This is a genomic window from Algibacter marinivivus (assembly GCF_003143755.1).
GTDB classification, from domain to species: Bacteria; Bacteroidota; Bacteroidia; order Flavobacteriales; family Flavobacteriaceae; genus Algibacter_B; species Algibacter_B marinivivus.
This window is the reverse complement of the sequence record NZ_QFRI01000003.1, coordinates 57,672-173,014: the sequence shown is the minus strand read 5'-3', so window position 1 is coordinate 173,014 and position 115,343 is coordinate 57,672. Positions and strand designations below refer to the sequence as shown.

Genomic DNA, 115,343 nt, shown 5'->3' with positions numbered 1-115,343 from the left:
TGCTATCAACTTTAAATTCTTTAGTTTCTATAATTTCTTTTTTAGGTTTTTCTTGAGCTTGTATATTGAATGTTATAACAGCAAGAAGTAGAAATGCTAATAGTTTTTTCATGATAAAGTTTTTAGAATTGTAAAATAGAGAATACTAATAAATTGAAGCGTTAATAAACCCTTAAATTATTTATAAGCTTTTTTGATTCTATCTAAATCGCGCTTATTGTCTCTATCTTTTATATTTTCACGCTTATCATATAGCTTTTTACCTTTCGCTAGAGCAATCTCTAACTTCGCGTAACCTTTATCATTAATGAATAAACGCAATGGAATAATAGTAAGTCCGGTATTTTGAACCTCTTTATTTAATTTTTTGAGTTCCTTTTTGTTTAAAAGTAACTTTCTGGTGGCTTTTGGTTTATGGTTGTAGTAATTACCAAAAGCATATTCTTGAATGGTCATATTCACTACAAATAATTCACCATTTTCACTAAACTCGCAAAAACTTTCAGCAATAGACGCTTTGCTGCTTCTAATCGATTTTATTTCAGTGCCAGTTAGTACAATACCAGCAGTGTACTTGTCTAAAATCTCATATTGAAACCGCGCCTTTTTGTTCTGTATGTTAATGTGTTTTTGCATGAAGCACAAAACTACATAAATTATTCAAAGGATTTTGTTTGATTGTATTCAAAAGTTAAAGAAACATTAATCTGTTTTTAGATATTATAAATACTCCTATTTTAGCTTATATGAATAAAGTTTTTTTATCATTTCTTTTATTGTTTTTATTAGCTTCTTGTAAAAGTGTTAAGAAGCATAATGAGCAAATTACCAAGTTGCATTCAGTTTTTGATTTGCAAGAAGATGTTGACAAGTTGTATAGTCAATTAAAGAAACATCATCCTAAATTATATCAATATACTGCAAAAGAAACTTTAGATTTCAAATTTGATAGCCTTAAGAAATCTATAAGCCAACCTTTAGATTCAAGATCATTTTATAAAAAGTTAGCACCTGTTGTTGCAGAAGTAAAACAAGGGCATGTTTCTGTAGGTTCAGTTAGTAAATGGTTTACAAAAAGAGAGCGGAAAGCACTTAAAAAGAAGAAGTTTGAATTTTACGATTTAGATTTTGAGTATTTAGAAGGAAAACTTTGGGTGAAAGATTATCGAGGAAAAGACTCCACTTTAGTTGGTAAAGAAGTTGTAAATATAAATGATGAACCAGCTTCAAAATTAGTTGAAACATATAAAACTCGCTTTGCTTCTGATGGCTATAACAAAACACTTCATGATAGATTTATATCCAAAGGGTTTTCTGTTTTTTATTATAGAGATAAAGGCTATCTAGATAGTTTAAAAATGACTTTTAAGTCTAAAGATTCGCTGTTTTCAAAAATATTTAGACGTATTGAGAAAGATGAAAAAAAAGAAAAAAATGATAAAGTAATAGATACTGTTTCTTTAGAAAAAGCAAAACCTAAAAAACTAACTAAGGAAGAAAAACAAGCTATTAAACTAGCAAAGAAAAAAAGAAAAAAGGATAACAGGAAATTTGGTTATTTAGGAAAGCGTAAGCAATATACACGCAATTTTAGTTTTAAAGGAAAAGATAGTACAGTAGCTTATATGAAAATCAGAAGTTTTAGTAACGGGCCATATAAAAAGTTTTATAAAGAAAGTTTCGAAAAAATTGAATCAGCTAAAACCGAACATTTTATTTTAGATTTAAGAGATAATGGAGGCGGACGCATTTCAGAAATAGATTACTTGTATTCTTACCTCACAGATAAAGATTACCAGTTTATTGCTGAAAGTGAAGTAAAAACCAGAACCCCATTTTTAAAATCTTTTATGAGTAATACAACACCCAATAGTATTAAAGTTGCCGGTGGCTTATTGTTTCCAATTGTAGCTACTCATAACCTTTTAAAAACAAGAAAGAGGGATGGAAAAATTTACTATAAGTTCAATAAACACAATAAGGTTAAGAAACCTAATAAGCTCAATTATAAAGGTAAAATGTATGTACTTATAAATGGTAATTCGTTTTCGGCCTCATCGTTGTTATCAACACATTTAAAAGCTAATAAACGTGCTACTTTTGTTGGAGAAGAAACTGGTGGCGCATATAACGGAACCGTTGCAGGTATCTATAAATCATATCAATTACCAACATCTAAAGTAAAAGTGCGTATGGGATTAATGCAAATTGAAGCGCCTTATAAACAAACACCTGATGGTTATGGTATTAAACCAGATGTTGAAGTTTTGCAGAATGTTAAAGACAGTCAGTCAGATTTTGACACAGAATTAGAATGGGTTTTAAATGATATTTATAAAAACAATTAACATAAAGCCTTGTTAAACCCAATACTTAAATGATTTTTTATTTTTAGTTTTAATGAAAATCATTTTATTATGAATCGTAAACAGTTTATCAAATCAGTAGGAGTTACTTCACTTATTATACCTGCAATACCATTATTCTCTTTTACAAAACCGCAAGAAGAGCCTCAATTAGATAAGGCTTTAGTCGAAAAATTTGTAGGTGCTTCACATGGTAAATTTGATATTGTTAAGCCCTTATTAGAAGAACATCCAACATTATTAAATGCTGCTCATGATTGGAGACGAGGTGATTTTGAAACAGGACTTGGAGCAGCTTGTCATGTTGGAAATAAAGAAATAGCAACGTATTTACTAAATCGAGGCGCACAAGCTAATATATTTACAATGGCGCTTTTTGGGAAAATTGACTCTATAAAATTAATGCTTGATTTTATGCCAAATTTATTAAATGCAAAAGGACCGCATGGCTATACATTATTGCATCATGCAGAACGAGGTGGTGATGATTCATTAGAAGTAAAAGATTATTTAATTTCTTTAGGTTTAAAAGAAACTAGAATTCCGTTGTATTAAGCTATATTTTTTTATTGCCTTCCCGCAAAACATTCGTATTTTTGGTTTTCGATTTTTAAATAGAAAAACTTCAAAATTATAATATGAATTCATACGATGTAGCCGTTATCGGTTCTGGTCCTGGAGGTTATGTTGCAGCTATTCGTTGCGCGCAATTAGGCATGAAAACTGCCATTATAGAAAAATATTCCACATTGGGAGGTACCTGTTTAAATGTAGGTTGTATTCCAAGTAAAGCACTTTTAGATTCTTCTCATCATTATGAAGATGCTGTAAAGCATTTTGAAGAGCATGGTATTGAAGTACCAGGAGAGGTTAAAGTGAATTTAGAGAAAATGATCGCGCGTAAGCAAGCCGTTGTTGATCAAACTACTGGAGGTATTGATTTTTTAATGAAGAAGAATAAGATTGATGTTTATCAAGGCTTAGGAAGTTTTAAAGATGCCACTCATATTACAATTTCTGGTGAGGAAACTACAGAGATTGAAGCAAAAAACACGATTATAGCCACTGGAAGTAAGCCATCTAATTTGCCATTTATTGAATTAGATAAAGAAAGAATTATTACATCTACAGAAGCTTTAAAGCTTAAAGAAATCCCAAAACACATGATTGTTATTGGTGGCGGTGTAATTGGTTTAGAATTAGGACAAGTATATAGAAGGTTAGGTGCTGAGGTTACCGTTGTTGAATATATGGACAGAATCATTCCTACTATGGATGCTGGTTTATCTAAAGAATTGAATAAGGTTTTTAAGAAAGCTAAATTCAAAATGCAAGTATCTCATAAAGTGAAGTCTGTTACTCGTAAAGGCGATGAGGTTATTGTGAAAGCAGACAATAAAAAAGGTGAAGAAGTAGAGTTTAAAGGGGATTACTGTTTAGTTTCTGTTGGCCGTCGTCCTTATACAGATGGTTTAAATGCCGAAGCTGCAGGTGTAAAATTGGATGACAGAGGTCGAGTGGAAGTAAACGGACATTTACAAACATCTGCTTCAAATATATATGCAATTGGAGATGTAGTTAAAGGAGCAATGTTGGCACATAAAGCTGAAGAAGAAGGTGTTTTTGTAGCTGAAACTTTAGCAGGACAAAAACCACATATTGATTATAATTTAATTCCTGGTGTGGTTTACACATGGCCAGAAGTTGCTGCAGTTGGTAAAACTGAAGAGGAATTAAAAGAAGCAGGAATAGATTACAAAGTGGGGTCCTTCCCAATGCGAGCTTTAGGTAGAAGTAGAGCAAGTATGGATTTAGATGGTTTTGTAAAAATCTTAGCAGATAAAGCAACTGATGAAATTCTAGGAGTGCACATGATTGGAGCACGTGCAGCAGATATGATTGCTGAGGCTGTTGTGGCTATGGAGTACCGTGCTTCTGCAGAAGATGTATCTCGTATGTCTCACGCGCATCCAACATTTACTGAGGCTATTAAAGAAGCGGCTTTAGCGGCTACTGAGGATAGAGCACTGCATATATAAATTCCTGAGAAAGCAGAAATCTGTTAAAACAAAAAGGCTAACTTTTAAATTAAGTTAGCCTTTTTATATTTTATAAGTTATTGCTTTTTAAAACAAATCATTCAAATATTGCGCTAAACGAATGCCAGCAATTTGTAATTGACTTCTAACGGTTTTAAAATTCTTATAAGAATAACGATATCTTAAATTTTCCTCAGGCTTAGCAGAAGCATATACTTTTTTTGTGAGTTCATGTGTTTCATTTACCCAATCAATAACAGATCCTTTTTGAATAGCTTTTACTTGATCTTTTGTTAAAATATCTGCGTTATCAGCTAATTCTGTGTAAGTCATGTCGTATTTCTCAATCATTTCACTATCCCAAACTCTGTGTAAGTTTGAGTCTTCATAATGCCATTGTACTTTAAAATCGTTCCCACCACGGTCTTCTTCTAAGCCAATGTGCATCGGTTGGTGTAAATCGCCAATAAGATGAATTAATAGCTTTAAGTAAAATGCTTTATCATCATCTGAAGATTTCTCATCTTTAATAATTTTTGTACAGTATGCTATCCCAGTTACTAAATCCCCTTTCGGGTTTTTCTTAGAATCTTCATAATTCGCATCAAGAGGCATATTTATATAATGCCAAGTGTAGAATTCATTATAACGTTTATCTGCTTTTATTTCATCAGCAAATGTTGATACAAAGGCAAGTGATTTTCTTTTTAACAAACGTCTTACCTCTCTTTTTGCTTTTCCTTTTAAATAGTTGTCAGCTATTTTTCCAACAACACGATGCCCAGTTTGTCCCCAAAAATCATCAAAAGCATGACTTTTTAGAGGTAATATAAAAATAGCAGAGATAAGAAAAATGTATAGTGATTTCATGTGTTTGTATTTATTGTTTTTTTGATTGTTACATGCAGTTCGCTATAACCATATCATAACGTATTAAAATCTTTAGCATGCTCGATTTATAAACAAAATTTTTGCTAATTTATGAATATCGATAATAATAAACCTATTTAATATACGCCTTAACAAAAGTTTAATGATTTACTGAATTTCATAATCTGCATGCGCCCAACTTTCTGCAATGCGGCCATTCATTATAGTTACTTGCTCAGAATCATTCAGTGCTTTATAAGCTTGTTTTAACCCATGATGTGCCCAACCATTTTTTGGAAATTTTTTTAAATCTTCTTCATATAATTCAATGGCTACTCTGTACTGTCTATTTTTCATTAATATAGGCCCTAAATGATGGCGGATAGAGAAAAACCAATCTGGTGGTTCGTTATAATTTAGAGCATCTTCAATCTCAATAGCTTCTCTTAATAACACAATACTGGCTTTGTAGTTTCCTTCATGCGCAAGAATTTCAGCATCTAAAACTTTTTTTGCAATTTGAACCAAAACATAAACATCATTAATATCCCAAATAGTCACTTCTTTTAAAGTTTCATCTTCTGATAATGCTTCAAGGGCAGTTAATTCTGCTTTAGCTTTAGTTATATTTTCTTTTCCAAGATGCGCCATTCCTTCAGCGTAATGTCGAATAGCTTTTGGGTATTTTAAATCGTATATATCTAACTTCATATCTAGAATTTCATCCCACATTTTAAATTTTACAGCTACATAATAGGGTATGGTATAATAATGTTGTAATGTCCCCCAACCAGGTTCTTTCATAATTTCTGGATATACATGTTTAGATACTTTATTTGCACCTATCATGGCCCAATGTTTATTGCCTTCTAAAGTTGCGGTTGCAGCCATAAAATGATAGTTATGTGGATAGTAACCTAATGGATATGCGCCTTGAGCATGACAATTACTAACATAAGTACTATCTGCTTTTACGGCAGCTATGTTAGATAAAGTGCCTTTATGGTATTCGCCAGTTCTAATATAAGTGTGAGAAGGCATATGTAATAAATGCCCAGATCCAGTAACTAAACCATCATCAAAAACTTTTGCAGATGCATCAGAACGTTCTGGACTACTTGATGCTTCAACTGCATGAATGTAAAAATGATGCGCCCCAGGATGCTTCGGATTTTTTTTAATCAAAGTTTCCAACAGAGAAACTATTTCTGGTGTCCAAGGTTTTGCATCCCCAGCTTTATCATATAAATCCCATGGATGTAAATTCATCATAGACTCTACATATAGCGATGATATTTCAGAATCATCAGGATATTCATTATAGAGCACCTTTAAAGCTTTAGAGTAATCTATATCTAACAGACTTCTATCTTCAGGCGGAACAGGAGCGTAACGCTTAGCCATAGCATCTATAAATTGCTGTTCTTTTTTAGTGGCGTTTTTTGATAATGATTTAGCTTTTTGAATCGCTTTATATGCACGTTCGTAATTATCTGGCTCCATACCAGCATTATAATTAGGGCCCAAAACATATGCAAAACCCCAATAGGCCATAGCACAAGTTGGGTCTAGTTTTGTTGCATAATGAAAAGAACGAGCAGCTTCTGCATGATTAAATGCATAAGCCAAAGCCATACCTTGATTAAAGTATTTTTGAACTAAATCGTTTTCCGTCGTTATGGGGTAATCAATTACGTCATAACCATCTAAAAGAGGTGCAATGTTGTCTTCTTTATACCATTTTGCATCCGTTACTGGTGGCACACAGGCATATTTAGAAGATGATGTTTTGGTAACAATAAGTTCTTCTGTTTGCTTATTCGTTTTTTTACAAGAAAAAAATAGACCTAGGGCGATTAGAGTTAGAATTATTTTTCTCATTATCGTAAATATTTGGTTGTCATTGGTTTGATGAATTACAAGTTACTAATTTTTTTATACCTCTAAAACTATTTTTACTTTAATTGTCTTATATTTAGTAGTTTACGTTTGTTTAGGTTAACTTTAACCATTATCATTAATTAATGTTTAAAAAGACTAATGCGTAAGAAATGCGTATATATAAATGAAAGTTTTTTATGTCAATTAAATAAAATTTTTATTTTTTTGTAATTCATGTGACCTACTAGAAAATCATGTGTCTTAATCTTTGTAACAACTAAATAGCGCAAGCTAAATTTGAAAACCCTAGACAATATTAATAAGCTATCTGACGAGGATCTGGTAGAAGCAATTGTGAAAACAAATAACACATTGCTTTTCGAGATCTTGTATGACAGGTATGCAGGATTAGTATATAATAAATGTTACGGGTTTGCTAAAGATGAACATGAAGCTAAAGATTTAACACAAGATGTATTTTTAAAACTCTTTGTTAAATTAGCTAGCTTTAAAGGGAAATCAAAATTTTCAACATGGTTATATTCATTTACATATAATCATTGTGTTAATTACGTAACAAGAAATACGGCTAAGAAGTTTGAAAAGCAATCCGTAGATTATAAAGACATAGAAAACCTTTCAGAAGATGAGGAAAATGATGATAGTTTCCTTAGTATGAAAGTTGATAAATTAAAAGTGGCATTAGAGCTCATTTCTCCAGAAGAGAAAATGATTTTGCTAATGAAATACCAAGACTTTTTAACTATTAAAGAGATAGAAGAAGCCTTAGGTATTGGACAAAGCGCAGTGAAAATGAGAATTAAACGTGCTAAAGATAAACTAGTAACCGTATATAACGAAAATCAAAATTAATGGATAATCCATTTAAACATATAAACCAGCCTCTTAAGGAAGTTCCGCCAGAGTTAAAGTCAAAGGTGATGAGTGATATCGCTATGGCTAAACTCTTAATGGACTTGGCTGCTTTGTTTTCTTATAATTTTAGTCATGTTATAGAAACGGTAGTAAGTAATAGAAATAAGAAAAACCAATAACCAATTATAACCCACGAATTATGGATTTTTTAGATCAAATAAAAGAATCATTAGAAAGTATTTGGATAGACATAGCCGCTTCAGCACCTAAAATCCTCGGAGTACTAGCTTTAATTATTATTTTTTTAATAATAACAAAGATAATTACAAGTGTGCTTAGAAAAGTATTAACAAAAGCCAATGTCAATAAGTTAGGAGATAAGCTTAATGAGATTGAATTATCTGAAGGTAAAACTTTAAATATTAATTTAGTAAATATTCTTGTTAAGACAACAAAATGGTTATTGTACATTGTTTTAATTACCATAGTTGCAGATATTCTAGAATTAACAATGGTGTCTGAAGGTTTAAAAAGCTTTTTTGCCTACTTACCAAAGTTATTTACTGCTTTAGTTATTGTAACATTAGGTTTATTGTTTGCAACTTTTGTCAAGAAATCACTTCAGAGTTTATTTGAATCTTTAGAGCTTTCAGGAGGTAAATTATTAAGCCAATTGGTATTTATATTATTAATGGTTTTAATAAGCATAACGGCATTAAATCAAGCAGAAATAAATACTGAGATTATTACTAGTAATATAAAAATGATACTTGCATCATTTTTACTAGCCTTTGCTTTAGCCTTTGGATTAGGAGCTAGAAATGTAATAGAAAAAGTGTTAAACACTTTTTATGCAAGAAAGTTATATGAGGTTGGTCAAGTAATTGAATTTAATGGTATACGTGGTGAAGTTGAAGCCATAAATAGTATATCTGTAACAATAAAAACAAAAGAAGGAAAATTAGTAGTGCCTATTAAAGATATTGTAGAGAGTCAAGTAAGTATTCAGGATTAACTTTAAGTTAGGGTTAAAATTTGGTTGGTTACTTTTCTGAGTAACGAAACACTCTCTACATCTTACAATCCCTTTTCATTAATTTGAAAGGGGATTTTTTATTATTAAAATTTAAAGTGATAATTTAGAGAACAATAAATACTCATTACATGAAAATTCCCTTTGCTCTTTTTGTATGTTTTACTTTAAGTATAAAACTATGTGCACAAGCCAATATTCCAGAGGATTATAAACAAGTTTATAGTCAAGATTTTGAATCTACAGAAGCGATACATGATTTTGAAATGACGGACAGCAAAGTCTGGCGCATTTCAAAAGGAAGCAAAGGCAATTGTTTGGAGCTTATTGGAAAAAGCAATTATAAACCAGAAGTAAGGTCGCCATTTAATATAGCTTTAATAAAAAATGTTCTTCTTGGTGATTTTATTTATGAAATAAGATTAAACCAAAATGGAAGAGAGTATGGGCACCGCGATTTATGTTTAATGTTTGGCATTACTAACGCATCTAATTTTTATTATACACATATCGCTTCAAAAGCAGATGCACATGCAAATTCTATTTTTTTAGTTAATGATGAACCTCGAAAAAGTATAGCTTCGGAAAGAACTAAGGGTACTAGTTGGGGAGCGGTGGACGATTGGCATACTGCCAGAGTGGTTAGAAAAGTTGAAGAAGGGCTTATTGAAATTTATTTTGATGACATGACGACACCTATCATGAAAGCAACAGATGCGCATTTTAAATCTGGTTACTTAGGTTTTGGTTCGTTTGATGATACAGGAAAGTTTGATGATATCAAGATTTGGGCGCCCAATAGCATTGAGAAAAAAAACGGTATTTTTAATTAGTAATGAAACGCAAAGAACTCTTTGAATTTGAAGATTTTAGTTGGTTTCCAACGAGTTTCAGAGTAGCCATGACTAATCTGATTCTGCTGCTTCATAAAATAATGGGAACAACAGAAGTGTTATCAAACCTCATTATCGATTTAAGAAAGACAATTCATTTTGATTCAATTGTAGATTTAGGTTCTGGTTCAGGTGGTCCTATGCCTAGTGTTGTTGAGCATATAAATGAAGTACAAAAAGAGGATAAATTACGTTTACTTTTAACCGACTTACATCCAAACCCAAAATTGGTTAAGAAAATAAATACCGATGATAATGAGTTTGTTACTTATCATGAAGATTCTATAAATGCTACCAATTTATCTGAAGTACCAAAAGGGTTAAAAACCATGATTGCCAGTTTTCATCATATGAATCCTGAAATTGCTAAAAATATTTTAAAATCAGCTTCAAAAAATAACGAGCCTATTTTAATTTACGAAATAGCGAAGAACAACGTTCCATTTGTAGCTTGGATATTATTACTCCCAATATCTTTGCTTATTCTTTTTGTTATGACATGGGTAATGACGCCTTTTACCAAAAGCATTACGCTTACACAACTACTGTTCACCTATATCATTCCAATTATTCCATTAGCGTATGCTTGGGATGGTCAAGCCTCTTTAATGCGTACATATACTTTTGAAGATATTGAATTGTTATTAAGTGATGTCAAAACATCCAATTATAATTGGGAGATTAATGATGCCTTTAAAGCAAACGGAAAGAAGCAAGGGTATTATATTAAAGGTTATCCGCTTGGTGGAAAATAAATTTTTTAGAATTTTTCTAGAATTTGAAGCACATCTTTTTTGTAGCTTCTACTTATGGTAAGAGACGTATTATTAATTGTTATTTCCTCGTTAGTAAAAGACGTAATATGTTTCAAAGCTATGATGTAAGACCGATGTATTCTTAAAAAGCGGTTACTTGGTAATTTAGCTTCAATGGCACTTATGGTTTCTCTAGTTACAATAGTTTCATTGGCTAAATGGATTTTTATATAATCGCTATAACTTTCAATATATATTATAGATTCAAAATCAATTTTAACCATGCGTCTGTCTGCGCGAACAAACATAAAACCATTAGTATCAGCTTTTGTTTCTTGAGGCTGTTGGTTTGATGTGTAGATATCATAATAGGTATTTACGGCCTTTAAAAGTCTATCAAAAGAGATAGGTTTCATTAAATAATCTACAGCTTGCAATTCAAAACCTTCAACAGCAAAATCCCTGTAGGCAGTTGTAAAAATGATTTTCATATCTTTATTAATTGACTTCGCAAAAGAAATACCAGACACTTCGGGCATATTAATATCCAGAAAAATCAAATCGATTTGATTATTTCTTAAGGCATTAAATGCTTCAATGGCGTTACTGCAACTTGCTACAATAGTAATGTTTGGTATTTTTGCTACATGCGTTGCTATAACTTCTCTGGCTATAGCTTCATCATCAACAATAAGGCACGATATGTTTTTAGGGTTCTCCATTTACGGCGTAATATCTAACTCTAAATGTACTTTAAATAATTCAGTTGTATCATCAATTTTTAATTGGTAAGCCGCTTTATATAACAAATCTAAGCGCTTTTTAATATTTTCTAAACCAATGCCTTTTTCAGAAGTCTCGTTGTTAGTATTGGTGTTTTCAATTTTAAAAACAATATGGTTGCCTTCACAACGTAATTGAATATTAACTTGTAAAACCCCTTTTTTTAAACTCCCATGTTTAAAACTGTTCTCAACAAAAGGCAGTAGGAGCATAGGCGCAATTTGCATATCCTCTAAAATGTTTTCGGTTTTAAAATGGATTTGAAGCGTATCATTAAAACGCATTTTTTCTAATTCTATGTAATCATTAATATGATTAATTTCATCTTGTAAAGCCACAAAGGGTTTATCTACTTGGTATAGCAAATAATCTAGCAAGTTTGAGAGCTTCAAAATCATTTCTGGGGTTTCGTCAGCTTTTTTTAAAGCAAAACCATACATGGTGTTTAGTGTGTTAAATAGAAAGTGCGGATGAATCTGCATTTTCAGATAATTCAACTCCTGTTCTTTAAGTTTTAGTTGCGTTTCTAAAATTTTAGTTTCCAATTTTTTGGTGTCTTCGGCATGTTTTAAGTTTAGTTTTAAAAGCTTAAACGCACTAACAATAATAACTACCAAATACACCGCAATACCCACAAAAAGTAAGCTTTTACTAATTGGCGCCATATTTGATTCTTCGAAATTTGAAAGGTAAACCAATCCGTAAAACACAGATATAACAATAAGATATGCTGAAATTATAAATGTATAAAGACTGTACAGACCAAATAAGAAATAACGTTTAGTAATTAAATAATCAGGGATAAGCTTATAAATAAAAACATAGGTTGTAGCAATGGTTATGGGCATTAAAAAGAATGAAAAGCTTTTAACGTAACTAAAATCACTACTATCTACACCAAAAAAATAGGTATAAAATAAAAGCACGCCATACCAGAATATAACGTGTAAAAGCATTTGCCCTATCTTTTTTAATATGAAGCGCTTTGTAAACATCAATACAATAATAGTATAAAATTTGATGAGGTTTTTGTTTTGTAGACGAATAACCAATTTAGTAACCGTTTTAACCTGATGTTGTTTTTATTGCTAAATTCGTCATCCGTCGCATTTTAAATTTTGCAAGGTATTTAGGCTATATGTTTGTAGCATGTTTAATTAAAACCATTATTATGAATGTATCATCAGTTATTTCTTTGAATGTTTTTGCAGACCGTTTTATGGAAGGCGGACCACTTTTTATGTCATTAATTTTAATATGCCTTTTACTGGCTTTAGCCTTTGTTGTTATAGGGTTTGTAAATCTTAAAAAAGATATAGTGAAATCTAAAAAAATGACCAGTTTAGCATCAGATGCTAGTATTTTAGGCTTGGTATTTGGTTTTTTAGGCTCTATAATAGGAATGATTACGGCGTTTGATGCCATTGAATCTATGGGCGATATTAGCCAAGGTATGATGGCTGCAGGACTTAAAGTCTCTTTTTTAACAACCGTTTTTGGGGCTGTTACGTTTATACTGCCAAGAATCGGGATTATTATTTTAAAAGCTTTAAATAAAAATTAATTAGTAGTTCTTCATCAATCAACTTAAAAAACCGCTTTTTCATGTATTTGAAAAGGCGATTTTTTTTTAAATAACTCAAATGGAAAATACTTGACTTGATGATAATAAAATTCTAACTTCGCTTACTTGTGCAGAACTTGTTTCAGTATCGAGAGATATAAGTCATTAAAACAACGTTACAACATTAAATTGGGTACAATGAGAAAACTGTTTAATATCTATCAATTTTTTCCTGATAAAATGAAATTAAAAACATTAATTCTTCTGGTAATTTTATCAAGCCCTGTAGTTTTGTATGCGCAATCTCAGATTAAGTATACTGTTCTTGAACACACTACCGAAAATAAAGCTAAGTTGTTTGATTTATTTCAAGTTACTAAAATTGATTCATTATATTCTTTAGGGATAGTTAATAACTACAAACCTGGGAAATTTTATAATCAAGAGGTACAATTAATAGATAACCGCAACAATGCTATTGTTAAAACAAAACTGTTATCAAGGTTTAAGATTAGTGATGCAAAAGTGATTAATAATGTGTTTTATGTATTTGGCAGAGATAAATTTGGACCTTTTTATAAATATGAGCTTGATATTAAAACCTTTATGTTTATAAGAGAGAAGAAATTATTAGAAGCTCCAAGTATAAAAAATGATTTAAAAAATTTATATCCAGACCCAAAAATAATTATCTCTGATGATGCAAGTAAAATTGGTGTTATTCAAAAGGCTTTCAACAAAGAGGAGAAAATCACTTATTTTGAAGTAAAGGTTTTCGATGATAATTTTAATCAATTGAGTGAAAAAAGAATTAAGGGAAAAAAACGAACCTTTTTTCTTAAAATAAGTTCCGCTTTGATTAGTAATGAAGGAGATGTTTTCGTCTCATTTAAACCTTCAAATGATTTAATTATTACCAAAGACGAAGTTTATGGTGAAAACAATCATGTAACTAATTATAAACAAAAGCCTGCATATTATCACGACCCATTTTTAAAAGGAGAAGCACTATCTTATTATTCATTTATTTCTTCAAAAAATGACAAAAGTCTAGAATTAAAGAAAAATGTTTTAAACAAAGACCTTAAATTGATTGATTCTGTATCAATTCTACTTGATTCAGATTATAACGGTAATAACGCTATAATTCGTGATATAAAAAAATTGAATAATGGTTCTGAACTTATTATTATGGAAGAAGTCTCTCCTTCAATTAATGGCATTTATGCATATAGGAATATTCATTTATACACAATAAATAGTAAAGGAAAAACCATTCAAAAAAGCATAATTGAAAAAGAACAAATTACCGAGCGTAGATACGGAAGTTTTGCACATATATTGATTGACAATGTACTCTACATTATATACAATAAAAGTGGCAAAAAGAGGAATACTTCTTATGTTGTAAACAGTATTAATATTGAAACAGGAGAAAAAACATTTCAAGAGTTATTTAAAGTTTCCGATTTAGATTGTCTACCAATTGGCCGTAACTTTTATAAATTGGATAAAAACTCGCTCGTACTTTATGCAAATGATCCTAATAAAAGAGTGCTAATTGACATAAATTAAACTTCATTAATCAATCAATTAACTTAAAAAATCGCTTTTTCACGTATTTGAAAAGGCAATTTTTTTGTTAATAACTGTTTATAATTACGTACATATGTGTATTGATTTTTTTACAATAAAATTCTAACTTAGCTTACTTATGATGAACTTGTTTCAGTATCGACTGATATAAGTCATTAAAACGACGTCATATCATTAAAGTTAGGCACAATATGAAAAAACAATCATACGAATGAAAAACAACATAGATAATTCATTAATAACCAATCGAAAAATAATTATTGAAATTCGGTTTCAACCTGCACCAAAATTTTTAGATTTAAAGGGTACGATTTTAGACAAAGTAAATACTTTGAACATTATAAAAGCAGCAGATTGGAGTATTGGAGATTCTGCATTAAAGATTGCTGACAATAATCAAGATGAACTAATCAGAAACCTAATCCAAGTTGAAATAAACCGATTATCAATAATTAGTACTAAAGTAGATTCTATTGAAAAATTTGTTGATGATTTTTCAAAATTGTATTCGGCAATAAAAGAAATATTAGGAGAATTAAACATTCAAAGAATAGGATGTAGAATTCAAGGTACTTATAAAACTAAATCAACTAAATTTTCTGATATCCTAAAAAATTTCAAAGAATCATTTCCTAATCAAATTTTCTTACAAGATTATCCAACAAAAGATTTAAGATTACAAATAGTTTATCAAAACGGAACTTATCATATTGGTCCTTTAGATGAAAATGACCAATTTCTTTTAAGAACTTTTAAATATCCTGAAAGAAAAAATTCAATCGGTATTGCAGTAGATACAGATAATTATTTATTGAAAACTGATAACACTAACTTAAATAGTTTTTCAAAAGTCAAAGATGTAATAACTGCATCTCTTGCTGTAGAAAAGTCGTTAGTTGAGAATTTAAAGGATTTCTAATATGAGTAGAAAAAAGAAAAAAAATAGAAATCCAATCATTCCAAAAAATGATGACTACGATTTAAAGAAAAGTTTAGGTAAATTAAACCAAAGAAAAACCTTTCCTGAATCAGAAACATCTACCAATTTTGAAATAAACAAAAGTCAAAGTGCAAATATAAATTCTCAATCGATAAATGAAAATTTAACATCAGAGACAAATATTTACTTTAAACTAACTGACAACATCAATTCACGTTATGATAGTTTAAATAAAGATTTAAAATCTGTTAGTGAAAAAATAACTGATTCGAATGATAATTTAAGACAAGAACTTGAGAGTAAGGTTTCAGAAAAATTGGATAAGAATATTTTCTTTTATGCTATTGCAGTTCTACTTGCAATAACGAGTCTGATTTATGCTCTTTCATATTCTGGTTTATTGAATGACACAAAAGAAAATTCTACAGAAATAAAACAACTGAAATCTGATGTTAAAAATCAAAATGAAGCAGTTGAAGATAATAAAAAAGATATTGAAAAATTAGAAGAAAAACAGGACAAATTAGAAATTGAATTGATTAAAAAAGAAAAATAATACTGTGCCTAACAACGTGTATAATTCATTGCTAGTACTCGCCTACTTACGAAAATCCTCGCGGATTTTCTATTCGGTTTGTATTTGCTAAATTAGTTGCTGAAACACGCAACGAAATCATACACAAACACGATAAGCGTAACCCTCGCTACCGCTAGTTTCTAACTAGTGGTGTTTTGAGTAAGCAGCAAAACAACCCAAACCCAAATAACGTATAAATGACATTAGCAAACAAGCGCGTTAGGGATTGAACGGCATGTTTGAAATACCCGACGCAGGAGGGATTGAGTAGTGAAATATTTATATTCACGAATTCATTAATATGAAATAAAAACCAATGAGTAAAGCCCGACCCTTGGGTAACGCCCAAACCTATTTCTTTTTATTCCGTCTGTTATAATTTTTATCGCCTCGCGTTTTAGGCTTTTTATACTTGGCAGCTATTTTGAATTTATAACTTCCGCCTAAATTTTCTTTTTGGTTTTTTTCGGATTTCTCATGAAATGCTGGCCCTGGCGCATCTTCGTCTCTGCGTTTATGTGGGTTGTTGCGCTCTTTTATTTGCGGGCGCTCTTCTTCGATAAGTTCGGTAGAAATTTCGACGGTTTCTGGAAGGTCTATAACCGGAATAGTCATTTTCATTAAACCCTCGATATTGGCAACAGCCTCTTGTTCCTTTTCTGTAGAAAACACTAAAGCTTGACCTTGGCGTTCTGCACGCCCTGTTCTACCAATACGGTGCATGTAGTTTTCTGGAAAATCTGGTGTATCGAAATTTATAACATGCGATACGTTGTCGATATCCAAACCACGGGCCATAACATCGGTTGCTATTAAAATACGGTTATCGCCGTTTCTGAATTGCTCGATGCTTCGGAGTCTGTAATTCTGGGTTTTGTTGGAGTGGATAACGCAGAGTTCTTCTTTAAAATACTCGTCTAGTTTTTCGAACAAACGGTCTGCCATTCGTTTAAAAGCCACAAAAATTAAAACTTTGTTGTAGTGTTCTTCGTTTTGTAATAATTCTACCAACAAATTTACTTTGGTGTAAAAATTAGGAACGTTATAACGGTGTTGCGAAATGTTATCTAACGGCGTACCAGAAACGGCTATTGAAACGCGTTCTGGACTTTTAAAGAAATCGTTAATTAAGGCATCTACATCTTGCGTCATGGTTGCCGAAAACATGATGTTTTGCCTGCGTTGCGGTAAAATATCAAAGATATTAATGAGCTGATGTCTAAAGCCTAAATCGAGCATAACATCCACTTCATCTATCACTAATTTTTGTATGGATTTGAGTTGTAAAACACGACTTAATGCCAAATCGTACAAACGCCCTGGTGTGGCTACCAAGATATCTATGCCTTGTGCAATGGCTTGTTTTTGGGTGTTAATATTGGTGCCGCCATAAACTCCTAAAACACGATTATTTATGTATTTGGATAGTTTTTCAATTTCGTCAACCACTTGCACAACCAATTCTCGGGTTGGTACTAAAACCAAAACACGTGGGTTGTCTTGCTCTGAATATTTCAAGTTTTTTAAAATAGGCAGCATATAGGCAAAGGTTTTTCCGGTACCTGTTTGTGCAATACCAACCACATCTTTTCCTGAGGCTACCACATTAAAGGCTTGCTCTTGAATAGGCGTAGGTGTTGTAAAGCCTAAATCGTCTAAGGCGTTAAAAAGTGGTGTGTTTAGGTTTAGGTCCTTGAAATGAGCCATACTATATTATGATATTTTCTAAAATTTTTAATGGTGAATTCAATCTGTACTTATTTTTAAAATATCTATTGCCAGATTAAATGTCACGATGTGCTATTTTGAGGGCAAAGTTACGTTTATTCTTGACTTTAGACTAAATGGCTGTTATGTATTTCAATAATATAACTGGCTTGAAAGGTTTTGTTGGGTGCTAAATTTAAGATCCCTTCTTTTTCTTTGAAGTTTTGGTTGGTAGTTTCGCTGTCTGCAACTCCTAACCAAGGCTCTATACACACATAATCTCCATTGGGTTTTGCCCAAATACCTAGATATGGAAAACCGGGGTAGCTAACGGAAAGAATGTCTCCGTTTTTGTTGCTTTTTAATGTTACTTTTCTAGATTTTAAATCTTTAAAAACGAGGGCGTCTCTATTAAATAAATTGTGAGTTAATTGAATTTTATTAGAATTATTAAAAACGGTTTCTGTTTCTGATGAAATGAGTCCGTTTTCCATGTTTATTAAATGTCTTTTAGAATTTTCTTCAGTTTGAAATTCTAAAATATAGTCTTCATAGTTTTCATTTTCAAAAACGGGGCATTTAAAAGCTGGGTGACCGCCAACCGAGAAATACATGGTTTTAGAATCTGTGTTTATGACGGTATGTTTAACTTCTATGGTGTTGCTTGTTAGGGTGTATGTAATGAGGAATTCAAACTCAAAAGGATAGTTTTTTAGTGATTCTGAGTTTGAAGTTAGTTTAAATATTAAGCTGTTTTCGGTTTGCTGATGCAAGGTTATGGCTTCGTTATGTCTAACAAACCCATGTTTTGGAAGGGTGTATGTTTTGCCTTCAAAAGTATAAGCATCATCTTTTAAAGCGCCAATAATAGGGAATAGATTAGGTGCAAAGCTTCCCCAAACATCTGGGTCTGCATGCCACATAAATTCTGTATTGTTTTTAGCAGATGTTATTTTGCAGAGTTCTGCTCCCGTTTTTTTAACTGCTATTTTAAGTTTATCGTTTTGTAATGTGTGCATGGAAATATATAGTTTAAACTAATGTACAAAAATCTTAAACTTTTAAGGATTCTAAGTAACTTTGCTTTATAATATTTTTAATTGAGGACAAAGCACATTCATACTTTCGAGGATATCGAAAATTTCAAGAATCAGTTACTGATTTGGTCGCAGCAATTTGATGATGTGGTTTGGTTAGATTCCAATAACTACTATCAGAAGTATTCTAGTTATGACGCTGTTTTAGCGGTTGATGCCTTTACAGGGATTCAAACGGATTATTATAATGGTTTCGATAAACTTAAAGAATATTTTACCACGACTAAAGATTGGATTTTTGGCTATTTAACTTACGATTTAAAAAATGATATTGAAGATTTAAAATCTGAAAATCATGACGCGCTAGGTTTTCCTGATTTATATTTTTTTCAGCCTAAAAGGTTATTTTTAATTAAAGGAAATCAAATTGAAATTCAATATCTAAATGCTGTTGATGATGAGCTGGAGGATGATTTAAATGACATTAAAAATACAACACAGGAGGACGAGAATCATTTGTGCAGCGAGATTAAAATTAAACTTCAAATTCATAAAGATGAATATTTTGAGAAAGTAAATACCATGCTTGCTCATATACATCGTGGTGATATTTATGAAGCTAATTTTTGTCAAGAGTTTTTTGCTGAAAACACCTGTATAAATCCTTTGGAGACTTATAAAAAGCTGAATGCCATATCTAATCCGCCTTTTGCATCTTATGTTAAGTTACAAGATAAGTATGTGTTAAGTGCATCACCAGAGCGCTATATTAAAAAGCAAAATGATGCTATTATCTCTCAACCCATAAAAGGTACAGCTAAACGTTCGGAAAATAAAGAAGAGGATGACACCTTAAAAAAGGATTTATTAAATGACGAAAAAGAGCGTAGTGAAAACATTATGATTGTTGATTTAGTTCGTAACGACCTATCAAAAACCGCATTAAAAGGTAGTGTTAAGGTTGAGGAATTATGTAAAATCTATACGTTTGATCAAGTGCATCAAATGATATCTACAGTCACTTCAAAAGTAGATGCAGAAACACATCCTGTTGATATTATTAAAAGTACATTCCCAATGGGAAGCATGACGGGAGCTCCTAAAATCTCAGCAATGAAAATTATTGAAGATTTAGAAAAAACCAAACGAGGTGTGTATTCTGGAGCTATTGGTTATTTTTCACCTGATGAAGATTTTGATTTTAATGTGGTGATTAGGAGTATTCTTTATAATGAAAGTAAACAATATGTATCGTATTCTGTTGGTGGCGCTATTACAGCAAAAAGTAATCCGTTAAAAGAGTATGAAGAGTGTTTGGTAAAGGCAAAGGCTATGCGAGAAGTGCTAGAGAATTAGTGTTATTATAGCGCAACCCAAAAGGGTCGGGCTTTCACTACTCAATCCCTCCTGCGTCGGGGATTTCAAACATGCCGTTCAATCCCTTGCGCACCTATCCGCCAACATAGTTTTTCAAACACTAAAATTATGCAAGCTTGCTAATGAGTCAGGTTGAGCGCAGTCGAAACCTCAATAAGTAACAAGCTTAAAACTTTGCACCTTTGCGTCTTTGCGAGAATAAAATAAAACTTAACTTTGAAAAGTGTTAGAAAATTTCCAAAATCATATAAATAACAACCTGTCTTTCTTAACCGAGAGTAAGGTGTTAATCGCCATTTCAGGAGGTATAGACAGTGTGGTGTTAACCCATTTATGTCATCAATTAGGTTTAAATATCTCACTAGCACATTGCAATTTCAATCTGCGAGGAAAAGAAAGCGATGCCGATGAAGATTTTGTTGTAGCACTCGCCGAAGATTTAAATCTAGAAGTGTTCGCACAAAGATTTGATACCGAGGCTTACGCAAAAAATAACAAACGTTCCATCCAAATGGCAGCGCGCGAACTCCGTTATGCTTGGTTTGATGAACTATCAGAACAATTAGATTTCGATTACATACTAACTGCGCATCATGCGGATGATAATTTAGAAACATTTCTTATCAATTTTACCAGAGGCACAGGGCTAGAGGGTTTAACCGGAATTCCAGAAATAAACGAAAAATATATTCGTCCATTATTACCTTTTTCGAGTGAGGATATTGAAGCTTATGCTAAAGCGAACACTATTAAATGGCGAGATGATAGCAGTAACAAATCAGTTAAATATTTACGAAATAAACTGCGTCATGAAGTGATTCCGATTCTAAAAGAAATTAATCCAAGTTTATTACAAAGTTTCCAAACCACAATTGAAAATTTAAATGACACCGCAGATATTGTTGATGAAAGTGTTAATGCTGTTTTAAAACGTGCCATCGAAACCATGGACGAAAACCATGTGGCATTTAAAGTTTCAGAATTTAAAAAAGTAAACAATCCAAAAGCGTATTTGTTTGAGTCGTTAAAAGAATTTGGATTTACTGAATGGAACGATGTTGTAGATTTATTGGATACAGAAACAGGCAAGCAAGTGTTTTCAAATACGCATAGATTAATTAAAAACCGTGAACATTTATTGCTAAGTGAAATAAACCAAGAACAGCACCAAAACATTATAATAACTGCGGAAGACCACAAAAAAGACACACCATTCGGAACGTTATTTTTTGATGAAGCTGATGCCATTTTTGGTACACGCACCAACATCATTTTTGTAGATAAAGAGCAATTGCAATTCCCATTAACCATACGGAAATATACAGAAGGTGATGTGTTTTACCCTCTAGGAATGACAGGTAAAAAGAAAATAAGTAAATACTTTAAAGACGAAAAATTATCACTTTTAGAGAAAGAAAACACATGGTTATTATGTTCAGGAGAAGCTATTGTTTGGGTTATTAATAGAAGAGCAGATAACCGATTTAGAGTTACTGAAAGTACAAAGCAAATTTTAAAAATTGAATTGAAGTAACTTTTGTCACACTGAGCGCAGTCGAAGTGTCTTTTTTGAATAAAATAAATAAATGACAATCCAAGGAAACATAGTAGACATACAAAATAAACGCATTTACAAAGGCGAAATCACTTTTGAAAATGGTAAAATCAAATCCATTCAAGAGAAAGCCAATAATGTAAATAATTATATCCTTCCGGGTTTTATTGATGCGCATATTCATATTGAGAGCTCAATGTTAGTACCATCAGAATTTGCAAGAATAGCCGTAAAACATGGTACCATAGCAACCGTTTCTGATCCACATGAAATTGCAAATGTATTAGGTGTTTCTGGTGTAGAGTTCATGATAGATAACGGAAAAAAAGTACCATTTAAATTCAATTTTGGAGCACCATCATGTGTGCCTGCTACCCATTTTGAATCCGCAGGTGCTGTTATAGATTCTGAAGGCATAAAATCACTTCTTGAAAACCCAGATATCAAATATCTAGCGGAAATGATGAATTATCCAGGAGTGCTTTTTGATGACGAAGACGTCTTAAAAAAAATAGCTTGGGCAAAACATTATAACAAACCTGTCGACGGACATGCACCTGGAGTTAGAGGTGCGGATATAACAAAGTACATAAAGGCTGGAATTACAACTGACCATGAATGTTTTACTTATGAAGAAGCTTTAGAGAAACTTCAAAAGGGTATGAAAATCTTAATTCGAGAGGGTAGTGCTGCTAAGAATTTTGAAGCTTTAATTGATTTGCTTCCAGAGCATTTCGAAAACATGATGTTCTGTAGTGATGATAAGCATCCTGACGATTTAATAATTGGTCATATCAATCAATTATGTGCAAGAGCTGTAGCAAAAGATATAGATGTTTTTAAAGTATTACAGGCAGCTTGTATTAATCCAGTCAATCATTATAGTTTAGATGTTGGATTATTGAAGGTTGGAGATGCTGCTGATTGTATTGTTATTGAAGATTTGAAGAGTTTTAAAACACTTCAAACGTATATTAATGGTGATTTGGTTTTTGATAACGGACAATCGCTAATCAAGCCCGTATCCTTTGAAATCCTAAATAATTTCAATTGTAAAAAGAAAAGCGTTTTAGATTTTAAATTTGAATCTTCATCAACCCTTCGACTGCGCTCAGGACGGGATCAAATACGAGTTATTGAAGCTCTAGAAGGGCAGTTGGTAACTAATGAAATAATAGAAGATGCTTTAATCGATAATGGAAATCTAGTTTCAAATACCGAAAAAGATATTCTGAAAATGACAGTAGTAAATCGTTATCAAAATCAAAAACCTGCAATTGCATTTATTAAGAATTTTGGTTTGCAGGAAGGCGCTATTGCTTCTTCTGTTGGTCATGATTCACATAATATTATTGCTGTAGGTGTATCTGATGAAGCTATTTGTAATGCAGTGAATTTAATAATAGAAAATAAAGGCGGTATTTGTGCTGTTTCAAATTCTGAGGAAAAAATAGTATCGCTTCCAGTTGCTGGTATTATGAGTGATAAAGATGGAGAAACAATTGGAGAACAATATGCTGAACTTGATAAAATGGCAAAAAAATTAGGAAGCAAATTATACGCACCTTACATGACCTTATCGTTTATGGCGTTATTGGTAATACCTTCATTAAAACTAAGTGATAAAGGGCTTTTTGATGGGTCTAAATTTCAATTCACAAATCTAGAAGTTCAGTAGGATATGCCAGTAATTGAGTCAACGTATAAACCACGATTTTATTTTAAAAACGGATTTATTTCTACGGTGTATTCAGGATTAGTAAGACGTGTTTCACATGAGCAAGAACGCGAACGTATTACTTTAAGTGATGGCGACTTTTTAGATTTAGATTGGAGTTTTTCAAAGGAAAAAGGTAAAAAACTTATTATTCTATTGCATGGACTTGAAGGGAATGGGCAACGTCCTTACATGACTGGAACTGCAAAATTATTTAATGAAAATAATATTGATGCAGTTTGTGTCAATTTTAGAGGCTGTAGTGGAGAAGATAACTTAAAATATAGAAGTTACCATTCTGGAGCTACTGAAGATTTAGAAGCAGTTATTGAACATACTATTTTAAATAAACGTTATTCTGAAATCTATTTAAAAGGCATCAGCCTTGGAGCCAACATGATTCTTAAATATCTAGGAGAAAGAGATAATGTACCTGTTCAAGTTAAATCTGCAATTGCGGTTTCTGTACCATGTTATTTAACAGGTTCTGCAAAAGCATTGCATACATTTAAAAACAAATTGTATCACGATAGGTTTTTAAAACACCTAGTAAATAGATTAAAAATTAAGCAACAGCGTTTTCCTGAATTACTAAGTATTGAAACGCTTAACACTATTAAAACACTAACAGATTTTGATACTATTTATACAGCAAAAGCACATGGTTTTGAGGATGCATTAGATTATTATACAAAATGCAGTAGTTTGCAATTTTTAAAGAATATAAAAACGCCAACACTAATTATCAATGCTTTAAATGATTCGTTTTTATCTCCAGAATGTTTTCCAGTAAAAGAAGCTAAATTAAATTCTAGTTTGCATTTGGAAATGCCAAATTATGGGGGACACGCAGGCTTTATTGATAAAAAGAATGTGTATTATAATGAAAAACGGGCATTAGAATTTGTGAATGAGAATTGCTAGTTTTTGAGGCTCTCAGGAAAACCTTCAATAACAATATTCCATAATTCAGGAAGTACAAAATATACAAATAGCGTTAGTATTATTATTGATATAATATTCATAACTATCCCTTTACTTACCATATCTGGAATACGCAAATAACCAGAACCAAAAACCACAGCATTTGGAGGCGTAGCAACAGGAAGCATAAATGCACATGACGCCGCTACTGCAGCACCAACCATTAGAATAAACGGATGAATATCTATAGTTAAAGCCATAGGCGCTAAAACGGGTAAAAGCATTGCTGTAGTGGCTAGATTTGATGTGATTTCTGTTAGAAAATTAACAGCAGCAATTAATAATAAAATCAAAATGATAGTACTTACACCAGCAAGTGATGTCATTTGGTTTCCTATCCACAATGCTAATCCACTCGTTTCAAAACCTTTTGCAAGTGCCATACCACCACCAAATAAAAGAATGATACCCCAAGGCAAATCTTTGGTGTCTCTCCATGAAATTATTTTTTTATGCTTGGTTTTTGAAGGAATTAAAAACAGGACTAAAGCAAATAAAATGGCAATTATGGTGTCATCAATTTGTGGTAATATTTTTTTCAATAGAAATGAGCGTGTTATCCAACAAAATGCTGTTGCTGCAAAAACAATAGCAACAATTTTCTCTTCAAAACTCATTTTTCCTAGAGATTTTAATAACCGTTTTATTTCTTGCTTTCCGCCAGGGAATTCTTTTTGTTTAAATGTAAAAGCGAATGCAGTTAAATACTTCCAACAAATAATCAATAAAATAACCGAAATAGGAAATCCAAATATAAACCATTGAGAAAATGTTATTTCATAGCCATAAGTTTCAGAAACAACACCTGCTAAAACCAAATTTGGTGGGGTTCCAATTAATGTGGCAATACCACCAATAGATGCACTGTAGGCAATTGCGAGCATAAGTGCTTTTCCAAAGATTAAATTCTCGTTTTTATCTGTTTTCGGGTTGTCTTTCAACTGTTTGATTATGGCAATGCCTATTGGAAGCATCATTACTGAAGTTGCTGTATTTGATATCCACATTGATAAAAACGCAGTAGCCATCATAAAGCCCAAAATAATTTTTTGAATGTTTGACCCAATAATATTGATAATGTTAAGCGCTATTCGTTTATGTAAATTCCATTTCTCAATAGCGATGGCAATTATAAATCCGCCTAAATATAAAAACACAAACTTATGACCAAATGATGCGGTTGTAGTTCCAATATCCAAACTCCCAGAAAGCGGGAATAGCACAATAGGTAATAAGGCTGTGGCAGCAATAGGGATAGCTTCCGTAATCCACCAAATAGCAATCCAAACGGTAGATGCTAAAATACCATTTGCCTCATTTGATAGTCCTTCAGGAGAAAAGAAAAGCCGAATTGAAATATATAAAATTGGGCCAAGAAACAGCCCTATACGTTTTGAACTTATCATCCAGTTATTTTTAAACCTGATTTTATTAAAACCATGTTAAATGAATTTATTCTTTAAAAATAACTTTTATTTTTTTGTATTTTTAGTAAGAATTCAATTAAAATTATATCCATGCCAACATTCAACTTAAAAATTAACAATAAAACCCATACTGTAGAAACAGATATGGATACGCCTTTATTATGGGTGTTGAGAGATAAACTAGACATGGTAGGTACTAAATTTGGCTGTGGTATTGGTCAATGTGGTGCATGTACAATTCATGTAGATGGAAATGCCATGAGAAGTTGTTTACTTCAAGTGTCACAAGCCGAAGGTATGAATATTACAACTATTGAAGGGCTTTCTGAGAATGGAGATCATCCTGTACAAGAAGCTTGGGAAGAAGTTGATGTGCCACAATGTGGATATTGTCAAGCAGGACAAATCATGACAGCTTCAGCATTTTTGAAGAGTAATCCAAATCCTTCTGACTCAGAAATTAGAAATGCTATGCATGGAAATATTTGTAGATGTGCTGCGTATAATAGTATTGAAGAAGCAGTAAAAGTAGCCTCTAAAAAAATAAGTTAATCAACCTAAATAGAAAACAATGACTCCTTCAAATAAAATTACATTCAGTAGAAGATCGTTCTTAAAATCATCAGCTTTAGCGAGTGGTGGTATGATAATAGGTTTTAACTTATTCAATGCATGTAAGTCTGATGTGAAACCTTCAATAGATTTAAGTCAATTAAATTATAATGATTTTAATGCTTTCATAAAAATTTCCCCAGAAGGGAAAGTCACTATATTTTCTCCAAATCCTGAAATTGGTCAAGGTGTAAAAACATCAATGCCCATGTTAATTGCTGAAGAATTAGATGTTTTATGGAGTGATGTTTATGTTAAACAAGGCGCTTTGGATAATAAGAATTTTGCACGTCAAGTTGCAGGAGGAAGTCAATCTATTAGACATAGTTGGCTACCATTAAGACAAACAGGAGCAACAGCTAAACAAATGTTGATTAATGCTGCTGCTGCTAAATGGGGTGTTGATGCTTCAGAATGTTCAGCAAAAGAAGGTATTATTACTAATGCAAATGGAGAGACTTTTAGTTATGGAGATGTTGTTAATGAAGCTGCTATTTTAGAAGTTCCAGAAAACATAGAATTGAAAAAACCAAAAGACTTCACAATTATTGGACAAAATACAGCTAATGTAGATTTAGATAAAATTGTTACTGGTAAGCCTTTATTTGGTTTAGATTATAAGGAAGAGGGTATGGTTTATGCTTCGGTTTTAAGACCACCTGCATTTGGGGAAATTTTAGAATCTTTTGATGCAACAGAAGCTAAAGCTATCCCAGGAGTTTTGGATGTCATAACTATTGGAGAAAATGCTAGAAATTTTATTAAAAAAGGCTATGTAAGTTGGACATCAATTATTAGCGGAACGGATAAAGTTGTTGTTATAGCTGATAATACTTGGAGTGCAATAAAAGGTAAAAATGCAATTAAGGCGACTTGGAAAAAAGAATCACCTCTTGAAAGTACTGAATCTCATGATAAAATATTATTAGATTTATTAGATGGTACTAAGTTTAGTACAAGACGATCTGACGGTAACGTGAAAAAAGCTTTCGCTGAAGCTGATAAAATTTTAGAACGAACTTTTGAATCTCCTTTTTTGCCTCATAATTGTATGGAACCTATGAATTTTTTTGCAAATGTTACTGCGGATAAAATTCATTTAGTTGGTCCAACACAAACACCAGCAGAATCGGCAAAAGTTGCATCAGCTTTATTGGATAGAGATATTACAGAGGTTCATGTAGAAATGACTCGAATGGGCGGGGGGTTTGGTAGAAGACTTTATTCTGATTTCATTATTGAAGCAACAGATGTTTCTAATACAATAAAAAAACCTGTAAAAATGGTCTCTACTAGAGAAGATGATATGACAACAGGTGTCTATAGACCAGCAATAAAATATAAAATTTCGGCTTCAATTAAAGAAGGAAAACTAACAGGGTATCATTTAAAAGAGGCTGCTATTAATGGTAATATGTATGGATTAATACCAAATTTCTTTCCAGCTGCAGCCATTGATAATTATCAAGTTGATACAGCCAATTACAAGAGTAATATCACCACTGGAGCTTGGAGAGCTCCGTATACTAATTTTTTAGCTAGTGCAGAACAAAGTTTTTTCGATGAGCTTGCTGAAGCTTTAGAGGTAGATAGAATTCAATTGCATATGGATTTATTAGAAAACGCAAAAAATAATCCTGAACCTAATATTGAATATAGCCCGGATAGATTACAAGGCGTTATTAAGCTTGCAGTTGAGAAATCAAATTGGGGTAAATCAAAAGATGGTGTGTATCAAGGTTTTTCAGTTTATTATTGTCATAACACACACGTAGCTGAGGTTGCTGATATAAGAATGAAAAATGGAATTCCAATAGTAGAGAAAGTAACTTGTGCTGTAGATTGTGGTATAGTCGTAAACCCGTTAGGTGCTTTAAATCAAATAAAAGGCGGTGTTATTGATGGGATAGGTCATACTATGTATAGCGATTTTAGTTTTAAAGATGGAATCCCTCAATCTAATAATTTTAATGCGTACCAATTAATTAGAATGGGACAAACACCACAAGTTGATGTGCATTTTGTTGAAAGCGATATAGATCCAACTGGCCTTGGCGAACCTACTTTCCCGCCTATTGGAGCTGCAATTGCTAATGCTGTTTATGCTGCAACAGGAAAACGACTTTACAAACAGCCATATATGAGTAATATGGTATTAGAAAAAGTTGTAGGATAAAAAAACATAAATCAAATGAGTTTATCGCCAAAAGAAAAGGCTAAAACATCAGAAGAGTTTTTAAAAATAAAAATAACCCAACGTCCAGAAAATAGCGTTGGGTTTTCTGCTATTAAAAACTCTATTGGTCAAGTGTCGAAATACATGAATGTTACTGATGCATTTAAGTTAGCAATAAAAATGAATCAGAAAGGTGGTTTTGATTGTCCAGGTTGCGCATGGCCAGATCCAGATGATGAGCGTTCTTCACTTGGAGAATATTGCGAAAATGGTATGAAAGCCATGGCAGAGGAAATGCAAAGTAAGTTGATTTGGCGTGATTTTTTTAAAAACAATGCTGTTGATGATTTAGCAAGTTTATCTGATTTTGAAATTGGAAAGTCAGGGCGTTTAGCAGAACCTATGTATTTACCTGAAGGTGCTACTCATTATCAACCCATAAGTTGGGAAGACGCTTTTAAGAAAGTAGCAGATCATTTAAATGCTCTAGATAATCCAGATGAAGCGGTGTTTTATACTTCTGGAAGAACGACTAATGAAGCAGCTTTCTTATATCAATTGTTTGTTAGAGAGTTTGGAACAGCTAACCTTCCAGATTGTTCCAATATGTGTCATGAAACCAGTGGAAGTGCACTATCTGAAACCTTAGGTATTGGAAAAGGTTCAGTCATTTTAGATGATTTATATAAAGCAGAATTAGTGATGGTTGTGGGGCAAAACCCAGCAACAAATCATCCAAGAATGCTTTCAGCTTTAGAAAAAACAAAGAAAAATGGTGGTAAAATTGTAGCCATTAATCCATTGCCCGAAGCTGGTTTAATGAAGTTTACTAATCCTCAGAATCCAATTAAAATGCTAACTGGAGGTACAAAACTATCTGATGTTTTTGTGCCAATTACTATTAATGGTGATGTGGCTTTTTTTAAAGCGCTATTACTAAAATTATTAGAAAAAGAAGAAGAGACTGGAAGCGTGTTTGATAAGGAATTTATAAATGAACATACTGATGGACTAGAAGATTTTATTTCAGATTTAAAAACTTACGATTTTAATGAATGTTTAGGAGCCTCTGGAGTTTCAAGAAAAACTTTTGATGAGGTTTTTGAATTAGTCCTTAACAAGGAAAAAATTATTATTTGTTGGGCTATGGGATTGACACAGCATGAAAATGCAGTAGATAATATCCGAGAGCTTGTAAATTTATTATTGCTTAAAGGGAGTATTGGAAAAGAAGGCGCTGGAACTTGCCCAGTTCGAGGACATTCAAATGTGCAAGGTGATAGAACCGTTGGTATTTGGGAATCTGCACCTCAAGCCTTTTTAGATAAAATTGAAGCTAAATACGGTTTTAAACCTTCTACTAAACATGGCTATAGTGTTATTGAAGCAATTAAAGCGATGTATGAGAAGAAAGCTAAAGTGTTTTTTGGACTTGGAGGTAACTTCATTTCTGCTGTTCCAGACACAGCGTATTCTGCGCAGGCTATGGCAAATTGTAATTTAACGGTGCATGTAAGTACTAAATTAAACCGTTCGCATTTGGTTACTGGCAAAGAAGCATTGATTTTACCATGTTTAGGTAGAGCAGAAAAGGATTATCAAAAAACAGGTGTACAAACTCAGAGTGTTGAAAACTCTATGGGTGTGGTCTCATCTACAAAGGGTATTTTAGAACCTTGTTCAGAGGCTTTAATTAGTGAAGTTGCCGTAGTTTGTGGTATTGCAAATGCGACTTTAAAAGAAAAGTCTAAAGTAAATTGGTTGCAATATAAAGATGATTATAATCTAGTAAGAGATGATATTGCAGAAGTTGTTTCAGGGTTTGCAAATTATAATCAAAAGCTAAAACAGCCTTCGGGCTTTTATTTGCCCAATGGAGCTCGTGTTCGAGAATTTAAAACCAAGACAGGAAAAGCAAATTTTACAGCTAATAAATTACCAAATTGGAAATTAAAAGAAAATGAATTGATTATGATGACGATTAGAAGTCACGATCAATTTAATACAACTATTTATGGATTAGATGATAGATATCGCGGTGTTTTTAATGAGCGACGTGTTATTTTTATGAATAGAGAAGACATGAAACTACGTAGTTTAGATACACATGATGTTGTAAACCTTAAATCTGAATATAATAGCGTTACTAGAGAAGCAAATAATTTTGTAGTAGTGGGTTATGATATTCCTAAAAATTGTTGTGCAACGTATTTTCCTGAAACGAATGTATTGGTTCCCTTGGATAGTTTCGCTCACACAGCTAAAACACCAGCTTCAAAGAGTGTGAGAATAACGGTTACAAAAGTTTAAATTTTCAGTAAAAACTTATCCCAAAATTTCTTTATAAATAATTATTAGTTGCTCAATTTGTGAAATTGATAATAATTGCCTTACTACGTAAATTTCTTAGATAATTAGATTCAAAAATACGTATAAATACTTAGTTTTGTTTTTTAAATACGTAATTATGAAGAACATTATTGTTGTTGGAAACGGCATGGTTGGTTATAAGTTTTGTGAAAAATTTGTAGAAAAAGCTGAAAGCAAAGATTTTAAAATTACAGTGTTTGGTGAAGAACCAAGACCAGCTTATGATAGAGTTCACTTGAGTGAGTTTTTTGAGAATCAAGATGCGAAAGCTTTAGAAATGGCTCCAGCAGAGTGGTATGGTGAAAACGGTATTGATTTAGTTACCAATGAACGTGTGGCTGATATTAATAGAACCGCAAAAACAATTACAACTGCAAAAGACCGTGAGTTTTCTTATGATTATTTGGTATTAGCAACAGGATCTTCGCCTTTTGTACCACCAATTAAAGGTGTTGAAAAAGAGGGCGTATTTGTATATAGAACTATTGAAGATTTAGAAGGCATGTTAGCTTACGCTGCTAAGCTTAGAGAATTAAAACCAAATGCAAGAGGCGCAGTTTTAGGTGGTGGTTTGTTAGGTTTAGAAGCTGGTAAGGCGGTTATGGATATGGGCTTAGAACCACATATTGTGGAGTTTGCACCTAAGTTAATGCCAAGGCAATTAGACTCTAGAAGTTCTCAGGTTTTAAAATTAAAATTAGAATCTATTGGTTTAAATATTCACTTAAGTAAAGCAACCAATCAGATTTTAGGTGATAAGTATATCATAGGAATGGAGTTTGGAGAGGATGATATGCTGGATGTAGATATGCTTGTTATTTCGGCAGGTATTCGTCCAAGAGATGAACTAGGACGTGCTTGTGGTTTAGAAGTTGGGGTTCGTGGGGGTATTGTGGTTGACAACACCATGAAAACTTCAGATGAAAATATTTATGCTATTGGTGAAATTGCCTTATATAATCAAATGATATATGGCTTAGTTGCTCCTGGTTATGATATGGCTGCAGTAGCTGTTGAACAGATTATAGGACATACAGATACGGTTATGCCAGCAGATATTGATATGTCTACTAAATTAAAATTAATTGGAGTAGATGTGGCTAGTTTTGGAGAGCCATTTATGCCTGCTGCAAAAGGACATTCCATCATTTTTGAAAATAAAACACAGCATTTATATAAAAGAATAAATGTAAGTCTTGATGGTAAATCTTTACTAGGAGGTATTTTAGTTGGTGATGCAGCAGATTATAACATGTTGCATCAAGTATATCTGAATGGGATGGCTATTCCTGAAGATCCATCACAATTAATATTGCCAGCAAGTGAAGGTGGTTCATCTTTTGGAAGTGTTTTAGACTTACCAGATGATGCACAAGTATGTTCTTGTGAGAGTGTGAGTAAGGGTGATATCTGTTGTTCGATTACCGAAGGTGATTGTACAACATTTGGAGATGTGGTTACAAAAACAAAAGCCACATCGGGTTGTGGAGGTTGTAAACCAATGGTGACTGACTTGGTAAATGAAACCTTAAAATCTTTAGGGAAAGAGGTTAAAGAGGTGGTTTGTGAGCACTTTAACTTTAGTAGACAAGAGCTTTACGATTTAATAAAAATCAATAAAGTTCCTAATTATCAAGAGGCACTAGATTTGTTTGGTGAGGGTCATGGTTGCGAAACCTGTAAGCCTTTAGTAGCATCAATTTTTGCGACCATTACTATGGAAACAGCAAACAGACAGCCTACCATACAAGATACTAATGATAGATTTTTAGCAAATATTCAGCGTAACGGAACGTATTCTGTAGTGCCAAGAGTTGCGGGTGGTGAGATTACGCCGCAGCAACTAATTGTGATTGGAGAGGTTGCTAAGAAATACGATTTATATACAAAAATTACTGGCGGACAACGTATTGATTTATTTGGTGCGCAGATTCATGAATTACCATTAATTTGGAAAGAATTGATTGATGCAGGTTTTGAAAGTGGACATGCTTACGGAAAATCTTTAAGAACTGTAAAAAGTTGTGTTGGGTCTACATGGTGTAGATACGGTATGCACGAAAGCGTAACGTTTGCCATAGATATTGAAAATAGGTATAGAGGCTTACGTTCGCCACATAAACTAAAAGGTGGTGTTTCTGGATGTATTAGAGAATGTGCTGAGGCACGTGGAAAAGACTTTGGATTGATTGCTGTTGATGGTGGTTGGAATTTATATGTTTGCGGAAATGGTGGTGCTACACCAAAGCATGCTGTTTTATTAGCTGAACAATTGGATGATGAAACGGTTGTGAAATACTTAGACAGATTTTTAATGTATTATATACGAACTGCTGGTCCGTTGGTTAGAACCGCACCTTGGTTGGATAAATTGGAAGGTGGTATTGATTACCTAAAACAAGTAGTTATTGAAGATTCGTTAGGTATTGCTGAAGAATTAGAACAGGAAATGCAAGGATTGGTAAATAGGTATGAGTGTGAATGGAAAGAGGCTATTGAAAACCCTGAAATGATGAAACGTTTTAAACATTTTGTGAATTCTGATGATACGGATGATAACATTGAGTTTGTTCCGATGAGAGGACAGAAGATGCCGAAGCAATGGGTTTAGGGAAGTAAAGAAGTTGGTAGCTTGAAGTTGGAAGTTAGTTTGTTTGCGAATAAAATACCCAGATGAGTGAGAGTTCCCCTCCTTGGAGTGGCTAGGGGAGAGTTTCGCGTTAGGGATTGCAGAGAAATATTTATGTTCATGAATTCGATAATATATAATAAAAAGCTATGAATAAAAGCCGACCCTTGTGGTAACGCACAAATAAAAATTTAAAATATAGAATTATGCAAGATATATTGAATCAATACGTAACAGTTACTGAAGATGCTGTAAAAGAGTGGTTTAGAGTGGGGGAAACGACTGATTTTCCTGAGAATAGTGGTGCCTGCATTAAGTATAAAAGTAAGCAGATTGCGGTATATAATTTTTCGAGAACAGGGAAATGGTATGCAACACAGAATTTGTGTCCGCATAAAATGGAAATGGTGCTTTCATTAGGAATGATAGGAGATAAGGATGATATTCCTAAGGTGGCTTGCCCGATGCATAAGAAGAATTTTTCTTTGGAAGATGGGCGTAATTTGGCTGGTGAGGATTTAAAAATTGCTACTTATCCTGTTAAAATTGAAGAGGGAAATGTGTATATTGGCTTTTAGGATTAATGAACAGACCAAAACACAAATTTTATGAAGCCTACCAGATTTGAAACCGCAATTGCGTTAATTGATAAAGCCAACTCTGAAGATATAAATACTTACCAGGTTGCTGGGATGGACTACCCAAAGGAATTGTTGTACTCGCAGCGTATGACACGAAAATTATTGCAGTTTGAACCTAATGCCTCTAAAGCGTTACAGATTGCGGCGCGTGCACAACATATTTGCCGTTGGAAAATTGCTCGTGATGCATACCCGATGGATCGTGTAGGATACTTGAAATGGCGAGAAACCTTAAAGAAAATGCATGGTGACTTAACAGCTGATATTTTAAAACAGGTGGGTTACGATGACCAGTTTACAGATAGGGTTAAGGCTATTATTCTTAAAAAACTGATTAAGAAAAACGAAGAGTCTCAAACTTTAGAGGATACTATTTGCTTGGTGTTTTTAGATTACTATTTTGATGAGTTTGCTGCTAAGCATGATGACGAAAAAATCATTGATATTCTGAAAAAAACATGGGTAAAAATGTCTGATAAAGGACATAAGGCTGCTTTGAAACTTCCGTTTTCTGAAAAGAGCTTAGCGCTTGTAAAACAAGCTATTTCGTAAATTTTTGACTATGACAAAGAACGGCAATTCATTAGACCAAAGGACTTTTGATAAACTTCGCCGTTTGTATATTATTGGTTTTAGTACCATTGCACTTTCTGTAATTGTGAGTCAGGTGTTGATAAGAACACACCTAAGCGGACAAGAAAGTGATTCTACTGTTATTAATGTGGCGGGTAGGCAACGTATGTTGAGCCAGAAACTAACTAAAGATGTTGTTTCGCTTTCTGCAGAAACCAACCCTAAAAATCGGATTCTTTTAAAGGATAATATTAAGGAGACCTTGCATTTATGGGAGTTGTCTCATCATGCGCTTCAAAACGGAAATGATAGCTTAGGGTTGCCCAATACGAATAGTAAAAGGGTTTCGAAAAAATATAAGGCTTTAAATCCTGTTTTTGATACCATAAGTAAGGCTTCAAAAGCTATTATTAATAAGATTGAAAATATACCGCCTTTAACTTTAGAGCAATATGTTGATGATATTGAAAAAGTAAAAGCTTATGAAGCTGATTTTTTGATGATGATGGATGATATTGTTAATCAGTATGATCTGGAAGCTGATGAAAAAGTAGCATGGTTGCGTCAATTAGAGTTGTGGTTAACGGCATTGACTTTATTGATTCTTTTAGGTGAGTTTTTATTTATTTTTTGGCCTGCTGCAAAGTCGGTAAAATCAACTTTAGCGGAGTTGTTATTTGCTGAAAAACGGGCAAAAAAAATGGCGTTTGATGCTGATGAGTTGAGTAAAGCCAAGGAAAAATCCATTCAGGAATTAAGTGCTTTAAGTCGTGCTATGGACGATACATTGCTTTTTGCGCGTATTTTGCCTAACGGAAGTTTGGTACACATGGGAAATAAGTTTTCCCGATTATTTAAGTTTTCCAAATTTAATGATGTCACTTTGTTTTGGACGGTTTTATCTACTGAAGACCAGGAGCAATTTGTTATTGAAGACATCATCAATAAGCATAAAAAAACAGGTTGGCAAGGTGAGGTTAAAGCCACTACGAAGGATGGAAATCATGTATGGTTAGAAATGGCTGTGATTCCATATTCGCCTACCGAAGAGAAATCAGAATTATTGATTATTGCTTCTGAAATTACTGCTCGAAAAGTGGCTCAATTAGAAATTGATAGACTGACTGAAAAGAGTTTTGAGGAACAAATGAATCAGCAGAAAATCATTTCTAGTAAGATTATTGAAAACCAAGAAAAAGAGCAAAACCGTATTGCTAAAGATGTGCATGATGGTATAGGGCAAATGCTTACGGGTTTAAAATATAATTTAGAAAGTATAGATACAAAAGATGTTGAAAAGGCTAGTGCTAAAATTGAACATTTAAAAACACTTACTACAAATATTATAAAAGGGGTTAGGACAGCAACATTTAACCTGACGCCTCCAGAATTATCAGACCATGGTATTGTACCCGCTTTGAGTAAATTAACTTTAGAATTGACGAAACTTACAGGGAAAGATATTGTGTTATTTAATAAAACCGATTTTAATCAACGTTTGGATTCACTTGCCGAAATTAATATTTACCGTATTACACAAGAGGCTATTAATAACGCTATTAAGTATGCGGAGTCTACTCACATCATTGTGTCTTTGTCGCATAGTAAAAATATTTTGAGTATTGTTATTGATGATAATGGAAAAGGATTTAATCCAGATAAAGTGAAGTTTGTAAAAACAGGCGATGGCGGTATGGGCATGACTTTTATGCAAGAACGTATTAAGTATATTGATGGACGTTTATTTTTAACTTCGGAAGCGGGCAAAGGGACAAGGGTTACTTTGAATATTCCTTTGGATTAGTTGATTCGAGTTAGTCATGTCTCCTCTCGTTAAATGGCTAAAAAACTCTAATTACCTTCTTGGGAATATCGAAAGGAGTTTTATAAAATTTATATAATAAAATTAATAACTAGATACCGTAACCTGTAAAATACGTAGTATTACGTAATTTTATTACTTTTGTACTTATAATTTGTTATTTATGGATGTAATCAATGTTGTACTTGCAGACGATCATGTTTTAGTTAGAGATGGTATTAAAGCCCTTTTGGAAGACCAATCAGGAATTGTTGTGATAGATGAAGCCTCAAACGGGAAAGAAGCTCTAGAAGTAATAACTAGAAATAAACCCCATGTGTTGATTGTAGATATCAGAATGCCAGAAATGAATGGTATTGAAGTGGTTGGCGAGATGAGTAAGTCACATAAAGATGTTAGAACATTGGTATTATCCATGCACGATTCCGAGGAATATGTAGTACAAGCTATTCAAGCAGGTGCAGATGGTTATTTGTTAAAAGGAGCTAGTAAAGATGAATTCTTAAAAGCGGTAACTAAAGTAGCTTCTGGAGGTAAATATTTTACAGGAGATGTATCAGCAATTATCATGAATAATTTTGTGAATGGTAACACCAATACAGCAGCTACAGCAAAAGCAACACCAAAAGAAGATCCTTTTAAATTAACCAAACGCGAAAAGCAAATTTTAGGTTTGGTTTTAGAGCTTAAAAATAACAAAGATATTGCTGATGAACTTCAAATCAGTAAACGTACCGCCGAAGTACACCGTTTTAATCTCATGAAAAAGTTAGAGGTTAAAAACTTAATGGAATTGAGCCATAAGGCTAAGGAGTTTGGGCTAGTTTAATATGGTCTTATTGTAATAATACAAGACGTTGTTGTTCAATCTATAAAAGAGTATCCAATAGAGAAATATAGCATCTTAGAATTCTCTTGTTAGCAATTGGTCGCTAATCTTATTGTTTTTAAATTTTGGTTTCTTTCTATTATTTAGTTGAGTATCATTTAATATTTCTTAAAATAAATAATTAAATTTCCTTCATTTTACCAAATCCACAAAATCCACATTCCTAAATTATCAACATCATAATTTTTTTCTATTACGTAATTTTAAACAACTAAAATTAAGTATTATTACGTAGTTTTGATATTGTTTCAAACCTGTTTATTCTTAGCTAAAGAAACATCAAAGTCAAAATTTTTAGCATAGATTTTTATCAAATCAAAAATAAATAAGGGCTTTTTTAAAGTATTAGGAATAATAAACTAAAGGTTTGATTACTAAATAATTATTGGTTTAATTCGTATTAAATGCTTGCCTTAGATGATGAAAAACGAAATAAAAACAACGTGTTCCTACTGCGGTGTAGGTTGTGGTATTATTGTTAAAAAAGATGCTAAAAATACTGTTTTTGTAGAAGGCGATAAAGATCATCCTGTCAACAAAGGGATGCTATGTTCCAAGGGCATGAATTTGCATTACGTTGCAAATGATACTTCTGATAGGATTTTATACCCTGAAATGCGTTGGAGTAGATCACATCCTCGTGAGCGTGTGAGTTGGGACGATGCTTTAGATAGAGCAGCGAGCGTTTTTAAATCCATCATCAAAAAACATGGATCTGATAGCGTTGGGTTTTACGTATCTGGACAAAGTTTAACTGAAGAATATTACATTGCCAATAAACTTACAAAAGGCTTTTTAGGGACAAATAATATTGATACCAACTCCCGATTATGTATGAGTTCTGCGGTGGTTGGTTATAAAAAAGCCTTTGGGGAAGATAGTGTACCGATTTCGTATGCTGATATTGAATTGGCAGATACCTTTTTAATCACTGGAGCAAACCCTGCTTGGTGTCATCCTATTTTATTTAGACGCTTAGAAAAACATAAAGAGGACAATCCAGATGTTAAAATTATAGTGGTTGACCCAAGAAAGACAGATACCGCTAATTTTGCAGATTTACATTTACAACTCCTTCCAGGAACGGATGTCATTCTTTACAATGCTATTGGTCGCTGTTTATACAAACGTGGATTAATCGATGAGAAATTTATAAAAAACCATACGCAGGGATTTCAAGATTATAAAGATTTAATTTTTAAAACATCTTTAAAGCAAGCTTCAAAATTATGTGGTGTTCCTGAAAAGGACATTCAACAAGCAGCAGATATGATAGGGCTTTCAAAAGGTTTTATAAGTATGTGGGCTATGGGCTTAAATCAAAGTGTAGTAGGTACCGATAAAAATGTATCCTTATTAAACTTATCGTTAATTACTGGGCAAGTTGGAAAACCAGGTGCTGGTCCGTTTTCATTAACAGGACAGCCTAATGCGATGGGCGGGCGAGAAGTAGGAGGTATGGCGAATCTTTTGGCGGTTCATAAAGATTTAATGAATGAAGAACACCGTAGAGAAGTAGCGCAATTTTGGGGTGTTGATAAAATAAATCCAAAACCCGGACTCACAGCAACCGAAATGTTTGATGCATTAGAAAGCGGTAAAATGAAAGCGGTTTGGATTGCATGTACAAACCCATTGGTAAGTTTACCCAATTTGAATCGTATTGAAAAAGCCATGAAAAATGCAAAGTTTGTTGTGGTTCAAGAGATTTCTCATAAATCGGATACGGTCGCTTTCGCGGATTTAGTATTACCAGCAGCAGCGTGGTTAGAGAAGGAAGGCACCATGACGAATTCTGAACGTCGAATTTCATATTTACCTAAAGAAATAGAAGCTCCAGGAGAAGCCAGACCAGATGTTGAAATTTTTTGTGATTTCGCTCAGCGTATGGGCTTTAGAGGATTCAACTTTAATAATGCTAGCGAAATTTACGATGAATATGCATCTATGACTAAGGGGACAAATATTGATGTGTCCTTTTTAAATTACGATAGATTAAAAAACGAAGGCACCTTTCAATGGCCAGTTCCTGAACATAGGCATCAAGGAACGCCTCGACTTTTTGAAGATAAAAAATTCTATACACCATCACAGAAAGCACAGTTTAATTTACCAAGTACTATTGAAAATACATCGGTTAAGCCGAATGAAACCTATCCTTTGATTTTAACAACAGGACGTGTTCGAGACCAATGGCATACCATGACAAAAACAGGAAAGGTATCTAGATTAAAAACGCATTACCCAACACCTGTTTTAGAAATTCATCCTGTAGATGCGTATTTGAATAAAATAAAAGATGGTACTATTACTGAAATTACAAGTGAGAATGGTGTGGTTCGAGTGCGTGCAAAAATTACAGAGAACATTAAAAAAGGCGTGGTGTTTTTACCAATGCATTGGGGCAAACAATTACAAAGTAATTTAAACCGTGCTAATAATTTAACGAATACGCACGTTGACCCTACATCAAAAGAACCTGATTTTAAGTTCACAAGGGTCTCGGTTTCAAAATATAAAAAGACAGCTGAAAAAATTATAATCGCTGGGGCAGGAGCTGCAGCATTCCGATTTGTTCAAAATTATAGAGAACAGAATGAAACAGATGAAATTCATGTGTTTTCAAAAGAACCAAATTTGTTCTACAATCGCGTCTTGTTGCCAGAATATGTTACTGAAGAATTATCATGGGAGCAACTTCTTAAAATTAAAGAAAAAGAGCTTAAAAAGCTAAATGTTCATTTACATCCTGAAACTTTTATCACAAAAATTGATAAAGATCAAAAAGTAGTAACAGATAGTAATGAAGCTACGCATAATTTCGATAAATTGATATTGGCAACTGGTAGTCGCGCCTTTATTCCAAAGGATGTGCAAATAGATTTGCCAGGGCGTTTTACGATGCGTAATAAAAGTGATGCCGATAGTTTTAAAGCCTATTTAGAGGCTACAGGATTACCTCCAGAAGAGCAGCATGTGGTTATTGTTGGTGGTGGATTACTTGGTTTGGAGTTAGCAGCAGCCATGAAACATAAAAATGCAAAAATTACAATTGTACAACGTGGTTCGCGCTTGATGGAGCGTCAATTAGATAAAGTGTCTAGTAAATTATTGGCTTTAGATGTTCAAGAACGTGGTATCCAAATTTATTTTGATAATGAAGTAAGTACGGTGTTTGATGATGAAGATACAGGCGAATTAAATATCACACTAAAAAGTGGAAAATCGATAACAGCAAATGCTATTGTATATGCTATTGGTACAATTCCAAATGTAGAAATTGCTAGAGAAAATGGTATAAAATGTATAAGGGGTGTGAAAGTAAATCAACATTTACAATCGTCTCATCCTGATATTTTTGCTATTGGAGAAATTGCAGAATTTAACAATCAGCTATTCGGTATTACGTCTGCTGCAGAAGAGCAAGCCAATATTTTGGCAAACTTTATTGCTGGAGATGTGAGTTGTTCATACAATGGTTCTGTACTCATGAATATTCTAAAATTCAATGATTTGAATTTATGTAGCATTGGAAATATTAGTGTCCCCGAAAATGATGATAGCTATGAGGAAATTATTTTTACAGATATTAAAAAGCGCTATTATAAAAAATGTATTGTAAAAGATGATTTGTTGGTAGGCGCAGTTTTAATGGGCGATAAGAATGAATTTGCCGAATTTAAAACCATGATTGATAGTAAAATTGAAATGGCTGAAAAGCGTGATAAATTACTTCGAGGGTCTTCAAATGATGTGCCCGTTATAGGTAAGTTAGTGTGCTCTTGTAGTCAAGTTGGCTCAGGAAATATAGAAGAAGCTATTTCAAAAGGATGCACAGATTTTACGACGCTTTGTGATAAAACAGGAGCAGGTTTAGGTTGTGGAAGTTGTAAAACTGAAGTTAGAGAGATACTTCAAAACTCAAAAGTATTAGCATAATGGAAGAACCGTATAGATTAATGATAAACGGTGGTGTATTATCGCCAGGAGAGTTGAAATATATTTGTGAAGCTGCAGAAAGTTTAGGACTTGATGCTATTTCTTTTGGGTCTAGACAAGATATTATTTTTCCAGAGGAAATTGATAAAAGTAAGTTTAGTCAGTTTGATAAAATTCAATTTGTAAAGCCTAAACGCGATGGTGTTGAGAATATAGCATCATCCTATGTGTCTACCGAAATATTGCCAAGTACCTCATGGTTAACAAGTGATCGCTATTTGTATATTTTAGAGCAGTTTAAGCACACACCAAAACTTCGTATAAATGTTACAGACCCTATGCAGCGTTTGGTGCCTTTATTTACAGGAAATGTGAATTTTATAGCCTCTGAACACGAAGATTATTGGTATTTGTATCTGAGACTACCCGATTGGAAAAAAACAGAAATGTATCCCGCTTTAATTTATAGTTGGGACATGGATAAGATAGAATTAGCCATTGAAAATATTTTAATTGAAGAACCGGAAACTATAGATATGGTTTTCGATTTAGTGAGCGATGCGATTGATACAAATAACCGTACTGTAGATAAACCTTTAGAGGTGCCATTTTATCCATTTCCATATTACGAAGGGATGAATCGTATTGGTCAAGACCGTTATTGGTTGGGACTATATTGGCGAAATAACAGGTATGATATCCCATTTTTAAAAGCCATGTGCGATTTATGTTTTGAAAATAAAATTGGTAAAATTTCCATCACGCCTTGGAAGTCTTTTATTGTAAAAGGAATTCCCTTAAAGTCCAAACTACAATGGGAAAAGTTTTTAGGAAAGTTTGGAATTAACGTGCGTCATTCCATGTTGGAAATGAATTGGCATTTACCTGTAAACGACAAAGAAGCTTTAAATCTTAAAAAATATTTGGTTACTAATTTCGATCAAAATGATATTAGTACTTATGGATTAACCTTCGGAATTACAAGTTATGACAGTGATACTTATAATTTCACATCTATCGTAATAGAAAAAAATAGGCCACCAGAAATTAAAGGCGATTTCACAATCCGAGATACTTACAATCTGTTGTACGCTAAAAATTTCGACCCAAATACTAGAAACTACATTATGCATGTTCAAGATGTTGATAAGCTAGAATTACCAGGTTTGTTAATGGAATTAAGCCAGCTTTATTTTGAGCAATTAGGAACAGAAAAAGAAGATGAAAATATTCAAACATCAAATAATGAAACCTTTGAAGAAGAAGTGCATCAATGTTCAGAATGTATGACAGTTTATAACGAAACTTATGGAGATATTACTCAAAATATTCCAGCAAACACTTCTTTTGAAGATTTACCAGTGGATTACGAATGTTCACTATGTGAAGCACCTAAAAATAGTTTTAAGAAGAAAGTGTTGATTAAACCTTTTTAAGGTAAAAACCATTCGTCGACACTTAAACGTCATTCGTCTACACTAAAATAAGTATTTAACGAAATAGAATTTTAACCTGCCTTTATTATTTTAATTTTATTGATTGAGAATAAATTAAAAAAAGTAAATTAAATGAAGGCTTTAAATATATTATTAATAGAAGATGACATGATTGAGGTCATGAAGTTGAATAGAACTATTTCAACACTTAAGCTAAATCATAAATTAATTGAAGCAAATAATGGAGAAGAGGCTTTAAAAATTTTAGAAAAAAAAGACGAATTACCTGACATAATTTTATTAGATTTGAATATGCCAAAAATCAGTGGTATAGAGTTTCTTGCTATCCTAAAAAAGGATAATGTTTTAAAATACTTACCAACAATAATACTAACAACATCTAATAATCAAAAAGATTTATTAGAATGTTACAGATTAGGTATTGCTGGTTATGTTTTGAAACCCTTGAAGTATGAAGAATATACTTCAAAAATAGAGAAACTATTGGCATATTGGAGTATTAATGAATTAAAAAAGGTGTAATGAAAGGTATTGTTTTTACTGAGTTTTTAGATTTAGTTGAAGATAAATTTGGATTAGAAGTTCTTGATAAAATTATAACTCAGTCAGATTTAGAATCTGGTGGTGTTTACACTTCTGTCGGAACTTATAAGTTTTCTGAAATGTTACAATTATTGCAGCATTTAAGTGAACATACGGGTATTTCAATTGATGATTTATTATTAGTGTATGCTGAACATTTTTTTAGTGTTTTAGAAAAAAGTTACCCAGGGCTTTTAGCTACTTATAATGATCCTATTGAAATGATATCTTCAATAGAAAATCATATACATGTAGAAGTTAGAAAAATATATCCAGATGCTGAATTGCCAACGTTTGAGGTTGTTGAAAGAACTGAGAACTCATTAATAATTATTTACAAATCAAGTAGAGCGATGCATCATTTTGGTTTGGGACTAATGAATAAGACTTTTGAGCATTTTAATTCAACAGCTACTATTGTTTTGGAAAAAATAAAAGAAGATGGCACAGAAGTAAAGTTTTTAATTAATAAAAACTAATGAGTCAAGATAAAATTGACATGTTACAGCGTGCACTTGCGCGTGAAAAAGCTGCCAGAAAACAGGCAGAAAAAATTCTTGAAAATAAATCTGCCGAATTATATGACGCAAAGCAAAAACTGGAAAAGTCTTATTCAGAGTTAGAAACTTTACTCAATAAAACAGATTCTCAGTTGCAAGGTGTTTTCGAAAATATAGTTGACGCTTATGTTATTATAGATTTAACAGGCAATGTTTTAAAAATGAATGATGCTGCGGTGGGCCTATTGGGTTTTGAAGACTCAAATCAAGATTTTAATCTTATTGAGATGGTTCATCCAAATGAATTAGAGCGTGTTGCTGAATCTTTTAAATATCTTTTTAATAATGGTACACTTACTGATTTTAATGTAATTATTATTACAAGAAAGAAAGAAGAAAAATTAGTACATATAAATGCCAGTATAATTTATGATAATGGTTCTCCAGTTGCAGCACAAGGTATAGTTAGGGATGTAACTGAATTAAAAACTCTTGAAATTCAAAAAGAAAAACTACTAAAAAAGCTAGAAAAGAGTAATGACGAACTTCAAGAATACGCTCATATTGTATCACACGATTTAAAATCTCCATTACGAAGTATTGATGCTTTAGTAAATTGGATAAAAGATGATAATAAAGATAAGTTGGATGAAGTTAGTCTTCAAAATTTTAAACTTATTGAAACGACATTAGAAAAAATGGAACAACTTATTTCTGATGTTTTAAGTTATTCTAGTGTTGGTACAAATGAAAGCGAAAAAGTAAATGTAAATTTAGATGAGGTTATTACTGATTTAATTGAAATCATGTATAAGCCAGATCATGTAACAGTAGAGGTATTAAACAAACTACCAACATTAAGAGGAGACAAAACGAAGTTGCAGCAATTGTTTCAAAATCTTATTAGTAACGCTATTAAATTTATAGATAAAGAAAAAGGCTTTGTTAAAATTAATGTTGAAAACCTTCAAACCCATTATCAATTTTCCATAGCAGATAATGGTATGGGCATTGAAAAAAAGTTTCATGATAAAATCTTTAAAATATTTCATTCACTCAATAAAAGTAAAGATTCAACAGGTATAGGATTGTCAATAGTTAAAAAAATTATTGATTTGCATGAAGGCGAAATTTGGTTAGAAAGTGAACCAGGAAAAGGAACAACATTCTTTTTTACATTAAAAAAATAATTTATGAAAACGGTTCAATTAAAAAAAAACAGAGCAGGTAGTTGGGAATATTTAAGTGATAATATTAGACTTATAAAACCTCTAGTTTTAGTTTTAGGTAACAGATATTTACTAGAAAATGGTACAATTTATAAAGAAGTAAAACAGTTGTATCCAGACGGTCATATTGTATTTGGCTCAACAAGTGGAGACATTACTTCAGAATCTGTTGATGATGAAAGTATTTTAATAACAGCCATTGAGTTCGAAAAAAGCTCCTTTTTAATAAAAACTAGTAATGTTTTAAATTCAAATTTGGATAGTTTTAAAACTGGAAAAGATCTTATAAACCAGTTTCCAGAAGAAGGGCTAAAATATGTTTTTGTGCTATCAGAAGGTAGTTTTATTAATGGTAGTGAGTTAACTAAAGGTATGAACTCTGCTATAGATGAAAATCTTCTAATAACTGGAGGACTTTGTGGAGATGCAGCACGTTTTGAAAAAACATTAGCATCATATAATGAAAACCCAAAAACAGGAGAAATTATAGCTATTGGTTTTTACGGAGAATCATTAGAAGTCTCTTTTTCAATACATGGTGGTTGGACTCCTTTTGGTCCAGAACGTATTGTTACTAAATCTAAATCTAATGTATTGTTTGAATTAGATAACAAGCCTGCGTTAGATTTATATAAAAAATATTTAGGAGATAAATCAGCAGAATTGCCTGCAGCTGCATTATTATATCCTTTAAATGTAAAGTCAACTGAAGAAAAGCAAGCATTTGTTAGAACGATTTTAAATATAAATGAAGATGATAATACCATGATTCTTGCGGGTGATATCCCCGAGAATTCTAAAGTGCAACTTATGATGACTAATGTGGATAACATTGCCAATGCATCTGAACGTGCTGCAAGACAAGCATTAGAGTTAAGAACTAACAAGCCTCAATTGGCTTTATTGGTAAGTTGTATTGGCAGAAAGTTGGTTTTAGATCAGCGAGTAGAGGAGGAAATTGAAGAAGTTGTTGCTGTTGTTGGTAGTAAAACAACTATGTGTGGTTTTTATTCTTATGGAGAAATTGCTCCTTTTCATGGTGAAAGCAACTGTCAATTGCATAATCAAACTATGACTATAACGCTAATAAGCGAATAATGAATTCATTACTTAAACGTCAAATTCGAAAATATCTATCAGAAGAACAAGCCTCATCTAAAGATTTAGAGCAGTTTCTAGATGCAGTAAATAGATCTTTCACAAATTTTGATGAGCAATATGTAATGCAACAACGTGCTATGACTATAAGTTCAGAAGAGTTATTTGTTGCTAATGAACAATTGAAATTAGAAGCTATAGCTCAAAAAGAAGTTATTGATAAGTTAAAACACGTTATAGAAACTCTGAAATTTTATGAACTTCCTGAAAAACAAAAGCTAGAAAATACAGATTTAGATGGATTGAAGTTGGTAGAATTTATTGATAATCAAACCAAAGAAATAGTTGAAATAAATAAGCAGAGAGAAAAGCTTTTGAACGAATTAGCTTATCAAAATCAAGAATTAAGTGATTATGCCCATATGGTATCACATGATTTAAAATCACCTTTAAGAAACATTGACACATTGACTACCTGGTTAAAACAAGACTATGAGGTTGTTTTTGATGAAAAAGGGAAAGAAAGTTTGAATCTTATTAGAAATAATGTAGAAAAAATGGATACACTTATAAGTGGTATTTTAAATTATTCTACCATTAATAAAAACAAAACAGAATTTTATGATGTAAATGTCGATAAATTAGTTGATAATATTATATCTACAATGCTGACACCACAACATATTACCATAAAAAAAGCCCGCAAACTACCAGTTGTTAATGGCGATAAATTTAGATTACAGCAGTTATTTCAAAACCTTATAGATAATGCAATAAAATATAATGATAAGGCTAACGGACTTATTGAAATAGGCGTAGATGATGATAATGCATTTTGGAGATTTTTTGTAAAAGACAATGGCAAAGGTATTGATGATGCCTATTTTGATAAGATATTTAAAACGTTTCAAAAACTTGAGAATAACCCAGAATCTTCGGGGATTGGGTTGTCTATTGTAAAAAAAATTATAACACTTTATGGTGGTGAAATTTGGGTGGAATCTGAATTAAATAAAGGGACAACATTCTATTTCACTTTAAAAAAATAATTATGGAGCAACCTAATTTATCTTATATAAATCAATTATCAGGAGGCGATAAAACCTTTGAGGAAAAACTAATATCTATTATAAAATTAGAATTCCCTGAAGAGAAAGCAATCTATTATAAGAATATTGAAAGTGATAACTTTAAAGAGGCTGCAGAAAATGTCCACAAACTTAAACATAAAATTAGTATTTTAGGGCTTGAAAAGAGTTATGAAGTTGCTGTTGACTTTGAAAATAATTTATTAGAAAAAAGTACAACAGGTAAAGAAGAATTTGACAATATTATGCAAATGATTACAAACTTTCTAACTACCCTATAAAGTTATTTTATGAATTGTATTATTATTGATGATGAGGCTACAGCTAGAGCAATTATAGCTCAGCTTTGTACAAATATTCCTAGCTTAAATATATTAGAAGATTTTCCTAATGCGATGCAAGCGATAAAGTATTTGAATCAAAATGATGTAGATCTTATATTTTTAGATATTCATATGCCTGATTTCACAGGTTTTGATTTTATTCAAACATTAAAAAATCCTCCTAAAATAATTTTAACTACTTCAGACCCTCAATTTGCAATAGAAGCTTTCGAGTATGACTGCATCGTTGACTATTTAGTAAAACCGATAGCATTACCTCGTTTTGAAAAAGCCATTCAAAAAGCTGAATCGATTTCAAATAAAATTCAAGAAACAACTGCCGCAGCTTCAAGTCAAATAGAAACAAGCTCTGGAAACGATTTATACGTTAATATAGATAGACGACTTATTAAAATAGATATACCAAGTATTTATTTAGTAGAAGCTAAAGGCGATTATATTCAGGTAAAAACAGAAGACAAGAATTACACAGTACATTCTACTTTAAAAAAAATTGAAGATAAATTGCCTAATGATTTATTTTTAAAAATACATCGTTCTTATATCATCAATGTTCAAAAGATTATTGATATTGAGGATAATAGTGTGCTTATCAAGAAAGATGTTATTCCGGTAAGTCGTTCAAATAGACCAGAATTAATGAAACGATTAAACTTACTATAATCGTTTAACTTGTTAATATTTCCATTCGTCTACACTTAATTTTCATCCATCGAAAATTGCATTTTAAGATGCCTTAGTCATATATTTTTGTGCTATAAATAAATTATATCATGAAAAGAATATTACTATTATTACTGGTTATTATATCACAAGTTAATGCTCAAGTAGGAGTTGGTTCAGAAGACGTACCATTTAATTGTGATTATAATGCATACTTGTTTCAATACAATGATGTGTATGCTATCGATTTAGCATCAGGAAATTCATATACAGTTGCAACTGATGTTGCAGAAGGCAATATAAATGCAACAGCATACAATCCTGCTGATGGTTTTATTTGGGGGTCTTTAAGTACACCAGCAAAATCAATTGTTCGTATTGGGAAAAACTTTAAAACCACAACGTTTTATATAGATGAGTTACCAACTAGTGGTCGTTATGTAGGCGATGTTAGTGCTGAAGGTATTTACTATTTAAAAGGTGGTGGAACAACATATTATGCTGTAGATTTAAATCCAGATTCTGATAACTACGGAAAATATATTAAAACGTTAAACCTATCTAAGAATATTAGTATTCACGATTGGGCATTTAATGCTGTAGATAAAAAATTGTATGCAGTTGAAAAGAAAACCAATATTCTATATAGAATAGAAGCCGAAACTGGAGCTATGGAAAGTTTGGGAGAAGTGCCGATTCTTTCAGGTTTAAATTACACTTATGGTGCGGTTTATTTTGATGCTTCTGGTCGTTTTTATATATCGGCAAACCAAACAGGAACTATATATGTCATTCAAAGTGTTCAAGAGTTAAATGGATCAAACTCTATGGAATCTAATTTATTTGCTTTTGGACCGTCTAGTGCGCAAAATGATGGTGCACGTTGTCCTACAGCTCCAGTACCGCAAGAAATTTGTGATAATGGTATTGATGATGATGGCGACGGATTAATAGATTGTGAAGATCCATCTTGTTCTGGTTATGCAGGGTGTCCAGTAATTGAGTTATCTACTTCTTCAAGTGCAAACCAGGGTGGTTTAGAAAGTAACAACAGACTCTCTCAACAAATCAGCAAACGTAATTTTAATAGAGCAAAGAGCAATTATAAATTTGACAAAACAGCTGCTAAACGTTTTTCAAAAACATCTAAATATGGTAAAACTAAAGCTGGAAAAGGTAATGGGTTTCAATTATCAGATTTTATTCCATTAGATGTTATCAATGAAGAAGATGTTATAGAATCGTCTCCAAAAGATTTAATAAACATTACAAACGCAACCGATATCTATTCAGTTGATTATATGCGAAATAACGATGCCGTAGCTTCTATTTTGTTATTAAAAACAGATAAAGGCGTTTACGAGCATACTAAATACATTTGCGATAGATTATTAGGAGCGCAATTAATTTCGGTATCTACAATTGAAATTAAAGAACAACAATTTATTAAATCATTAATCAGAACTATTGATGGCTCTTTAGAGTTTGTTTTAAGTCTGTCAGCAAAATCAATAAACAATGGTGCAAATTTCGGAATTGAAAGCCATTGGAATTTAGATAAATACGAGAATAATGTTGGCTTTTATAATTTCCAAATCTGGTCAAATTCTTTAGACGATTTATTACGTCTTGGAGAAGAAGTGGTAAGATTGTTAGATGTACAAAAACCGGTTACTAGTTATAACAACTCAACACCACCAACAGTTTTTGTTAGAAAAGGAACATACCGTAACGGAAAACTAGATTTACAAATTGTAAATACAAATAGGAGTGAAGCTATTGTTTTTGATGGCGGATTAAGAGGAACAGAAACAGAAACCGTAGACTATGTATCATCTATTATTGAATTAAACGGCGATTACATTTCTAATGTTCAAGTAGAAGCTGGAAACCTTTTTGATATAGGTTTTAGAATTGGAGACGGTATACAAACTCCAGATGATTTGTTTATGTCTGATGGTCCTTGGGGATACGATGATGCTGCACCAACTACAACCGTTACAAACTATACTGTAGAAACAAACGAAACTCAGTTTGATGACGATGAATATGCTGTAGAACGTAACATTAATTTAGAAGCAACAACTAGCGAATATATTGCGGCTTACAGAGCGTTAACACCAAAGTTTAACCCCATAGATTTGTCTGAGTATAACAGCTTTAAATTACAAGCTAAAGGTACAGGAACACTTATTATAAGATTAGTAAAAGAAAGTGTTACCAACTGGGAAACACAATACAAAGCAAGTATAGATTTAACAGAAGAGTTAACAGATTATAGTTTACCATTTTCTGAATTTAAATCAAGCAACGGTACACCATTAGAAGTAAACGATATAACCTCTATAGTGTTTACCATGTTAGCCGAAAATGGTACAGAAGTTACTAAATCCATGACATTAGAGCAATTGCGTTTCTCAACAAGCAGCACATTATCTGTGGCTAGCTTAACAGAAACTAAAGCTTTAGATGCTGTGGCCATACCAAACCCAATGAGCTCTCAAACAACCATACACTTTACAGCACAAAACTCAGAACATGTAGAGTTGTTAGTTTACAACCAAGTAGGGCGCTTAGTAAAACAAATACCATTTAGTGTAGTATCTGGTAAAAATGAAATAAAACTAGAACGCGGAAACCTAAGTTCTGGTATCTATTTCTGTAAAATTAGAAGTAACCAAACCAATTATAAAACCACAAAACTACTCATGGATTAATTAATAGCAAATTATTCTAGGTGGTAAGGCAAAAGACGTAAGTTTTTTGCCTTTTTTTATTATAATAAAGTAAGGTTAATTATTTGGGCGTTACCCGCCTAAGGTCGGGTCGGGCTTTCACTACTCAATCCCTCTCCCGATAGCTATCGGGATCGGGGATTTCAAACATGCCGTTCAATCCCTAACGCGGGTACTGGCATACTATTTTAATGTCGTATTAAGTAAGAAAATTATAGGTTTTTATCGTGTTTTTTAGTAATTTTCTGGCAGTTAAATAAAACTTAAAATGTTTTGAAATTACTTAAAGCTAAGCAGTAGGAAGGTATAGACTTATAAAGTTACGCATATAAATAAGTTAGGCACAATATGAACCAACCATATGGAAAAAGAACAAAAAGAAGAAAGAATTGAAACTTTTGAAGAAAAATTTGAGAAGTTTATTGGAACAGCTAAAGAAGAAGTTTCTTCTCTAAAAGCCGAACTGAATGACGTTACAGAATTATATAATGATTTTGTTAAAAAACCAAATACAGCAGTTCCAAGTAAAGCGGAAAAACTGAATGAGACTTTTGAAAAAGTAACTGAATATAATATCGAAATCAGCGAAATCGAGACTAAAGTACAGGAATTTGAAACAAAAGTATTTGGAAAAACAACAGAAGACAAAGAAGCTTTAAAATTTAAAATCACCGAATTAAAGTCTGAACTTGAGGAATTACATTCTGATTGGGAAGAAAAGTATGGTACATTATCAACAAAAATTGAAGATTTACTTCCTGGTGCGACATCTGCTGGACTTGCAAAATCTTATCACGACCAAAAAAAGAGCTACAAAACACCTAATATACTTTGGTCAATAGTATTCATTGGAACAATGATAGGAATGGTTTGGTATGCAGTTACGACAATTAAAGACAGCGAAACTGTTGGAGGAGCATTTATGAATATTCTTGCAAGAGCACCATTTTTTGTTCCGACAATTTGGCTTGCATTATTTGCAAGTAAACAGCAAAGTCAAAATCGCAGACTTGAACAAGAATATGCTCATAAGGAAAGTCTTGCTAAATCTTACGAAGGCTATAAAAGAGAAATTGCAAAACTACCTGAAAGTTCCGATAAAGACGAAATAATGGAAAAATTAGTTGCTTCTCTAATTGATGCTTCAAGTTATAATCCAAGTGAAACATTGGAAAAAAAATCACACAATGACTCACCACCTCTTTTAAGTTCTTTAATGAATAGAAAAGTAGATAAAACCGAATAAATAATATGCCTAACATCGAAAAAAAATAAATGCGGTTTAGATATAAAACAATGTAGTTGCGTGTTTGCTACATCTGAATTTTATTCGGAAATTTCTTGCACACAAACCCGCAACTATTCTTATATATAACCGTAGTGTTTAATTAAAACCATCTATTGAAAATGAGTATTTCACCATCAACCCTTTTCCATTTTACCAACAAAAATGCACTATTTGATATTCTAAGAGATAACTTCAAATTAAAGTATTGCTTGGAAAAATTACCAAACGATAAAGAGGATGGTAAAATTGCAGTACCAATGGTATCTTTTTGCGATATAAAAATATCAGAAATAACAGAACACATTGAGAAATATGGAGAATATGGAATTGGTTTAAGTAAAGATTGGGCAAATGAAAAAAAGCTTTCTCCTGTTTTTTATCAAAATTTAAAATCAGAATTTTCAACAAACTTTAGAGCAAATATCAAAGAATTTCTTGACGATATAAACATTGACCTAAAACATAAAGGAACAATTATAGACTTGCTAAGACTCTCTAAGGAGTATGAAGGCAAGCTTATTAGGAGAACAGAAGAAATTGAAAAATATAGATTTGCTGATGAAAGAGAATGGAGATTTGTTCCAAGAATGACTTTGAATAGAGAAATTCCTGATTTTATAAATGAAGAACATTATAATACACCAGAAAAAAAACAAAACGCAAATGATAAATTAAAAGATGAAAGACTTTATTTCAATGCTAACAACATTATGTATTTGATTGTAAAAGAGGAAAGTGAGATAAATGAACTAATAAACCATATTAGACAAGTAAAAGGCAAAAATTATACGATGGATGAAGTTGATAGATTAACTACTAGAATTATTTCTTGTGAAAGGATAATTAATGATTTTTAAAAAACTATATGATTCAACAAATAATATATGATTTAACAAATGATGATAAATCGTTAGTTAGCCCTTTGCTCAAGACTAAAGTGTTTGCTTCTAGACTAAAAAATAAAAAATTATTGGAGTGGGTAAATAAAGAAATCAATGGGTATTCTATGAGTGATACTCTTCCTGAATATAGAGTTGGTTCTGCTACTTCATCTTGTACTTTAAGACAGGGTTATGCTTTGCAAGAAAACACACCTGTTCCAATTTCGTTTATTAGTGATGAAAATTTAAGAAACTTCTTTGTTCAATTTGAATTTAGAGATAGCGTAAAAACATTAGAAAGCTATGTAAACCACAAAGATAACGACACGCTTATTAAAATTCTTCCTATTGATTTTTGGGCTTTATTAACTCGGCATATGAAAGAAAGCGGATTTAAAAGCGAAATAAGAGATATAAAGAAAATGGCTCATATTTCTACAATTACGCAAACTCTAACCGAAATTAGAAGCAAATTTTTAGACTTTATGTTAAACCTAGAAACCGAATTTCCAGATTTACCAAAAAACATTGAAGATATTAGCGATGACATAAAAGAAAATATTACTAAGACTATTAATGTAATTATGGGAAATCAGTACAATACGTCAAACGTTGGGGAAGGGAACACTATAAACACAGGTAATAATGCTAAAATTAATACAGCGACAGGAACAAACATAACTCAACAACTGGAAATAAACAGCTTAAAAAAAGAAGAGATAAAAAACCTTGTTGAACAAATTAATATAATAGTTGATAAGTTAGAATTAAACGAAGAAGACAAAGAAGATATTTTATCTGAATCAGAAAGAGTTTTAAATCAATTAAAAAGAGAAAAACCGAAACAAACTATAATAAGTCAATCATTGAACACGACTTATGATATTTTATCCAAAGTAGATTCTAATTCACAAACAGAACCAATAATTGCTGAAATAGAAACATTGTTAGCTAATTTTTAAAAATAACTAGTCATACAGAATCACGTTGTATGCAATTAAAAACTCAAACTTATTGAATAAGGCATTAGAAATAATATTTCAAAAAAAAACACTTAGTTACATTCTTTTTCTAATTACTGCTGCCATAATTAGAGAAGCATTGGCATTAGGTTTTGATGAAAATTTTGAAAATTTATTTATTTACTTAAATGAAAGGTATAATAATAATGATGTAGACCTCTATATTTTAATCCTTCAACTACTTTTTACAAAAGGCAGCTACATTACATTGTTAATTTTGTTTGTACTATTATCAGTTTTTGTTTTTTTGAAAAACAAAGAGTTAAAAAAACTGACAACTCCGAATGCAGATTCAAAAGATTTTCAAAAGCTTCGAAAAAAGATAAATAAAATAATTAGTGAGGAGAGCTTTCCAGAAATTTATAATTCATTTTTTCACAAACTAACCACAAAATTCTCACCCGTTTACTCTGAGTTTTATCTTAGAAATTTAGAAATTCAGGTTGATGTTTCGTCAATAGATAATAATGAAATTGAATTCTATCAATTTACCAGAGTATTAGTTTTACCAGACAAAACTCAGAAGTATTTTAAATTTAAACACCCAATAAATAATCAGATTCAAACAGAATATTCTGCGCAATTAATGGCTTATAAAGTCGATGAAATTGACTTCATGGATAAATTAGAACGAGATGTATTGGAATTCGAGACCATATTTGAATCTAAGAGGGAATTTTTTGTAGAATATAAACACAAATTCAAGTATTCCATTTTAGATAACCCTTATCATTTATTTAAGATGAATACTTATTGTTCAAACTTATACTTTAGTATTATAATTCCAGAAAATTTTGAAATCGGATTATTTGATTTAGGAAATAATGATCTATATGTAATTGAAGATTCACGATTAGGAAATAAACAATTACGATTCAAAATGGAAAATGGTTTTATGCCAAATGATGGATTCGGTATTTATTATAAAAAGTAATAAAAACTGCATACAACAATGGCTATAAGTAATTGCTCGTTCTTGCCAACTTCTTAATACCCGTGACGTTTCCCTATTGGTCATGATATTTTGCTAACTTAGTTTCATACTACCGCAACACATCATACATGAGGCGTTTTGAACAACAGTTTGTTAATATAAGCTTTTTGATAGTTTTGGAGACTATTAGTATGAAATTCTATAATAATCATGGTTAAAAAAATTAACTTCAAAGAAACCTCAGAAAAAGAAATAAATCTTTATACTTGTTTAGGAGAATCTCTATGTGCAGTTCAAATATTAGAAGACGCTTTAAGCCATTTAATTATTCTAAAAAAAACAGAACCTGACCAAAAGAAAGTAGCAGATGATCTTTTAAAAAAACAACAATTTTATACTTTTGGACGGGCAATAAAAATTGCCAAAGATGAATCATTATTGCCTAATTCATTGGAAACTGAATTATCAAGCCTCCTCAAAGAAAGAAATTGGTTAGTTCATGAGAGTATTACAATCGATAAAAATAATTATAAGACAGATTCGTTTTTTAATGAATTATTTAAAAGAACTAAGTCCATAACATTAAAAGCACAAAAATTAAAGGTTTCGATTGAACTAGATTTAATTGAATATTCCGAGAAGAAAGGTATTGATATGTCTAAAGTTAAAAATGAAATGAATAAGAATTATGGTTTAAAATTTTAAATGAGCTATACTGCAATTCGTTCTCTTTCGGTAACGGTGGAAAATCATAGCTGATTTTTAACAACGAGCTTCATACAAAACTGTTTCCATTTATTCCCTAAACCCAGGAAACTCACACAAATACCACTTAAACTGCAGCCCAATTTCATTAAAAGTAAAACCAGCTGCAGTAGCTGAGGCAATATTACTTCGGGTACCATACAAGTTTAATAAAGCACGTTCAGTAAATTTATACCCTAATTTTCCTTGTATGCGGTAGGTGCTTTGGCTGGTATCATCTTCAATATATTGTAAACCTGTGGCCGCAGTTAACTCATAAAACCACGCCTTAGGTTTAGTAATGGCTTCATCTTTAATAATATTTACAAATACTTCGGCAGCGTTAAATTGTTCTGGGCTAAAATAAATAGTTGGCACTTGGTTTTTAAACGTAATGTATTGGTAATTTAAACCCGCTTTTAAAGCAGGTTTGGCTAGTATGTTGTAGTAAAGCGAGGTAAACAATAAGTTTCTAGCATTATCATCGTTTTGCCACGTGTAAAAATATTGTGTAAACCATCCTAAATTAAAGTTGGTGCTTAGGTTATAATTGGCGTACAGGTTATTCATCACGATTTCCCGATCTAATAATTCGGCATTAAAACTTTGTATTTCACTTTTATAGCCAATATCTAAAACTTGCAGTTTAAAGGGTTTTATGTTTAAGGCTAAATCGGTTACCAATTGCGTGTAATTGCTTGTGTTTGCTTTGGCAGAGGTAACGCCAGCAGTTCCTTTAAACGTAATATTTGGTAATATTTGGTAGGCTAAACCTAATGAAAAATCGTTTGATGTGGCATCAAAATTAGTGACTTTATTGGTTGTTGTTCTGTAGCCATAACGCGCCAACCACTTAAATTTGGTTGAAGTTGGAAATTCTATATTCGTTTGTACTGCAAAGGCTTTGTTATCGCCATTATCAAAAGAGTAGGAGGCTTTGGTTTCCCAAAACGGTGTAAAACTTGTGTTTAGGCTTGTAATAAAATTGGTAGCATCTTTTTGCTTGTCATAAAAGGTTAAAGTATTTTCTGCGGATTGGTAGGCTTCATCATATTTTCCTAAAGCTTTTAAGGCATTGGCTTTTCCTAAATTGCCATCAAAAGAACTACTATCATTTTCTAAAATGCGGTTGTAGTCCGCAACACTTTTCTTAAAATCACTTTTATAAATGTTTAAAGTAGCACGTAAGGCTAAAATCCAGTTTTCGTTGGGTTCTGCTTTATGCAATGTATCAATTAAAACCTGTGCATCTTTATATTTTTTATTCCAAATAAGCGCTTGAATGTAACGCTCTTTGGTTTGTTGTATTAGTGTTGCATCATTTAAGTTTGAAATCGTATTGTAAGCTTCCTCACTAATATTTAAAGCTTCTTTTTCTTTGCCTTTTAAATGTTTTACTAAGGCTAATCCGTTTAGTGCTACTGTCTTGTTTTCTGGCGTATTGGCTATGGTGTTGTATGTGGTTTCAGCGTTATCAAATTCGCCAGCAATTAAATAGAGGTTGGCAAGATTTAAAAGTGTGTCTTTATCATCTTTAAAAAGATCTAAATTTTCTTTTAATAAACGTTCTGCTTCCTCGTAGTTCTGAGCTTGTTGATTTTGATACGCATAGCCCAAATAAATATACTTTTTTGAGGTTAACGCATTTGGGTTTCCTGGTAATACTTCCAAAGCTTTATTTACATAAACTAAGGCGTCATCATATATTTTAAGATTGGATAGGGAATTGGCATAGCCTAAAAGCGCAGGGAAACTTTTATCATCTTCTTTAATTAAGTTTTCATAAAACGCTTTAGCATCGCTGTAGTTTTTATCCCAAAGTAAAGACTCTGCGTAGTTGAGTTTAATTTCAAAATCGTTGGGATATAATTTTAGTAAATCGGTAAAAATAGTAACAGCCTTTTCTGATGCGCCTTGTAAACCCAAAGCACGCCCATAACATAGTTTTGCTGTTTTATTATCGGGATAGTCTTTTAGAATAGTTTCAAAAAAAGATTCTGCTTCTTGGTATTTACCAGTTTCTAAATAGGTAAAACCTTCTTGCATGTTTTGTGCATATATAAAGGTAGATACAGATAAGACTAGTAATAGTAGATATTTTTTAAAGGGCATAGTGTGTTTAATTTATTACAGGTGCAAGTTAATCAATAGTATTGAATCATTCGTCTACAGCAACTTGCACCTGAACGAAATTCAAGAGTCTTACGCTGATTCTTAAAGCATCTTTGTACCAGAAAACAAAACAATATTAATTAAAAAAAATAGTATGGCACTTAGAATTAAAGAGAACAACGGAACATTTTTAGTAGAAGGCACTATTAATAATACTACAGTAAAACAATTTAAAAATCATTTAGAGTTCTTATTAGCTTATTCAAAATCTCTAACCATAAATATTGATAAGGTTACAGCTATTGATAAGAATGGCTTGAAAGTTATAGAGGATCTTTTTGAAGCAGCAGAATTTTATAATAAAGCGTTTTCAGTGATTGGTTATGGTTGTAAAGACATTTATGAATCTATTAATATGTCAGTAGCAGCATAATTAAAAGAATACTAATTTTTAAAACTAAAGTCATGCAAATTATAGCCACTTTAAAATCTAAAAAAATTTCGCCAGAGCAATTATTTATGTTAAGTGTTCTTGTTGTAAACGGTGGGAATTATTTATATAATTTAATTCTTGGGAGACTATTAGGACCAGCGCAATTTGCAGATGCGGCAGTACTCATTACATTTTTATTAGTATTGAGTTTTGCAGCTATGACATTTCAGTTAGTTACCGCAAAATTCTCTGTACTTTTTGAAAACGAAGTGTTTAAAAGTTTTATTTCTAAAGTATATAAAAATGCACTTTTGGTTGGCGTTTTAATGGGAATACTCATTATAATGTTTGCAAACCAATTGCAAAACCTATTTAATACATCATCATCAAATATGTTTATTGTTTTTGGTTGTGGTGTACCACTTTATTTTTTAATGAGTGTGAACAGGGGAATATTTCAAGGCAAAAAAGCTTTTAAAGCATTATCGATAACATATCAAGGCGAAATGTTAAGTAGATTAATTATTACCCTTGGACTTATTTTAATTTTCGATATCCAATCGTCAGTTGTTATTGCGGTTGGTATTCTAGCATCATTTGTATTTGGGTTGATTCCTTTTAAATTCCCAAGTATCATTCCAAAAAAAGCATTGGTATTAAGTAAAACACATTCAAAAGAAATAAAAAGTTTCTTTATAATAACTGCATTTTATGAACTCACACAAATCATAATAAATAATAGTGATATTCTTTTAGTAAAGCATTACTTTGAATCATATGAGGCAGGTTTGTATGCGTCTTTAGCTTTAATTGGTCGCATTGTTTACTTCATCGCTTGGATGTTTGTTATGTTGTTGCTGCCAACTGTAGTTCAACTTAAAAAAGAAGGGAAAGAAACAGCACCAACACTTTTTAAGTATGTGGGTTATATAGCAGCTATTTCAATAAGTATTATTGTGGTTTGTTTAAGTTTTCCAGAAACGATTATCACGCTGCTTTTTGGAGATAGTTACATAGCCATGGCGCCTTTGTTGTGGAAATATGCTGTTGCTACCTCAATGTTTGCTATCTCTAATATTTTTGCATATTACTACTTGTCTTTAGATAAATATGTTCCCGTAGTAATTTCAGGGCTATTTGGAATGCTTCAAATGGGATTAGTTATTTTTTATCATGATAGCTTAGAACAAGTGGTGCACATGCAAATTATAGCTATGTTATTATTATTGTGCATTCAATTATCCTTTTTTAAATACAATCAATTAAAATCTAAAATAGCTTAATCTAAAGAGAATTACCATTCGTCTACACTAAAGGTCATCCGGTCTACAAGTGACTGATTTTAGATGAATAAAACCCCAAATTTGTAGAGTAATTAATAAATAACATTAAAAACGAAACTTATGAAATTAGCAATCGTAACAGCATATCCACCAAGTAAAGTAACTTTAAATGAATATGCATACCATTTGGTAAAACACTTTAGACAAAAAGAAGATGTTACAGAATTGGTATTATTAACAGATACTACTGAAGGTAAAAAAGATGTTGAATTTACAGAAGCAGGTTGTAAAATAACAATAAAAGAATGTTGGACATTTAATAGCTATGCAAACATTTTAAATGTAACTAAAGCTATAAACCAAGTTAAACCAGATGCTGTTTTATTCAATTTACAGTTTATGAAATTTGGAGATAAAAAAGTGGCTGCTGCCTTAGGTTTAATGTTGCCATTAGTTTGTAAGCTAAAAAAGATTCCAAATATTGTGTTATTACATAATATTCTTGAAGAAGTAGATTTGGGAAGTGCAGGGTTCACAAGTAATAAATTGATGCAAAAAATTTACGGATTTATAGGTTCAAGTTTAACGCGATTAATTCTTCAAGCAGATACTGTTGCTGTTACGATGCAAAAGTATGTTGATATTTTGGAAGAAAAATATAATGCAACAAACGTAAAGTTAATTCCGCATGGTACGTTTGAAATTCCTGAAGAACCAGATTATAAAGTTTCAACTTCTCCTATACAAATTATGACTTTTGGAAAGTTTGGAACGTATAAAAAAGTTGAGGGTATGATTGAGGCTGTTGAAAAAGTAAGACAATCTACAGGATTAAATTTAGAAGTTGTAATTGCTGGAACCGATAATCCAAACGTACCAGGTTATTTAGCTAAAGTACAAGAAGATTACAAGCATGTGCCACAATTGCGTTTTACTGGTTATGTAGAAGAACATGAAGTTCCAACTTTATTTAATGAAAGTGCTGTAGTTGTATTTCCATATACATCAACAACAGGAAGCTCAGGCGTACTTCACCAAGCTGGAAGTTATGGTAAAGCGGTAGTAATGCCAGATTTAGGAGATTTAGCGTTGTTAGTACAAGATGAAGGGTATAGAGGGGAGTTTTTCGAGCCAACATCAGTAGAAAGTTTAGCGACTGCTATTGAAAACATAGTGACAAACGAAACTTATAGAACGGCATTAGGTAAAGCCAATTATAAAGCGGCTACGGCACACCCGATGTCTAAAATTGCAGATATGTATTTAGAGTCCTTTGAAACTATTATTTCAAAGAAAACAAAATCTAGTGTAGCAGTTGTGTAAAACTATTTTTTGGAAATATATTTAAAAGCGGGCTTAGTCTCTCCATTTTGGTCAATAAATCCAAAATGTTCTTGGGCCTGTTTTCGCCAAGGGAGTCGTCCAACGACTTCTTTTGGTATTTCAGTAAAGTCGTAAAGTGTCCAAGACATAAAATTGATATCGTTTTCACTAAAAATACCTTGTGCTTTTTTATGATAGTCACTTTGATCGTCTTCATTATTCCCAAAAGGATTCCAAAATCCTTTGTAAGACGACAGCCCGAATTCTGTAATAGCTATAGTTTTATTAGTAACTTCAGATTTTAAATGCTTGTATGTAGCTTCTAAATCATCCAAATCTTCATAGTAATGAAAACTAATAAAGTCTAGTTTATCTTTTAGAATTGTAGCACTTTCTGCATTAGACCAACCAATGGTTACAGGATGTTTTGGGTCTGTAGATTTTACTAAATCAATCATGTTATCAAGCCATGCGATTACTAAATCTTTATGTCTTGATTCAAAATCTAAATTAGGTTCGTTTTTAATATCCCAAGCCAAAAGAGCGGAATGATCTTTTAATGCAGATACTATTGTTTCAGCGTGATGTTGATTCAACGTCCAATTTAAAACTGTGTAGTCGCCATAAAAATCAAATAATGTGGCTACTACTTTTAACTTTTCAGCTTCAGCTAAATTTAAAACAGTTTTTAGTTTCGTTAGTTTTTCAGGTTTCACATTGGCTTTTCCAAAATCTTCATAAGGAATAAATATTCTGATACTGTTTAAGCCTGCTTCTTTTATGATTTTAAAATCTTTAGTAATAATAGCAGCATCAAACTTATCGCCATACATGTCCCAGGGAGAAGCTTGAGGATAATAGTTAATACCTTTTACTTTTGAAACTTCAGTACTGGCATGAGCAAATTTATTTTTATAATCTTTGCTTTTTTCCTTTATCATGTGTCGGATACGCCAAAAGCCATCTTCTAAAAGAAAAATAAGTTTATAAGTAGACTGCTCTTTGGTTTCTAGTTGGAGCGTGTAATTTTCAAAAACACGTTTAAATTCAATAACATTTTTATCTGTAACAACAGCTAATTGGCCATCTTCACTAAAAAAATCAAGCGAAAGATGATGCTCTAAAGTAGTGCCCTCAATAGCAATATGATTTAATTTATTTTGAGCTACAAAGGCAGTTATGTTTTTTCTAGCATTTTCAGTATAATAATCTTCAATACCTGCTAGTGTATTCGTTTTATAGGCCACATGTTTTACATACCAAGCATCTAAATAATCATTTTGAAGTGCATTTAGAGTTTGTGCATCCATAGGTCTGCCTTCATTATTTAAAGGCGCCCATTCCAGTTTTGGTAAGTATTGGTCTATCTTTTTAATTTCGGTATGCAGCATAGTACTTCGGTCGGCTCCCGTGTTTAAATAGCTGTATAAACTGCCAATGCCAAATAGTACCAAAGCAATAATAGCGATGTAAGACAGCACTAAAACACTACGCAATATGTTTTTATTTATACCTGTCATAGCTTTACATTCGGATATGTTTTCTGTACACCAGCGGTTTCAATTTTAAGCGTATAGTTTTCACTAGGGAAGTTGTTGGTATCTAATTTGAATGTGGCATAGCCTTCAAAAGAACTTTTAGTAAGTGTATTTAATTTTATCTCATTTTGAAAAACTGAAAGCGATACTTCTAAGCCATCAGGCACCATTTGATTCATGAAACTTTTTAAAGGCCCTATAGTTACCGTTCTATAATCTTCTGAAAATAGCACGTTAAAATCTGAGATGATCGTTTTGTATGCTAACTCAATGGGTTTACTTTCTGCCATACCTTCTACAAAGGCTTTAACTGTCCATTGGTCTTCATGATCTGGATGAATCATTTTTGCAACAGCAATCCCTTTTATAGTTGTGCTAGAAGTTTTTAAAATATGGTTTGAACGGTTTGTGATAAAAAAATCAATATAAGTGCCATCACTCACTAAATTCCCGAATTGATCTTTAATTATTGACGTAGAAAATGTGGTAATTTGATTGCCATCTGCATAGTCATGATTTCTACTATGCGAAATATTAAAATCTGTTGGTATAGCGGGAAGTACATTAACCGTATATTCTTTTGAATTGAATCCCAAACATTCTGAAGACACTAAAATTCGACCTGTTTTGGTTTCTGAATAGATGTTTTTATAAGCAATTCTGTTTTTCATAAGAACGACCTCTTCATTTTGATTGTCTAAAAACTGATGTTTAACGGTAACCTTGGTGCTATCAGCTAAAGGGTTATCTAAATAATCTGTGGGGATAACAACAAGCATGGAGTAATCTGTTCCGCCAGCTTGAATACTTGGTGGACCTAAATACGTTTCTAGAGCTACTGCCTTTTGTTTGGATATAATTGTAAATGCCCCAGAAAGCGAATTATTTGCTAACAATTTCCAATTAACAACTCCTGTTTTATTACTTATAGATTGTGGGATTTGATAATTTAGAATTCCTGAATCTATTTCGGGCTTAATTATAGTAGAGCCATAACTGTTACTTACATACAAACTTGGTGTCTCGTTATCAGTATTAGAAAACTTTAAGCTAATAGATTGACCAGCTTCAAATTGAGTGGTTTTAGTAATCAATTCTATAGCTCCATTGTTTGCATAGGAAGGCATTGATAGTAAAACCATCCATACATAAAAAAGTAAATATGTATATTTCAATGTCATTAATTAGGGTTTCCTATATAGGTGTTTATTTCAATTTTAATAAAACTATAGTTTTTATTTTCTATGGGTTGCAAAACGGTGTGTGTTTGATTTTCAATTCTGTTTGGAACAACTTTGTTAGAAATAGATACATTAGGTAACCCGTTTACAAAACAGTTTTTCATATCCTCGTTTATAACCTGAATCGTGTCATTTTTAAGAATGGGATAATCAAACGATTGTTGACGCTGCTGCCTGATACCTTCTGCAATAAATTGATGATCTACCCAAAGCATATTTTTATGTTGATCATAATACGTAAATAACAATTGCGGAATGGTAACTTCTGCTAATCCAGAATTAAACAGTTTACCAGTAATCTGTTCTTCAGAAATATCTAAATCACTTATTGAGGTTCCTTTGTATAAATCTGATCCTGAAACATTTCCCGCTACTTGTAAGTTGAATTTTGTGGGTTGTTCTTCAAATTCAACAGGTGTAAATTCATCTGGATTAAAAGTTTTTGGAATAGAATCTTGTGTTCTTGACCATGCAATGCCTTCAAAATTAATTTTAAAAGAACTTACTTCTTTAGGCATCAGTTTATGCTTTACGTGATATTTAGCATTATAAGTTGCTAGTTGTTTATTGTCATCATTATATAAGGTACCTTTTAATACTACATCGGCAGGAACATTATCTATATTTTGAACTTCTCCAATTAGTGCATAACTACCATTATGTTTTACCAGTTTTGCTGATAAGATTTCTAAAACAGGTTGTTTTAAAACATCTTCGTGGTGGGTTTGTTCTGTAGTAATGCGTCGTCGTCCTTGGTTAAAATATTTGGTAACATTATCTGAGTATAACTGGTCTGGTGGTAAATCTAAATCAATATCCTCTGGGTTTACATACCATTTCCCTTTCAGTTTTACTAAAGTTTTATAATCGGTTTTATTAATTTTTTCTAAAGGTGTAATCCACTTAGTATTCACTTTTACAGTTGCTAAACTATCGGTTTTTGAAGTTACTATAGTTTCAATAGCATCTAGTTTAGCATAAGAACTCAATAATCCATCAGTAACCGAAATCTCTAACATATACTGTGCAATAGGTAAATTACTTTCTGGGTTTATAAGACTGTAAGCTGTTTCAAATTCTTTAAAATCTAATGCGTCATAATACGCTAGCAATGCATTTTCTGGAGAATGATGCGCATCATTTTTAATGTAGAATAGGTGTACACCATAAAATACTATAATTGCTAGAATAATAGACCAAACATGGGTAATTCTAAGCAATCCTCTTGAGAACTTAGTATAATTATTCTGAAATTTTAAAAATTCAGGAATAGCTTTTGCTTTAGTCTTTAACGTATTTATCCAAAGCATTTGAATGTTTAATATAAATGCAATAAGAACTGTTAAAAAAGGCATAATGCCCCAAAGTATTTTCAGCCATTTTGCAACATCTTCTTTAGGTAAAATAGATGATACAGGAGGTACATTTAATTTTTCCCAAACTTGAATTCCGTTTTCTAGTTGACGAAGTCGTTGCCAACCACAGAAATATAAAATTGGGTCGTAAAATTTATCATTAGAGAATATATATTTGAAATTATATTTTTCAGGTGTGGTTAAAAATTGCTGTAATGAACCAATACCTTCAACACCTTTAAATTTAGAATTCTCTAAACGTTCTATAGGTCGGGTTGTTAATTCTGGTAAGCGTCTTGCAGAATGGTAATTACCATCAACACTCATGGCGTTGGTTTGTGCTGATAACCAAGCCATTTGGTCTCCAAAACCTAAAGTCATATACCGCCAATTATCATGCTGATCTTGATTCAGGAAATTAATAATAGGTAACATTTTTATTTGCTGAGGTTGCGAGGGTCTAAAATAACTGAGACTCATTGTAAAAATGGTCATGAATAAAAAGAGACCTGCAAGTATGCCTCCAATTAATCGGTGGTAAATAGCACCAAATTTATCTTGAATTAGTTGTTTTAAATCGCCTTCAACAAAGCGATATACAAATTCTCCAAAAAGCGGTAAAGACATAATAGATGCCCATAATGTAAAACGGTCTAATGTTAGGATATTAAAAGCTGTTTCTCCTAAAAATAAACGTGGAATAAATGTGGTGCCTCCAGTTCCTAAAACGGTAAGAATAGTTATTGAGAGTCCAAAAAACAAGTAACGCTTACTGTAATATCTATAGAATATATATGGCAATAAAATGAGTAAAACACCCCACGGAATTAAAAAGAACACCAAGCCAGATGAGGTAATCTCTAAAAAATTGTCTCTAGACCCATGTGGAATGGGAACTTGAGTTATTGGATTGTTCTTAGAGTTTATCCAATAGGGAAGAATACAACCAACTATAATAACTAAGGATAGCATTCCAAAACTTATAATGCGTTTAAAAAGTTTAAAAAAGCTATTAATAAATACCTTGAATGTAATGGCTTTAACCGAATCCACTTGTTCTCTTGATACATCCATAATTACCATACCTATTAATGGAAAAATGAAGAATATCATTCCAAATATTGGCGTAACATGATGAGAAGTAACCGTAACAGATATTAGAGAAAGTGATGTAAATAGGTATTTATAACGCCCTGTTTTTAGCCATAAATAGATTTCGGGTAACGCATGCATTAAAACAGAAATTCCAATAATACTTGGCAATTGACCAAATATATGCAAGGTTTCTACAAAAGACGATGAGAAAACAGCCAAAATGGAAGCATACCCAGCAACAGTTCTATTTGATGTTATAAGTAGCGAAAAACGATAAACACCAGTAATAAAAAGCACAATGCTTATTAAGGCTACAGTAAACATACCAAACTTCAGTCCGCCTATTAATGAAAGTGCTGCAATAGACTGATGTACTAAAGGCGGGTAACTCATTACAGTAAAACCCGTGTACCACTTATAATTCCAAGGTTCAAACCAACTATTTGCATAATGGTCTGCAAAAAACAAATGGATTAAAGCATCGTAGGTAGTCTCTAAGGTAAAGAAAATAGAAGTGCCATGAAATGCTATTCCTATTAGTAAGGCAACTATTAAGTATTTATTTGAGGTTTCTTTCATTAATTTTTTGAACGGTAATCGCTACATGGTAAAGATAAATAATTTAATTACTGCTTGTAATTTTATTTATCTACACAAATCTACCATTCATCTACACATACCTATACCTTAAGCTAAATATTAATTTTTAAAGTCACTTCAAATGTAAATTTGTCCTGTAATTAAAAACAAAAACACCTTAAAATGAAAATATTAGCCATAGACGATCAACAATTAGTTTTATTGCCTTTACAAAAAAAATTAGAAGACTTAGGTTATAAAGTTAAGACAAGTACTGATGCTAATGAAAGTATAGGTATATACGATAGATTTAAACCAGATTTAGTAGTTGTAGATATTAACATGCCAGACATGTCTGGTATAGAATTTATCAAGTATATAAGAATAAATAAAAGTTCATCCACTCCAATAATAGTCTTATCAGGTAACACTAGTAGTGATGTTATTGCTGAAGCCTTCAAATTTGGAATTAATGATTACATAAAAAAACCAATGGATTTAAATAATATCTGCGAACGTATTAAAAGATTAAATATTTTTTTCCAAACATATTAATTAAACATTTTAAAAAACTGAAATCATGAAAATATTAGCAATAGACGATCAACAATTAGTTTTATTACCATTACAAAAAAGGTTAGAGGAATTAAGTTATGATGTAAAAATCGAAACAGATTCTAATGAAGGTATTTCTCTTTACAATTCATTTAATCCAGATTTAGTAATTGTAGATATAAATATGCCAGGTGTTTCTGGTTTAGATATTGTAAAGTATATCAGAAATTCTAAAAATGCAGACACACCAATAATGGTTTTATCTGGTAACACACAAGATGATATTATTACAACTGGTTTTGAATTAGGTATTAATGATTATATGAAAAAGCCATTAAGTTTAAACGAAATCTGCGCACGTGTTAAGCGATTAATTGGAGCTCCAGAAACTCAAAACGCTAATGCTAAAACTAATGTTATGATTCAAGAACGTTGTGTTGGTGTTGTAATTCCATGTTATAACGAAGAGGAACGTTTATTAAGCACAGAATTTACAGATTATATAGATAAAAACTCTGGTTACCATTTATGTTTTGTAAACGATGGAAGTAAAGACAGAACTTTAGAAGTTTTAAAAGAACTACAAAAAGGGAGAGAAGACTTTATAACAGTTTATGATTGTGATAAAAATGGAGGTAAAGCAGAAGCTGTTCGTTTAGGAATGTTGCACATGGCTAAAAAAGAAGATTTAGATTATATAGGATTTTTAGATGCCGATTTATCTACAGATTTAGCAGATTTTGACGACTTAGTTAAAACAATTGAGCATTCAGAATTTAAAATTGTAAGTGGTTCTCGAATTGCAAGAATGGGAGCAAATATTACTAAAGAGTCAGCTAGAAAAATCATCAGTTTAACTATTAATTTCATAATAAGAAAGATTTTAAAAATGGATTTTAAAGACACGCAATGTGGTGCTAAAATTTTCCATAAAGATGTTATTAACATTGCGTTTAGTGAGAAATTTGTTACACAATGGATATTTGATGTTGAAATTTTTAAGAGAATGAGCCAGCATTTTGGATTAGATAAAGCAAAATCTATGCTATGTGAGCAGCCATTAAAAAGATGGATTCATGCTGATGGTTCTAAGCTTTCAATGAAAGACTCTGTTAAAATAGTTGGGCAGTTAGGACAAATTGCTTGGGTATATAGAGGAAAAAAAGCAAACTCTAAAACTATTGTAGCTAATGCATTAAAAGTAGCTTAATACAATAATTAGTAAGAAATGAAAATAGGAGTCATTATAATATTTCATAATAATGAAAATGATATTGATACTGAGTTTTTTATTGAATATCTAAATCAAGCAAATAACTTAGAGCTATGTTTAGTAAATAATGCCAGTAGAGATAATACTTTTCAATTACTTAAAGAAATTAAAGCAGATTGTTCAACAACCGTTTCTTTAGTAGATATAAAGAAGTTTAAATCAGATATTTCTGCAGTAAGATCAGGTGCTAGATTTATGTTTAATCAATTTGATTTGAATCACATAGGGTATATAAATACCAATGAAATTAGTAATAAGCCATATACACTTAGTGGTTTAATTAAGGCAATGAGTAAAAACCAGAATATTATTTTAGAATATAATATTAGTGTAATAGAAAAAAAGGAAATAAAACAAACTTTGTTTCAAAGTGTATTTTCTATAATCGAGTACTTAGAAAAATTAAAAATTAATAATCAGCTAGTTAATTATAAATTAAATTAACAATAACATATATAGTTATGAAAGTATATCCAATAAAATTCAATCCAATTTTAAAAGAAAAAATTTGGGGAGGAAATAAATTAAAAACTGTTTTAAATAAAGAAACTCATAAAGATGATGTTGGAGAAAGTTGGGAAATCTCAGATGTAGAAGGCAATGTTTCAGTTGTTAAAAATGGTGTTTATAAAGGAAGTAGTTTAAAAGAATTGATTAAAACACATAAGTCAAATTTTTTAGGAACTCATAATTTTGAAAATTTTGGTTATAATTTCCCTTTGCTTATTAAGTTTCTAGATGCTAAAACAGACTTATCTGTTCAAGTACATCCTGATAATGAAATGGCAAAAAAATATCATGATTCATTTGGTAAAACAGAAATGTGGTACATTATGGATAGCGATAAAAATGCTGATATTGTTTTAGGTTTAAAAGATGAAACTACTAACCCAGAGGTTTTAAATCATATTACTTCTGAAAATGTTGATGAAATTTTTAACAGGGAACAAGTTACCAAAGGCGATAGTTTTTTTATACCTGCAGGAAAAATTCATGCTATTGGCGCAGGTGTTCTAGCAGCAGAGATTCAGCAAACATCTGATATAACATATCGCGTTTACGATTGGGATAGAAAAGATGCTAATGGACAAAAAAGAGAATTACACACCAAACTAGCAGAACAAGCTACGAAACAATTTGATTCAAACGGAAAATCTGATTATACAATAGAAAAAGACAGTTGTTCTAATTTAGCTAATTGCGAATACTTTACAACTAATATTTTAGATTTTACTAAACGTCAAGAAAAAAACTATAGCGATTTAGATTCATTTATTATTTATATGTGTGTTGAAGGTAAAGTAGACGTAGCAACTGGGGAACATACAGAAACTTTAAAAACTGGCGAAACTATTATTTTGCCTGCGAATACAGATCAAGTAGTATTTAATACTAGTCATGCAAAATTATTAGAAGTATATATAAATTAATGATGATACAATACAAGAGCTTAATTAGTTTTACCCTCCAATAGTAATCATACTTCGATTATTAGAATGTAATTTAGGCTCTTGTAATTTTTCCAAAGTATCCATACCACCACGAACTTTAAATTTGGCTTGTACTGCTTTTTGAATAATTGGCTCAACGGATTCTCCTGCTCTAAGTGTAGTCAATAAATCAGATTCTCCAGAAGAAAACAAACAGTTTTTAAGTTGCCCATTAGCTGTTAAACGTAATCTATTACATGAATCACAAAACGGATTCGTCACAGAACTTATAATAGCAAAACTACCTTTGTAGCCTTTTATTTTGTAGTTTTTAGACGTGTCGTTTGGAGCATCTTGTAAACGTTCTACTTTATCTTCCGCGAAAGCGTTATTTACATAAGTCATAACTTCAGCATACGATACCATTTTACTCATATCCCATTTATTACCATCAAAAGGCATAAATTCAATAAACCGAACTGAAACAGGTAAATCTTTAGTGAAATTGATAAAATCGATAATTTCATTATCATTAAACCCTTTCATTAAAACGGCATTGACTTTAACAGTAAACCCTTCTTTAACAAGTAATAAAATGTTATCATAAACTTTTTGAAATTCATGACGACGCGTAATGTGTTTAAATTTTGAAGCATCTAAAGAATCTAAACTCACATTTATTTTATTGACGCCGTTTGTTTTTAAAGCATTGATAAACTTATCAATAATAACAGCGTTTGAAGTAATAGATAATTCAACAGGAAGCGTTGCTAATTTTTCTAAAATTACAGGAATATCTTTTCTAATTAAAGGTTCTCCACCAGTTAATCGAATTTTGGTAACGCCATTATCTACAAAAGTTTTAGCGATTTCATAAATTTCCTCATAGGTCATTAAATGACTTTTAGGAGATAGTTTTACACCTTCTTCAGGCATGCAATAGGTGCAACGTAAATTACAACGCTCTATTAAGGAAATCCTTAAATAGGCGTGATCTCTACCATGTGAATCTTGTAATATGTTTTTATTGTCGCTCATATCTTCGCTCTGTTTAATTGTTGAATCGTTGAAATGTGTAATCGCTTAAACAATTTAACAATTCCACGAATAAACATTTTAGTCATGTCTAGCACCTTTTAAAATTCTAAAACTATGTAATACTGCCGGAAATATAGCGTCCATAGATTCCTTTGCTCCATTGGTTGAACCTGGTAAAGCTAGTACTAAGGTGTTTCCAATGGTTCCAGCAATACTTCTTGAAAGCATTGCAAAAGGCATACGTTCTTGTCCATAACTTCTAATGGCTTCTTCAATACCTGGAATACGTCTATCTAACAGAGGCAGTAAAGCTTCTGGCGTAACATCTCTTCCTGACAATCCTGTTCCACCAGTATAAATCACCATATCAATACCTTGTTCCTGGTAAGTTCTTGCTTTTTGCTGAATATCTTCAGTTTCATCAGGAATTATAACATATTCAGAGATTTTTACATCACAACTTTCAAGTTTGTTAATTATGGCTTTTCCTGCTCTGTCTTCTTTATGACCAGCAGAAATAGTATCGCTACACACCACAACGGCTGCTTTTAAGTCTTTTCTAAAGGAGTCTTTGAAATCAGATTTTCCACCTTTCTTTTTCAAAAGTTTTATAGCGTGTATTTCTATGCCTTTATCAATAGGTTTGAGCATATCGTACATATTTAAAGCTACAACACTAGCACCATGCATCGCTTCAACTTCAACTCCTGTTTTATAAATTGTTTTTACAGTAAATAATACCGTAATTTCTAGTCCATCAATTTTGTACTCTACACCTGTAAATTCAATAGGTAAGGGGTGGCAATCTGGCAAAATATCTGGTGTTCGTTTTACACCTAATAATCCTGCTGCTTTACTCATGGCAAATACATTGCCTTTAGGAACTGTATCGTTTTCAATGGCTGTAATCGTTTCTTGTTTACTGACCATTACGACTGCTTGGGCTACGGCAGTTCTTAGTGTGGTGTTCTTATTTGTAATGTCTACCATGATTCTAACTATTTACTTTCCATTGATGAGATTCATCTTCAAAAATCTCTTTTCCAAAAACTGGAACATCAGCTTTTATAGCATCAACAATATATTCTAAAGCTTCAAATACTACTTTTCGTCTTGGTGATGATACAAAAACAAATAGGCATATTTCTCCAGCTTTAACAGTTCCTAAACTATGATAAATGTGCATGCAGGTTAAATCAAATTTTTCAAAAGATGATTCTCGTATCTCATGGAATTTTTGATTTGCCATATCTTCATAAGCAGTATATTCAATAGCTGAAACCGTTTTACCATCAATCTCATCTGCACGAACTTGTCCCAAGAAAATATTATGGGCACCGATACTTGTTTTTGTTTGATGTTTATAAATAGAATTCCCTATAAATTCTGAAGTTATTGCTCCTTCTTTAAAAACACTTTTCATTGGTTTTTTATCTTTCATAATTATATTTTTTCATTTCCGCGAAGGTGGAAATCTTCCGTATTCACTTTACTATGTTCTTTTAAATAATTGTTTATTTCTGAAGCACCTTGAGGTATACTAAAACAGTTATTAATATTTAATTCTTGTAATATTTTTATGGCATGTTTACTGCGCATTCCCGATTTACAAAAAAGAGCTTTCTTTTTTGATAAATCAATTTTATGTAAACTAGTTTCTAATTCACTTAATGGAATGTAGGTAACTTTTAAATGGTCTACTTTGGGTTGTTCGTGTATCTCTCTAACATCAATAAACTGAACATTTTTTTCTGAAATCATCTCGGATATTGAAATTTCTATGACTTCGATTTCACAGTCTATATTGATTTGCTTATTCTCAAAACTATCTTGCTTATTTAAAACAGATTGAATACTAGTTTCATTTCTGTTTATTTTTAATGTTGACGTTTTATGATTTAAAGCATTATAACAAAGCAATTTCCCTGAAAGCACATTGCCAATACCTAAAATGATTTTTAAAACTTCATTAGCTTGCATAGTACCAATAATTCCAGGAAGCACTCCTAAAACACCAATATCTGTGCAATTAGGAACGGCATCTTTTTGCGGTGGGCTAGGGAATAGGCATCGGTAACTTGGTCCATTTTTATAATTGAAAACCGAAACCTGACCTTCAAATTTATAAATGGCTCCAAAGACTAGCGGTTTGTTTGTGATGATGCAGGCATCATTTACCAAATACCGTGTTTCAAAATTATCAGAACCATCAACAATAATATCATATTGATGAAATAAAGCTATCGCATTTTGATAGGTGAGTGGTTCTGGGTAAGCAGTAATCAAAATATCATTATTTAAATCCTGTAAGCGTTCTTTAGCTGCAATGGCTTTATTTTTTCCTAAAGAAGAAGTTCCAAAGAGCACTTGACGTTGTAAATTGGATAATTCAACAACATCAAAATCTATAACTCCAATAGTTCCAACACCAGCAGCGGTAAGGTATTGCAATACAGGGCATCCTAAACCACCAGCACCAATAACCAAAACTTTGGCATTAGAAATTTTATCCTGACCTTCTTGTCCGATTTCTGATAAAATGATATGTCTGTTGTATCTACTCATAATAATCAACCACCAGCAAAAGGTGGTAATAACGCAATTTCTGCTCCTGTTAGTTCAGTTTCTAAACTTACTAATTCTTGATTCTGCGCTATTTGAAAATCTTTATTATTTAAAGTGTCATATTTAGAATGTAACACATTTAAAAGCGCTGAAATATTACCTTCAGAAACTTCTAATTGTTCCTCTTCTTTTTGAGTCACTTCTGCTATTTGACCAAAATATTTAATCTTTATAAGCATCTTCAATTTGTTTTAATTCTTCTTTTGTGTTCACGTTTAATGTTGCATTTTGAAAGGATTCATCTAAAACAACATTTTTATAGTTACAGGCTTTTATGGCAATTCTCAATCTTCTTTCATCTTGTTTTAAAAAACTTTTGAACCTGTCTTTTACACATCGTTTGTATAATGCAATTAAAGGCATGGATTTACCATTACTTTCAGCTTCTATGATTTCTGATTCATCATCAATAGCGTTAATCAATTTTTGTAATACTTCCGAAGTTATCAATGGAATATCACAGCTTAAAACCAAACTAAGTTCAGTTTTTGAAGCTTCTAGTCCAGAATAAATACCTGAAACAGGACCTGCATCTTTAATATCATCAGTAATACGTTTTAATCCAAAAATATCATAATCAGGGTCATCAGAAACAATTATAATTTCTGAAACTAAAGGTTTTAAAGCATCAATGCTATATTGTACAAAAGGTTTGTTATTCAACATTAAAAAACCTTTATCAGTCCCCATTCTTGAGCTTTTTCCTCCAGCTAGTATAATGCCTGTTATGTTTGTTTTGTTTATCATTTTATGTAAACATGAGTTTAGCACAAGCTATAATTAGTACAAAGGCTAAAATATATCTCAATTTCTGATTATTGATTTTTTTACTGCCATAATAGCCGCCTAAAACACCGCCAATAAGTGCAATAGCAACTAATAGAAATGATTCTTTTTCTAAAGTAATGCCAACGCTAAATTGTCCTAGTAATGCTGAAGCAGAATTTACCCATATAAAAAGCGCTGAAACTGCTGCTGCTTCCTTCATTTTTCCCCAATGAAATAATAGAATGAGTGGTGTTAATATAATACCTCCTCCAATTCCTATGAGTCCAGAGAAAAATCCGATAACAGCACCAACTATGAGTCCTTGCCAAAGCTTTATGTCTTTAATTTTATCACTTTCTTTCCCAAAAACATTCAACATTTTTAGGATAGCAAATATTAATAAGACAGCTAGTATTTTTTTATATAAAGATGCATCAATATCAAATCGACCACCAATTAAAGAGAATGGGATTGAAGTTACTGCAAATGCTAAAAATAATTTTTTATTAAAAAAACCTTCTTTATAGTAGTAGTAAAACGAAATGCCTGCTACAAAAACATTAAGTAGTAGGGCAGTAGGCTTCATGCTTTCTGGTGCAAATGAAAACAATGCCATAAGCGCTAAATAGCCACTAGCACCACCATGACCCACACTTGAGTATAAAAACGATACTATTGGTAGTATGAGTAAAAAAATATATATGTTTTCGTTTTGTAGCATTTATATCCTTTCAATTTTTTTTAGTTCATTATCCAAAAACTTCCAACAATTTTTATTAATCTCATCAAAGACTTGAACTAAAGATTTTCCGTATTCCGTTAATTCAGCACCACCACCGCCTTTACCGCCAATGCTATTAATAGTTACTGGTTTCTTAGCTGATTTGTTTACAGAATCTAAAAGTTGCCACGCTTTTTTATAAGATATGTTCAACGATTTTGCAGCTTTAGAAAGCGATCCTGTTTCTTGAATGGCTTTTAATAAATGTACTCGACCTTCTCCTAAAAGCACATTGTTTTCAGATTCAATCCAAATTCTACTTTTTATCCTATATCCCATAGTTATATTTTAATTTGGTAATAAAATAACTTCAATAGTATCACCAGTTTCAATAGTGTTCACATCTTCAGGTGCAAAAACCAAAGTGTTAGATAATGCAAAAGTTTGTAACATGGATGAGTTTTGTCCATCTAAAATTTCAACTTGACCATCTTTGTATATGCCTTTTAAAAATTGAGGTCTGTCTCCTTTCTTTTGAAAACTATTTATGGTTTCAGCTTTTACTCTTGGTAATTCAGTAATATTCCGATTCATTAGTTGTTGCAAAGCGATATACACATATACATAAAAACAAGATAGAGCTGCTGCGGGATTCCCTGGTAAAGCAAATATTTGAGTATCTACTTTTTTACCATAAAACAAAGGTTTACCTGGTTTTTGTTTTACTTTATAAAAGAGCTCTTCAACCTGCAATTCTTTTAATGCTTTTCCAACAAAATCATAATCTCCAACAGATATTCCTCCAGTAATTAAAACTAAATCGTTGTCGTTAATAGCTATGTTAAGAGTTTCAACTGTTTTATTATAATCATCTTCAACTTTATAAAGCGTCACATCATAATACTTCAAATTATAAAGTGCACTTAAAAGCATTTTTGAGTTGCTTTCGTAGATTTTCCCATAGGTTAAATCTTTACCAGCCTCAACCAATTCATTACCTGTGGTGACAATGGCAATAATTGGTTTTCTAAACACAGAAACTTCAGTAATTCCTAAAGAAATTAAATAGCCAATAGCAGCTGGAGTTAATTTAGTCCCTTTTTTTAAAGCAATATCTCCAGTCTTAACCTGTTCACCTAAAGGGCGTATATTATGTTGTAAAGGGATTTGTTGCTCAATAGTAATAGCATTATCATTCACAATAACTTTCTCCTGCATCATCACTGCATTTGCTGAATTAGGAACTGGAGCGCCTGTAAATATTCTAATGGCTTCTCCTTTTTTTAACTCGGGTTGATGACCATCTCCAGCTTTTACTTTTCCAATTAACTCATAAGATAAGCTATCATGTAAATTTAAAGCATACCCATCCATTGCAGATTGTCTAAAAGGGGGCATGTTTATTGGCGATAGGATATCCTCAAACAGCTGGTATCCACCAGCTTTTTCAACCTTTTTAATAGTAGGTTGCAGTAAAGGTTTACCGTTTAGTTTTACAATAGAAATAGCTTCAGAAATGGAAATCATTAGAAATTTTCGTTATATCCAAACAAATATAACGATTTGATTTTGATTATTTTTTACTCTCCTATAAATTTAAAAATTTATGAAAATCACACATTTTTTATACCACAATAATCCGAATATCAAATTTCAACTTCTAAATTTTGCTAAACTGCTAAAAATTATTAAAAACTATTAAAACTAAGTATAATTACTTAATTTTGAATAAGTGTATTAGGCTTTAATTTACTTTTGTGACCGATAATATTTTAAAACATAAATTAATCACCGATAGTTCTTGTAATATTTGCAAAAGCTCAAAATGTTTAATTCATAACTATGCCGAAGCACTTTTTAACTCCCAATTGCCACAAAGCAGTACCTTATTAAAATGTAAAAAAGGGCAGCAATTTATTATGGAAGGTGCACCAGTAAATGGTCTTTTTTTTATAAAAACAGGTACCGTAAAAGTATTTAGAACAGGTATTAACGGTCGTGAACAAATTGTCCGTTTTGGAAAACCCTGCGAGATCATTGGTCATCGTGGTTTTGGTACGCAAGAATACTATTCTATTGGTGCTATTGCATTACAAAACACTGAGTTGCATTACTTTTCTAAAGAGCATTTGCAGGATGTATTATTAACACATCCCAAGTTTGCATATGACATGATGCTGTTTTATGCAAACGAACTCAACCGAAGCGAAAACAAGGTAAAATCTATTTCACAAATGACGGTACGTGAGCGCGTCATTGACACATTATTATATATACACCGCAAATTTGGCGACTTGCGTGGTTATATCAATTTACCTCTCAGCAGAAAAGAGTACGCAGATTATGCTGGTACAACTGAAGAACAAGTAATTCGTGTATTTTCAGCCCTTAAAAAGGAGAATCTGATTATAGCAAAAGGGAAAAAAATAAGTATTGTAAATGTCTCTAAGCTTAAAAACGAAATTAGCGAACATAACTACTTCTTAGACACTTAAGTTTTGGGTGTTACCCACTAGGGTCGGGCTTTGCTCATTGGTTTTTATTTCATATTAATGAATTTGTGAATATGAATATTTCACTACTCAATCCCTCCTTCGCCGGGGATTTCAAAGATGCCTTTTTATCCTAACTTGATCATATTTACTGATATTTTGTTTTTATGAGAACATAGTTTAAGACTCTAACGAATAATATAAAAAAACAAAACATAAAAATTTTCAAAAAATAAGTATGCCTAAGTAGCTTCTTGCTAAACTTCAATAATCATAAAAACAATGAGTTATGAAATATACCTGTCAAATAGCAGGTTTTTTTATGGATTAAAAAGAGGTTTAAACATGGAAGTTTCCATGATTAAAAATTAAAACTACGTATATATTTGCATCATATAAGTATAATTACTTAGTTGAATTTTAAAACTCATATATAAAAATGAAGACTCTATTAAAAAGAACAACTTGGATTTTACCCGTAGCTGTATTACTATTTGCTTGTGGTGGTAAAGACAAAAAGAAAGAAGTAGCCGAAGTTGCGGTTGTAGAAACATCTAAAACTAAAACCTTAGACATTGAAAAACCACAATTAACTTTTGGTTTTATCAAATTAACAGATATGGCACCTTTAGCCATTGCAAAAGAAAAAGGCTTTTTTGAAGATGAAGGTTTATTTGTTTCTGTTGAAGCACAATCAAACTGGAAAAACGTATTAGACCGTGTCATTGATGGTCAATTAGATGGTTCACACATGTTAGCGGGTCAACCTATTGCTGCAGGAGCAGGTTTTGGTCGTCAAGCAGATTTGGTAACACCATTCTCTATGGATTTAAATGGTAATGGTATTACAGTATCAAACGATGTGTGGTCTAAAATGAAACCAAACGTACCAAAAGGTGCTGATGGTAAACCCATCCACCCAATTAAAGCAGAAGCATTAAAACCAGTAATTACTGAATATAAAAATGCTGGTAAAGCTTTTAAAATGGGTATGGTATTCCCAGTTTCTACACATAACTACGAAATAAGATATTGGTTAGCTGCAGCAGGCATCCACCCAGGAATGTACACAGCAGATAACGTACAAGGTCAAATTGATGCAGAGGTTTTATTATCTGTAACACCTCCGCCACAAATGCCAGCAACGCTTGAAGCAGGTACTATTTACGGGTACTGTGTTGGAGAGCCTTGGAATCAGCAAGCCGTATTTAAAGGTATTGGTGTCCCAGTTACTACCAACTATGATATCTGGAAAAATAACCCAGAAAAAGTATTTGTAATGACAAAGAAATTTGTTGAAGATTATCCAAATACTGCCGTTGCTGTTACTAAAGCATTAATTAGAGCAGGGAAGTGGCTAGATGAACCAAGTAACAGAGCAGAGGCTGTAAAAATATTAGCAATGTCTCAGTATGTTGGTGCGCCAGAAGCTGTATTAGCAAACTCTATGACGGGTACGTTTGAATTTGAAAAGGGAGATAAAAGAGACATGCCAGATTTCAACGTGTTCTATAAGTATAACGCAACGTATCCTTTCTATTCTGATGGTATTTGGTTTTTAACGCAAATGAGACGTTGGGGACAAATTCCTGAAGCTAAACCAGCAGATTGGTATGCAAATACTATTAAAGATATCTACAGACCTGATATCTGGACAAAAGCAGCAAAATTATTAGTTGAAGAGGGTAATATTCCAGCTGGAGATATTCCAACAACAGATGGTTACAAACCTGCAACTTCTGATTTTATTGATGGTACAACGTACGATGCTAAAGATCCGATTGCATATATAAACAGTTTTAAAATTGGTAATAAGGATAAGGCTGTGCAGTAATATTATTTGTCATTCCGACGAAGTATGAGGAGGAATCTCATTACTTATGAGATTTCTCGTCACTCGTACCTCGCTCTGTCGAAATGACGAACAATTGACTATAGTTTTTTAACACTAAACGAGATAACGATGAAGCAAAGTATAACATTAGGAAAAGTAACCAAATTTATGGGACTAGGCTTTTTAAGCACTTTTAAAGACCTATTTACAGGGAAGCTAGAAAAGGAAGATTTTAAAAACTTTCTGCGTAAGGTAGTCGTGCCAATTGCTTCCATTTTATTATTTATTGGCTTATGGCATATGGGCTCTAAGAGTTTGTATAATATTGAAGCTGAATTTAAAATCGAAAAAGCATTAAATGACCAAGGACCTGCAGCTGCAGAAGCATTACGCGCTTGTATTGCATCTGGAGATTCTAGTTGTCAACCAAATACTTTGCCATCGCCAAGTCAGGTTTGGGGCTCTTTTGAGTCGTTATTAAGAGACCATGCTTTAATTAGTGCGGATAAAGCAGCTTTTATTGAAAAGACTGCTGCTTTAAATGAAAAGCGTTTAGCGGAAGGTAAAGATGCGATTACTTATACTGGAAGACCATCGTTTGTTGATCAGATTTTTAGAAGTTTAAAAACGGTTTTTGCTGGATTTTTATTGGCATTATTTATTGCGGTGCCTTTAGGGATTTTTATAGGATTGAGTCCGACGTTAAAGAGTTCGTTCAATTGGTTTATCCAGATTTTTAAACCGGTATCACCAGTAGTTTGGTACTTATTGGTGTTTATGATTGTGAAAACATTGTTGATAGATTCTAGCGAAGATAGCTCGTTTACCATCTCTTTTATTAGTGTGGGGTTATGTTCTATGTGGGCAACTTTAGTGAATACGGCTATGGGTGTTTCTAGTGTAGATAAAGATTATATAAATGTTGCCAAGGTTTTAAAACTTGGAAATTTTCAAAAGATATTTAAAGTGGTATTACCATCGTCTTTACCATTAATTTTTACGGGTTTAAAAATCACATTATCTGTAGCGTGGATGGTTTTAATTGCGATTGAACTTTTAGCACAGAGTCCTGGTTTAGGATTGTTTGTTTGGGAGGAATTCCAGAATGGAGCAAACGACTCTAATGCGAAAATTATTGTTGCCATGTTTGTTATTGGTATCATTGGTTTCTTGTTAGATAGATTGATGTTAACGATTCAGAACTGGGTAAGTTTTGATAAGACGGATGCGATTTAGAAAAACTCGAAGTTTGAAGTTGAGCTTGTTTGCGGATATGCTTTGACTTGTATTGAAAAACTGAAATTGGCGGATATGCCCGCGTTAGGGATTGTAGAGGAAAGCCCACAGCCCGATCCCGATAGCTATCGGGAGAGGTGCGAGGACTTGTAACGGAAAGCCCGACCCCAGTGGTAACGCCCAAAAAAAAGAAAAAATGGCATACTTAGAATTAAATAATATTTATAAAACGTACGGACAAGGCGGGAATGAAACCGAGGTGTTGTCGAACATTAATTTGCAGATTGCAGAGGGCGAGTTTGTGGCGATTGTTGGGTTTACGGGGAGTGGAAAAACGACTTTAGTGAACTTGATTAATGGCTTGCTTGAACCGACTTCGGGCGAAGTTTTGTTTAAAGGCGAACCTGTGCAGGGGACGAGCCATGAACGTGGTGTGATTTTTCAGAATTACTCGTTGTTGCCTTGGTTAACCGTTGGACAAAATGTGTATATGGCGGTTAAGGAGGCGTTTCCGAAGAAGTATAAAAAAGAACTTAACGCTATTGTTGCTGAGTATGTGGAAATGGTAAGTTTAACGCCTGCTATTAATAAACGCCCGAAGGAATTATCGGGTGGGATGCGCCAACGTGTGGCGGTTGCTCGTGCTTTAGCCATGAAACCTGAAATGATTATTATGGACGAGCCACTTGGAGCTTTGGATGCTTTAACACGTGGTAATCTGCAAGATGAAATTTTGAACATTTGGGGAAAAGAGAAACGTACGGCATTATTGATTACTAATGATGTGGATGAGGGGATTTATATGGCAGATCGTATTATCCCGTTGCGTCCAGGACCAAATGCAACTCTGGGACCTGAATTTAAAATTGATATTGAACGCCCGCGTGATAAAACTGAAATGAACGATAATGCGAATTTTAAGGAAACACGAAATGCGATTATCGAATATTTGATGGATATAGGAAATGAGCGAAAATCTCAGGCTAAAGAAGAATATGTGCTTCCGGAATTGACTCCGAAAGATTTTGTTAACCGATTTAAATAAGCATCAAGATGAGCACTATAATTGAAAATAAAACAAAAATTATTACTGAAGCGAGTGGTTTCCCATCTAGAGATGTGATGCTGGATTTAAAAGATTTAAAGAAAGTATATCCAACACCAAAAGGCGATTATGTGGTTTTGGAGGATTTGAATCTTCAAATACGTAAAGAGGAATTTGTGACTATTATTGGGCATTCGGGTTGTGGTAAAACAACCATGCTCTCTATGATTGCGGGATTGAATCCGATTTCGGGAGGTAATATTTCGGTTCTTGGAAAACATATTAAAGGCCCAGGACCAGATAGAGGAGTGATATTTCAAGCACCAAGTTTAATGCCTTGGATGACAGCGTTACAAAACGTAATGTTGGGTGTAAATCAAGTATTCCCAGATGCTACAAAAGGACAACGTAACGATATTGCTAAATACTATTTGCAAAAAGTAGGTTTAGAGGATGCTTTTAATAAGCGTGCTTCTGAATTATCGCAAGGGATGCAACAGCGTGTTGGTATTGCTAGAGCCTTTGCCATAAAACCAAAAGTGCTATTGTTGGATGAGCCTTTCGGGATGTTAGATTCTTTAACGCGAGGCGAACTTCAAGATATTTTAATAGAAATCTGGAATAAAGAAAAAATTACAGCGGTAATGATTACTCACGATGTGGATGAAGCTATATTTTTGGCAGATCGTGTGGTGATGATGACCAGCGGACCCCGAGCTAAAATTGGTGATGTTCTTGATATAGATTTTGAAAGACCAAGAACTCGTAAAGCGGTTTTAGAACACGACGATTACTACAAATACAGAAAACATTTAATTGACTTTTTAGAGCACTAATTAAAAGAAAATCATAAAAACATATTAAAAAAAATAACCTCATGAAAGCTTCAATTTTTTCATGAGTACAGGAAAATTACATCCAAATATTAATAAAAATCACAATTTAAAAACTCAAAACAAAATTCAAACTTAAAAACAAGTAACATGAAAAAACAATATGTATTAATAGGCTTGATGGCATTGATAGTTCAATTTGCTCAAGCGCAGTTTACACTAGAAGGCGAATTTAGACCACGTTCAGAATATTTTGGTAACGGTGGTAATTTTACAGGAGGAAGTTTTCCTGCTCAAACCGCTACTGATGCCGATGAAGGTTTTATAAGAACAACAGTTAGAGCAGCTTTAAAAGCTAAATATAAAGCCGAAACGTATACTGCATTTATGAGTTTCCAAGAAGTATTTGCTTTTGGTGATAGACCTCAAATTGCTACGGCTGGAAATGGAAATTTTAGAGTTCAAGAAGCTTGGGCTGATTTAAAATTGGGAGAATTTTCAAGTTTAAAATTAGGGCGTCAACCATTATCTTATGATGATCAAAGGATCCTAGGTGGATTAGGATGGGCGCAACAGGCGAGAACTCATGATGCTGCTGTTTACAAATACAAGAAAAACAAACTTAGTTTAGATATTGGTGGTGCTTTAAATACTACAGTAGACGAAGTTTATAATACTTCAGCTTTGTTTTCTTATAGAGATATGGTATTTGCAAGAGTGAATAATAAAGGCGAAAAATTAAATATTTCCTTTTTGGCATTATTAAACACGTTTCAAGATTCTAGCGTAGATGGGTCAAATAAGTCTAGCTTACTTACTGCTGGTGCTCATGCAGATTATAAAGTAAACGCATTGTCTTTAGCTGCAAACCTTTACATTCAAGAAGGTGAAAGACTAGGAGGTGTAGATGTTAAAGGAGCGCTTTTAGCTAGCATTTTGGCTAAGTATAAAGTTTCTGATAAATTAACTTTAGGAGCTGGTTATGAGTCTATTTCTGGTAGAAAAGATGATTCGGCTGCGTTCTTCCCATTATATGGAACTAACCACGCTTTCAATGGTTTAATTGATAGATTTTATGTTGGTAACCACGGAAACGCTGGAGGTTTAAATGATTTACAATTATCTCTTGCTACTAAAATCTCTGGTTTAGCGGTTAGTTTAACAGGACATATCTTTAGTGAAGTTGAAGATGTTGATGGTTTTGATGGTAAAGAATTAGGTACAGAATTAGATTTAGTAATTGCTAAGAAATTTAAAGAATTTAAGTTAGTTGGTGGGTATTCTCATTTCTTTGAACCAAGTGAAATAGCAGATATACCAGGAGTAAAAAGTACTCAAAATTGGGCTTGGGCGATGTTAATTATTCAGCCAAAGTTTATTAATTAAATAAAAAAAAAGATGATTTTTTTCATCACGAATTGGATATAATTTTCATAATATAAAGTGTTAATTAGTTTGATAGTCCAATTTATGGATCCCGCTTCGGCGGGATTTTTTTTTGATTTAGAAAAGTTGAGTTCACTCATTGAAATGACATGTTTACTCAATCTTGATTGTAAATAGTATTGTTTCGTACTAGTTTCGAGATAACTAAAAAACATATATCATGGAACAAAAATTCAATCTTAAAATTAGTAAACCTTGCTCAGAAAAATTCAATCAGTTTAATAAAACCAAAGCTGGTGGATTTTGTAACTCATGTGAAAAGGAAGTCATAGATTTCAGAAAAATGAGTGATAAAGAATTGATAAATTATTTTACAAATAAAGAACATAAAACTTGTGGGTATTTTAAAACATCTCAGTTAAAAGAATATACTCAGATTAATGAAATAAGAAGAACATCTAAATTCAAATTTTTAAGAATTGCTGCAGTAGCTTTTATTTCTTTAACATCCCTACATCACATTCAAGCACAAGAACAAAAACCTAAATCTGAAATTGTTCAGAAATCAAATGAAATTTCAAACAGCCAGAATAATAAAAGTGAAGTTCAAGAAAAATTATTTTCTGGGACCATTTTTGATGAATCTGGGCCATTACCAGGTGCGAATATTGTATTAAAAGGAACTTCAATAGGTACAATATCTAATTTTGATGGAGAATTTGAATTTCCAAAAACATTAAAAGAAGGCGATATTTTAGTCGTTAGTTTTTTGGGTTATACAACACAAAACATATTGATTGGAAAAGAACAAGCTATAGTAAACCTTATTATGGAAGAAGAATTATCATGTGTTTTAATGGGTGAGGTAGAAGTAAATGAGGTTTATGAATCTAAGCCCACGTTCTGGCAACGAATTAAGAAAATATTCTAGATGAAACATTGCTTACTTATATTTATTTTGCTTTGTAGTTTTATTATAAATGCTCAAAAATCAGATTTTAAACATATAAATTTTAAAAAGGCTGATAGTGTTGCTTATTCATGTGAAAATGTCACATTAAAAAATGTACCATTATTAGCCTTTAGACTCACTCAAAATTTAGATACCGAAGTAGAAAAATTTAGATCCATTTATATTTGGGTCTGTTCAAACATAGAAAGCGACCATGGTTTTGGAGAGCTCACACTTAAAAAAAGAAGACGGTTTAAAAATGATAGTGTTGGGTTTTCTCAATGGAATAATCAGGTACAATCAAAAGTTTTTAAAAGGCTATTGAAAGAACAAAAAACCATTTGTACAGGCTATGCATATTTAATTAAGGAATTAGCAAATTTGGTTGATATTGATTGTGAAATTATTGATGGCTATAGCAGAACTACAAAGCGGAATGTTGGTAAGATAGATATCCCAAATCATTCATGGAATGCGGTAAAATTAAATAATAAATGGTATCAAGTTGATGCTACTTTGGCAAGTGGCTATTTTGATGTAAATAAATACAAATTTGTTAAAAATTATAATGATGGCTATTTTTTAGCAGCTTCAGAATTATATCAAACCAAACATTATCCATTAAAAAACAAATGGTTGTTGACTAACGATTATTTAAGCTTGAACGAATTCGTAAAAGGTCCAGTAACATACGGTAATACTTTTAAGTATAATGTGATTCCAGTTTCACCAAAAAAACTTAAAACAAAAATATTTGTAAATGATGAAGTTGTATTCACATTTAAAGTCCATGATAATATTGAAATAAATAGGATGCGTCTTGTTTTAAGTAGTGGTATAAGAAGTAAAACTATTAAGGCATCCCAATCAGATTATTCAAAAGGATATATTGAATTAAAGCATCGCTTTTTGAAAAAAGGAAGTTACGATGTGCATTTTATAATAAATACTGACTTTATTGCGTCTTATACCATTAAAGTTGAAAAAAATAATAATCAAAATTTAATAGCTATTAATTAATCACTTAAAAGAATTATTTATTCAATTTCAAATACATTTCTTACATTTAAGCAGTAAATAAAAAATATGCTTAAAAAAGTTTTTGCTAGCGCCGTTTTTGGTGTGGAAGCTTCAACGATAACTGTTGAAGTAAATGTAGATAAGGGTGTTGGATATCATTTGGTAGGATTACCTGATAATGCCATTAAAGAAAGTAATTTTAGAATTGCTGCAGCACTTCAAAATAACGGTTACAGAATTCCAGGAAAGAAGATTATAATTAACATGTCGCCAGCAGATTTACGAAAGGAGGGAAGTGCTTATGATTTAACTTTAGCCATTGGGATCCTAGCTTCAACCGATCAAATTAAAGCTGAAGATTTAGATAGGTATTTAATTATGGGAGAACTTTCATTAGATGGAAGTTTACAACCCATAAAAGGCGCATTACCAATAGCGGTTAAAGCCAGAGAAGAAGGATTTAAGGGTTTTATTCTACCTGCGCAAAATGCTAAAGAAGCTGCTATTGTCGATAATTTAGAAGTTTATGGTGTTGAAAATATTGAACAAGTCATTAATTATTTTGATAAAGGAGAACCTTTAGAACAAACGGTAATTGATACGAGAAAAGAATTTGAAAAAAATCTAGATTTCCCTGAATTTGATTTTGCAGACGTTAAAGGACAAGAAGGGATAAAACGTTGTATGGAAATTGCGGCAGCTGGCGGACATAATATTATTTTAATTGGGCCTCCAGGAGCAGGTAAAACCATGTTAGCTAAGAGACTTCCTAGTATTTTGCCACCTATGACCTTGCATGAAGCATTGGAAACTACAAAAATTCATTCGGTTGTTGGTCGTGTTAAAGATTCTGGTTTGATGGCACAACGCCCGTTTAGGAGTCCACATCACACCATTTCAAACGTGGCACTTGTTGGTGGTGGGAGTTACCCACAACCTGGAGAAATTTCGTTATCGCATAACGGTGTTTTGTTTTTAGATGAATTGCCTGAATTTAAACGTGAAGTTTTAGAAGTGATGCGGCAGCCATTGGAGGATAGAGAAGTAACCATTTCAAGAGCGAAATTTACAGTAACTTATCCTTCATCATTTATGTTGGTGGCAAGTATGAATCCTAGTCCGGGAGGTTATTTTAACGACCCTGATGCTCCTGTAACTTCTAGTCCTGCTGAAATGCAACGCTATTTGGGTAAGATTTCTGGACCACTTTTAGATAGAATAGATATTCATATTGAAGTGACTCCAGTTCCTTTTGATAAGCTCTCAGATGATAGAAAAGGAGAAACCTCTGTAGAAATTAGAAAACGCGTTACTAAAGCTAGAGAAATACAAACCCAACGTTTTTCAGACTCAGAATCAGTGCATTATAATGCCCAAATGAATGTAAAGCAAATTAGAAAGCACTGCGTTTTAGATGAAGATTCTAAACAACTTTTAAAAACGGCTATGGAGCGTTTGAATTTATCGGCGCGTGCCTATGACAGAATTTTGAAAGTTTCCAGAACTATAGCTGATTTGGAAGGTGTTGCTGATGTAAATGGTTCTCATATTAGTGAGGCTATTCAGTATAGAAGTTTGGATCGTGATGGGTGGTTGGGGTAGCCATTAGATTTTAGTAATCATAATATCATTTTTTTTTTACATAACTGATTTCTCAATTAATTATTTTTTATGAAATGAAAGTACTCAATCATATTTTAGTTTTACTAATTTTATCGTCATGTAGTAACTCCTTAAAAGAAGAAAAAAAGGTACCAGAACAGTTAAAACGTATAGAAATTGTTGAGATTCCAATTCTAAACCTAGAGCAAGCCAACAAACTAGCCGATTTACCTTTACACTGTATAAATACTGAATATCCAAACCGCTTATCGCAGACCTTAGGTGGTGGTGAAGACTTGAAATCTCCAATTGAATTGCATCCTGCATTTTATGGGTGTTTTGATTGGCACTCATCGGTTCATGGGCATTGGAGTTTGGTTAGTTTACTAAAATCATTTCCAGAAATTGATAATGCTGATGCTATTAAACAAAAATTACTCAATAATATTTCAAAACAAAACATTGAAGCAGAGGTAGCATATTTCTATGGAAAGCATAACAAATCGTACGAGCGTACTTATGGTTGGGCATGGTTACTAAAACTTGCAGAAGAATTACACACTTGGGATGATGAAACTGCGAGACAACTAGAAAGCAATTTACAGCCATTAACCGATTTAATAGTAGGAAAGTATATAGAGTTTTTGCCAAAATTAAATTATCCTCAGCGCGTAGGAACACATACCAATACAGCTTTTGGGTTATCTTTTGCTTATGACTATGCTGAGACTTTAAACCATGATGGACTAAAAAATGCAATTAAAACGCGTGCATCGTTTTTTTATAAAAATGATAAAGGCTGTCCAATTACTTGGGAGCCAAGTGGAAGTGATTTTTTATCACCTTGTTTGGAAGAAGCCGCTTTAATGAAACGCTTATTACCACTTGAAGATTGTAAAATTTGGTTGCATGATTTTTTACCACAGCTGAAAAACAAAAACTTTACCATTGAAGTAGGTTTAGTATCAGACAGAACAGATGGTCACTTAGTACATTTGGATGGGGTTAATTTTTCTAGAGCATGGAGTTTAAACAAAATAGCCGAAGATTTACCAGAATATAATCATTTAAAAAACATGGCCAATACTCATATTAATTACTCGTTGCCAAGTATTTTTGGTGATAGTTATGAAGGTGGACACTGGCTGGGTAGTTTTGCAATTTATGCATTGAATTCTACTTCAAAATAACAAAAAGCAGCTTTTACACTTCTTTAGACACTTTATTAATTGGATTAGAATCTTTATTAAGAACTGTTTCTATATAGTCTTTATAAATTTTTGTGTTTCTAATTTGCCTTTTATCATTTTTAGCTTTTATGGCTGTTGACGTTCCAATTCTATCTGCTCCAGCATCAATATATTTAAGCGCAGTATCAAAATCGCCAATACCTCCTGACGCTTTAATTTTAGCTTTATCACGAACTGTTTTTTTAATGATTTTGACGGCAGTTAAAGTGGCTCCGCTTTTAGAAAAACCTGTAGAAGTTTTGATAAAATCTGCTTTAGCATCTAAACATATTTCACAAGCTTTTATGATTTCATTTTTATTGAGCTCAGAAATTTCAATTATTACTTTTAAAGGTGTTTTTCCAATAGCCCTTTTTACATCGCTAATATCTTTTAAAACAGAAACATAATTTCTACTTTTTAAATAGCCAAGGTTTATAACCATATCAATTTCATCTGCACCATCTTCAATAGCTTTTTCAGCTTCAAACACTTTAGATTTTGTAGACATTGCGCCTAACGGAAATCCTACTACAGTACATACTTTTACTTTAGATTCTAGTAACAATTGTTTTGCTAGTGCAACATAACAACTATTTACGCATACACTGAAAAACCCATTGATTTTTGCGTCTTTACAAAGCTCAATAATTTCGCGTTCAGTTGTTGAAGGTTTTAATAAAGTATAGTCTATGTAATTGGAAACATCCATGGGTTATAAGTAGGTTTTTATGTTAAAGATTTAATTCTTGAGGAAAGAAGAAAATCCGATTATTTTAATGAAATGTATGATTTGGGACATACACATAAGCTAAGTTATAAATTTGTATGAATTAATCTATAAAAAAATGCTAATTTTAGATTAACGGCAAACCATTTTAACTAATAACTAGATATACGGTAAAAAAGTGTATTTGGTTGCTGTATTTTATACAAAATTTGGTTTTAATTGATATAAGCGATCTTCAAAAGACTTTGAATTTACTGGTTTATTAACACTTTCAAACAATTCCATTAGTTTTTCATTATGTATTTCTCTTTTTTGATTTAATAAATTGAAATGGGCAAAACCACACCAAATTATTGATTTTAAATGACTTTTGTCTTTATTAAACATACGCATTTCTACAAGTAAGTTTTTATCATCAAATCGTATTAATTGCGACTCTATTATTACAGTTTCCATCAATAATGCTGGTTTTATATAAGCGATTTGATTTGAAGAAGATACCCAGCTTTTACCTTCAAGTTTAGCTTTTTTGTATATATCTAAGCTATAATGTTCAATTAAAGCATCTTCCCGATGATTCATAAAATAATTGATATAATTACCATTATTTAGATGGTTAAAAGGATCACAATCTTGAAATCTGATTTTTGCTTTAGTTTCTAATACTTTTGGAAGTTTATTCATAATTCATGCTTTAAATATACCGATTGGTATATTATTGATTAAAAAAATATTATAATTTAAGTTCTTTAGTGATAATATGGTCTATATGATTCATGGTGTCTTTCATATAGAATTCATCATTCATGGTATACGTCATAAAAATGGCGCCTTGTATCATGGTATCAATACGTTTAGCATATTGCATAGCATTAATTTCTGATGATATTTCTCCAGCTTCAATGCCTTTTTCAATAATGCTACATAATTTATCTTGTATGCGTTGAATGGTATCTCTAACCTTGTTAAGTAAGTTTGAATTACTATTGTTAGCGTCTACACCAATATTTAAAACAGGACAGCCACCAAGTTGTTTACTAAAAGGGTAGTAATTACGATAAAAGTCTGTAATTAAGTATAGTTTTTTAATAGGAGAGTTACTCTGCTCTAAATGAATTGATAAAGGCTTCATTAAAGATTTCACCATAAATTTGAATGATGCAAAAGCTAATTCTTCTTTATTTTTAAAATTACCATATATAGCACCTTTTGTCAGACCAGTTGCTTTTGTAATATCTTGCATACTAGTTGCAGCGTAACCGTTTTTATTAAAAATTGGCGCTACAGTTTCTATAATGTATTGTGAAGTAAGTTCAGCTTTTGTTGTCATAATCTTAACAAAGATAATAAAAAAATACCAATCGGTATATTTTAATTGTCTAAACTTTTTTTAAAAGGAAAAGCAGCAATCATCTTGTTATAAGATTCATGCTGCTTTTCAACTAACCAACCAACTAATAGACTCTTTGTAAACCGAATTGTTACAATAAAACCTATTAAATTTTAAAACTCTTCAACTACTAAGTCGCCTTGATTTCTAAAAACTAACTTATCATCAAATGCATCTAGTAAAATGATACTATCTGTTGTTACTTTACCTGATAATATTTCTTTACTCAAAGCATTTAGGACTTCTTTTTGAATCACACGCTTTACAGGTCTTGCACCATATTCAGGATTATAGCCTTTATTTGCTAAATAAGTTATCGCTTCAGGTGTTGCATCAAATGTAATTCCTTGTTGTGCTATCATTTTAGTAACACTTTTAAGTTGTAATCCAACAATTTCAACAATATTGTCTTTACTTAAAGGTGTGAACATTACCGTATCGTCAATTCTATTTAAAAACTCAGGGCGTACCGTTTGTTTTAATAGTGCCAATACATCCACTTTAGCAGCTTCAATGGCAGAATCGACATCCTTAGTGGCTTCAAAACGCTCTTGGATAATCGTGCTTCCCATATTTGAAGTCATGATAATGATGGTGTTTTTAAAATCAGCTACACGACCTTTATTATCTGTTAAATGCCCTTCATCTAATACTTGCAATAGAATATTGAAGGTATCAGGATGCGCTTTTTCAATTTCATCTAAAAGTACCACAGAATAAGGTTTTCTTCGAACAGCTTCAGTTAATTGTCCGCCTTCATCATAACCAACGTATCCTGGAGGCGCACCAACTAATCTACTCACAGCATGACGCTCTTGATATTCACTCATATCTATACGAGTCATAGCGTTTTCATCATCAAACAAGTATTCTGCTAAAGCTTTTGCTAATTCGGTTTTACCAACACCTGTAGTTCCTAAAAAGAGGAAGGTACCAATAGGTTTTTGTGGGTTTTGTAAACCTGCACGACTACGTCTTACTGCATCACTAACCGCTTCGATAGCTTCATCTTGACCAACTACACGTCTGTGCAATTCGTTTTCAAGTTTTAAAAGCTTTTCACGATCGCTTTGAAGCATTTTTGTAACTGGAATTCCTGTCCATTTTGCAACTACTTCTGCGATATCTTCATAAGTCACTTCTTCCTTTATTAAAGACGTTTCGGATTGCGCTTGCAATTGCTTTTGAAAGCCTTCAAGCTGTTCTTGAGCTTCTTTAATTTTACCGTAACGCAATTCTGCTACTTTACCGTAATCGCCTTCACGTTCTGCTTTTTCAGCTTCTAGCTTGAAGTTTTCAATATCTTGTTTTGTGTTCTGAATATTATCAACTACCTCTTTTTCAGATTTCCATTTTGCAAAAATTTCGTTGCGTTGCTCTTTTAAATTTGCTAAATCAGAGCGTAAAGATTTTAGTTTTGATTCGTCTTTTTCACGTTTAATGGCTTCAATTTCAATTTCTAATTGCATGATTTTACGATCCAAAACATCTAATTCTTCAGGTTTTGAATTGATTTCCATACGCATTTTAGAAGCTGCTTCATCCATTAAATCGATGGCCTTATCTGGTAAAAACCTATTAGTAATATAGCGTTGAGATAACTCTACTGCACCAATAATGGCATCATCTTTAATACGAACCTTATGGTGTGTTTCATACTTTTCTTTAATACCTCTTAGTATTGAAATGGCACTTTCTGTATCAGGCTCATCGACCATTACTTTTTGAAAACGACGCTCTAAAGCTTTATCTTTTTCAAAGTATTTTTGATATTCATCTAAAGTTGTTGCTCCAATAGCACGTAATTCACCACGAGCTAGGGCAGGTTTTAAAATATTAGCTGCATCCATAGCGCCTTGTCCACCACCTGCACCAACAAGTGTGTGAATTTCGTCTATGAATAACACGATATCGCCATCACTAGTGGTTACTTCTTTAATAACCGCTTTTAAGCGTTCTTCAAATTCGCCTTTATATTTAGCACCAGCAATTAGGGCACCCATATCTAAAGCGAAAATTTGTTTGTCTTTTAAGTTTTCTGGAATGTCTCCATCTATAATTCTGTGCGCTAAACCTTCAGCAATAGCGGTTTTACCAGTTCCTGGTTCTCCAACTAAAATGGGGTTGTTTTTGGTGCGACGAGATAGAATTTGTAGTATTCTACGAATTTCTTCATCACGACCAATTACAGGATCTAATTTGCCGTCTTTTGCTAATTGGTTTAAATTTTTAGCGTATTTACTAAGCGAATTATAGGTTTCTTCTTGACTTTGCGAGGTGACGTTTTCGCCTTTACGTAATTCTTCAATAGCTGCTTTTAAGCCTTTTTCTGTTACGCCTTGGTCTTTTAGCATTTGCGCTATTTTACTGTTTGATTTAAAAACAGCAAGGATGAGATGCTCTATAGACACAAAGTCGTCTTTCATTTTTTTAGCAATGATTGAAGCCTCATTAAGACTTTTTCCAGCTTCGCGAGAGAGCATAAGTTCTGCACCAGAGACTTTTGAAAAACTTTCCAATTGTTTATCTAAGGCTTGTTTAAGGATGGAAACATTAACATTCAGTTTTTTTAAGATGAATGGTAATACGTTTTCGTCTACCTCAAAAATACCTTTAAAAATGTGTTCGTTTTCAATTTGTTGATGCCCGAAACCTTGCGCTATTTGCTGCGCTTGCTGTATGGCTTCTTGCGATTTTATGGTATAATTGTTTAAGTTCATTTTTTATTTTTTTGTCCCTTTAATTGGGTGTTATTTTTCTTTTACATGGTGTAATAATCAATAACCTTACCAATAGAATTTAAAGGACATAATGTCGGGTTAAGGCTTAATTTTAGTGACTTTTTGTCGGTTTGTAAGTTTTAAAACTTGTTTCGACTTATTGTGATGTATGCTTAGACGTATAATTAGTTTATTTTTGCGTTTTAGTAAGCACATAACAGTGGCGCGTTAGGGATTGTAGAGGAAAGCCCACAGCCCGATCCCGATAGCTATCGGGAGAGGTGCGAGGACTTGTAACGGAAAGCCCGACCTTGTGGTAACGCCATAAAAAACATATAAAATGGGATTTATAAATAAATTATTTGGAGGTTCGTCTGAACCAAAAGAAGAGAAAGTATTGCCTTGGTTGCCTTTAACTGAATTGACGCAATTGGACAGTATAAGCGAAAAATCAGGAACTAAAACTCAGGTTATTTTTAAGCATTCTACACGTTGTGGAATTAGCTCTATGGTTATGAGGCAGTTTGTTGAGGCTTTTGATTTGGATGAGAATGATTTGGATTTATATTACTTGGATTTGTTAAGTTATAGAGAGGTGTCTAATGAGGTTGGGTATAAGTTTCAGGTAATGCACCAGTCTCCGCAACTTATTGTAATTAAAAATGGGGTAGTTGTAGCTCATGACTCTCATGGGGCTATTAATGCCATTGATTTAACGAGTTTGGTTTAATTGAAAAAAGGGTTTATGGAAGTGTCATAAAACCCTTTTTTTAAAAATGGTTCAACCTATTTTAGCCAAAGCATGCTACAATTAGCTTATTGGGGCATATAGTTAAATAGTTTTGTTATTTCAGAATTATCTAATGCTTTACTATACATAAAGATATCATCTATATAGCCTTCAAAACGGTAAGTTTCGTTATAGTTTACACCTAATATTAGGTTTCCATTAATTTCAAAATTTTGGTCGGAGAAGGCACCGCTGTACACTTCTACGCTGTTTACATAGATTTTCATTGTCTTAATAGTTGTATCCTTCACATACACAAAATGTGTCCAAGCATCTCTAATGGGTATCGTCTCGTTTATACTAGTACCATTATTACCATTGTAATTTGGATACACATATTGCATATTTCCATATTCTGCAGCATTTACAATAATACCGTGGTTATGACTATCGCTATTTGTAGAACCGATTCTCTGGTCGAACAAATCGTAACGCGATTCCATAGCTGTTTTTATCCAGAATGAAAGGGTAGTGGATTGCATAGGCTTAAAGCGCACTTCTTCTGGAAAAACAATAAACGCATTAAAGCCGTTAAACGCGGCCGCACTACTTTGGTTACCGTTTCTATCTTCTTCATATACAATACTGTTATCTGTAGCGTGATAACTATTTGTTGAACTATCCTTCGCATTGTCATTAAAAAGGTAATAGGCTATTAATCCTTCTGAAGGAAATGGACCATCTTCTACAACTTCTTGAGTATTACTATCGTCGTTATTACTACACGAAAATACAAGTAATAACATAAAGGTTAAGGGTTTAAAAAATATTGTTTTCATTTTAAATGATTTAGGGTTAAATAAAGTATTAGGGTTAAGAGTGAATAAAATGCAAACAGAAAAATTTCTAGTTTGTATTTTTTTAATTTATTCAGCACTTATTTTTTTATGAGTTTTAAGATTAAACTTGAGTTTTCTGCATTGACTTGAAGTAAGTAAAGCCCACTACTTATATCTGAAATATCAAATCGCTTCAATTTAGGATTGAGTTGTTTTACTAACTGCCCTTTTATGTTATAAAGGCTAAGGCTTTTGATGTTTTGGTTATTATATTCTAATAGCAATTCAGATTGTATTGGGTTTGGATGAATTTTGATTTTTTTTGAAGTGAAATCTTCTATGGAGAGTGATGCACAGTTTTCTGAATATGCTGTACCAGCATCTTTTAGCCACATAAAATATGGCATGTTACCACCATTGGCATCGGCCTCATTATCTACCTCAATGCAACCTAAATTTGTACTACCAACAGCGTTTACAATTAAGTTATTACTTTGATTCGTGCCGTTTTTAACATTTAAACTTGTTAAACTTGTACTGCCACATACAAGGTCAGCCAAATTAGTAAAGCTTGAAAAATCTAATACGGGGATTGCATTATTACTACACCTAATCGAATTTGTAGAACTAGGTATATTTGGAAAAGTATTGAATAGATTATCTGAAATATCTACTACAATTATGCTACTTATGTTAGAGAAATCTAGAGTAGACAGATTGTTATTATTAACCTCCAATGAGTTTAGATTAACAAGATTTAGTAAATCAAGTGTAGATAAATTACAATTATTAGCTTTTAGTGTAATTATTGGACTGTTAGCGCCAACCGTAATTGCCGTTAAACCTAGATTATCATTGACGCTAAAAGAAGATAAACTTGTGGCTGGCGATACATTAATGGTATTAAAATTATTATTGTTTAGGTTTAAAACCTGTAGACTGGTAGAGCTAGAAAAGTCTAGAGCAGACAAGCTATTGGTGGCCATGTTGAGCGTATGCAAATTAGGTGCACCCGTAATATCTAACGTTGAAATATCGTTTCCAGACGCATTTACTTCTGATAAACTATTATGAGTGCCTAAAGTAAGTGTATTAAGGAAATTATTGCTCAAGTCGATATGCTGTAAAGCAGGGAAGGCGCTCAAATTTACTGAAGAAAGTTGATTGTTCATGCCGTAAATGTACATTAGGCTTGGTAACGAAGTACCCAAGGTGAGTACGTTTACTTTATTATCCCTAAAATCTAAAGTTTCTAACATGGTGCAGTTTGAAACGTTTAGGTTACTTACGTTTCCTGCGTTTCCGTTGCCAACGTTTAAGTTTGTAAGGCCGTTACATCCAGATAGGTTCAAGGTTGTTAAACTATTATTTGGTAAAATAAATAGTGTTGTTAGTGCCGTTTGATTTGATAAATCTAAAGTGCTAATAGTCGTATTTTCGGACCTAAAATCGGTGAGTGTACTGGTCGGAGTTAAAAAGATACTGGCTAGGTTGCTACTATTATTGCAATTAATATCTATAATACTGGATTGATTGCTTAAATCTAAACTGGTTAGACCAGAGTTTCTAAATAGTACTACTTCCAAGGCAGTACAATCTGATAAATCTACCGTGGTAAATATTGTGTTTTCAGCATTAATAGATCTTAAAACACTAGTGTTACTAAAATCTATACTGGTAATTGGAGCATCCTTTACGTTTAGGGTTTCTAAGTTGGTGTTACTTGATAAATCTACGGTGGTCAATCCAGAATTTCCGCCCAAGTTTAGGGTTTTTAAATTGCCTTGTTTTGATAAATCTATGCTGGACAAAGCACTCACACCATCTGCTCTAAGTCGCTCTAATGAAGAATTTGTTGGCAATGTTAAACTGCTTAATAGTGTTGAGGAATAGATTTCGACATCAATTAAATTGGGACAGTTGGACACATCAAGAGCTGTTAGTTTACTGCCATAGGCAATAAGGTTTTGCAACGCCGTACTGTTTGAAAAGTTGATAGTAAGACCACCAGCAGGACCAATACCAAAAATGTTCAAATCTGTTAATCCAGAATTAAGCGTTAATTGTGTTTGTACTGTATTTTGATTAGCTATCAATGTCTTTAAAGCCGTATTCGCTGATATATCTAAGGAGGTTAAGTGTGCGTTTCTGCGATACATTAAATACTCCAGATTGGTTAAAGCACTTAAATTTATAGAAGTTGCAGTAGCTTGATTGGTGGACGTTGGTCCTGATGCAGTGATTCTTAACTCCGTAAGATTAGTAAAGGCTTCGATACCACTCCAGTTGCTTACAGGTACTTCTGATATTAGCAATGTAGTTACGCTTTGGGCGTCGGCATTTAAAATATTGCCATTTGCGCCATTAGTGTCAATACCCTCAGAAATTAGAAAATTTTCAAAGGTAGCATCGGGTATTGCTGTTGTTTGTGCATTAAGAATACTACTCAAGAAAACACATAAAATTAATAGGTAAGATTGTTTCATAATAAATTTGGTTTAAAATTATGAGTCAAAAATACAGATATAGCCCTTCGGTTGGACTACATAAAACATGTAGATTTTATATCAAGCGCTCTCTATTTGCTTTTTCAATGGCCTCTTCTCGGGTACAAACTTGAAGCTTTTCGTAAATGTTTTTAATATGAAAACGAATCGTGTTCACACTTATAAATAAAGTTTCGGCAACGCTATTGTAACTTTTACCAGAAGCTAATAAAGTAAGTACTTCGGTTTCCCGGTCTGATAAAATTGAATTTGTAGATTTTCTAAACGATTGTACCACCATTTTAGCAATATTGATACTCATTGGCGCACCACCTTTAATTACTTCACTGAGGGCAAAAGTTAATTGTTGTTGCGACGTGTTTTTGGTTATGTAACCTGAAGCCCCAGCGCATAAGGCATCAAAAACAGTTTCAGAATTCTCATAAACCGTAACAATTACAATATCAATGTTCGGGTTAATTTGCTTAATTTTTTTAGTACCCTCAACACCATTCATTTTTGGCAACTCAATATCCATCAACACAATTCTAGGATTGTCGTGTTTTAAGTTCTCTAGAGCTTCTTCACAAGTATCGTATATAGCTACAACTTTAAAATCTTCAGTTTTATTAATAATTTTTTGATAGCCTATGGATAAAGGAATGTTGTCTTCAATTATTACTATTTGATGCGCCATAGTTTTAAAAATTTAAAGATAAAATTGATTTTAGTATTATTTACTACATTAATTATGTGGTTTTCCAGAAAATATAATTTTTGTATTATTTGTATTTGAATTAATTGTTAATTCTCCACCAATAGCACTGGCTCTATTTTTAATATTTTGCAATCCGCCTTTACTGGTTGACTGTTTAATGTTAAACCCAATACCATTATCTTCACAGCTTATCTTTAGAAATTCCCCATCGTAGATAAATGATAAAATCACTCTATTACATTTGGCGTGTTTTACTACATTTGTAAGCACCTCCTTAAAAATAAAAATAAGTTGTTTGCTCCAATAATATGGCAACTTAATATTAGAGTATATAGCTTTTTCAACTTCAAAAACAATATTAAATTGCTTCATATAATCTTCCCCAAAATCTGATAAATACGTAATGACTTCCTCCAAATAATCACTCTCAGTTTTTAAGGAAAAAATAAAGTCTTTAGTGCCTTTATAAAGATAATCGGCGTCAGATGTAATTTGCTTCAGCAATTCTTTATTATCAGAATCTAAATTTGCATTATCGTCTTCAAGTAAATTTGATAAAATTGAAATTCTTGCCAGTTTATTCCCCAAATCATCATGAAAATCTTGTGCAATATTATGCCTTACTGCTATGAGCTCATTTTCAAGTTGATTACGTTTTGCAATAGCTACTTGTAGATTTTTGGTTTTTAATTTTGACTGTTCTAATTTTTTAAGAATAAAGATGATGATGATACTTGCAATTAGTAAGCTTGCTATAAGTAATAGCCAACTTTGTTTATACCACGGTATGGTTATGTTGAAGCTAAATATTTTTGAGTTTGCCCAATCGCTATCAATTTTCTTTGCTCGAAATTGAAGTGTGTAATTGCCTTTTCTGTAGTTGCTGAAATCTAAAATGCCTTTTCGGTTATCTAGATTTACCCAATTTGTTTTGTTGAGTTTGTATTGACTTGTTATTTTACTTCTGTTATAGGCGATGGTATTGTAGCTAAATGATAAATCATTATTTGAAATATCTAAAACTGGAGGCGTCGTGATGTAATTTGAAATTTCAGAATTTAATATTGAAACACCGTTATTACCTGTAATCCAGATGTCTTCATTTTTATCTTCTTTAATTTTACTTATGTAAGATGTGATTATTCCACTTTCAGTGTTTAGATTGCTGAATGTTTTACCATTGTAAATGGATACGCCTTTTTGTGTACCAATCCAAACATTACCATTGCTATCAAAATTTAATGCGTTTATTTGTTTGTTAATCAAACCATCTTCTTCGTTTTTTAGGTGCAAATAATTGTTAGCCAATTTCCATAAACCATTATTAGAACCGATAATTAAAGTGTCATCTTTTTCTAATAGAGCATTGACTATAGAGTTATCAAACGCGACGTTTTTAGTTACAGTTTTGATGAGTAGGTTCTTTATTTTATCGTATTGGTAAAGTCCGTCATTGGTTCCAAAATATAGTGTATTTTGACACTTGGCTACATCAAAAATATTGTATCGTAGTTTGTCATAGAAGCAGGTTTTTCCTGCATTTATAAATTTTATTTCGTTGCTTTCTATTTGTATGGCTTCATCATTTAAGTTGAAATATCCATAACCATACTGTTCCGTAATAGTTTCATCTAGTGCATATGATGCTTTTATATCAAGTGAACTAACAATTACTTTATCTTCAACTTTGCTGATGTGTTTACCAAAACCATGTAGAGGTATTTCATCTTCTAAATTGAAATTTTTAATAATTGAAAGTGTCCTATTGGAGAGTAATAGGGTTTTATCGTTGTTAAATTCTAAATCAATGATATTTTTATTTATAGGAATATTATATATGCTTTTTGGAGTGTTTAATTTGCAATATAAACCATCTCCAAATGTTGAAATCCAAAGATTACGCTCATGATCCAATAAAATATCTGAAACTGTAGCATTGATTTTTAGCGCTTTAATTACGTTTTTTAAAGTTTCTGTTTGTAGATTGTAATAATAGAGGTATTTAAAACCCTTGCTATCTGAACTTAAAAAATAAATATTATCACCATGAACAAGTAATTTTGAAATTCTTGTATTGTTAATTGAAAGTTCTACAACTTTAATAAGTTTTTCATCATCGAAAATCAACAGATTATTTTCGCTTCCAGCAATAAACGTATGGCTGTCTTTTTTTACTAATGCTGTTATAACTTTATGTTTTAAGAACTTAAATTTTAGCTCAGTTTTGTTACCACGTTCAATATAAATACCTTTTAAAGCTTCTTTGAATTTATGAGAAGAATACTTGTAAAGAGAGTCTTCAATAACCTTGTAAGCAACAGAATAGTATTTAAACTTTTTTGATGGAAACTCATTTAAATCATAGCTTTCATTTGGCTTATAAACACATTGTTTGGTTTCAATAATTGAGTCCTTGTTATGCCAAAATATTAAATTTCTAAAATCGTGATAATTATAAATAGTGTCTTTAAATACAACAAGATTAGACAGCTTCTTTGGGCCTTTTGGAGTGTTTGTAAATTCCTCTTTTTTCGGATTAAATAAATTCAAACCACCACGCCATGTGGCTATGGCAAGCGATTTATTGGAGAGTTCAGCAATATCTATAACAAAGTTAGATGTTAAACCATCATTGGATGTGTAAACTTTAAAAGAGTTACCATCAAATTTTACGAGTCCGTCGTCAGTACCAATCCATAAATAACCATTGCTGGCTTGAAATAAACCATACGTAACATCATGTGGAAGACCATTATTGATGTTATAGTGAATTACATTTTGCTGACTTTGAAGAAGGCAACAAAACAAATATGGTAATATTAAAGAGAGTTTTTTCAATAAGACAAAATACGAAAAGAATACTATTTTTATTACTACATATTTTATGTAGTAATGTTATTTTTGCTAATAAAATATGAAAGTAGATTATCTTTTTGTTTATCTCACCGCATAAGAATTTATAATATCCTTGAGTTGTAGTTTTAAATCTTCGCCTGTATCATAAACCATCTGTTCGTTACTAGGGAATGGTACACGTCTGTTATTTATAAGTGCGATATCGTTGGCGTTTAATGCACGCTTATCTCCTCTATATCTTGCAAACACATATTCGAAAACAAACTCACTATCAATAGGGAAGGCGTCTAGTAATTGATTAGATTTTAAATCTAAGTACACCACATCTCCAACCACATGCGAGGATTTTGTTTGAATGGTTTCCATGTATCTTGCTTTTACATTAACTAGTTTATCTATTTTAATGTATTTACCTAAGCTATCCTTTATAGCTTCGCCGTTGCGGTCTTTTTTATATTCCCAACCATCTACTACTTCTTTTTCTCTGATAAACTCACGTTCGTTTATGCGCTCTGGAGATACATTAATGCCTTTTAGATTAAGCTGCATTGCATAATCGTAATTTAGGTTTTCTAATTTATTAACATGGTATTCGCTCCAAAATTTATTTAATCCGTAAGTGTTGAAGTTTAGTAAATCGTCTTCTAAACGGCTTGGGATGATTTGTTGTGTATCATTATTTAATGATACTAAAATATAATCTTTACCACGTTGGTGCGCTTCTTCTAGTAACTCGCGTGTATTTTCGTAATTTGGGTTAATACGCTCTAGGTAGCTTAATTCTGAATACGCTTCTCTGATAACTCTTTTTTCATCTGACTCTAAAAGTTCTAAACCTTTTTCGTAGGTGTAGTCTGAAACCTTGTTTTTAGATTCTAAAATGGCATCACTATAGTTATTAAAATCGAATGTAATATTTTTTCCATTGACTTTAAGTGGTAGAATAGGTTTTATAGCATTTTGGCGTGCATCTAAATCTTGATACATTTCAAAAATGATTCTGTAATTTTCAGGATTATTATCCTTTTTGAGGTGCGCTATATTTTCTATATCACGTTCTGTAACTTTATAATAAGCATCTTGAAGCATTATAACATAATCATAATTACGTTTTTTATCTTTATTTGCTCTTAGTTTTTTTAATGCTGTATTTATGGCTTGATCGTAATCACCAGAATTTACAGCTTTTTCAACTTGCTTTCTAGTATTACAAGCCAATATAAATAAGCTTAATACGGAAATGAGTAGTATTTTTTTCATGGGTCTACTGTTTTGGTTATTTGGGTAGTATTTCAATAGTGATGCCAAAATACAATTACTATCTATGAAATACTAATATATTCGATAAAGTGTTTTATTTATGTTATTTTATAAGAATAAACTTATATAAATTAACTTTTGCAAATGTGTTAAAAGAATTGAAATAGGAACAGGTTATTGCGAATTTACCTGCGTTAGGGATTGAACGACATGTTTGAAATCCCCGACGTAGGGGGGATTGAGTAGAGAAAGCCCGACCCTTGGGTAACGCCCAAAAACAAAAAATCCCGCACTGTGCAGGATTTTTTATACATATGTATAATTTTTATTTGCTGTAAACGGGTAATAATTTAGTTGATACTTCGCCAAAGCCAATACGTGTACCATCGTTTTCACAGTAACCACGCATAATAACGGTGTCGTTGTCGTTAATAAATTTACGCTCGCTACCATCTTTCATTTTGAGTGGTTTTTCTCCTCTCCAAGTAAGTTCTAGCATGGAGCCGTAACTGTCTTCGGTTGGTCCAGAAATAGTACCGCTTCCCATCATATCTCCAGAATTTACGGGGCAGCCATTTACGGTATGGTGAGTTAATTGTTGTACCATATTCCAGTACATGTATTTAAAATTAGAGTTACTAACCACAGTTTCTTTGGCATTTTCAGGTTGTATGGCTACTTCTAAATTGATATCATAACTCTTTTTGCCTTTGTATTTTAGGTAGTCAAGTTGTGGCTTAACAGCTTTTGGACTTTCTACTCGGTAAGGCTCTAGAGCATCTAAAGTAACAATCCAGGGTGAAATGGAAGAGGCAAAGTTTTTTGCTAAAAACGGACCTAATGGAACATATTCCCATTTTTGAATATCCCGCGCACTCCAATCGTTAAGTAATACTAAACCAAAAATGTATTCTTCAGCTTCATCTATTGGAATTGGTTCTCCTAAATCGTTAGCATCTGTAGTAATAAAAGCCATTTCAAGTTCAAAATCTACCAATCTACTTGGTCCAAAAACAGGCTCTGAAGCTCCATTTGGTAGGGTTTGTCCTTGTGGTCTGTGAACCGGAATTCCAGAAGGAATTATAGAACTACTTCTACCATGGTAGCCAACCGGAATATGCAACCAGTTTGGAAGCAATGCATTATCAGGATCTCTAAACATAGTACCAACATTTGTGGCGTGTTCTATACTTGAGTAAAAATCAGTATAATCTCCAATTTGAACTGGTAATTGCATTTCAATTTCATCTAAACGAAAAAGAATGGTTTCTTTATGTTTGGTATTGTTTTTTAATGTGTTATTATTAGCATCAAAAATTTCAGCAATTCTATTTCTAACAGCACGCCATGTTTTTCTACCATCAGCAATAAAATCGTTTAGAGAATCTTGAAGAAAAATATCATCAGTTAAGGGAATACCTTCAAAATACCCCAATTGATGCAAGGCACCAAGATCTATGGCAGTATCACCAATACGAGTACCAATGGTAATAATATCATCTCGAGTTAAAAACACACCAAAGGGAATGTTTTGAATTGGGAAATCTGAGTGTTTATCAACGTGTAACCACGAGGTTCTATCTGGATTATTTGCGGATAATGGCATAATAAGTTTAAGTGTTTAGGATTATTGAATTCTTATCAAACCTACATAATATTTTTATTTTATTTCAAAAAAACATATAAAATTTGCATTAATTTTAATGGTTGATAAACCGTTGAAAACTTAAACGTAAATCTGCATTTTTTAATACTAATAACTAATCTATTTCCTATTTTTGCACAATATTTAACTAGAACTCTATTTTATGCAACGCGACGAACAAATTTTTGAACTTATTGAAGCTGAAAAAGAACGCCAACTTCATGGTATTGAACTTATCGCATCAGAGAATTTTGTAAGCCCACAAGTTATGGAAGCTGCAGGCTCTGTGTTAACCAACAAATATGCCGAGGGGTATCCTGGAAAGCGTTATTATGGAGGTTGTGAAGTAGTTGATGAAGTAGAGCAAATAGCTATAGACAGAGCAAAAACCTTATTTGGTGCTGCTTATGTTAACGTACAACCACACTCTGGAAGTCAGGCGAATACAGCGGTTTATCATGCTTGCTTAAAACCAGGTGATAAGATTTTAGGATTCGATTTATCTCATGGTGGGCATTTAACACACGGATCTCCAGTAAATTTTTCTGGTAAACTTTACAAGCCATCTTTTTACGGTGTAGAGCAGGAGACAGGTGTTTTAAATTACGATAAAATACAAGAAGTAGCTACAAAAGAGCAACCAAAATTAATAATTGCAGGAGCATCTGCATACTCAAGAGATATTGACTTTAAACGCTTTAGAGCTATTGCAGATAGTGTAGGAGCTATTTTATTAGCAGATATCTCGCATCCAGCAGGTATGATTGCAAAAGGAATTCTTAACGATCCGCTTCCACATTGCCATATTGTTACAACAACAACACATAAGACATTAAGAGGCCCTAGAGGTGGAATGATAATGATGGGGCAAGATTTTGATAACCCATTCGGAATTACACTTAAAAATGGAAATTTACGTAAAATGTCGTCTTTACTAGATTCTGCGGTATTCCCAGGAAATCAAGGTGGACCATTAGAGCATATTATTGCCGCTAAAGCTATTGCTTTTGGAGAGGCTTTAACAGATGATTTTTTACACTACCAATTACAAGTTAAAGAAAACGCTTCTGCTATGGCTGATGCTTTGGTAGCCAAAAACTATAATATTATTTCAAATGGAACAGACAACCACTGTATGTTAATCGATTTGAGAAACAAAAATATTTCTGGTAAACAGGCAGAACAAGCCTTGGTAAAAGCAGATATTACAGTAAACAAAAACATGGTGCCTTTTGATGATAAATCGCCATTTGTAACTTCAGGAATCCGTTTGGGTACTGCAGCTGTTACTACACGTGGTCTAAAAGAAACCGATATGGTAGCTATTGTAGATTTAATTGACGAAGTTATTACAAACTTTGAAGACGATGCTACTCTAGAAGCTGTAAAAACTAAAGTTAATATGATGATGCAAGATAAACCTTTATTCGTGTAAGCTTTAAATCAAATCAAGTGTTAATTAATAAAAAGCTCTGAGGTTTATATCTCAGAGTTTTTTTTTGCGTTACCCCGAAAAGGGGGTCGGGCTTTTTGTTACAAGTCCTCACTTCTGAGCTAGGGCGCAAAAGCTGTGGGCTATTCACTACAATCCCTAACGCAAGTAAGTTGTAACATTAAGTTTAGTTTAATGAGTTGGCTTCTCCAAAGGTCCTTCCCAAATCACTTGCTCAATCATCCATTTGTCACCACGTTTTGAGAGTAGAATATAATCAATGCCCCACCAAGCTCTAACTTTTGCAGAAGCTATAACATGCCCAACATCAAAAACTTGAACTTCTTTTGGCGCTTCTGGTTTAGCAAATTGTTTTTTCTCTAAAACATTTCTAGCATAAGCTAAAGCTTTCTCATAAGCCATGTAGTCTTGTTGCTTATATTCTCCAGTTTTTTTGTCTTTCCAAAAACCAAATTTATTGAGGGTAGGCTGCAAACTCTCTTTAAGTTTTGCTTCATCACCTTCATAAAAGCCTTCAATGTAATTCATGCATGCCTTTTCAACGCCTTTTTTGTCAGAATCACTTTGTGCGTAAGTAAAGGATACAGTTAAGAATAGTACAATTAGGATGGATAGTTTTTTCATGTCTTTAGGTTTTTTTGATTGCTGTAAAACCTAAAAATAGCTGTATTCGAATAAATTAACTGTTAAGAGTCCGTTAATCTTAAATGGAAAAGATTTAATTAAAAAATAAAAACACTATTTAACTTTTGATAATTAATGTTAAAGGACATGGTTTAGGTACCACTAAGGTTTTATTTAATCTTTTAATCTCTTCTAATTTACAATGTATACCAAGTTTATTTAAATAATTATAATATAAATACTCTTGATATATACCATTTGGGAGATTTTTTTCTTTTTCCCATTTGAAAAAAGATGTTGAATTTCGCAAAATTGGCAGATGATATTCGGTGTCTTTTTTTATGACATATGAAACACTACCAATCTGTTTCTTAATTTTTCTTTTTCTAGATTTTATATATTTAAAATCATATTGAGTTAATTCTAAACCGTCAATGATAGTGTCTTTTTTTCTATAGAAATTATAGTGTTTGTTTTTGTATTTATAAATATTTCTTGGCTCAAAAACATCCCTACAATTAGTAAAATTAATAGTAGAAGCTTTCCAGAAGTCAATTTTGGAAATTTTTACAATTGAGTAATATTTATTATAGTCTATCAATTCTATTGAAAAATATGAACTATCAACTTCTTTAATTACTAAATAATAGCTATTATCTCTTGAATTAGTTAACAAGTACTGTTTCATTAAAGTGTCGCAAACTGAAGTGTTAAAGTCACATTTGTATTTTAACAATGTATTAAATTTATACTCTTTTTGAGAAAAAGAAATGAAGGCGCTAAAAAGTAAAATATAAGTTAGTTGTTTCATTCTTTATAGGTCAATCTTCTACAGGAAAAATAATATGCTGATAAGCGCCTATATCTGGAGAAGATGTTCTATTTACGTTCAAAATATCAACTGGGACTTGTGTTGCAAAAGAGGCAAAACCTTGTCCGTTTGCTCCAGATTCGTCTCCAATAATAAGCTGATTTAAATTTACATCCTTAAAATTTGGGTCTAAGTTGAAAATATTGCCTTCGTATTTACTGGCATCATTAAAATCATAATTAACTCCAGTAAAATTATTACTGTTGTCTTCAAAACGAATTAAGCAATTGGTAAACTTAAAATTAAATACAACAGAAGCATCTTCAATTTCATCTAAAAGAATTTCAGGATTATCATTTCCGTAGATAATACAGTTGTTAAAGTTAGCTTCAGTTAAATCAGCTATGGTAGCATTGTTTTCTTCATCTACAACAAAATTATTGAGTAAAACTGAAGGGAATTGTCTAAAACCAGCATCCCAATAATTTACAAGGGTAGAGTGGGTAAAGTTGTATTTTCCACCTATAGTTCCTGCAAAAGAAGATAAGCCAGAATTATTAATAACTATATTTTCACCAGCAATGGAAGTATTTCTGCCTAAAATACCAAAACTACTAGAGTTATAAATTTGAGAATTTGTTATAGTTAATTTATCACTTGCTTCAACTGGATTACCGTCACTTAAAACACCTATAGTTGCGTTTTTAATTGTAGCATAATTGATGGTATTGTTTGTACTACCATCTAATAGCCAAATAGTTCCCCATTGTCCAGGGACATCAGAAAAGTTAGGTTCTAAACGATCGCCTTCAAAAATCACTTCGTTTTCAAGAAGTTCTTGGTCGGTACTAAAAGCACCATTCACATTAATAGATGCACCATTTGAAACAATAATTCCAGAGTTGTCATGAAAATGTAATCGAGATCCAGCTTCAATAGTTAGTGTTTCACCATTTGGTACGGTCGCAAACCCATAAATAACATAGGGTTTTTCGTTTGTAAAAGTAAGTTCTGTTGATAATAATTCTCGACCTTGTAATTCGGTTTCAACCATCTCACCATCAATATCTAGTGTTAAAGTTTCAATAACTTTAGTAGTATTATCTCTATCTGGATAAATAAAAACAGCATCTTGGACTAAGGTAACTAATTCAACTTCTTGAAGATTTGAACCAGAATCAAATGCAATCTGATCGGTATACAAATATGTACCATCTGGATTTGGAAAATTATTAATATCTATAGTAGATTCTACAAAAATAAACAAGCTGTCTTCAGCTTGTAATTCTATGTTTTCAAAGCTTTTACCTGCAATACCATCAACACTCAATCTATAATTAGAAGCGTCACCTCTAACTAAACTTATTGATGGAATTGAGATATCATCATCACTTTTGTTATAAACCTTCAAATTATAAGTACTAGATCCAATGTTTGTAAAAACAGTATCTAAATACACAGTATCCTTTGAAAATTGAAGACTTCCTGTGCTTGGTGAAAATTCAAAATCTTTTCTACAAGAGCTCCAAAGCATTATGAATCCTAAAGTAATTGTAAAGTATAAATAGCGTTTCATTAAAAGCGTTTGTTTAGATGGCTAAAAATATAACTTTTGAAGCTATCATTTAGTATGTAATACCAATTTAATTTTAAGCTTAAACCGCTACTAAGCAAATAAATCTACTATTTCTTGTGGAATTCTTGATGAATGGTCGATTTTGACCTCATGAATCTTTTTCTTATGTAGATATATTATTAAATAGTATTGTAATATGACAGATATTATATTTTTAATATTGTATTTCGTTTGTTATTTTACAATATGTGTTCCAGTAGATAACTGAATATAATAGACAGAACATTCTTTGTTAAACATCTTCTTATATGCAGTTGATGCAATTTCTCCAAATGTATTAGCTTCTTTTTTATTAACTAAGTTAATGGTACATCCACCAAAACCACCTCCCATCATTCTTGCTCCAAGAACATGTTTATTTTTTTTAGCTTGTTTTACAAGAAAATCTAATTCATTACAACTTACTTTGTATTGATTTGATAAACCATCATGAGATTGATAAATCAAAGAACCTAAGGTATCTAAGTCTCCTTTTTCAATTGCTTTTGCAGCTTTTAAAGTTCTAGCATTTTCTTGAATTATATAAAGCGCTTTTTGATAATTTGCAGGAATTACTTTATCAATAACTGTTTCTAAGTCTGCTTCAGTGGCATCTCTCAATGCTTTAATACCTAATAACTCAGAAATACTCTCACAAGCTGAACGTCTATCATTATAAGCACTATCCGATAAACTATGCTTTACATTAGTATTTATAAGCATCAACTGATGGTCTTTAAAATCAATTTTATAAGACTTAAACTTTAAGGTTCTACAGTCTAAGTGTAATGCATGATTTTTAATACCAAACATACTAGCATATTGATCCATAATACCGCAATTGACACCTACATAATTATGCTCTGCTTTTTGTGAAATTAAAACCATGTCTTCTTTAGAAAACCCTAATTCAAATAATTCGTTTAAACCAAAAACCACACTGTTTTCTAATGCAGCAGAAGAAGACATTCCAGCTCCTTTAGGAATATTTCCTTTAAAAATGATATTAAAATCACCTATAACTTTGTTTCTATTTTGTATTTCGGCAACAACACCAAAAACATAGTTTTCCCAGCTCCCCACTTTTGAAGGTTGAAACTTATTTAATTCAAATTTGGCTGTACTACCTAAATCCAAAGCAATAGCGGTACAACTCCCAGAATCACTTTTTTGAATTCCAGCTACAATTCCTTTGTCAACAGCAGCTGGAAAAACAAATCCATCATTATAGTCAGTATGTTCTCCAATTATGTTTATTCTACCTGGAGAAAAAACTAGTAAAGGATCTGTTTTAAATTTTTCTATAAATGTTTTTTTTACCTCATGTATTAGTGCAACACTCATTTTTAGTAGTTTAATTGTTAACTATTTTTAATGACCACGTAATATCATAACTTTCATTTGGGCTTAAAGTTTGTAAACCAATCTTATTGTTAAAACTATCAGAAACGCCAGTAGTAGGCTCTATGGCTATATAGTTTTTTTTGGGTGGAGTATAGGCTTGTAGGAAGTTGTTTTTTACAGAAGAATTTATTGAAACTTTATAACTAGGAGTATAGAAATATATATTATCAGAGTCCAAAATCCAACAATCATCTAGTTGCTGATTTTTAATTTGAAATTTATCTGCTAAGCAAAAATCTTTTATACCTGTTGTAATATTTCTTTTTCCAATTTTAAGTTTTTGTTTGCTATCAAAACGTAATGAACTTTCGTATAAATTTTCACTTAAAAAATAAGGATGCCAACCCAAAGTAAAAGGAAAAACTTTGGTGTCTGTATTTTCAACCGATACACTTAAACATAGGTTGTTTTTTGAAAAGATATAGCTTACCTGAATATTATAAGTAAATGGAAAGCCTTTAGATTTTTTGTTTTCTATATACTCAAGAACAATTTCAACACAAGTATCAGAAATATTTTGCTTAATAATTTTAAATGATTTATTAAAAACAAAGCCATGTAAAGCATTTTGTTCTTCTTCTTGGTTTGTCTCTAACTGATAAGTTTTACCATTAAAATTGTATAATCCATCTTTTATTCTGTTAGCAAATGGAAATAAAATAGAAGAAGCATAAGTGATATCATAAGTTAAGGGTGATAAATCACTTATAATTTTTTTTCCTCCGAGAGTTAATTCTTGTAAGCTACCACCATCGTTTAAATATATTTTGCCTGCCAAATATTTTTTAGAATCTTTAATTTCTAAAATATTTGAAACTTGATTATGTTTAATACTGTACATTATTTTTTTTGAATAAATTTTAGAAATTTTATAATAAAAATGATAGTTAGCTCTTTTATAGTTAAGGATAATGGCTGGGTATAATAAATCATATGTATTAGATTTCCATTTTCAATTTATTAAAGTTAAATGGAACTTAATAGAGCTTATAATTTAGTTATTATAAAGAAAATTATTTTTTTTATGTCAATAATCTGCGGTATAAATATAGTTTTTTTATTAAAATATACTATATCTTATTAGTCTGTTTTTTATTTATTGAAAAATATAGTTATTGACCTTTTAGCGGTGTAATATTAGGCTTAATACATATATTTGAATAATTAAACTAACTAATCTAATACATATGCAAATTTTATCTTTTCTTGGGTTTACAGCCTTAGTAGCCATTATTTCTTATCTAGCAACACGAAAGACAAATGAAAGTTCTTCTGATGGGTATTTTCTAGGAGGAAGAAGTCTTACGGGGTTTGTAATTGCAGGTTCTTTATTATTAACAAACCTTTCTACAGAACAGATTGTTGGATTAAATGGCGCAGCTTTTAAAGAGGGTATTCTTGTTATGGCCTGGGAAACTTTAGCTGCTATAGCTATGGTAGTTACTGCAGTATTTTTATTACCAAGATACCTTAAAGGTGGTATAACTACTGTGCCTCAATTTTTAGAAAAACGTTATGATAAAATGACTAAAACCATAACTTCAGGTTTATTTTTAAGTGGATATGTTGTTGTGTTATTACCTATTGTTTTATATTCTGGAGCTTTGGCAATTAATTCTATGTTTAATGTTCCTGAGTTACTTAATGTTTCAAAAACAACAGCTTTATGGATTACTGTTTGGGGTATAGGTATAGTCGGATCAATTTATGCGATTTTTGGAGGTTTAAAAGCTGTTGCTGTTTCTGATACTATTAACGCAGTTGGGTTATTAATTGGTGGACTTATGATTCCTTTCTTCGGTTTACTCGCTATTGGAGACGGTAGTATTTCTGAAGGCATTTCTACTTTAATGACTACTAATCCAGACAAATTTAAGGCTATGGGAGATTCAGATTCCTCAATCCCTTTTGGAACTATTTTCACGGGTATGATGTTGGTTCAATTATTTTATTGGGGAACAAATCAAGCTATTATTCAAAGGGCATTAGGAGCAAAGAATTTAAAAGAAGGTCAAAAAGGATTATTGTTAGCCTCATTTATAAAAATACTGGGACCGCTTATTGTTGTTTTACCTGGTGTAATTGCTTTTCACATGTTTGGAAATACATTAGAGAATCCAGACGAAGCTTACCCAATGTTAGTTACTAAAGTGTTACCTGCAGCTTTAGTTGGTTTCTTTGCAGCTGTTTTATTTGGAGCCATACTAAGTTCATTTAATTCTGCATTAAATAGTTCGGTAACTTTATTCGGAATTGATATTTATAAATCTCACATTAAAAAGGATGCTACAGAAAAAGAAACTGTTTTTGCAGGAAAGTCTTTTGGAGTAGTATTGGCTATTCTATCAATGTGTATTGCGCCTTTAATTGCAAATGCTCCTGACGGTTTGTTTGGATATCTACAAGAAGTAAATGGTTGTTATAGTATTCCTATTTTAACCATTATAGTTGTGGGGTATTTAACTAAGTACGTTCCAGCTATTGCAGCGAAAGTTGCTATAATATCAGGAGTAGTTTTATATAGTATAAGCCAATTTATTATTAAACCTTTTGTTATTGGTGCTGATAATTATCCTCATTTCTTGCATGTTATGGCTATTTTATTTGTTTTAAATGTGGTAATAATGTTGATTATAGGTAAGTTTTATCCGCGCTCTGAAGCATTTAGTTTAGAGTTTACAAAACAAGTAGATATAATACCTTGGAAACATTTGAAAACTGTAGGTGTTGGAATTTGCGTTATAGTGATAGGAATATATATCTATTTCGCTTAAAATAATATTAAAGTAAAAACAATAGTAGCACCATAGCAATATGGTGTTTTTTATTGATTATCATTTAATAATTGATTTTTGAAGAACTAATAATTTTATTATCAGAAGTAATGAAATTTTACTTAAAATTATAAACATTTCTTTTGGTTAGATATATAGTTAATTTTATATTTGCACTCCAGAAAACAGAAATGTTTTCTTTGAGGGCTCTTAGCTCAGCTGGATAGAGCACCTCCCTTCTAAGGAGGCGGTCGAAGGTTCGAATCCTTCAGGGCTCACAAAAAGCTTCAATATGAAAATATTGGAGCTTTTTTGTTTTTAATTTCTTTCTATTTTTGTTTAGTATGAATGATAATTTTAAAAATGAATTTTTCGGTATCGGTATCCAAAATGGAAAAACACCAGAAAATTTGGGAGTCTTATGGCGTTCTGCTCAAAACTTAGGGGCTAGTTTTATTTTTACAATTGGAAATCGTTATGCAAAACAGGCTTGTGATACGCATGATGCTGTAAAAGCGATGCCATATTTTCATTACGAAACGTTTGAAAATTTTCTTAATAATATTCCAAAAGGCGCTAGAATAGTAGGTGTAGAGTTAACTGATAAGGCGGAACCGTTAGAAACATTTCATCATCCTAGGCGTTGCGTATATTTATTAGGAGCTGAAGATCATGGATTGTCAAAACAGGCTATTGATAAATCTCATTTTTTGGTAAAATTCAATTCAAAATTAAGTTTAAATGTATCAGTAGCTGGAAGTATTGTTCTTTATGATAGAGGGCTAAATAAACCACGCTCTTAGTTTACTACTTCTTTTAATTTATCTATTCTAAAAGCACGTTCCTCTCCAATGTAATTTGGGTCTCCATGTTTTTCAGACCAAAAACCTTCAAGAAAATCTTTTGAAATACATTTGTAAACTACAACACCTTTAAAAGTGGTATTGTCGTTTTTGTAATTAAAATTAATAACAAGAATATTATCTTTAAAAAAACCATAGCCAAATTGTTCTTGGGTTTTATTTATTAACCATTTTGCTCTAACTCTATTGTTTTCATCAATTGCTAAATCAAGAATGCCCTTATAAGTACTTGATTCTAGATTTTGATTAGCACCTGTAATGGAATACTGTCCTGCAAGTTCTTGAAGCGTCATTATTTATAATTTTTTAGTGACTAATACTATTTTTTGATTGTTTAAATCTGTTGTGAAAAATAGATAGATATTACCACCATCACTAATTTTAAACTTCGTTCTTATTTGCTGAACAGTTTCAGGGAAGTTTCTTGTGGTAATATTAGCTTTTTTAATAGCTAATCTTTTGAGTATTTTTTTGTTATATGGAACAATGTCTTCAATTTTAAAAGAACGTCCAGGGAAATCAATAAACTGATTACTAGTGTATAAATGAGAATGTTTATTCAATTTATCTAAGTTTAGTTGCTTGGATATTTGATTAAAAGCACCAGCCTTTAAAACAGCTGAATTGGGTTCAAATAAATAGGTTAGAGGTAAGCTGTATTTGGCTTCTGTTTGTTTTTCTTCATTTAAATGAAACTTAAAAGCCTCATTTGTTTCTTTTTTTATGTTGATGGTTTTTATTGAAATCTCATCACTAAAATCAGCTTCTAAAACCCAAAGTAGTTCTTTTACTTCGTTATTTATTGCAACAACATGAATGGTTTTTACATGTTTTAATTCGCTAATACCAACCGATATATCTAATAAAGGAGATGTTTTAATCATGATATTTTTTGAATGCTTAAATAGTAAGTCTAAGTGCTGAGGAACATTAGGTAAGCAATCTTTTAAAAAGAAGACTTTGCCTTTACTATCATGACGTCTTGAAGGATCAATATATATCCAATCAAAAGTTTTATTTGAATTTTTTAAATAAGAAATACCATCTGCTTGAATAGTTGTAACGTTATCAATATTTAACTGCTTGTAGTTATGATTTACAATTTCTGAAAGTGTTTCATTTATCTCGCAATGAATAACCGATTTAAACTGTTTTGAAAAGTAAAAACAGTCCACGCCAAAACCTCCAGTTAAATCAATTATGGAATCGCCTTCAATTAATTCAGATTTATAAT

At 32.1% G+C, this 115,343-nt stretch carries 99 protein-coding genes and 1 tRNA gene (2 of these 100 cut by a window edge); 61 read left to right on the top strand and 39 right to left on the bottom strand.

Going from position 1 to position 115,343, the window contains the following annotated elements:
- Positions 1-112, bottom strand: the 5' portion of a protein-coding gene (locus tag DIS18_RS12360; RefSeq protein ID WP_109353393.1) for a hypothetical protein. 440 nt of this gene lie to the left of the window's left edge; 112 of the gene's 552 nt are visible here — the first part of the coding sequence; its start codon is at positions 110-112; its stop codon lies off the left edge, out of view.
- A gap of 65 nt (positions 113-177) precedes the next feature.
- On the bottom strand, positions 178-636 hold the full coding sequence (smpB, locus tag DIS18_RS12355) for an SsrA-binding protein SmpB (protein ID WP_109353392.1): 459 nt from the start codon (positions 634-636) through the stop codon (positions 178-180).
- A 110-nt stretch (positions 637-746) separates the two neighbouring features.
- Between smpB and DIS18_RS12350 the strand changes: the two genes are divergently transcribed.
- The 3 genes from DIS18_RS12350 to lpdA all read left to right on the top strand — a co-directional run bounded on the left by DIS18_RS12350 (position 747) and on the right by lpdA (position 4,405).
- Positions 747-2,348, top strand: a complete 1,602-nt coding sequence (locus DIS18_RS12350; RefSeq protein WP_109353391.1) for a S41 family peptidase — start codon at positions 747-749, stop codon at positions 2,346-2,348.
- Positions 2,349-2,417: 69 nt separating this feature from the next.
- Positions 2,418-2,921: an ankyrin repeat domain-containing protein gene (locus DIS18_RS12345; protein ID WP_109353390.1), complete on the top strand. Its 504-nt coding sequence runs from the start codon at positions 2,418-2,420 to the stop codon at positions 2,919-2,921.
- A gap of 83 nt (positions 2,922-3,004) precedes the next feature.
- Positions 3,005-4,405: a dihydrolipoyl dehydrogenase gene (lpdA, locus tag DIS18_RS12340; RefSeq protein WP_109353389.1), complete on the top strand. Its 1,401-nt coding sequence runs from the start codon at positions 3,005-3,007 to the stop codon at positions 4,403-4,405.
- A gap of 87 nt (positions 4,406-4,492) precedes the next feature.
- Here lpdA and DIS18_RS12335 read toward each other — a convergent pair whose 3' ends face one another.
- Positions 4,493-5,275 carry a S1/P1 nuclease gene (locus tag DIS18_RS12335; protein ID WP_109353388.1) on the bottom strand — a complete coding sequence of 261 codons (783 nt, stop codon included), beginning with the start codon at positions 5,273-5,275 and terminating at the stop codon, positions 4,493-4,495.
- Positions 5,276-5,443: 168 nt separating this feature from the next.
- A complete protein-coding gene (locus DIS18_RS12330; RefSeq protein ID WP_109353387.1) occupies positions 5,444-7,156 on the bottom strand; it encodes a tetratricopeptide repeat protein in 1,713 nt (570 codons plus the stop codon).
- 297 nt (positions 7,157-7,453) lie between these two features.
- On the opposite strand from DIS18_RS12330, the gene DIS18_RS12325 reads away from it, so the two are divergent.
- The 5 genes from DIS18_RS12325 (at position 7,454) to DIS18_RS12305 (ending at position 10,713) form a co-directional block, all read left to right on the top strand.
- A complete protein-coding gene (locus tag DIS18_RS12325; RefSeq protein ID WP_109353386.1) occupies positions 7,454-8,029 on the top strand; it encodes an RNA polymerase sigma factor in 576 nt (191 codons plus the stop codon).
- Entirely contained in the window at positions 8,029-8,211 is a 183-nt protein-coding gene (locus DIS18_RS12320) for a hypothetical protein (RefSeq protein ID WP_109353385.1), read from the top strand. Before DIS18_RS12325 ends, DIS18_RS12320 begins: the two co-directional genes overlap by 1 nt.
- Positions 8,212-8,231: 20 nt before the next feature.
- A complete protein-coding gene (locus DIS18_RS12315) occupies positions 8,232-9,047 on the top strand; it encodes a mechanosensitive ion channel family protein (protein WP_109353384.1) in 816 nt (271 codons plus the stop codon).
- Between the two features lie 149 nt (positions 9,048-9,196).
- A complete protein-coding gene (locus tag DIS18_RS12310) occupies positions 9,197-9,898 on the top strand; it encodes a hypothetical protein (protein ID WP_109353383.1) in 702 nt (233 codons plus the stop codon).
- 2 nt (positions 9,899-9,900) lie between these two features.
- The gene (locus DIS18_RS12305; RefSeq protein ID WP_109353382.1) at positions 9,901-10,713 is read left to right on the top strand and encodes a hypothetical protein; all 813 of its coding nucleotides are present in this window, start codon (positions 9,901-9,903) and stop codon (positions 10,711-10,713) included.
- Positions 10,714-10,718: 5 nt separating this feature from the next.
- On the opposite strand, the gene DIS18_RS12300 is transcribed toward DIS18_RS12305, so the two are convergent.
- Positions 10,719-11,435 carry a LytR/AlgR family response regulator transcription factor gene (locus DIS18_RS12300; protein ID WP_109353381.1) on the bottom strand — a complete coding sequence of 239 codons (717 nt, stop codon included), beginning with the start codon at positions 11,433-11,435 and terminating at the stop codon, positions 10,719-10,721.
- Positions 11,436-12,452: a sensor histidine kinase gene (locus DIS18_RS12295; RefSeq protein WP_245925694.1), complete on the bottom strand. Its 1,017-nt coding sequence runs from the start codon at positions 12,450-12,452 to the stop codon at positions 11,436-11,438.
- Positions 12,453-12,667: 215 nt separating this feature from the next.
- On the opposite strand from DIS18_RS12295, the gene DIS18_RS12290 reads away from it, so the two are divergent.
- The 4 genes from DIS18_RS12290 to DIS18_RS12275 all read left to right on the top strand — a co-directional run bounded on the left by DIS18_RS12290 (position 12,668) and on the right by DIS18_RS12275 (position 16,152).
- Positions 12,668-13,060: a MotA/TolQ/ExbB proton channel family protein gene (locus DIS18_RS12290; protein WP_109353519.1), complete on the top strand. Its 393-nt coding sequence runs from the start codon at positions 12,668-12,670 to the stop codon at positions 13,058-13,060.
- A gap of 198 nt (positions 13,061-13,258) precedes the next feature.
- Complete coding sequence (locus DIS18_RS12285) at positions 13,259-14,635, top strand: hypothetical protein (protein WP_109353379.1); 1,377 nt, start codon at positions 13,259-13,261, stop codon at positions 14,633-14,635.
- 232 nt (positions 14,636-14,867) lie between these two features.
- On the top strand, positions 14,868-15,575 hold the full coding sequence (locus DIS18_RS12280) for a hypothetical protein (protein WP_109353378.1): 708 nt from the start codon (positions 14,868-14,870) through the stop codon (positions 15,573-15,575).
- A 1-nt stretch (position 15,576) separates the two neighbouring features.
- A complete protein-coding gene (locus tag DIS18_RS12275; protein WP_109353377.1) occupies positions 15,577-16,152 on the top strand; it encodes a hypothetical protein in 576 nt (191 codons plus the stop codon).
- 372 nt (positions 16,153-16,524) lie between these two features.
- On the opposite strand, the gene DIS18_RS12270 is transcribed toward DIS18_RS12275, so the two are convergent.
- Together DIS18_RS12270 and DIS18_RS12265 are read right to left on the bottom strand one after the other, a co-directional pair.
- Positions 16,525-17,880 carry a DEAD/DEAH box helicase gene (locus tag DIS18_RS12270; protein ID WP_109353376.1) on the bottom strand — a complete coding sequence of 452 codons (1,356 nt, stop codon included), beginning with the start codon at positions 17,878-17,880 and terminating at the stop codon, positions 16,525-16,527.
- A 128-nt stretch (positions 17,881-18,008) separates the two neighbouring features.
- Positions 18,009-18,899 carry an aldose 1-epimerase family protein gene (locus DIS18_RS12265; protein ID WP_109353375.1) on the bottom strand — a complete coding sequence of 297 codons (891 nt, stop codon included), beginning with the start codon at positions 18,897-18,899 and terminating at the stop codon, positions 18,009-18,011.
- 81 nt (positions 18,900-18,980) lie between these two features.
- On the opposite strand from DIS18_RS12265, the gene pabB reads away from it, so the two are divergent.
- The 4 genes from pabB (at position 18,981) to DIS18_RS12245 (ending at position 24,490) form a co-directional block, all read left to right on the top strand.
- Positions 18,981-20,273 (top strand): aminodeoxychorismate synthase component I, encoded by a 1,293-nt coding sequence (gene pabB, locus DIS18_RS12260; protein WP_109353374.1) that lies wholly within the window; start codon positions 18,981-18,983, stop codon positions 20,271-20,273.
- Between the two features lie 244 nt (positions 20,274-20,517).
- Positions 20,518-21,828 (top strand): tRNA lysidine(34) synthetase TilS, encoded by a 1,311-nt coding sequence (gene tilS, locus DIS18_RS12255; protein WP_109353373.1) that lies wholly within the window; start codon positions 20,518-20,520, stop codon positions 21,826-21,828.
- A 52-nt stretch (positions 21,829-21,880) separates the two neighbouring features.
- A complete protein-coding gene (gene ade, locus DIS18_RS12250; RefSeq protein ID WP_109353372.1) occupies positions 21,881-23,527 on the top strand; it encodes an adenine deaminase in 1,647 nt (548 codons plus the stop codon).
- 3 nt (positions 23,528-23,530) lie between these two features.
- Positions 23,531-24,490, top strand: a complete 960-nt coding sequence (locus DIS18_RS12245; protein WP_109353371.1) for a YheT family hydrolase — start codon at positions 23,531-23,533, stop codon at positions 24,488-24,490.
- Here the strand turns inward: DIS18_RS12245 and DIS18_RS12240 are convergent.
- A complete protein-coding gene (locus DIS18_RS12240; RefSeq protein ID WP_109353370.1) occupies positions 24,487-25,956 on the bottom strand; it encodes an SLC13 family permease in 1,470 nt (489 codons plus the stop codon). The two genes, DIS18_RS12245 and DIS18_RS12240, sit on opposite strands and share 4 nt — an antisense overlap.
- A gap of 111 nt (positions 25,957-26,067) precedes the next feature.
- Here DIS18_RS12240 and DIS18_RS12235 point away from each other — a divergent pair, with 111 nt between their 5' ends.
- From DIS18_RS12235 to DIS18_RS12125, 23 genes are all read left to right on the top strand, one after another.
- Complete coding sequence (locus DIS18_RS12235; protein WP_109353369.1) at positions 26,068-26,529, top strand: (2Fe-2S)-binding protein; 462 nt, start codon at positions 26,068-26,070, stop codon at positions 26,527-26,529.
- Between the two features lie 19 nt (positions 26,530-26,548).
- The gene (locus DIS18_RS12230) at positions 26,549-28,765 is read left to right on the top strand and encodes a xanthine dehydrogenase family protein molybdopterin-binding subunit (RefSeq protein ID WP_109353368.1); all 2,217 of its coding nucleotides are present in this window, start codon (positions 26,549-26,551) and stop codon (positions 28,763-28,765) included.
- Positions 28,766-28,780: 15 nt separating this feature from the next.
- Positions 28,781-31,075, top strand: coding sequence for an FdhF/YdeP family oxidoreductase (locus DIS18_RS12225; protein ID WP_109353367.1), 2,295 nt, complete (start codon positions 28,781-28,783; stop codon positions 31,073-31,075).
- 157 nt (positions 31,076-31,232) lie between these two features.
- The gene (gene nirB, locus DIS18_RS12220) at positions 31,233-33,746 is read left to right on the top strand and encodes a nitrite reductase large subunit NirB (protein ID WP_109353366.1); all 2,514 of its coding nucleotides are present in this window, start codon (positions 31,233-31,235) and stop codon (positions 33,744-33,746) included.
- 224 nt (positions 33,747-33,970) lie between these two features.
- Positions 33,971-34,342 carry a nitrite reductase small subunit NirD gene (nirD, locus tag DIS18_RS12215; RefSeq protein ID WP_109353365.1) on the top strand — a complete coding sequence of 124 codons (372 nt, stop codon included), beginning with the start codon at positions 33,971-33,973 and terminating at the stop codon, positions 34,340-34,342.
- 30 nt (positions 34,343-34,372) lie between these two features.
- Entirely contained in the window at positions 34,373-34,957 is a 585-nt protein-coding gene (locus tag DIS18_RS12210; RefSeq protein ID WP_109353364.1) for a DUF4202 domain-containing protein, read from the top strand.
- 10 nt (positions 34,958-34,967) lie between these two features.
- On the top strand, positions 34,968-36,782 hold the full coding sequence (locus DIS18_RS12205) for a sensor histidine kinase (protein ID WP_109353363.1): 1,815 nt from the start codon (positions 34,968-34,970) through the stop codon (positions 36,780-36,782).
- A 181-nt stretch (positions 36,783-36,963) separates the two neighbouring features.
- Positions 36,964-37,629, top strand: coding sequence for a response regulator transcription factor (locus DIS18_RS12200; protein ID WP_109353362.1), 666 nt, complete (start codon positions 36,964-36,966; stop codon positions 37,627-37,629).
- Positions 37,630-38,106: 477 nt separating this feature from the next.
- Positions 38,107-41,628, top strand: coding sequence for a nitrate reductase (locus DIS18_RS12195; protein WP_109353361.1), 3,522 nt, complete (start codon positions 38,107-38,109; stop codon positions 41,626-41,628).
- Entirely contained in the window at positions 41,628-43,064 is a 1,437-nt protein-coding gene (locus DIS18_RS12190) for a rubredoxin domain-containing protein (RefSeq protein ID WP_109353360.1), read from the top strand. Before DIS18_RS12195 ends, DIS18_RS12190 begins: the two co-directional genes overlap by 1 nt.
- 132 nt (positions 43,065-43,196) lie before the next feature.
- Positions 43,197-43,607: a response regulator gene (locus tag DIS18_RS12185; RefSeq protein ID WP_109353359.1), complete on the top strand. Its 411-nt coding sequence runs from the start codon at positions 43,197-43,199 to the stop codon at positions 43,605-43,607.
- Positions 43,607-44,146, top strand: a complete 540-nt coding sequence (locus tag DIS18_RS12180) for a heme NO-binding domain-containing protein (protein ID WP_109353358.1) — start codon at positions 43,607-43,609, stop codon at positions 44,144-44,146. Before DIS18_RS12185 ends, DIS18_RS12180 begins: the two co-directional genes overlap by 1 nt.
- Positions 44,146-45,357 carry a sensor histidine kinase gene (locus DIS18_RS12175; RefSeq protein ID WP_109353357.1) on the top strand — a complete coding sequence of 404 codons (1,212 nt, stop codon included), beginning with the start codon at positions 44,146-44,148 and terminating at the stop codon, positions 45,355-45,357. The genes DIS18_RS12180 and DIS18_RS12175 overlap by 1 nt, the downstream gene beginning before the upstream one ends.
- Positions 45,358-45,360: 3 nt before the next feature.
- On the top strand, positions 45,361-46,494 hold the full coding sequence (locus DIS18_RS12170; protein WP_109353356.1) for an FIST signal transduction protein: 1,134 nt from the start codon (positions 45,361-45,363) through the stop codon (positions 46,492-46,494).
- Complete coding sequence (locus DIS18_RS12165; protein WP_109353355.1) at positions 46,494-47,543, top strand: sensor histidine kinase; 1,050 nt, start codon at positions 46,494-46,496, stop codon at positions 47,541-47,543. The genes DIS18_RS12170 and DIS18_RS12165 overlap by 1 nt, the downstream gene beginning before the upstream one ends.
- A 2-nt stretch (positions 47,544-47,545) precedes the next feature.
- Positions 47,546-47,863, top strand: coding sequence for a histidine kinase (locus tag DIS18_RS12160; RefSeq protein WP_109353354.1), 318 nt, complete (start codon positions 47,546-47,548; stop codon positions 47,861-47,863).
- Between the two features lie 9 nt (positions 47,864-47,872).
- Positions 47,873-48,589 carry a LytR/AlgR family response regulator transcription factor gene (locus DIS18_RS12155; RefSeq protein WP_109353353.1) on the top strand — a complete coding sequence of 239 codons (717 nt, stop codon included), beginning with the start codon at positions 47,873-47,875 and terminating at the stop codon, positions 48,587-48,589.
- 110 nt (positions 48,590-48,699) lie between these two features.
- Entirely contained in the window at positions 48,700-51,306 is a 2,607-nt protein-coding gene (locus DIS18_RS12150) for a DUF6923 family protein (protein ID WP_109353352.1), read from the top strand.
- Between the two features lie 379 nt (positions 51,307-51,685).
- A complete protein-coding gene (locus DIS18_RS12145) occupies positions 51,686-52,570 on the top strand; it encodes a hypothetical protein (protein ID WP_109353351.1) in 885 nt (294 codons plus the stop codon).
- A gap of 161 nt (positions 52,571-52,731) precedes the next feature.
- Complete coding sequence (locus tag DIS18_RS12140; RefSeq protein ID WP_109353350.1) at positions 52,732-53,469, top strand: abortive infection system antitoxin AbiGi family protein; 738 nt, start codon at positions 52,732-52,734, stop codon at positions 53,467-53,469.
- An 8-nt stretch (positions 53,470-53,477) separates the two neighbouring features.
- Positions 53,478-54,455, top strand: a complete 978-nt coding sequence (locus DIS18_RS12135; protein WP_109353349.1) for an AbiTii domain-containing protein — start codon at positions 53,478-53,480, stop codon at positions 54,453-54,455.
- Positions 54,456-54,507: 52 nt separating this feature from the next.
- Positions 54,508-55,449: a hypothetical protein gene (locus tag DIS18_RS12130; protein ID WP_146191826.1), complete on the top strand. Its 942-nt coding sequence runs from the start codon at positions 54,508-54,510 to the stop codon at positions 55,447-55,449.
- A gap of 210 nt (positions 55,450-55,659) precedes the next feature.
- A complete protein-coding gene (locus tag DIS18_RS12125) occupies positions 55,660-56,154 on the top strand; it encodes a hypothetical protein (RefSeq protein ID WP_109353347.1) in 495 nt (164 codons plus the stop codon).
- Between the two features lie 90 nt (positions 56,155-56,244).
- Here the strand turns inward: DIS18_RS12125 and DIS18_RS12120 are convergent, their stop codons facing one another.
- Positions 56,245-58,305, bottom strand: coding sequence for a tetratricopeptide repeat protein (locus DIS18_RS12120; RefSeq protein WP_109353346.1), 2,061 nt, complete (start codon positions 58,303-58,305; stop codon positions 56,245-56,247).
- A gap of 154 nt (positions 58,306-58,459) precedes the next feature.
- Here DIS18_RS12120 and DIS18_RS12115 point away from each other — a divergent pair, with 154 nt between their 5' ends.
- From DIS18_RS12115 to DIS18_RS12105, 3 genes are all read left to right on the top strand, one after another.
- Positions 58,460-58,738: an STAS domain-containing protein gene (locus DIS18_RS12115; RefSeq protein ID WP_109353345.1), complete on the top strand. Its 279-nt coding sequence runs from the start codon at positions 58,460-58,462 to the stop codon at positions 58,736-58,738.
- Positions 58,739-58,770: 32 nt separating this feature from the next.
- The gene (locus DIS18_RS12110; RefSeq protein WP_181364048.1) at positions 58,771-60,021 is read left to right on the top strand and encodes an oligosaccharide flippase family protein; all 1,251 of its coding nucleotides are present in this window, start codon (positions 58,771-58,773) and stop codon (positions 60,019-60,021) included.
- A 120-nt stretch (positions 60,022-60,141) separates the two neighbouring features.
- Positions 60,142-61,344, top strand: coding sequence for a glycosyltransferase (locus tag DIS18_RS12105; RefSeq protein WP_109353344.1), 1,203 nt, complete (start codon positions 60,142-60,144; stop codon positions 61,342-61,344).
- Between the two features lie 2 nt (positions 61,345-61,346).
- Here the strand turns inward: DIS18_RS12105 and DIS18_RS12100 are convergent, their stop codons facing one another.
- The 3 genes from DIS18_RS12100 to DIS18_RS12090 are packed head-to-tail and all read right to left on the bottom strand — an operon-like array spanning position 61,347 to position 67,152.
- Entirely contained in the window at positions 61,347-62,864 is a 1,518-nt protein-coding gene (locus DIS18_RS12100; RefSeq protein ID WP_109353343.1) for a glycoside hydrolase family 2 TIM barrel-domain containing protein, read from the bottom strand.
- Positions 62,861-64,063: a hypothetical protein gene (locus DIS18_RS12095; protein ID WP_109353342.1), complete on the bottom strand. Its 1,203-nt coding sequence runs from the start codon at positions 64,061-64,063 to the stop codon at positions 62,861-62,863. Before DIS18_RS12095 ends, DIS18_RS12100 begins: the two co-directional genes overlap by 4 nt.
- A complete protein-coding gene (locus DIS18_RS12090) occupies positions 64,063-67,152 on the bottom strand; it encodes a hypothetical protein (RefSeq protein ID WP_109353341.1) in 3,090 nt (1,029 codons plus the stop codon). The genes DIS18_RS12095 and DIS18_RS12090 overlap by 1 nt, the downstream gene beginning before the upstream one ends.
- Before the next feature lie 183 nt (positions 67,153-67,335).
- On the opposite strand from DIS18_RS12090, the gene DIS18_RS12085 reads away from it, so the two are divergent.
- The 4 genes from DIS18_RS12085 to DIS18_RS12070 are packed head-to-tail and all read left to right on the top strand — an operon-like array spanning position 67,336 to position 70,410.
- Positions 67,336-67,707 (top strand): response regulator, encoded by a 372-nt coding sequence (locus DIS18_RS12085; protein ID WP_109353340.1) that lies wholly within the window; start codon positions 67,336-67,338, stop codon positions 67,705-67,707.
- Positions 67,708-67,732: 25 nt separating this feature from the next.
- Positions 67,733-68,917 carry a response regulator gene (locus DIS18_RS12080; protein WP_109353339.1) on the top strand — a complete coding sequence of 395 codons (1,185 nt, stop codon included), beginning with the start codon at positions 67,733-67,735 and terminating at the stop codon, positions 68,915-68,917.
- Between the two features lie 18 nt (positions 68,918-68,935).
- Positions 68,936-69,424 carry a glycosyltransferase family protein gene (locus DIS18_RS12075; protein WP_109353338.1) on the top strand — a complete coding sequence of 163 codons (489 nt, stop codon included), beginning with the start codon at positions 68,936-68,938 and terminating at the stop codon, positions 69,422-69,424.
- Between the two features lie 17 nt (positions 69,425-69,441).
- Positions 69,442-70,410, top strand: a complete 969-nt coding sequence (locus DIS18_RS12070) for a type I phosphomannose isomerase catalytic subunit (protein WP_109353337.1) — start codon at positions 69,442-69,444, stop codon at positions 70,408-70,410.
- A gap of 30 nt (positions 70,411-70,440) precedes the next feature.
- Here the strand turns inward: DIS18_RS12070 and moaA are convergent, their stop codons facing one another.
- The 9 genes from moaA to DIS18_RS12025 all read right to left on the bottom strand — a co-directional run bounded on the left by moaA (position 70,441) and on the right by DIS18_RS12025 (position 77,089).
- Entirely contained in the window at positions 70,441-71,448 is a 1,008-nt protein-coding gene (gene moaA, locus DIS18_RS12065; protein WP_109353336.1) for a GTP 3',8-cyclase MoaA, read from the bottom strand.
- A gap of 78 nt (positions 71,449-71,526) precedes the next feature.
- Positions 71,527-72,438 (bottom strand): bifunctional molybdenum cofactor biosynthesis protein MoaC/MoaB, encoded by a 912-nt coding sequence (moaCB, locus tag DIS18_RS12060; RefSeq protein ID WP_109353335.1) that lies wholly within the window; start codon positions 72,436-72,438, stop codon positions 71,527-71,529.
- A gap of 4 nt (positions 72,439-72,442) precedes the next feature.
- Positions 72,443-72,889, bottom strand: a complete 447-nt coding sequence (locus DIS18_RS12055; RefSeq protein WP_245925691.1) for a molybdenum cofactor biosynthesis protein MoaE — start codon at positions 72,887-72,889, stop codon at positions 72,443-72,445.
- Positions 72,890-72,891: 2 nt separating this feature from the next.
- The gene (gene moeB / locus DIS18_RS12050) at positions 72,892-74,013 is read right to left on the bottom strand and encodes a molybdopterin-synthase adenylyltransferase MoeB (protein WP_109353334.1); all 1,122 of its coding nucleotides are present in this window, start codon (positions 74,011-74,013) and stop codon (positions 72,892-72,894) included.
- 5 nt (positions 74,014-74,018) lie between these two features.
- A complete protein-coding gene (locus DIS18_RS12045; protein ID WP_109353333.1) occupies positions 74,019-74,252 on the bottom strand; it encodes a MoaD/ThiS family protein in 234 nt (77 codons plus the stop codon).
- Complete coding sequence (gene mobA, locus DIS18_RS12040; protein WP_109353332.1) at positions 74,236-74,820, bottom strand: molybdenum cofactor guanylyltransferase; 585 nt, start codon at positions 74,818-74,820, stop codon at positions 74,236-74,238. The genes DIS18_RS12045 and mobA overlap by 17 nt, the downstream gene beginning before the upstream one ends.
- Before the next feature lies 1 nt (position 74,821).
- On the bottom strand, positions 74,822-75,562 hold the full coding sequence (locus DIS18_RS12035; RefSeq protein ID WP_109353331.1) for a sulfite exporter TauE/SafE family protein: 741 nt from the start codon (positions 75,560-75,562) through the stop codon (positions 74,822-74,824).
- Positions 75,563-75,901 (bottom strand): winged helix-turn-helix domain-containing protein, encoded by a 339-nt coding sequence (locus DIS18_RS12030; protein WP_109353330.1) that lies wholly within the window; start codon positions 75,899-75,901, stop codon positions 75,563-75,565. It abuts the gene before it with no gap.
- Positions 75,902-75,910: 9 nt separating this feature from the next.
- The gene (locus DIS18_RS12025) at positions 75,911-77,089 is read right to left on the bottom strand and encodes a molybdopterin molybdotransferase MoeA (protein ID WP_109353329.1); all 1,179 of its coding nucleotides are present in this window, start codon (positions 77,087-77,089) and stop codon (positions 75,911-75,913) included.
- A 230-nt stretch (positions 77,090-77,319) separates the two neighbouring features.
- Between DIS18_RS12025 and DIS18_RS12020 the strand changes: the two genes are divergently transcribed.
- The 10 genes from DIS18_RS12020 (at position 77,320) to DIS18_RS11970 (ending at position 89,152) form a co-directional block, all read left to right on the top strand.
- Positions 77,320-78,057 carry a Crp/Fnr family transcriptional regulator gene (locus DIS18_RS12020; RefSeq protein WP_425428181.1) on the top strand — a complete coding sequence of 246 codons (738 nt, stop codon included), beginning with the start codon at positions 77,320-77,322 and terminating at the stop codon, positions 78,055-78,057.
- A gap of 436 nt (positions 78,058-78,493) precedes the next feature.
- On the top strand, positions 78,494-79,888 hold the full coding sequence (locus DIS18_RS12015) for a CmpA/NrtA family ABC transporter substrate-binding protein (RefSeq protein WP_109353328.1): 1,395 nt from the start codon (positions 78,494-78,496) through the stop codon (positions 79,886-79,888).
- Between the two features lie 129 nt (positions 79,889-80,017).
- Positions 80,018-81,124 carry an ABC transporter permease gene (locus DIS18_RS12010; RefSeq protein WP_109353327.1) on the top strand — a complete coding sequence of 369 codons (1,107 nt, stop codon included), beginning with the start codon at positions 80,018-80,020 and terminating at the stop codon, positions 81,122-81,124.
- Between the two features lie 196 nt (positions 81,125-81,320).
- Positions 81,321-82,169 carry an ABC transporter ATP-binding protein gene (locus tag DIS18_RS12005; RefSeq protein WP_109353326.1) on the top strand — a complete coding sequence of 283 codons (849 nt, stop codon included), beginning with the start codon at positions 81,321-81,323 and terminating at the stop codon, positions 82,167-82,169.
- 8 nt (positions 82,170-82,177) lie between these two features.
- Positions 82,178-83,005, top strand: coding sequence for an ABC transporter ATP-binding protein (locus DIS18_RS12000; RefSeq protein WP_109353325.1), 828 nt, complete (start codon positions 82,178-82,180; stop codon positions 83,003-83,005).
- Positions 83,006-83,152: 147 nt separating this feature from the next.
- A complete protein-coding gene (locus DIS18_RS11995) occupies positions 83,153-84,388 on the top strand; it encodes an alginate export family protein (protein WP_109353324.1) in 1,236 nt (411 codons plus the stop codon).
- Positions 84,389-84,608: 220 nt separating this feature from the next.
- Entirely contained in the window at positions 84,609-85,319 is a 711-nt protein-coding gene (locus DIS18_RS11985) for a carboxypeptidase-like regulatory domain-containing protein (RefSeq protein WP_109353322.1), read from the top strand.
- The gene (locus tag DIS18_RS11980) at positions 85,320-86,360 is read left to right on the top strand and encodes a transglutaminase domain-containing protein (protein ID WP_109353321.1); all 1,041 of its coding nucleotides are present in this window, start codon (positions 85,320-85,322) and stop codon (positions 86,358-86,360) included.
- A 66-nt stretch (positions 86,361-86,426) separates the two neighbouring features.
- Entirely contained in the window at positions 86,427-87,962 is a 1,536-nt protein-coding gene (locus DIS18_RS11975) for a YifB family Mg chelatase-like AAA ATPase (protein WP_109353320.1), read from the top strand.
- Between the two features lie 74 nt (positions 87,963-88,036).
- A complete protein-coding gene (locus tag DIS18_RS11970; protein ID WP_109353319.1) occupies positions 88,037-89,152 on the top strand; it encodes a DUF2891 domain-containing protein in 1,116 nt (371 codons plus the stop codon).
- Positions 89,153-89,165: 13 nt separating this feature from the next.
- Here DIS18_RS11970 and deoC read toward each other — a convergent pair whose 3' ends face one another.
- The 4 genes from deoC to clpB form a co-directional block, all read right to left on the bottom strand.
- Complete coding sequence (gene deoC / locus DIS18_RS11965; protein ID WP_109353318.1) at positions 89,166-89,903, bottom strand: deoxyribose-phosphate aldolase; 738 nt, start codon at positions 89,901-89,903, stop codon at positions 89,166-89,168.
- 216 nt (positions 89,904-90,119) lie between these two features.
- Positions 90,120-90,605 carry an acyl-CoA thioesterase gene (locus tag DIS18_RS11960; protein WP_109353317.1) on the bottom strand — a complete coding sequence of 162 codons (486 nt, stop codon included), beginning with the start codon at positions 90,603-90,605 and terminating at the stop codon, positions 90,120-90,122.
- 49 nt (positions 90,606-90,654) lie between these two features.
- Entirely contained in the window at positions 90,655-91,251 is a 597-nt protein-coding gene (locus DIS18_RS11955) for a TetR/AcrR family transcriptional regulator (RefSeq protein WP_109353316.1), read from the bottom strand.
- Between the two features lie 173 nt (positions 91,252-91,424).
- Positions 91,425-94,031 (bottom strand): ATP-dependent chaperone ClpB, encoded by a 2,607-nt coding sequence (gene clpB / locus DIS18_RS11950; RefSeq protein ID WP_109353315.1) that lies wholly within the window; start codon positions 94,029-94,031, stop codon positions 91,425-91,427.
- 340 nt (positions 94,032-94,371) lie between these two features.
- On the opposite strand from clpB, the gene ytxJ reads away from it, so the two are divergent.
- Positions 94,372-94,761, top strand: coding sequence for a bacillithiol system redox-active protein YtxJ (ytxJ, locus tag DIS18_RS11945; protein ID WP_109353314.1), 390 nt, complete (start codon positions 94,372-94,374; stop codon positions 94,759-94,761).
- 86 nt (positions 94,762-94,847) lie between these two features.
- Here the strand turns inward: ytxJ and DIS18_RS11940 are convergent, their stop codons facing one another.
- The 6 genes from DIS18_RS11940 to fahA all read right to left on the bottom strand — a co-directional run bounded on the left by DIS18_RS11940 (position 94,848) and on the right by fahA (position 104,526).
- Positions 94,848-95,600, bottom strand: coding sequence for a LamG domain-containing protein (locus DIS18_RS11940; RefSeq protein ID WP_109353313.1), 753 nt, complete (start codon positions 95,598-95,600; stop codon positions 94,848-94,850).
- A gap of 98 nt (positions 95,601-95,698) precedes the next feature.
- Positions 95,699-98,086, bottom strand: a complete 2,388-nt coding sequence (locus DIS18_RS11935) for a T9SS type A sorting domain-containing protein (protein ID WP_109353312.1) — start codon at positions 98,084-98,086, stop codon at positions 95,699-95,701.
- A 76-nt stretch (positions 98,087-98,162) separates the two neighbouring features.
- Positions 98,163-98,783 (bottom strand): response regulator transcription factor, encoded by a 621-nt coding sequence (locus DIS18_RS11930; protein WP_109353311.1) that lies wholly within the window; start codon positions 98,781-98,783, stop codon positions 98,163-98,165.
- A 48-nt stretch (positions 98,784-98,831) separates the two neighbouring features.
- On the bottom strand, positions 98,832-101,642 hold the full coding sequence (locus DIS18_RS11925) for a ligand-binding sensor domain-containing protein (RefSeq protein WP_109353310.1): 2,811 nt from the start codon (positions 101,640-101,642) through the stop codon (positions 98,832-98,834).
- 99 nt (positions 101,643-101,741) lie between these two features.
- A complete protein-coding gene (locus DIS18_RS11920; protein WP_109353309.1) occupies positions 101,742-102,920 on the bottom strand; it encodes a hypothetical protein in 1,179 nt (392 codons plus the stop codon).
- Between the two features lie 325 nt (positions 102,921-103,245).
- Positions 103,246-104,526, bottom strand: a complete 1,281-nt coding sequence (fahA, locus tag DIS18_RS11915; RefSeq protein ID WP_109353308.1) for a fumarylacetoacetase — start codon at positions 104,524-104,526, stop codon at positions 103,246-103,248.
- A gap of 202 nt (positions 104,527-104,728) precedes the next feature.
- Between fahA and glyA the strand changes: the two genes are divergently transcribed.
- Positions 104,729-106,000 (top strand): serine hydroxymethyltransferase, encoded by a 1,272-nt coding sequence (glyA, locus tag DIS18_RS11910; RefSeq protein WP_109353307.1) that lies wholly within the window; start codon positions 104,729-104,731, stop codon positions 105,998-106,000.
- 189 nt (positions 106,001-106,189) lie between these two features.
- Here the strand turns inward: glyA and DIS18_RS11905 are convergent, their stop codons facing one another.
- The 5 genes from DIS18_RS11905 to DIS18_RS11885 form a co-directional block, all read right to left on the bottom strand.
- Complete coding sequence (locus tag DIS18_RS11905; protein ID WP_109353306.1) at positions 106,190-106,642, bottom strand: nuclear transport factor 2 family protein; 453 nt, start codon at positions 106,640-106,642, stop codon at positions 106,190-106,192.
- A gap of 118 nt (positions 106,643-106,760) precedes the next feature.
- Positions 106,761-107,453 (bottom strand): hypothetical protein, encoded by a 693-nt coding sequence (locus DIS18_RS11900; protein WP_109353305.1) that lies wholly within the window; start codon positions 107,451-107,453, stop codon positions 106,761-106,763.
- A 10-nt stretch (positions 107,454-107,463) separates the two neighbouring features.
- A complete protein-coding gene (locus DIS18_RS11895; RefSeq protein WP_109353304.1) occupies positions 107,464-109,029 on the bottom strand; it encodes a hypothetical protein in 1,566 nt (521 codons plus the stop codon).
- A gap of 234 nt (positions 109,030-109,263) precedes the next feature.
- Complete coding sequence (gene galK / locus DIS18_RS11890; RefSeq protein WP_109353303.1) at positions 109,264-110,412, bottom strand: galactokinase; 1,149 nt, start codon at positions 110,410-110,412, stop codon at positions 109,264-109,266.
- Positions 110,413-110,422: 10 nt separating this feature from the next.
- Positions 110,423-111,313 carry an aldose 1-epimerase gene (locus tag DIS18_RS11885; protein ID WP_109353302.1) on the bottom strand — a complete coding sequence of 297 codons (891 nt, stop codon included), beginning with the start codon at positions 111,311-111,313 and terminating at the stop codon, positions 110,423-110,425.
- Positions 111,314-111,659: 346 nt separating this feature from the next.
- On the opposite strand from DIS18_RS11885, the gene DIS18_RS11880 reads away from it, so the two are divergent.
- From DIS18_RS11880 to DIS18_RS11870, 3 genes are all read left to right on the top strand, one after another.
- Positions 111,660-113,246, top strand: coding sequence for a solute:sodium symporter family transporter (locus DIS18_RS11880; RefSeq protein WP_109353301.1), 1,587 nt, complete (start codon positions 111,660-111,662; stop codon positions 113,244-113,246).
- A gap of 204 nt (positions 113,247-113,450) precedes the next feature.
- Positions 113,451-113,524, top strand: a tRNA-Arg gene (locus DIS18_RS11875).
- Between the two features lie 66 nt (positions 113,525-113,590).
- Positions 113,591-114,049, top strand: a complete 459-nt coding sequence (locus DIS18_RS11870; RefSeq protein ID WP_109353300.1) for an RNA methyltransferase — start codon at positions 113,591-113,593, stop codon at positions 114,047-114,049.
- On the opposite strand, the gene DIS18_RS11865 is transcribed toward DIS18_RS11870, so the two are convergent.
- The gene (locus DIS18_RS11865; protein WP_109353299.1) at positions 114,046-114,402 is read right to left on the bottom strand and encodes a hypothetical protein; all 357 of its coding nucleotides are present in this window, start codon (positions 114,400-114,402) and stop codon (positions 114,046-114,048) included. The genes DIS18_RS11870 and DIS18_RS11865 overlap by 4 nt on opposite strands.
- A 3-nt stretch (positions 114,403-114,405) precedes the next feature.
- Positions 114,406-115,343, bottom strand: the 3' portion of a protein-coding gene (locus tag DIS18_RS11860; RefSeq protein WP_109353298.1) for a class I SAM-dependent methyltransferase. It continues 241 nt past the right edge of the window; only the last 938 of its 1,179 coding nucleotides appear in the window; the start codon falls outside the window, past its right edge; it ends in the stop codon at positions 114,406-114,408.

Bases quoted from the DNA above. Each gene is read 5' to 3' on its own strand.
- DIS18_RS12310 (WP_109353383.1), top strand. From the start codon at position 9,197: ATGAAAATTCCCTTTGCTCTTTTTGTATGTTTTACTTTAAGTATAAAA.
- DIS18_RS12245 (WP_109353371.1), top strand. From the start codon at position 23,531: ATGCCAGTAATTGAGTCAACGTATAAACCACGATTTTATTTTAAAAAC.
- DIS18_RS12330 (WP_109353387.1), bottom strand. From the start codon at position 7,156: ATGAGAAAAATAATTCTAACTCTAATCGCCCTAGGTCTATTTTTTTCT.
- DIS18_RS12350 (WP_109353391.1), top strand. From the start codon at position 747: ATGAATAAAGTTTTTTTATCATTTCTTTTATTGTTTTTATTAGCTTCT.
- DIS18_RS11980 (WP_109353321.1), top strand. From the start codon at position 85,320: ATGAAACATTGCTTACTTATATTTATTTTGCTTTGTAGTTTTATTATA.
- DIS18_RS12005 (WP_109353326.1), top strand. From the start codon at position 81,321: ATGGCATACTTAGAATTAAATAATATTTATAAAACGTACGGACAAGGC.
- DIS18_RS12240 (WP_109353370.1), bottom strand. From the start codon at position 25,956: ATGATAAGTTCAAAACGTATAGGGCTGTTTCTTGGCCCAATTTTATAT.
- smpB (WP_109353392.1), bottom strand. From the start codon at position 636: ATGCAAAAACACATTAACATACAGAACAAAAAGGCGCGGTTTCAATAT.
- DIS18_RS12285 (WP_109353379.1), top strand. From the start codon at position 13,259: ATGAGAAAACTGTTTAATATCTATCAATTTTTTCCTGATAAAATGAAA.
- DIS18_RS11885 (WP_109353302.1), bottom strand. From the start codon at position 111,313: ATGTACAGTATTAAACATAATCAAGTTTCAAATATTTTAGAAATTAAA.
- DIS18_RS12200 (WP_109353362.1), top strand. From the start codon at position 36,964: ATGGATGTAATCAATGTTGTACTTGCAGACGATCATGTTTTAGTTAGA.
- DIS18_RS12150 (WP_109353352.1), top strand. From the start codon at position 48,700: ATGAAAAGAATATTACTATTATTACTGGTTATTATATCACAAGTTAAT.
- DIS18_RS12035 (WP_109353331.1), bottom strand. From the start codon at position 75,562: ATGCTACAAAACGAAAACATATATATTTTTTTACTCATACTACCAATA.
- DIS18_RS12100 (WP_109353343.1), bottom strand. From the start codon at position 62,864: ATGACAGGTATAAATAAAAACATATTGCGTAGTGTTTTAGTGCTGTCT.
- DIS18_RS11905 (WP_109353306.1), bottom strand. From the start codon at position 106,642: ATGAAAAAACTATCCATCCTAATTGTACTATTCTTAACTGTATCCTTT.
- DIS18_RS12110 (WP_181364048.1), top strand. From the start codon at position 58,771: ATGCAAATTATAGCCACTTTAAAATCTAAAAAAATTTCGCCAGAGCAA.
- DIS18_RS12295 (WP_245925694.1), bottom strand. From the start codon at position 12,452: ATGCTTTTACACGTTATATTCTGGTATGGCGTGCTTTTATTTTATACC.
- DIS18_RS12270 (WP_109353376.1), bottom strand. From the start codon at position 17,880: ATGGCTCATTTCAAGGACCTAAACCTAAACACACCACTTTTTAACGCC.
- DIS18_RS12190 (WP_109353360.1), top strand. From the start codon at position 41,628: ATGGAAGAACCGTATAGATTAATGATAAACGGTGGTGTATTATCGCCA.
- DIS18_RS11970 (WP_109353319.1), top strand. From the start codon at position 88,037: ATGAAAGTACTCAATCATATTTTAGTTTTACTAATTTTATCGTCATGT.
- DIS18_RS12335 (WP_109353388.1), bottom strand. From the start codon at position 5,275: ATGAAATCACTATACATTTTTCTTATCTCTGCTATTTTTATATTACCT.
- DIS18_RS12205 (WP_109353363.1), top strand. From the start codon at position 34,968: ATGACAAAGAACGGCAATTCATTAGACCAAAGGACTTTTGATAAACTT.
- moeB (WP_109353334.1), bottom strand. From the start codon at position 74,013: ATGAGTAGATACAACAGACATATCATTTTATCAGAAATCGGACAAGAA.
- deoC (WP_109353318.1), bottom strand. From the start codon at position 89,903: ATGGATGTTTCCAATTACATAGACTATACTTTATTAAAACCTTCAACA.
- DIS18_RS12315 (WP_109353384.1), top strand. From the start codon at position 8,232: ATGGATTTTTTAGATCAAATAAAAGAATCATTAGAAAGTATTTGGATA.
- DIS18_RS11930 (WP_109353311.1), bottom strand. From the start codon at position 98,783: ATGGCGCATCAAATAGTAATAATTGAAGACAACATTCCTTTATCCATA.
- DIS18_RS11935 (WP_109353312.1), bottom strand. From the start codon at position 98,086: ATGAAACAATCTTACCTATTAATTTTATGTGTTTTCTTGAGTAGTATT.
- DIS18_RS11960 (WP_109353317.1), bottom strand. From the start codon at position 90,605: ATGAATAAACTTCCAAAAGTATTAGAAACTAAAGCAAAAATCAGATTT.
- DIS18_RS12225 (WP_109353367.1), top strand. From the start codon at position 28,781: ATGAGTTTATCGCCAAAAGAAAAGGCTAAAACATCAGAAGAGTTTTTA.
- clpB (WP_109353315.1), bottom strand. From the start codon at position 94,031: ATGAACTTAAACAATTATACCATAAAATCGCAAGAAGCCATACAGCAA.
- DIS18_RS12090 (WP_109353341.1), bottom strand. From the start codon at position 67,152: ATGAAAGAAACCTCAAATAAATACTTAATAGTTGCCTTACTAATAGGA.
- DIS18_RS12015 (WP_109353328.1), top strand. From the start codon at position 78,494: ATGAAGACTCTATTAAAAAGAACAACTTGGATTTTACCCGTAGCTGTA.
- lpdA (WP_109353389.1), top strand. From the start codon at position 3,005: ATGAATTCATACGATGTAGCCGTTATCGGTTCTGGTCCTGGAGGTTAT.
- moaCB (WP_109353335.1), bottom strand. From the start codon at position 72,438: ATGGTAGACATTACAAATAAGAACACCACACTAAGAACTGCCGTAGCC.
- DIS18_RS12165 (WP_109353355.1), top strand. From the start codon at position 46,494: ATGAATTCATTACTTAAACGTCAAATTCGAAAATATCTATCAGAAGAA.
- DIS18_RS12055 (WP_245925691.1), bottom strand. From the start codon at position 72,889: ATGAAAGATAAAAAACCAATGAAAAGTGTTTTTAAAGAAGGAGCAATA.
- DIS18_RS11920 (WP_109353309.1), bottom strand. From the start codon at position 102,920: ATGAAAAAAATACTACTCATTTCCGTATTAAGCTTATTTATATTGGCT.
- DIS18_RS11955 (WP_109353316.1), bottom strand. From the start codon at position 91,251: ATGACAACAAAAGCTGAACTTACTTCACAATACATTATAGAAACTGTA.
- DIS18_RS12290 (WP_109353519.1), top strand. From the start codon at position 12,668: ATGAATGTATCATCAGTTATTTCTTTGAATGTTTTTGCAGACCGTTTT.
- DIS18_RS12160 (WP_109353354.1), top strand. From the start codon at position 47,546: ATGGAGCAACCTAATTTATCTTATATAAATCAATTATCAGGAGGCGAT.
- moaA (WP_109353336.1), bottom strand. From the start codon at position 71,448: ATGAGCGACAATAAAAACATATTACAAGATTCACATGGTAGAGATCAC.
- DIS18_RS12145 (WP_109353351.1), top strand. From the start codon at position 51,686: ATGGAAAAAGAACAAAAAGAAGAAAGAATTGAAACTTTTGAAGAAAAA.
- DIS18_RS11940 (WP_109353313.1), bottom strand. From the start codon at position 95,600: ATGAAAACAATATTTTTTAAACCCTTAACCTTTATGTTATTACTTGTA.
- nirD (WP_109353365.1), top strand. From the start codon at position 33,971: ATGCAAGATATATTGAATCAATACGTAACAGTTACTGAAGATGCTGTA.
- DIS18_RS12155 (WP_109353353.1), top strand. From the start codon at position 47,873: ATGAATTGTATTATTATTGATGATGAGGCTACAGCTAGAGCAATTATA.
- DIS18_RS12210 (WP_109353364.1), top strand. From the start codon at position 34,373: ATGAAGCCTACCAGATTTGAAACCGCAATTGCGTTAATTGATAAAGCC.
- nirB (WP_109353366.1), top strand. From the start codon at position 31,233: ATGAAGAACATTATTGTTGTTGGAAACGGCATGGTTGGTTATAAGTTT.
- DIS18_RS12125 (WP_109353347.1), top strand. From the start codon at position 55,660: ATGGTTAAAAAAATTAACTTCAAAGAAACCTCAGAAAAAGAAATAAAT.
- DIS18_RS12080 (WP_109353339.1), top strand. From the start codon at position 67,733: ATGAAAATATTAGCAATAGACGATCAACAATTAGTTTTATTACCATTA.
- DIS18_RS12280 (WP_109353378.1), top strand. From the start codon at position 14,868: ATGAAAAACAACATAGATAATTCATTAATAACCAATCGAAAAATAATT.
- DIS18_RS12010 (WP_109353327.1), top strand. From the start codon at position 80,018: ATGAAGCAAAGTATAACATTAGGAAAAGTAACCAAATTTATGGGACTA.
- DIS18_RS12000 (WP_109353325.1), top strand. From the start codon at position 82,178: ATGAGCACTATAATTGAAAATAAAACAAAAATTATTACTGAAGCGAGT.
- DIS18_RS12300 (WP_109353381.1), bottom strand. From the start codon at position 11,435: ATGGAGAACCCTAAAAACATATCGTGCCTTATTGTTGATGATGAAGCT.
- DIS18_RS12115 (WP_109353345.1), top strand. From the start codon at position 58,460: ATGGCACTTAGAATTAAAGAGAACAACGGAACATTTTTAGTAGAAGGC.
- ade (WP_109353372.1), top strand. From the start codon at position 21,881: ATGACAATCCAAGGAAACATAGTAGACATACAAAATAAACGCATTTAC.
- DIS18_RS12185 (WP_109353359.1), top strand. From the start codon at position 43,197: ATGAAGGCTTTAAATATATTATTAATAGAAGATGACATGATTGAGGTC.
- DIS18_RS11865 (WP_109353299.1), bottom strand. From the start codon at position 114,402: ATGACGCTTCAAGAACTTGCAGGACAGTATTCCATTACAGGTGCTAAT.
- ytxJ (WP_109353314.1), top strand. From the start codon at position 94,372: ATGGGATTTATAAATAAATTATTTGGAGGTTCGTCTGAACCAAAAGAA.
- DIS18_RS12230 (WP_109353368.1), top strand. From the start codon at position 26,549: ATGACTCCTTCAAATAAAATTACATTCAGTAGAAGATCGTTCTTAAAA.
- DIS18_RS12320 (WP_109353385.1), top strand. From the start codon at position 8,029: ATGGATAATCCATTTAAACATATAAACCAGCCTCTTAAGGAAGTTCCG.
- DIS18_RS12025 (WP_109353329.1), bottom strand. From the start codon at position 77,089: ATGATTTCCATTTCTGAAGCTATTTCTATTGTAAAACTAAACGGTAAA.
- DIS18_RS12180 (WP_109353358.1), top strand. From the start codon at position 43,607: ATGAAAGGTATTGTTTTTACTGAGTTTTTAGATTTAGTTGAAGATAAA.
- DIS18_RS11895 (WP_109353304.1), bottom strand. From the start codon at position 109,029: ATGAAACGCTATTTATACTTTACAATTACTTTAGGATTCATAATGCTT.
- DIS18_RS11985 (WP_109353322.1), top strand. From the start codon at position 84,609: ATGGAACAAAAATTCAATCTTAAAATTAGTAAACCTTGCTCAGAAAAA.
- DIS18_RS11995 (WP_109353324.1), top strand. From the start codon at position 83,153: ATGAAAAAACAATATGTATTAATAGGCTTGATGGCATTGATAGTTCAA.
- DIS18_RS12275 (WP_109353377.1), top strand. From the start codon at position 15,577: ATGAGTAGAAAAAAGAAAAAAAATAGAAATCCAATCATTCCAAAAAAT.
- DIS18_RS12095 (WP_109353342.1), bottom strand. From the start codon at position 64,063: ATGACATTGAAATATACATATTTACTTTTTTATGTATGGATGGTTTTA.
- DIS18_RS12235 (WP_109353369.1), top strand. From the start codon at position 26,068: ATGCCAACATTCAACTTAAAAATTAACAATAAAACCCATACTGTAGAA.
- DIS18_RS11870 (WP_109353300.1), top strand. From the start codon at position 113,591: ATGAATGATAATTTTAAAAATGAATTTTTCGGTATCGGTATCCAAAAT.
- mobA (WP_109353332.1), bottom strand. From the start codon at position 74,820: ATGATAAACAAAACAAACATAACAGGCATTATACTAGCTGGAGGAAAA.
- DIS18_RS12140 (WP_109353350.1), top strand. From the start codon at position 52,732: ATGAGTATTTCACCATCAACCCTTTTCCATTTTACCAACAAAAATGCA.
- glyA (WP_109353307.1), top strand. From the start codon at position 104,729: ATGCAACGCGACGAACAAATTTTTGAACTTATTGAAGCTGAAAAAGAA.
- DIS18_RS12135 (WP_109353349.1), top strand. From the start codon at position 53,478: ATGATTCAACAAATAATATATGATTTAACAAATGATGATAAATCGTTA.
- DIS18_RS12105 (WP_109353344.1), top strand. From the start codon at position 60,142: ATGAAATTAGCAATCGTAACAGCATATCCACCAAGTAAAGTAACTTTA.
- DIS18_RS12195 (WP_109353361.1), top strand. From the start codon at position 38,107: ATGATGAAAAACGAAATAAAAACAACGTGTTCCTACTGCGGTGTAGGT.
- DIS18_RS12120 (WP_109353346.1), bottom strand. From the start codon at position 58,305: ATGCCCTTTAAAAAATATCTACTATTACTAGTCTTATCTGTATCTACC.
- DIS18_RS12075 (WP_109353338.1), top strand. From the start codon at position 68,936: ATGAAAATAGGAGTCATTATAATATTTCATAATAATGAAAATGATATT.
- DIS18_RS12070 (WP_109353337.1), top strand. From the start codon at position 69,442: ATGAAAGTATATCCAATAAAATTCAATCCAATTTTAAAAGAAAAAATT.
- DIS18_RS12170 (WP_109353356.1), top strand. From the start codon at position 45,361: ATGAAAACGGTTCAATTAAAAAAAAACAGAGCAGGTAGTTGGGAATAT.
- DIS18_RS12085 (WP_109353340.1), top strand. From the start codon at position 67,336: ATGAAAATATTAGCCATAGACGATCAACAATTAGTTTTATTGCCTTTA.
- DIS18_RS12265 (WP_109353375.1), bottom strand. From the start codon at position 18,899: ATGCACACATTACAAAACGATAAACTTAAAATAGCAGTTAAAAAAACG.
- DIS18_RS11900 (WP_109353305.1), bottom strand. From the start codon at position 107,453: ATGAAACAACTAACTTATATTTTACTTTTTAGCGCCTTCATTTCTTTT.
- DIS18_RS12305 (WP_109353382.1), top strand. From the start codon at position 9,901: ATGAAACGCAAAGAACTCTTTGAATTTGAAGATTTTAGTTGGTTTCCA.
- DIS18_RS12175 (WP_109353357.1), top strand. From the start codon at position 44,146: ATGAGTCAAGATAAAATTGACATGTTACAGCGTGCACTTGCGCGTGAA.
- DIS18_RS11880 (WP_109353301.1), top strand. From the start codon at position 111,660: ATGCAAATTTTATCTTTTCTTGGGTTTACAGCCTTAGTAGCCATTATT.
- DIS18_RS12345 (WP_109353390.1), top strand. From the start codon at position 2,418: ATGAATCGTAAACAGTTTATCAAATCAGTAGGAGTTACTTCACTTATT.
- galK (WP_109353303.1), bottom strand. From the start codon at position 110,412: ATGAGTGTTGCACTAATACATGAGGTAAAAAAAACATTTATAGAAAAA.
- DIS18_RS12045 (WP_109353333.1), bottom strand. From the start codon at position 74,252: ATGCTTATAAAGATTAAATATTTTGGTCAAATAGCAGAAGTGACTCAA.
- DIS18_RS12030 (WP_109353330.1), bottom strand. From the start codon at position 75,901: ATGGGATATAGGATAAAAAGTAGAATTTGGATTGAATCTGAAAACAAT.
- DIS18_RS11975 (WP_109353320.1), top strand. From the start codon at position 86,427: ATGCTTAAAAAAGTTTTTGCTAGCGCCGTTTTTGGTGTGGAAGCTTCA.
- fahA (WP_109353308.1), bottom strand. From the start codon at position 104,526: ATGCCATTATCCGCAAATAATCCAGATAGAACCTCGTGGTTACACGTT.